This is a genomic window from Neorhizobium huautlense (genome assembly GCF_030811685.1).
Taxonomy (GTDB): domain Bacteria; phylum Pseudomonadota; class Alphaproteobacteria; order Rhizobiales; family Rhizobiaceae; genus Neorhizobium; species Neorhizobium huautlense_A.
Map to the genome: position 1 here is coordinate 1 of NZ_JAUSRF010000012.1, position 110245 is coordinate 110245.

Sequence of the window (110245 nt, forward strand, 5' to 3'; positions counted from 1 at the left end):
TCTCGAGAGCCGTCTGTTCGGGAGCAGGTTTCTTCAACATGACCCAGTGAATCACAAAACCCCTGGACCAGCCAGGGGTTTGTCAGCAGTCTGAGCCGCCTGTTTCCAGGCGGCTCCCATGCCGTTTTCCTCTCCCGGGAAACTCTTTTGGCTTATGCAGCCTTTTCCAGTGCCTGCTGCCAGCTGCCCTTGGCGGCGAGCGTGTTCATTTCGGCGCGGTGCTGGAAGGCGCGCTGGCCGGCGGCGACGTTTTCAGACTTGCCGCCCCATGCCTTCAGCGCCGTTTCCTGCAGCGCGCGGCCGTAGGAATAGGTCAGCTTCCAGGGCAGATCGTAACCGGCAACCATGGCCGACAGATGCGCCGTTGCCTCTTCAGACGTCTGGCCGCCCGACAGGAATGCGATGCCCGGAACCGATGCCGGCACGGTGGCTTTCAGAACCTTGACGGTGCGCTCGGCCACTTCCTCGACCGATGCCTTGCGGGCCTTGATGCCGTCGATCACCATGTTCGGCTTCAGGATCATGCCTTCGAGGTTGACGCGGGCGTCGAACAGGTCGGCAAACACGGTCTGCAGCACGTGCTGGGTCACTTCGGCGCAGCGATTGATGTCGTGGTCACCGGGCGTGCCGTCCATCATCACTTCCGGCTCGACGATCGGCACGATCTCGGCCTGCTGGCAGAGAGCGGCGTAACGGGCGAGCGACTGTGAATTGGCCTTGATCGAACCCCAGCTCGGGCGCTGTTCGCCGATGGTGATGACGCCGCGCCACTTTGCGAAACGCGCACCGGCTTCGCGATATTTGCGCAGGCGCTCGTAAAGGCCATCAAGGCCTTCGGTGATGAATTCATGGGGGTGAAGCGCCATCGGCTTGGCGCCGATATCGACCTTGATGCCCGGAATGGAGCCGGCGCCGGTGATGAGGTCGACAAATGGCGTGCCGTCGGCAGCCTTCTGGTAAAGGGTTTCTTCGTACAGGATCACGCCGGAGATGCAGTTCTTCATAGCAGATTCAGTGCGGAACAGCATTTCGCGGTAATCGCGGCGGCTGGTTTCGGTCGACTCCAGGTTGATGCTGTCAAAACGCTTCTTGATCGTCGACGTCGACTCGTCGGCGGCCAGCAGCCCCTTGCCGTTTGCAACCATCTGTACGGCAATGTCTTCGAGGCGTTCGGTCATGTTGGTCTCCCGGGTGCTGATAAAAGCTGATATTTCGGCCATAACAGAAGAATAGGGCACAAAAAACAGGGAGCTAATTGTTTGAAACGATTGAAATTATTTCAATCGTTTAAAAGAACTAAAATTTTTGAATATTCTTGTTAAAAAAAGAGAGCGACCTATTTAGCCGCTCTCCTACTCGTCATGGGTGTGAACATTCGCTCATTATGGCGACATTTGCGCCAGCGAAAGATCAGTCCTTCTTGAGGACTTCGACGCCCGGCAGGGCCTTGCCTTCCATCCATTCCAGGAATGCGCCGCCGGCGGTCGAAACGTAGGTGAAATCGTCCGCAACGCCTGCGTGGTTCAGTGCCGCCACCGTGTCGCCGCCACCGGCAACCGAGGTCAGCTTGTCGGCCCTGGTCTGCTCTGCGGCAAACTTTGCGGCGGCAACCGTTGCCGTGTCGAAAGGTGCAATTTCGAAAGCGCCGAGCGGGCCGTTCCAGACCAGCGTTTTTGCCTTGCCGATCCACTCATTGATGGCTTCGACCGATTTCGGGCCGACGTCGAGCGCCATGGCATCGGCCGGGATGGCATCGATGGCAACCGTTTCATTGGCGGCATGGGCCTTGAACTCGCGGGCAACGACGGCATCGACCGGCAGCACGATGGCGCAGCCGGCTTTCTCCGCTTCGGCCATGATCGCCTTGGCTGTCTCGCCGAGATCGTGTTCGCACAGCGACTTGCCGACATCGATGCCCTGCGCTGCAATGAAGGTGTTTGCCATGCCACCGCCGATGACCAGCGCATCGACCTTCTTCACGAGGTTCTGCAACAGGTCGATCTTGGTCGATACCTTGGCGCCGCCAACGATGGCGACGGTCGGGCGGACCGGGTTGCCGAGGCCTGCCTGAAGCGCTTCAAGCTCCGCCTGCATGGTGCGGCCGGCATAGGCGGGCAGGTGGTGGGCAAGGCCTTCCGTGGAGGAATGCGCGCGGTGGGCGGCGGAAAATGCGTCGTTGACAAAAATGTCGCCGTTCTTTGCCAGTTCGGCGGTAAAGGCGGCGTCGTTCTTTTCCTCGCCCTTGTGGAAACGGGTGTTTTCCAGAAGCAGGATATCGCCGTTCTTCATGGAGGAGACGGCGTCTGCCGCATCCGGACCGATGCAATCGGAAGCAAACAGGATCTTGTCGCCCAGCACTTCATTGACGGCGGTGACGATCAAAGACAGCGACATGTCGGCGACCGGTTCACCCTTCGGGCGGCCGAAATGCGCCAGCAGAATGACTTTCGCGCCTTTTTTCGACAGTTCCAGGATGGTCGGTGCGACCCGCTCGATGCGGGTCTTGTCGCTGACCTTGCCATCTGCCATCGGCACGTTGAGGTCGACGCGCACGAGAACGCGCTTGCCCGCGATGTCGGAGAGGTCGTCGAGAGTCTTGAAGGCCGCCATATCGTCAATCCATATGTTTACGGGTTGGAATTTCGAAGCGGACCATACTATCCTTGAACGCGGACGCAAGGAGCCAGGTCAAGGACAGCGGTACTGAACCGCGTCAAAACGCTGCGCCGGCTTGCGTTAACGAAATTCCCATCGGGCCGGTGTGTAATCCTCGGCGATGATGCAGGAGCCGGTTTTTTGGCGGAGCCGGTCTAGCGAGGTGAAAAATGGCGGGTCGGTCCAATCGGAAAGATACCGATACTGGAACTGATGTGATGGCGGCCGTGACGGACGACGCGCGGATTCTCGACCTCCTGCCGGCGCTGATCGGTTACATGGATGCCGATCTCAACCTTCTTTACGTCAACAGGACCTATGCCGAGCTGCGCAATATCGATCGCCATGCGGTGATCGGCAAACAGGCGCGCGAAGTGGTGGGTCCGGAAAATTACGCCGCCATCCGCGAAAAACTGGAACTGGCGCGGGCCGGCACACCTGTTTCCTTCGATTACGACCTGATGTCGAAAGGCCAGAAGCGCCGGGTCATGGCGCATTACGTGCCCGATCTTGCCGAAGATGGCAGCGTGCGCGGCGTGCTCGTGCATGTCAGTGATCTTGGGCAGCGTCAGGCGGATTTGAGCGAGCGTGCGGAAGAAAGCCAGGCGCTTTTCGAAAACGCCTTCAGGAACTCGCCGATCGGGCTTGCTCTCGTGGATACGAGCGGCATCATTCTGCGCACCAACAAGAGTTTTGCCGAGATGCTGGGCCGCACGGTCGAGGAGGTGACGGGCATCGGCTTCGGGGGCATTACCCATCCGGACGATATCGATGCCGATCTGTTTCTGTTCCGCCAGGTTCTGGCCGGCCACCGCGACAGCTATCGCATCGACAAACGCTATCTGAAGCCCGATGGCGGCATTACCGAAACCAATCTTTCCGTTACCGCCATGCGCAACGAGGCTGGCGAAATCGTGCGTTTCATCTCGCAGATCGTTGATGTGACGGAGCAGAAACAGGCGCAGCGGGCGATGAGCGAAATCAACGCGCAGCTGGCCGTTGCCATGGATGCCGTTTCGGGCGGGTTCTGGCAGTTCGATATCGGCAAAAGCGATTTCCGCATTTCCGATGGCCTGAAAACCTTCATCGTCGGCCCGGGTCCGGTGCCGTTTGATCTTTCCGGTTATATTCAGCGCATGGATCCGCAGGACCGTGCGGGGGCCGGGTTCGAGCGGCTGGTGGCGGGCCAGACGGATCGCGAAACCGCCGAATACCGGCTGCTGACCGTGACCGGCGAACGCTGGATGCGCTGCGAACGAAAGCTGTTGCGCGACGAAGAGGGCCGGCCGATCAAGATCATGGGCGTCGCCTTCGATATTTCGCGCGAACGCGAAACGCTGCGGCTGACACAGGAACAGGCCAATCGCGACAGTCTGACCGGTCTTCTCAACCGCCGTGGGCTGGAGGCCGCCTTCGCGCTTGGCCGTTCGGACCATGCCTGCGGCGTGCTGGCGATCGATCTGGATGGGTTCAAGCTGGTCAACGACCGCCATGGCCATGAGGCCGGCGACGAGGTTCTGGTCGAAACGGCACGGCGGCTGAAGGCGGCGGTGCGTGATACCGATCTCATCTGCCGCACCGGCGGCGACGAATTTGTTGTCGTGCTGGTAGACGCCGACGAGGCGCTGATGGATGCGATCAGTAACCGCATTATCGAGTTGATGGGGGCGACGATGATCATCAGCTACGGCGAGGTGAAGGTGGGCTGCAGCATCGGCACCGTCTGGTATCCGGCATGGCCGGTCAGCCTGAAGGAGCCGCAGGCGCGCGCCGATGCCGGGCTTTACCGTGCCAAGGCGGCGGGAAAGAACACCTGGCGGGCGGGGTGAGGATCAGGCGTCCTGCGGTTCTGTCGGGAGTGCTTTTGCCACGAGTGAAATCTTGAAGCCCAATGCGTCGGCCACTCTGGTAATGGTTCCGAATTCGGGATTTCCTTCGCCGCTCAGCGCCTTATAAAGCGACTGGCGCGGCAGGCCGGTGGCACGCGAGAGATCGGACATGCCACGTGCACGGGCAATCACGCCGAGCGCCAGCGCTATCTGTTTCGGATCGCCTTCCGCACTTGCCACCGCCAGATATTCTTCGATCGCTTCGTCCGTTTCGAGATAACGCGCTGCATCAAATTCGCGTGTTTCGATCGTCATGATTTCAGCCCTTCAGCTTTCTCGCCAGCGACTTTGCCTGCCGAATATCCCGTTCCTGCGTGCTCTTGTCGCCGCCGCACAGGAGGACATAAACGACCGAACCCTCCCGAACGAAATAAACGCGATAGCCGGGACCGTGATCTATCCGCAATTCATTGACACCGTCGCCGACGGATTTGACATCGCCAGGATTGTCTGCTGCGAGGCGCCCGACGCGTTCAGCGATGCGGGCTTTCGCCCGTTGATCACGGAGACGGTCAAGCCAATTCGCGAATTCCAGCGTTTCCCGAATGGTGAATATGGAGCTGTGTAAACCTGAGTTGACAGCCCTGCAAGAGGTCGTATTCCAGCCTATCAGCTTTGCGAGGTGACCAGATCATCTTCTCGCGCCGCGCCGCTGAATGTGTTGTAAACACCTTCGAACTCGGTTTTCAGCGGTTGGCCGGCATAAAAGTCGCGGAATTTTCCGACAACCTTGTTTTCCGACAAAAACCGGCAAACGGCCTGCCGAAATTTCCAGCTCTTGGCTTCTTTCGGCAGGCGTGACAGCCAGTGCCTGTTCGGCCGGCCAAATTTCTGCTCCGGCAGAAGCGCATGACCAGACGGCATCGGATTGCGCGACATGACATCGAGGAACTGGTCCAGTTCCGCCGGTGTCGCGAAGATCAGTTCGACGCCTCGGAAATGCACATGCAGAAGGCACCACAGCTTTCGCTGAAAACGAAATGGGTGATCGATTTGCGCGGGCCGTTTTCGTTGCCCCGAAGCTGTCGTTTCCCTGATCCAGCCGTTCCAGCGGAAATCGGCCCAGATGCTGATCGGAGTTTCCGGGAAATTGCGGCTGTAATACAGTTTTGCCAATTTCATGCGAGCCTCGCGTCTATCATCCCGCCCTGAAACTGCGCCGCCAACAATCCCTCCGCAAGTTCAACAGCATCCACCGGCCAATAAATCTCCGGCCTTGGCCGATGCACATTCGCGCGCCCTTGCTCCGGCCGGCATGACAGCACGCTTTGCCGCCATTGCGCCGGGATCGCCGTTTCACCATGCACGGCACCCAGAAGTGCGCCGGCGATGGCTGCGTTGGTATCGGTGTCGCCACCGCCGGCAATGGTTTGCACCACGCCTTCTTCCAGCGATGGAGCATGCAGCAACTGGAACAAGGCGTTGCGGAAGGCGATCATCACCCAGCCCTGCTGGTGGGTGAAATCGCCGGGTGGTGCGTATTGCGCCGCTTCGATGACCTCGCGAACCTCTGTCGAGACGCCGAGTTCGTTCGACCAGCCCTGAATGGCCTCAAAAAGGTCTGCCGGCGTCGGGCCGGTGGCGATGGCATGGGCAATGGCGCGCGCAAACAGATTGTTGATCTGCCGGCAGATCGGGTTGGGATGGGTGATGACCGCATCCTGTTCCGCCCATTCCCCGACCTGTTTGAGCGGCCGGCCGGCGCCAAAAATGCCAAGCGGCGCAATCCGCATCAGGGCGCCATTGGCCTGACTGTCATGGTTAGGAAGGTAGTCGAGGCCGTCGCGCACGGTGTTGCCGATATCGAACGGGCGAGAGTGCAGCCAATCCTCATAGGCTTTTCGAGCGGCATCCTGAACATAGGTTCCTTCCGCAACGATGGAGCGGGCGAGCGCCAGAGCCATTTCGGAATCGTCGGTCGGCTGGCCGGCAATGGTGTTCCATGTGCCGCCATCATGCATCAGCCGCACGCCATCCGGATATTTTTGGAGGATTTTTCCAGGTGTCTGGAATTCCACCAGCGATCCCAGCGCATCACCGGACAATTGTCCGAGCAAACAGCCGATGGCACGGGAGCGGATTTCTGTCTGCATGGCTGGGGTCCTTACGAAATGGTCTGGCTGGATAATCTAAGGTTTGTAGCTGACAATGCCACACTCGTTCCGCCGCTTGAATCGTCGTGGTCAAAGTAATACCTTGATGTTTATCGGTATTACAAAAGTGGTTCAGATGAGCACGACGGTCACATCGAAAGGTCAGGTCACGATCCCGAAAGCGGTCCGCGATCTTCTCGGCATCGCGCCCGGCAGCAAGGTCGATTTCCAGCGCATGGATGATGGTCGCGTGGTTCTGATGGCAGTCGGCAGGGAAAAGCCGGCCAGCCGGTTCGAAAAATTGCGCGGGCATGCGGGTGAGGGGCTTGGTACCGATGCCATCATGGCACTGACGCGCGGTGAAGCGTGACGCTGGTCGATACCAATGTCCTGCTTGATCTGGTGACCGGCGATCCGGTCTGGGCCGATTGGTCGATCGAGCAGCTGGAAAATGCCAGCCTTCGCGGCCCGTTGCTGATCAACGACATTATCTATGCCGAGCTTGCGGTGCGTTATGACCGCATCGAGGATCTGGATGCTTTCATCGATGCGGCGCATTTGGTGTTGACGCCGGTCCCACGGGCAGCCCTTTTTCTGGCGGGCAAGGTTTTTACGCAATATCGACGCGCCGGTGGGTCGCGTACCGGCATGCTGCCGGATTTTCTGATCGGCGCACAGGCTGCGGTTCAAAAAATTCCAGTGATGACGCGGGATATTGGGCGCTATCGCAGTTACTTTCCGACTGTGAAGCTGATCACGCCTGATCGCTGAAGGCTTTCACTCCCCCGTGGTCGCCTTTTCCCGTGCTTCCTTCGCCCGTGCCCTGTAGCGTCTGAGCGTGTCCCTTATCCGGTGGGCGATTTCGCGCATGTTGATGAAGATCGGCAGGCCGGTGGCCGGTTCCACCGGTTCCAGCGAAATGCCGACGCCGCTGATATGGTTCTGCTCGTCGAGATCGCGCACGATCAGGATGATCGAGCCGAGCCGCACCCGGTCGGCATATTCGGCGTGACCGCTCAGGCGGCTGAGGATGAGTTCGGACACGGTCATGCCCTGTTCGGCTGCCGTCAGCAGGCCGGGACCATAGGCGGCGTCCAGTTCCTTCGCGGGCCTTGAAGGTGAGATGGCGAAGGCGCCGAAAAAGTCGGCATCGTCTTCTTCCACCGGCAGGCGACCGGCAAACAGGCGGTCGAGCAGGCGGGAATAACCGGGGGCGATGAACATGTAGAGCTGATCATTCTCCTTCAGCCGCCCGGCATATTGATAACGCATGCTGCGGCCGTCGCGGATGACCAGCGATGGTGTCGCCCAGCGCGGAATGCGCTCGCCGCGCAGCACGGCGCTGTCTTTCGCCACGCGGTAGGTGATCAGTTCGTGGTTTGCGCGGCCGGGCAGGTCGAGTTCCAGCTTGTCGACCTCACCCATGCGTGGCGGAATGATGAGGCCGAGTTTTTGCGCGACCGGCTTGATCGTCCAGCCCTGCAGAAGAAGAGACACGAGCACGATGATGAAGGCCGTGTTGAAATAGACCTGTCCATGCGGCACTTCGCCCATGACGGGCAAGATGGCAAGCAGGATGGAAACGGCACCGCGCAGGCCCACCCATGCGAAAAAGCCGATTTCCTGCTGGGTAAAATCGAAAGGAAGCAAGCTCAGCCACACGGCGATGGGGCGGGCGACAAAGATCAGGAACAGCGCAAGCGCAATGGCCGGCAGCGCGATATCGCCGAATTGCGAGGGCGTGGCGAGCAGGCCGAGCACGAGAAACATGATGATCTGTGCCAGCCATGTCAGCCCGTCCTGAAAACGGCGGATCGCTTCCTTGGCAAAAATCTTGCGACTGCCGGCATAGATGCCGGCGACATAAACGGCGAGAAAGCCGCTGCCGCCGAGCGTGCCGGTGAAGGAAAAGACGAGGAGGGCAAGGCCGAGGACGAAGATGGGGGCAAGGCCGCGGTCGGCGGCAAACCGGTTGACGATGGCGACGATCATCATGCCGCCGAGAAGGCCGAAGATCAGGCCAAGCCCCATTTCCTTGACGAATTCGGCGAGCAGTTCGATGTTGAGGCCGCTGGTGCCGTGGCCAAGGCTGACGACCTGCACAAGCGACAACGTGAGAAAGATCGCCATCGGGTCGTTGGTGCCGGATTCCACTTCCAGCGTCGAGCGCACCTTGTCGCGGATATGGATGCCGCCGATGCGCAGCAGAAAGAACACGGCTGCGGCATCCGTGGAGGCGACGATGGAGCCGAGCAGCAGGCCTTCCAGCCATGTGAAGCCCAGAAGAAGCGAGGCCGCGAAAGCAAAGATGACGGCCGTCAGCACCACGCCGACCGAGGCGAGCGCGAGCGCCGGCATGGCCGCGAGCTTGAAGGAGTGGACGGAGGTGCCGAAGCCGCTGTCGAACAGGATGATCGCCAGCGCCAGCGAACCGATCATATAGGCGAGCGGATAGTTGTCGAAACGGATGCCAAGACCATCGGAGCCGGCGGCAAGGCCGATCATCAGGAAAACGAGCAGGAGCGGTGCGCCGAAGCGGAAGGCGATGAGGCTCGAAAAGGCTGCCGCAAGCACCAGAACCGTGCTCACCAGCAGGATGATGTAAAATGCCTCCACTGCGTTTTCTTCCTTGTCCTCGTCGTCACGGCACTGTCGGGTTTCCGGTCATGGCATCTGCGTTGCGGCATCCGCGAAGGCGGGCCGGCTTTCGTCCGATCATAGACGAAAAACGAAAACATGCGCGTGGGTCCGGCTCATGCCGGCGGGAATCAGGCAGTAGCCGATAAGGCGCGGGTAAAAGGGGCAAGAGAAGGGCAGAGGGTAAATTTTACATAAGAAAGGCGGGCCGGATGGTTCCGGCCCGCCTTTCGGAGTTCATATGTCTGCATTTCTGCCGATTATGCCAGCCAGAAGATCAGGCCGGAGAGCGCGAAGCCGATCAGGCCCATCAGGGTCTGCATGACGGTCCAGGTCTTGAACGTGGTCTTGATATCCATGTTGAAGAAACGGCCGACCAGCCAGAAGCCGCTGTCGTTCACATGCGACAGCATGACCGAACCCGATGCAACCGCGATCACGACGGCGGCAAGTTCGATACCCTGGTAACCGGCCGCCTGAATGGCGGGCTGCACGAGGCCGGCTGCGGTGATGAGGGCGACCGTTGCCGAGCCTTGGGCGACACGCAGTGCGGTCGAGATCAGGAAGCCGGCGACGAAGACCGGCATGCCGATATCGGCCAATGCACCCGAAAGCGCGTCGCCGATGCCGGAAGCGCGCAATACGCCACCGAACATGCCGCCGGCACCGGTGATCAGGATAACCGAGCAGACCGGGCCCAGCGCGGATTCGACGATACGTTCGACCTTGAGAGCGGAGCGACCGCGCGCCGGGCCCAGGGCATAAGAAGCCACCAGAACCGAGATCAGCAGGGCGATCGGCGTTGCGCCGATGGTGCGTGCGAGCTGGAACCAGCTGGCGTCCTTGCTCACCCAAGCTTGCGCGCGTGCGAAATCGAGGCCGGTGTTGAGGAAGATCAGCAGCAGCGGCAGAACCAGAAGGGCAACGACAAGGGCCGAGCTCGGCGGCGTGATCGTGTCTTCCGAGGACTTTTCTTCGGAAGCATTTTCCGGGACCGGCAGGTCAATGCGGTTGCCGATCCATTTGCCGAAGAAATGGCCGGCAAGGATCCATGTGGGGATGGCGACGATCAGGCCGACGAGAATCAGCAGGCCGACATCCGCGCCCAGCAATTCGGCGGCGGCGACCGGGCCGGGATGTGGTGGCACGAAAACGTGCATGACCGAAAATGCGGTCGCAACCGGGATGCCGTACAGAAGAAGGCTGCCGCCGAGGCGGCGGGCGACGGTGAACATGACCGGCAGCATGACCACGAGGCCGGCATCGAAGAAAATCGGAAAGCCGAAAAACAGCGAGGCAATGCCGAGCGCCATCGGCGCGCGTTTTTCGCCGAAGCGCCGAACCAGATCATCGGCAAGCGCCTGCGCGCCACCGGAGACTTCCAGCAGGCGGCCCAGCATGGCGCCAAGGCCGACCAGCAATGCCACGCCACCAAGCGTGGAGCCGAAGGCCGAGGTCAGCGTGGTCAGGATGTTGGCGGCGGGGATGCCCGTCACCAGCGCCGTCAGGAAACTGACGAGAATGAGCGCCACGAAAGCGTGGACACGAAACTGGATGATCAGGACAAGCAGCAGCGCGACTGCGCCGGCTGCGATGGAAATGAGCGCGCCTGCGCCCAGTGTCTGTTCAAATTCCGGCAATTTTACTCCTCCAATGCAAGGCCTTAAATCGTTGTGGCCCGTGCATTCGTCGCCATGATGAATTTATCTGCTCTGGCTCATTGCGAGCCGTCAATTTCGCGCTCTACGACAGTTTTGTGCGGTGCATCAACCGTGTTTCGGGTGCCATCCCAGCCATTTTTGGCCTCTCAAGTGGCGAAAACGATGATTTTGGAGGGCGGTGGGGCATGGTGCGGCCTTTGCGCTTTGCCGAGCTAACCTGTCTGCGGCGTCAGTCTTCTGGCCAAAATGTGACACGGAGCCTGTTCGGCAAGGCAATGAGGCTTGAAAAATGCGTGAGCCATGATCCGTTCATGGAATTGGCCGCGGTTTTGTCGCAAGGCGTGGATTGGCGATGATATCTCTCGACGCCAGCCTGCGCATAAATTATCTATAATTCCATGACAACCGCCAAATCAGACACGATCGCCGTCCGTATCAGTCGCGTCCTTGCCGAACGCATCATTGCCGGCACGATAGCGGCAGGGGAGAAACTGCGACAGGACCATATTGCTGAGGAGTTTGCCGCCAGCCATGTGCCGGTGCGTGAGGCGTTTCGCCTGCTGGAAGCACAGGGGCTGGTGGTCAGCGAACCGCGCCGCGGCGTGCGGGTGGCAAGTTTTAGCCTCGATGAGGTGAAGGAAGTGGCGGAAATGCGGGCGGCGCTCGAAGTGCTGGCGCTTCGCCATGCCGCGCCGCATCTGACGCGCGCCATTCTTGATGCGGCGGAAGCCGCCAATCATGCCGGCGACAAGGCGGCGGATGTGCATGTCTGGGATGAGGCGAACCGGACCTTTCACCGGCTGATCCTTGCGCCCTGCGGCATGCCGCGCCTCCTGAAGGCGATCGACGACCTGCAGATGGCAAGTGCCCGCATGCTGTTTTCCGGTTGGCGGGCCGAATGGGAGGCGCCGACCGACCGCGATCACCGTGCCATTCTTCTGGCTTTGCGGGCGGGCGATGTGGAGCAGGCGGCCGCCGTACTGGGGCGCCATGTTCAGTGGGTCGGCAAGAACCCGCGTTAAAATCAATTTTTCTGCTGTCCAATCAATAGGTTTTGCAGGTCGCGGTGTTTGCGGCTTGCCATTTCGTTTATTCCGTGGATTCATTAGCTATATATTCCATAAATTATCTATAATTTGGAGATCCACATGAGCTATCTATCCTCCGGCGCATCCCGCCCAGCCTTCAGCCCGCTTGATCTGCAGAATGCCTCGCTGGTCTGGAAGGGGTTTGCCATCCTGCTTGGCACCGGCATCCTGGCCGCTTCCTCGTATATTTCGGTGCCGATGATTCCGGTGCCGATCACCCTGCAGACCCTTGCCGTGACCATGATCGGCGCGCTTTATGGCTGGCGTCTCGGCGCGGTCACGGTAATCGCATGGCTGGCGGAAGCCGCTGTCGGCATGCCGGTTCTGGCAGGCGGTGCGTCCGGCTTGTTACCCTTTGTCGGGCCGACATCGGGTTATCTCTTCTCCTTCCCGATCATCGCGGCGCTGACCGGCTTGCTGGCCGAACGGGGCTGGAACGGTCATCGCCCGCTTCTGGCGTTTCTTGCCATGATGTTTGCCAACCTTATGTGCCTTGCCATCGGCGGTGTCGTGCTGGGCTTCATGATCGGCGCGGAAAAGGCGTTCCTGTTCGGCGTCCTGCCGTTTCTCGTCGGTGCGGCACTCAAGTCCGCGCTCGGTGCCGCCTTGCTGCGGCTGATTGCAGGCCGGGGCGCACGCCCGGTCGCATGACGGTTCGCCTGCGTCCGCATCATCTCCTTTGCTTGCTGACTTATGTGGGCAAGGGATATACGCCTGATTTCGTTGCCAATTACGATCGGATCGCCAGGCGTCTGTCGGATGGCGAGGATGTTCTCGTCGTTGACGGTCCGGATGATGTCTGTGCGGCTTTGCTATGCGAAAGCGATCCGCATTGTTTTCGCGACAGCGTGCGGCTGCGTGATGCGCAGGCGGCGGCGGATGTCGGTGATCTTCTGGACCTGACGATCTCGGTCGGAACGCGGATTGAACTGCATCCGCCTTTGCTGGCGCGAATGCGCAAGGCTTTTACCGGCGGGTCCTTGCGAAAGGCGTGTGGCGGTTGCGAATGGTCTGACCTGTGCAGCGGTATTGCCGCTGATGGTTATGGTGAGGTGAGGGTGAGGGTAGAGGCCGAGGTTCCTTTGTAGGTCTCCATGTTCTCCGTCATCCCGGCTCAGGGCCGGGATGACGCAAGAGGGGCGTTAATCTCGCACAGAAAACGCTCAGGAAGACATAAACTGAGCAACAAAAAAGGGGCGCCCGGAGCGCCCCTTTCGTCATGTCTGTCGGCTCGATCAGATGAACTTCGCCAGTGCGACCGATGTGTCGGCCATGCGGTTGGAAAAACCCCATTCATTGTCGTACCAGGTCAGGATGCGCACGAAATTGCCTTCGAGAACCTTGGTCTGGTCGATCGCGAAGATCGAGGAATGGCTGTCGTGGTTGAAGTCGCGCGAAACCAGCGGCTCGTCGGTGTAGCCGAGAATGCCCTTGAGAGCGCCGTTAGAGGCAGACTTGATGGCTTCGTTGATTTCGGCGGCAGTGGTGTCGCGCTTGGCGACGAACTTGAAGTCGACGACCGAAACGTTCGGGGTCGGTACGCGGATCGAGGTGCCGTCGAGACGGCCCTTGAGGTGCGGCAGAACCAGGCCGACAGCCTTTGCGGCGCCGGTCGAGGTCGGGATCATGGACAGGGCTGCGGCGCGGGCGCGGTACAGATCCTTGTGCATGGTGTCGAGCGTCGGCTGGTCACCCGTGTAGGAGTGGATCGTGGTCATGAAGCCGTGGTCGATGCCGACGGCGTCATCGAGAACCTTGACCACCGGAACGAGGCAGTTGGTGGTGCAGGACGCGTTGGAGATGACCAGATGGTCCTTGGTCAGCTGGTCGTGGTTGACGCCGAAAACGACCGTCAGGTCGGCATTGTCGCCCGGTGCCGAGATGATGACGCGCTTGGCGCCGGCCGTCAGGTGGGCGGCGGCCTTGTCGCGGCTCGTGAAGATGCCGGTGCATTCCAGCGCGATATCGACGCCGAGTTCGCCATGCGGCAGCTGGGCCGGATCACGAACGGCGGTGACCTTGATCGGCTTGCCGCCGGCAACGGTGATGGTGTCGCCGTCGACCTTCACTTCGGCCGGGAACTTGCCGTGGATGGAATCGTAACGGAGCAGGTGGGCATTGGTTTCGACCGGGCCGAGGTCGTTGATGGCAACGACTTCGATATCGGTGCGACCGCTCTCGACGATGGCGCGCAGCACGTTACGGCCGATACGGCCGAAGCCGTTGATAGCAACCTTTACAGTCATAAGACGCTTTCTCCCTGAATGATGGGACCTTGATATAGGCCGGTGAGATGCCGCTCCGAATTGATCCAGAGCGGCATTCGGAATTAAATTTTCGCTTCCGCGGCGGCGACGACGGCGTCAGCCGTGATGCCAAAGTGCTTGAAGACATCCTTGGCCGGACCGGAAGCGCCAAAGCCCTTCATGCCGACAAACGTGCCTTCCGGACCGATGAACGCATCCCAGCCTTCGCGAACGCCAGCCTCAACAGCGATCTTCACCGGCGATTTGCCGAGAATCTCGGCGCGGTAGGCGTCCGGCTGTTCGAAGAAGAGTTCGGTCGAAGGCACGGAAACGACGCGTACCGACGTGCCCTTTTCCTCAAGCGTCTTGGCAGCAGCAACGGCCAGTTCGACTTCCGAGCCGGACGCGAAGATCGTGACCTTGGCGTCGGCATTGCCGGAGAGCGTGTAAGCGCCCTTGGCCGAGCGGTTCTCCTCCGAATATTCGGTGCGAACGGTGGTGAGGTTCTGGCGGGTGAGGGCCAGACCCGACGGACGGTCCTTGGTCGATACGGCGATCTGCCAGCATTCGGCAGTTTCGACGGCATCGGCCGGGCGGAACATCATCAGGTTCGGGATGGCGCGCAGCGAAGCCATCTGCTCGACCGGCTGGTGGGTCGGGCCATCTTCGCCGACGCCGATGGAATCATGCGTCAGAACGTGGATGACGCGGATGCCCATCAGCGAAGCGAGGCGGATCGGCGGGCGGCAATAATCGGAGAAGATCATGAAGCCGCCGCCATACGGGATCAGGCCGCCATGCAGCGCGATACCGTTCATGGCCGATGCCATGCCGTGTTCGCGAATGCCCCAGTGCATGTAGCGACCGGCGAAATCGGACGGCGTGATCGAGACCATCTGACTGGTCTTGGTGTTGTTCGAAGGCGTCAGGTCGGCGGAGCCGCCGATGGTTTCCGGCAGGAAGCCGTTGATGACTTCGAGCGCGTCTTCCGAAGCCTTGCGGGTGGCAACGGTCGGCTTGGTTTCAGCGAGCTTCTTCTTGTAGTCGCTGATGGCGGCATCGAAGCCGGCCGGCAGGTCGCCTGCAAAACGGCGGTCGAATTCAGCCTTGTGGGCGGACTTTTCGAGACGGCCTTCCCATGCCTTGACGGCATCGGCGGAACGGGTGCCGGCAGCGCGCCATTCGGAAATGACGTCGTTGGGAACGACGAAGGGTTCGAATTCCCAGTTCAGCGCCTTGCGGGTAGCGGCGATTTCATCGGCGCCAAGAGGCGAGCCGTGAACCTTGTGGCTGCCGGCCTTGTTCGGAGCGCCGAAACCGATGACGGTCTTGCAGGCGATGAAGGTCGGACGGTCCGACTTGTGGGCCTGTTCGATGGCGTCGGCAATGGCTGCCTGGTCGTGACCGTCGATCTGGATCGTGTTCCAGTTGACGGCCTTGAAGCGGGCGATCTGGTCGGTCGAATCCGACAGCGAAACGGCGCCGTCGATGGTGATCGAGTTGTCGTCCCAGAACAGAACCAGCTTGTTCAGCTTCAGGTGGCCGGCGAGCGCGATGGCTTCGTGCGAAATGCCTTCCATCAGGCAGCCGTCGCCGTTGATCACGTAAGTGTAGTGATCCTGCAGGTCGGAGCCGAATTCGTCAGCAAGCTTGCGTTCTGCGATCGCCATGCCGACGGCATTGGCAATGCCCTGGCCGAGCGGACCGGTGGTCGTTTCGATGCCGGTGGCGTGGCCGTATTCCGGGTGGCCGGCGGTCTTGGAACCGAGCTGGCGGAAACCCTTGAGGTCTTCCACCGTCATGTCCGGGTAGCCGGTTAGATAAAGCAGCGAATAGAGAAGCATCGAACCGTGGCCGGCCGACAGTACGAAACGGTCGCGGTCGGGCCAGTGCGGCTTCGTCGGGTCGAACTTCAGGTATTTGGAGAACAGGACCGTTGCCACATCGGCCATGCCCATCGGCATGCCTGGGTGTCCGGAATTCGCCTTTTCGACGGCATCCATGGCAAGGAAACGGATCGCATTTGCCATCCGGTCGTTTTGTTCGCGAGAAGTCATGGCTTATCCACTATCGTCCGAGGGTCGGTCAGCGGGCCTTCAGGAGGCCCTGTAAAGGGAGCGCCTGATCCTTAGCAGGTGCATCGCGCAAGTCAACAAATGGGGGCATAGCGAAATCCTGCAAGTGCCGCATTTCGACGCAGCCTGCCCACATGTGGTGCAGCCGTGCGCGGATGCTAAAAGAACTTGTCGATCCACAACATAGAAGGGTTGGTAAAGGCAGTGGTTTATTGACCCGCATCATGGCGGTGCATAATCTGCGATATCTGTTGGACAGTCAGGAGTGTGCGATTCGTCGCTTTCCTGCATGCACCGGGAAGGCGAAAGATGCCGACGGACAAGTCGTTGGAGCTTGCCATTTCAGATCTGAAGTTTGCCATCGGCGGGCTTGAAAACGCAATCGACGCACGCATCGAGCGGCAACGCATGGGTGCTGAAGTCGAGGGCGAGGTGCGTCGCGTGCATGCTGACCGGGCGCGTCTGGCACAGGAACTCGATCAATCGGAGTTTCGCGCCAACCGGCTCGAAGAGGTCAATCGCGAAGTGTCGCGGCGTCTGGTCACGGCGATGGAAACCATCCGCGCCGTGCTCGATCGGTAAAGAGTGGGATTGAGCAGCAATGGCGCAGGTCACTGTAACGATCGACGGCAAGGCCTATCGCATGGCCTGCGAGGAAGGCCAGGAACAGCATCTCGAGACGCTGGCCGGCCGGTTCGACCAATATGTCGGGCATCTGAAAAGCCAGTTCGGCGAGATCGGCGATCTGAGGATCACCGTCATGGCCGGCATTATGATCATGGATGAACTGGCGGAACTTACCCGCAAGATAGAGCGCCTCGAAGGCGAGATTGCTTCACTGCGCACCAGCGGTGAGGGGCAGGCGCAGGACAAGGCCCGCAACGAGGCACTGATGGTGTCTGCCGTCGAGGAACTGACGGCGCGGCTGCGCGACATTACCACCAAATTGTCGGCCCGCCAGCCCGAGCCGACGGAAGGTTGATCCGGCAGGTCGCCCGGATTTTCAGGGCCTGTTTCTGTCTTTGAATAAAAACCGCTGGCAAGTGCTTGTCACCTCTGGCGGTGCGTCGATTGACCGACTATATTGCACATGCGTTCTGCGCTTCCCGACAGGAACCACAATCCCTGGGGCCATACTCGATCCAAAGGGAGCTGTCCCTGGCCAGGCCCGTGGGCTTGGACATATGGCGCCCACCTACGTTTGTAGGCACCCAGGATCGTAAACCTCCATCGGTTGCCGTGGATCGCACCTGATTTTCTCCCCGCTCGGCGTGTTCGCGCGTGCTCGTCTCATCTGACGAGCGTGCCGGGACGCGTGTATCTCCGTTCAAAGATGTTGCCGAAAATGTTATCCGCCCACGCCCTGCGTCTCAGGCAAAACTGCCCTATGTCGCTCTTATGACGGAGGGCAGGACATATACGCCGGAGCAGTTGCACCGCATCTATAACGCACATGTGCGCGTCTGCGCGATGCGCGGTGTCGAGCTTGTCAGCGGTGAAGGCAAGCAGATCGCCAAGCGGCTGCTGAGCGAGTTTACCGGTTCGGAGCCGGAAGATGACATCGTGCGGAAGTTTTTGTCTTGATGGTGCAGTTCTGAGCAAGCGGCTGTGCTAAATACGTATCAAGCCTCAAGTGCAGCAGTGGAGTGTTTGAGAACGCAGTCACGGGTAGTGCCCGTCTGCAGTTCTTGAGCCGCAGCAACCAACGCCTCGAATTCCTGTTTTGAAGTCTTTGCTATCTGTGTGCCAGCATTGGCCATAAATGCTGACATCAATCGTTCTTTTCTCCCTTTGCTTCGAGGGTCCTTGGTCACGACGTCGGCTAGCGTCACAAAGAGGATCGGCAGCAACGTTTCGGTGCTGGCTGTAAGCTTGTCGTTCGGCAAACAGGTTCGGATGCTTTTCGCCAAAACAATGCGTGTCGGCGTCGGGGCTGCATGATCAGCTTTTGCAATTAGCGCGAAAGCGGCCAGAGATTGCTGTTCCTTGTTGAACTGGTGAACGACGAAAACGCCACCCGCCGCCAGAAGCAACGCGCCTCCTAATACAAATTTCCACATGACCACGCCCCCGATAAATATCATGCTCTCAGCCTGCAAATATCCGTAGGTCGCAAGTTTGATGAGTGCAATCTGGGAGGGTCGAAGAGTTGTTGGACTGGTTCGCGGATCATTAACGCATCAGGCCAAGCTTCGTTTGTACCCTTCCTTGATGGAAGCGGCTTGAAATTGCATTTTCATTTTAGCTGAAGATGTTGTCTCGATCGGCGAGCGCGACGTTGCAATCCCCGTCGTTACAGGGGGGCGTCATGCATATGCCCCTAACTCCTTGACTTCTCTGTCATCCTCCCCACTTGTGTTGCCGGGGAGATCAAGCCGAATCCATGGCCATTCTGAACAACACTTTCGCGCGCTCGTCACTGCTCATGCTGCTGGTTGGTGGCGTGATCATGCTGGGTATCGTTTTGTCGTCGTTTTTCCTGGCGCAGAATACCAGTGACTATTTCAACGAAGTGACGCGACTGCGCGCCGTGCGCACCAATTCCGCCGATCTTCTCTTGCGCGTGCAGGCGGCCGAGACGGCGCAGCGCGGTTACCTCATCACCCGCGAACCGGCATTTCTCGCGAGCTTCAACGAGGCGCGTGACGCCATTCCCGAACAGCTGGCCAGGCTCGAGCGTTCCGGTAGCGCTCAATCCTATGTGCCGGTTCCGATGGATGAATTGCGCCAGTTGATCGGCGACAAGATCCGCGAGATGGAATCGACCTTCGACCGGATGAACAACAATGATCTGCGGGGCGCCGTTGCCATTGTTCGTAACGACAGCGGCCGGCAGATCATGGACCGGCTCTCGAACATTCTGAACGGTATCATCGGGGTGATGGATACGCGATTGACGCAGGGTATTTCCGAGTTGCGCCAGTCTTCCGCCAGCCTGCAATGGGTCAGCGTCGGTGGCGGTTTCGTCATCCTTCTGGTCGTCGGCGGCGCCATTGCCATCGTTGGTCAGCATGTGGGCGAACTCAATCGTGCCCGCCAGCAGGTCGAAACGCTCAATGCCGGTCTCGAGGAACGCGTCAACGAGCGCACCGAGGACCTGATGCGCGCCAATAGCGAGATCCAGCGTTACGCCTATATCGTTTCGCACGATCTGCGCGCGCCGCTTGTCAACATCATGGGTTTTACCAGCGAGCTGGAAACCACGATGAAGGATATCCAGGCCTATGTGCTGGCCGAGGGCATGCCGAGCGAGGATCAGGTGAAGCAGGCGCGCTTCGCTGTCGAGGAAGATCTGCCGGAAGCGATTTCCTTCATCCGCTCATCCACCAAGAAGATGGACGGCCTGATCAACGCCATCTTGAAGATTTCACGCGATGGCCGCCGCGAGCTGAAACCCGAGCCGATCGATCTTTCCGACATGCTGGAAGTGACGGCTGCCACCATCAACCATCAGGTGGTCGAGGCGGGTGGCGAGATCAAGATCGCCGTCAATGCCGCCAAGGGCCTGGTGTCCGACCGCTTTTCGCTCGATCAGGTGTTTGGCAACCTGTTCGACAATGCCGTCAAATACCGCAATCCGGAAAAACCGCTCTCGTTGTCCGTACGGGCCTATCCGGTCGGTCGCACGGCACTGCGCATCGAGGTGGCCGACAATGGTCGCGGCATCGCGCCGGAAGACCACGAACGGGTTTTCGAACTGTTTCGCCGCTCCGGTTTGCAGGATCAGTCCGGTGAGGGTATTGGTCTTGCGCATGTGCGATCGTTAGTCAGAAATTTAGGTGGGGACATTACGGTCACATCTACGCTGGGGGGCGGTTCGACTTTCGTCATTCGTCTCCCCTTGGATTTGTCCCAGTATGTCAGGAGCAACGGGTCATGAAAGCTGCCGGTAAGGAAGTCACCATCGTCATGATCGAGGACGATGAAGGCCATGCCCGCCTCATCGAAAAGAACGTGCGCCGCGCCGGTGTCAACAATGACATCGTGCCGTTCACCAACGGCAATGCGGCGCTTGACTATATTCTCGGACCGGATCGTTCCGGTGACGTCTCGCAAGGCCGTTACCTGCTGATCCTTCTCGACCTCAACCTTCCGGACATGTCGGGTATCGATATTCTGGAAAAGGTGAAATCCAACCAGCATACCAAGCGCCTGCCGGTGGTCATCCTCACCACCACCGATGACGAGCGCGAAATCCAGCGCTGTTACGATCTCGGCGCCAATGTATACATCACCAAGCCGGTCGAATATGACAGCTTTGCCAATGCTATCCGGCAGCTGGGTCTGTTCTTCTCGGTCATGCAGATCCCCTGAACTCTTTTGCCCCTAAACTCTCTTGAATGAAAAGGCCCTCGCGCCGATGCCGCAGACCGTTCTTTATATTGATGACGATGTCGCCCTCGGGCGGCTCGCGGAACGGTATCTCGGCCGCGCCGGTTATGCGCTGAAACATGCCGTCGATGGCGCAACCGGCCTGGCCCTTGCGGAAGCGGGCGGCATCGACGCTATCGTGCTCGACCATTATCTGCGCGCCGAAACCGGGCAGGACGTACTGCGCGGACTGAAAGAACGCGGCATCGAATTGCCGGTGATCTATGTCACCGGCTCCAGCGAGGCGACGATTGCCATCGACGCGTTGAAAAGCGGTGCGTCCGACTATGTGATCAAGACGGTCGGCGACGAGTTCTGGTCGCTGATGGAAAACGCCATCCGCCAGTCGATCGCCAATGCCGAACTGCGCCGCGCCAAGGAAAAGGCCGAGGCCGAAATCCGCATCGGCAAAGAACGCGCCGAAGTGCTGCTGGCCGAGGTCAATCACCGCGTCGCCAACAGTCTGGCGCTGGTGGCGGCGCTGATCCGCCTGCAGGTGACGAGCAGCCGCAGCGACGAGGTCAAGGAAGCGCTGACCGAAACACAGGCGCGCATTTCCGCCATCGCCGGCATGCACCGCAGCCTTTATACGTCCGACGACGTGCGTACGGTCGAGATCGACAAATATCTCGAAACCCTGGTCAAGGAAGTGCAACGCTCCGTCGAGATGGGCGACAAGGGTCCATCGATCCGGCTGGAAGCCGAGGAGATTTCCCTGTCTTCCGATCGCGCCGTTTCCGTCGGCATGATCGTTACCGAACTCCTGACCAACGCCATCAAATATGCCTATCCGACCGGGACGGATGGCGAGGTTCGGGTGATTTTCAAAAAATCCGATGAGGCGCATGCGCTGCTGGCGGTGGAAGACGACGGCATCGGCTGTCTCGATGATGCGGCGCCGAAGGGCACCGGTCTTGGCACCCGCATCATCAAGTCGATGGCCTCCACGCTCGGCTCCGCCGTCACCTATGTGCCGGTTGCCGTCGGCACCCGTGCCGAACTGCCGATCGCGCTATAGTCGGTCGAGCGTTTCTCGACAATAAAGCTCCGCGTGAGATGCGTTCAACTGTCGGGCCCGAGCGTGTTGTTGAGTGTCGATCCCGATATCGTGAAGGATCTGACCGCGCCCTGCGGGTCATAGACGTATAGTCCATCGTACGTGTTGTCGTCGCCGGCTTCGACCCAAACCTTCAGCCGAACCCAGTCGCCTTTCTGGATTGCCGGGTCGGTGCATTTTTCACTCAGATTCATGGTCTTGGAATGCGGGTTGGTGAAATTGTCCTTGTTCTTGGCCTCGTTGTCGACAATGTCTGTCTGGTGGCGGTAAAGTACATGGATGTCGCAAGCGAAGCCGCCGTCGTTCTTGACCGTGAACTGGCTGACGGTGGGAAATGTTGCAGGCGGCGTAACCGGATTGCGAACCCATGCGTCATAAGTCATCGCAAGTAGAGATGCTTCATCCACTATGCCGATGGAAGACCATGTGAAAATAGCATAGCACATGCCGGTCGGCATGTCTTTCTGAGGCTTTACATTTACCCCATTTGCCTTGAATAGGGCGACCAGATCCTCCAGCTTTCCATAACCGCAGACGCCAACGCAATGATCGCGAAGTGTGGGCGCGGCATAGCCATAAAGAGTCCAGCCAGATTTTCCGCCAGTGACGTGGCCGTTCTTGTTGGTTTCCAACGTAGCTGAACCAATGCCTAGCTTGACAGGGCCATAGGTAGCGATCGCGCCCTGCAGTGAGGTCGTGTCGCTCTTGGAGATCTGCAAGTAACCGCCGGTGTAGACCGTTGGTCCGATCAGTTCCATTCCGGAGGTATACATTCTCTTCAGGACACCGGAAATCGGCGCGCCCTCGAGAAAATCCCATTGCGTCGCCCAATCCGTGACGGTCTTATCGGGGATATCAATATGCGGCATGGCCGCAGCCTTTGCAAAAGCCTCCTCGGCGGCCACGCAGTCTCCATGCTTGTCATTGCCCCAGTAGGATATCTGGCTCGGCCACAGGAGGAAACTGGTCGGTATGGTGACCGTCGGATCCTGAACGTAGAATGGCGTTGCCTCGAGTACCCCTTCAGGCTCTGGCAAAAGACCGCGCGGAAACTGGGACGGCGTTTGTGTATCGGTCATCTCAACAATACTCCGTAAAATATGTTACATTGTCATATTTTATGAAAGGTATTTTTTAAGCTGTAATTTTTTATGTAAAATTCTCTGTAGAGTTAAAACTTATGGCGGTTCGCGGCTTCTTTTATGAACCATTTCTCGCCTCGTCGCATTTTGGGCGGCAAGGCACGCAGCTGCGGCAAGCGGTTTGCCAAAAATACCCGTCGAGCAACTTCGTTGCGATGCGACCATTGCCAAGCGTCGGTGCGAACCCTATTGTCTGGGTCTATTGACGGATACAGGACCATGACATCCCTGAACCGGCGACGGTTTTCCGAACGCTGTGTGAGACATTGCTGAGACGCCGGACCTGCGCTTTTTCGCGCAGGCATTTTTTCATTCCGGCGTGATGATCGCTGCGGCTGAACCGCATGCGTCTCGGCCGGATCCTTCAGTTCCAATCAAAGAGCTTCTTGTGTTAACCGAAATACTCATCGTGGTCTGCCTCACGGTTCTGAACGGTGTTCTCGCAATGTCGGAACTCGCCGTCGTTTCCTCGCGCCCCATCCGCCTGAAGGTGATGGCCGAACAGGGCAACCGGGGGGCGGCGACCGCGCTGCATCTCGCAGACGATCCGGGCCGTTTTCTATCCACCGTGCAGATCGGCATCACGCTGGTCGGTGTACTCTCGGGTGCCTTTTCGGGCGCCACGCTCGGCGCACGCTTGACCGGCTGGCTGGTCACGCAGGGTCTGTCGCAGAATGTTGCGGACTGGCTCGGTGTCGGCACGGTGGTCGTCATCATCACCTACATGTCGCTGATCATTGGCGAACTGGTGCCCAAGCAGGTGGCGCTCCGTAACCCGGAAGCGGTTGCCTCGCGTGTTGCGCCTGCCATGTGGCTGTTGTCGAAGATCGGTGCGCCGGTCGTCTGGCTCCTGGATATTTCCGGCCGCACCGTGCTGAAACTGCTGGGCCAGAGCGGCGAGAGCGAAGACCGCGTCACCGATGAGGAAATCCGCACCGTTCTTGCCGAAGCCCAGAGCGCCGGCGTGATCGAAAGCGGCGAAAGCGAAATGATATCCGGCGTCATGCGTCTGGCCGACCGCACCGCACGCGGCCTGATGACGCCGCGCCGCGATGTCGAGGTGATCGACACCGAAGACGATGCCGACGAGATCCGCGCGCAACTGCGCGATACACATCGCTCGCGCCTGCCGGTGCGCAAGGGCAGTTCCGACGAGATCATCGGCGTGCTTTTCGTCAAGGATGCCTACGATTTCATGGCCGGCGGCAAGCTTGTCGACATGAAGACCATCCTGCGTGATGCGCCCGTTGTTTCGGACCTCACCGGCGCACTCGATGTTATCCAGGCGCTGCGCAAGGCACCGGCGCATATGGTGCTGGTCTATGACGAATACGGCCATTTCGAAGGCGTGATCACCTCCGGTGACGTGCTGGAAGCGATCACCGGTGTTTTCCAGGAAGACGAAATCGAGGAACCGGCCATCGTGCCGCGTGGTGATGGTTCCTACCTTGTTGCCGGCTGGATGCCGGTGGACGAGTTCGGTCACCAGATGGGCATTTCGATCGAGGAAGACCCGGGTTACGAAACCGTCGCCGGTTTTGTCATCGACGAATTGAAACACCTGCCGGAACTGGGTGAAAAGTTCACGACCCACGGCTGGACATTCGAAGTCATCGATCTCGACGGCCGCCGCATCGACAAGCTGCTGGTCAGCCGTGCCACGGATCAGGATTGATGGCGACAACGCCGGAAAAAGCCGAGCTTCGCAACGGGCGGCTTGCCGCCCGTGATGCCATGCCGGTCGAGGTTCGGTTGGAAAAGAACCTGTTGTTGACGGCCCACGGGCTTGGCGTTATCGCGGTTTCCGCCGGCACGGTTGTGTCCGGTTTCCTGCCGATCCGTTCTGAAGTCGATCTCAAGCCGTTGATGGCGGCGTTTTCGCAAGAGGGCGCAAAACTGTGCCTGCCGGCAATCCTCGACAAGGAAACCATCGTGTTTCGCGAATACCGGCCGGATGGCGAGCTGATCTCCATGGGTTTCGGCACCTATGGGCCGGCCGAACATGAACCGATCTTGCAGCCGGAAATCATGCTGGTTCCGCTTGCCGCTTTCGACCAATCCGGCAACCGCATCGGTTATGGCGGGGGGTATTACGACCGCGCCATTCACCAAATGCGTCAAAAAGGCCACAATCCGAGGCTGATCGGCATTGCATTTGACTGCCAGGAAGTGGCATCAGTGCCGGTAGAACCTCACGACATCAGACTGGACGCGATCCTGACGGAAAGCGGTTACCGGACCTTCGCCTGAGGCGAGGGCTGTACGGCAGTCACGATTGGCACAGATTGGATTAGCATGCGCCTTTTGTTTCTCGGTGACATGGTGGGCAAAACCGGACGCACGACCGTCTGGGACAAGCTGCCGGGCCTCGTCTCCGACCTGAAGCTCGATTTCGTCATCGTCAACGGCGAAAACGCCGCCGGCGGTTTCGGTATCACCGAAGACATCTTTCTGGAAACCATCAATGCCGGCGCCGATGTGGTGACGACGGGCAACCATGTCTGGGACCAGAAGGAAGCCGTCAGCTTTTCCGGCCGCCACGACCAGTTCTTGCGCCCGGCGAATTACCCGGCCGGTACGCCCGGCAAGGGTTCGGGTGTGTTTTACGCCCGCAACGGCGCGCGTGTTCTCGTCGCCAACATCATGGGCCGCGTGTTCATGCACCCGGAACTCGACGATCCCTTCAAATCGGCAGAGGCAATCCTCGAGGCCGCGCCGTTGAAGGATCAGGTCGACGTCATCGTGTTCGATTTCCATGCGGAAGCCACCAGCGAAAAGCAGTGCTTTGGTCATTTCGTCGATGGTCGCGCCTCCTTCGTTGTCGGTACGCACACGCATGTGCCGACTGCCGACTATCAGATCCTCAACGGCGGAACGGCCTATATGTCGGATGCCGGCATGTGCGGCGATTACGATTCGTCGCTGGGCATGGAAAAGGAAGAACCGCTCAACCGCTTCATCTCGAAAATGCCGAAAGGCCGTTTCGAGGCGGCCTCCGGCCCGGCCACGCTCTGCGGCGTCGGCGTCGAGATTTCCGATGCAACGGGTCTGGCGGAAAAGATCGAGCCGCTACGGATCGGACCGCGGCTGGCGGAGAATATTCCGAGCTTCTGGCGGTAAGGGTTCGCCGGCGTCTGACTGCAATGACTAAAACGTGACGATCGCCCTGTCATAACCGGCTGGACCGGCCGTCACGCTTCCAGCATCTTTCCTGCATGGACAGCCGCGCAATGCGGCAGAACCGAGCGGGGAGTGGCATGATGCTGCGGACTGTCGCATTCGTTCTTTCCATGGCGGTCACGGCTGCCGCAAACCCGGCATTGGCGCAATCGCCGATCCAGCCGCGCGGCGGCGGCGATGGCCTTCCGGTCAGCCAGTGCCAGGCGATCGCTCAAGCGGTGCCGCGTGCGACCTACGCCAATTTTACCCCATCCACGCCTCTGCCGATCTTGAAGGCACAGGCCGGCAAGGGCCTGGCGATGGCGGACAAGGAACAGGTGAAAATCACCTTTGTCGGCCATTCCACCTATTTTATCGAAACGCCCGGCGGCATCGGCATCGCCACGGATTACAGCGGCGTGCACCAACCCTATCGCCTGCCGGACGTGATCACCATGAACCGGGCGCATTCCACCCATTACACATTGACGCCCGATCCCGGCATAGAGACCGTTCTGCCGGGTTGGAGCGATGTGCCCGGTGAAAAGGCACAGCACAATGTCATGGTCGGCGATGCCTATATCCGTAATGTCGTTTCCGATATCCGCAACTGGGGCGGCGGCATCGAGGAAAACGGCAATTCCATCTTCATCTTCGAAGTGGCGGGTCTGTGTATCGGCCATCTCGGCCATCTGCATTTCGAATTGAACGAACAGCAATATACGGAGATCGGCCGGCTCGACGTGCTGATGGTGCCGGTGGATGGCGGACTGACCATGGGAGGCGACAGCATGAGCCGGGTGGTGCAGCGGCTGCGCTCATCGCTGATTCTGCCCATGCACCGGTTCGGGCCGCCGCTTGATGCGTTTCTCGCCATGTTCGATACGAAATTCGACATCGCTTATGCAAAGGATGACGTGATTTCGGTGTCGATGCGCAGCCTGCCGAAGAAGTCGACGATTTTGGTGCCGAAGGGGCTGTGAGAAGAGGGCTGGCGGCGTCCTCTACTCTCTCCGCCGTCATCCTCGGCCTTGTGCCGAGGATCTGCTGAGCTTCATTATCGGCGTGGTTAGATCCTTGGGACAAGCCCAAGGATGACGGATGTGAGGCCATTTTCCCGTCTTAAGGCAAAAAAAAAGCCGCGAACTCCCGTTCGCAGCTTCCGTTTTCGCTCTCACCAAAACCTGCGGCTTACGCAAACGCCAGATGCTGCTTCACGCCCACTTCCGGCATTTTTTCGTCCGAATAATTCGCCTTGGCGATTTCCCAGCCGAATTTCAGCTTGCTGTCGGTGGAGGCCCAGATGTCGGCGTCATCCACATGCATGGCAATCATCGTCAGTTTCGGATCGGCCTTGCCGTCTTCATACCAGGCAGCGGTAACGCTGCTCCAGTATTCATCGATCTTTGCCGGGTCGTGGCGAAGCTCCAGCGTGCCGCCGAGGCTCGCATGATAATCGTGGTTCTTGCCGACCACGCAGAAATGGCCGCGCGTGCCGGGCTTGATCGATTGCGCCAGATCCGTATCGGTCTTGGTGAAGAACCAGATCGTGTTGGTTTTCGGGTCGGGATGCGGCGCCATCGGCTGCATGTGGCCATACGCACCCTCGATGCCGAGCATGCCGGCATGGATTTCGGCGATCTCGTCCCAGAGCTGGCGGGCGGGGGCTTCGCGTGCTTCGGTCAGGCTTGCCATCGGTATTCTCCTCTTGGTCGGGATCATTTTTCGGTTCGCAGCCAAAAACGACGTTGGCGGCGGCTTTGTTCCTCGAAAAAGGCCGGGAAAGGCGACGGGCCGTGCCGATCCAGCCCCCTTGAACAGCAGCGCCATCGAAACTATAAGGCGGCCATTCCATTACAAATGATGCAGGGGTGCCATGGCTGGCCATTCACAGTTCAAGAACATCATGCACCGCAAGGGCAAGCAGGACGGTATCCGTTCCAAGATGTTCTCCAAGCTCGCGCGCGAAATCACGGTTGCCGCAAAGACGGGTCTGCCCGACCCGGCCATGAACGCGGCACTTCGTCTGGCAGTGCAGAACGCCAAGGCGCAGTCCATGCCGAAGGACAATATCGACCGCGCCATCAAGAAGGCATCGGGCGCCGATGCCGAGACCTATGACGCGATCCGTTACGAAGGTTACGGCCCGGGCGGCACGGCTGTTATCGTCGAAGCGCTGACCGACAACCGCAACCGTACCGCATCGAGCGTGCGCTCGACCTTTTCCAAGGCCGGCGGCGCACTCGGCGAAACCGGTTCGGTGTCTTTCTCCTTCGATCACGTCGGCGAAATCACCTACAAGGCTTCTGTCGGCGATGCGGACAAGGTCATGGAAGCGGCGATCGAAGCCGGCGCCGATGACGTTGTTTCGGACGAAGATGGCCACACGATCTATTGCGGTTTCGAGGACATGAACGAAGTGTCCAAGGCGCTGGAAGGCGTGCTCGGCGAAGCCGAAACCATCAAGGCGATCTGGAAAGCCCAGAACACGATCGAAGTCGACGAAGACAAGGCGCGTTCGATCATGAAACTGATCGAGACGCTGGAAGACGACGATGACGTGCAGAGCGTCTATTCCAACTTCGAAGTTTCCGACGAAGTCATGGCCAAGCTTTCGGCCTGATTTGTCTGAACGTTCAAGCGATTGTTGGAGATCCGAAAGCTCTCGGTCGTCATCCTCGGGCTTGTCCCGAGGATCTGCAAAAGCCGGATATGATCGACGTGGTTAGATCCTCGGCACAAGGCCGAGGATGACGAAATCAATGGTCTCCGGACTTGTCACCATATGTGTAAAACGGGGCCCTTCGGCCCCGTTTTACGTCTCAGGCCTTTACATCCAGATCGCCATCCCGCCAGACGACATGGCGTGGTGATGTCGGCAGGGTCTCGATTTCGTCAGCGATAAAATAGGGCGGGATATCCAGTGCCTTCAGGCTTTCGGTGGTGGCTTTCACCCATTTGAATTCGAGTTCATGCGTATCGATGACTCGGTGGACGATATCGCCTGGATGGAAAGGAAAGCTCTCCGGCAGGTCCATGCGGTAATAGAAGCCGAGTTCGTGCCAGTCCTTTTCCTCGTAATGGAAAAAGTTTTCCACGACCCAGAGCAGCGGGCCGATTTGCGCGGTGACGCCGAGTTCCTCGACCATTTCGCGGGCAAGGGTTTCCTCTGAGGTTTCGCCCATTTCGGCGCGGCCGCCCGGAAAGGTCCAAAACGTTTCGTGCACGGCGCGGTGCACCAGAACATGGCCGTTTCGAAACGCCAGCCCGGCGATGCGCATCTGGAACAGACGGCCGGGCTTGAATTTTTTTCGGATGCGCAGGTCTTGGCTTTTCCTACTCATCTTCAAGGCTCATGCGAAACTGCGCCGCTTCCATTTCCTTCGGCGGTTGCAGGCCCAGATGTTTCCAGGCATTGGCGGTCAGCACGCGGCCGCGCGGGGTGCGCTGGATAAACCCCTGCTGGATCATGTAGGGCTCGATAATGTCCTCGATCGCATCGCGCGGTTCCGACAGGCCGGCGGCGATGGTCTCGATGCCGACGGGGCCGCCGGCAAAGTTGACCGCGATCATGTTGAGATAGCGTTTGTCGAGCTGGTCGAAGCCGGCGTGGTCGACATTGAGGCGCACCAGTGCCTCATCAGCGATTTCCTTGGTCACCGCTTCCGCACGTGCCACCTCGGCAAAGTCGCGCACACGGCGCAGCAGGCGGCCGGCGATGCGCGGCGTGCCACGCGCACGGCGGGCGATTTCGCGGGCGCCGTCATCGGTCATGTTGAGGCCCATCAGCCGGGCGCCACGGCGCACGATGCCTTCCAGCTCTTCGACCGTATAAAAGGACAACCGCACCGGAATGCCGAAACGGTCGCGCAGCGGCGTGGTCAAGAGGCCGATACGGGTGGTGGCGGCGACCAGCGTGAATTTCGACAGGTCGATCTTCACCGAACGCGCCGCCGGGCCTTCGCCGATGATGAGGTCGAGCTGAAAATCCTCCATGGCCGGATAGAGGATTTCCTCGACGGCCGGATTGAGGCGGTGGATTTCGTCGATGAAGAGGACGTCGCGCTCTTCGAGATTGGTCAGAAGGGCCGCCAGATCACCCGCCTTGGCAATGACGGGGCCGGACGTGGAGCGGAAATTGACGCCGAGTTCCTTGGCCATGATCTGCGCCAGCGTCGTTTTGCCGAGACCCGGCGGGCCGACGAACAGGACGTGATCCAGCGCCTCGCCACGGTTTTTCGCCGCTTCGATAAAGATCTTCAGGTTGGCGCGGGCTTCCGCCTGTCCGGTGAATTCGTCCAGCGACTGCGGGCGCAATGCGGTATCGAGGTCTTCGCCCCGCTTTTCCGGCGAGATGAGGCGGGTGTCATCGGTCATGCGAGCAGTTCCATTCCGGGCACGCGATTGGCGGCCTTTTGGTCGAAGGTTTTGATCGATACACAGCCTGCATCGAGTGAGCGGGCCGCGATGAGCGCGTCGGCGAAATCGGCTCGCTCCGTGGTCGCCAACCGCAATGCTTTCACGACAAGGTCATGGTGCTCGATCACCAAACCGCGGGTTTGCAGCAATTTTCCAATGGCTGCCGTGGAAGCCTGCCTGGAGAAACCGAGCCGTGAACGCAGCGCCCAATCGAGTTCGACAATGCCGACAAGCGTCAGGTAAGCGGTGTAATCAACACCGAGCCCCTCTGCAAACCGCAAGGCCGTGCGCCTTTGCGCCGGATCGTCATTCGTCAGCAAGCGGATGACGACGTTGGTATCGAGACCGAGCATGTTCATGCGGCGACATCGGACTTGTCGTCTGCATCGGTATCAAGAACATTGGCTCCTGCCGCACTGACCACCGCTTCGTCAATCTCCTCGAGCGTGGCAGGTCCATTCGGCGGGTCGCCCAGAAGACCAGCGAGATCCTTGAAGTCGATATTCTTCGGCGTGAGGATAACTTCTCCATCCACGACGCTGTAAATCAGTTGATCGCCGGCCCGCAGGTCGAGCGCTTCCCGCATCTCTTTTGGAATGGTCACCTGGCCCTTGGCCGACAATGTCGCTTCCCACACCTTCATTGGATAACTCCTGCACTGTATTCCGAAGAATAACAGATTTTCCGACAGATGCCTATTTGTCGGATTTACCGCGCCAGTTCCTTCAATCCCAGACGGATCAGTTTTGCGCTGTCTGCCCCTTCGCCCGCCGTCTTCATGGCCGCCGCCACCGCATTGGCCGCCTGATCGCGCGAGTAACCGAGATTGGTGAGTGCGGACACCGCATCCGAAACCGGTGCGGAGGCGACACCTTCGCCGAGTTCCTGCTTGAAGCCGATAGTGCCGGCTGCCTCTCCAGCAAAGGCGGGCGCCTTGTTCTTCAGTTCGGTGACAAGCCGCACCGCCACTTTCGGCCCGACGCCCGGCGCGCGCGAAACCGCCGTCTTGTCCTGAAGCGCAATGGCGTTGGCGAGTTCCGACGGGGTGAGGGTGGAGAGCACTGCCAGCGCCACCTTGGAGCCGACGCCCTGCACGCTCTGCAAGAGGTTGAACCATTCGCGTTCCAGCGCCGAGACGAAACCGAACAGTTTCAGCTGGTCTTCGCGCACATAGGTCTCGATGAACAGGATCGCCGCTTCACCGACATTCATGCGCGACAGCGTTCGCGACGAGCAGAAGGCTTCGTAACAGACGCCATGCACGTCGATCAGCACATGGTCGTCGCCGATTTCATCGATAGTGCCTTTGAGCTTGCCGATCATGTGGCTTGTCCTGAAAGAGGGTGGGTGTCGGGTGCGATGATGGACAGCAATGGAAAATAGGTCCGGTATTTTGAAACATCGCGGCTGAGCAGGCGATAACCCCTGATCATCGCATGCGCTCCGATATAGAAATCCGGCAGCGGCGAGCGCCGGTCTCCGCCCGATCGTCGATATTGAAGGAAGGCGTGCCCGGCTGAAAATGCCGCTTCCCAAGGGAGATCCTCACGACGGAAAAGGTTTGTCGCGAGTGCCGCGTCCACCTCTTCACGTGTCGTGTATCCCGCGGCCATTTCCGCATAGATAAGTGGATTGATAAACAGCGGCCCGGCAGCGCCGGCATTCGCCAACTGCGCCATCGACCATTCGGTAAACGCACTCGGCGTGTGGAACACGTCGATCAGCACATTTGTGTCCACGAGCGTTGCCATCGGCTCAGTCCCTCAGCAAGCGATAGAATTCGTCGCCCGTGAGGTCGCCGAGAGACATCGTGCCCTGATGACGCCGAAGATGATCCGTCAGTTCGCGAATATGTCGCTCGCGCTCCCCATGAGATGGTTCGACGCGCCGCAGCACTGCCTCGCCATCGCGCAACTCGAATTCGACCTCGCTTCCAGCCTCGATTCCGAGGTTGGATCGCACGGTCTTCGGGATGGTAACCTGACCTTTTTCCGTAACGCGCATGGTAATACCTCTCAGGTATTACTTATCGAGCCACGTAGAACAAGTCAAGAACAAACTGCTCGCCGGCTACCCCGCCAAAGCCTGCCGCATGCGGTTGCCGCCGCGATTGTGGGCGTGGCAGATGGCGATGGCCAGCGCATCCGCCGCGTCATTGCCCTTGAATTCCACCTTGGGCATCAGGATCTTCAGCATCATGTGGATCTGCTTCTTGTCGCCGTGGCCGACGCCGATGACGGATTTTTTCACCGCGTTCGGTGCGTATTCAGCAACCGGCAGTCCGGCGCGGGCGGGCACCAGCATGGCAATGCCGCGCGCCTGACCAAGCTTCAGCGTCGCCACCGCATCCTTGTTGACAAAAGTCTGTTCGACGGCGGCTTCGTGCGGCTGATAGCTGTGCACCACTTCCGCCAAACCGTCATGCAGCTGGCAGAGGCGCGAGGCGAGATCCATGTCGCCATCCGAGGTTACGGTGCCGGACGCCACGAAGCGCAGCGAATTGCCGAGCGTTTCGATGACGCCCCAGCCGCAGCGGCGAAGCCCCGGATCGATGCCGATGATGCGAATCGTCTGTGTCATGCCGTCCATCCTATCGCGACCGCCGAAAAGCGGCCAGTGAAATGCGAACAAACCAAAAACATGGAGCCTGTTAACGCCCGGTTAATCCTCTTCCAAAGGCGTTTGAAACTTGGCGCGCATATAAGTCGTTGCTGAAATAAATCCCGTCAGAACCTGCGGGAGGAGGAGGTCATGATGACGATAGTGACGCAGTTGCGGGCGCGGCCGGTACAGGTCCTTTCCGTTCTGTTAATACTCAATGCCCTGACCGTTGGCGCCATGATGGCGCATGCGGCCCCGATCGATCTGGATGCCGGGGGCGGGTTGTGGCTTCCGGTTCTCGGTGCCGGGGCATTGCTGGCAACGCTTGCCGCTCTGATTGCCCTGGCCCGGCTGGTGCAGGAACCGATGGACAGGCTGGAAACCGCAGTGCGCTCTCTCAGCGCGGAAGTTGCCCGTGGTGGTGACCCCGCGCCGGGTCTTGGCCTGCCGCTGGCCTCCAGCGGCGATCTGACGGCCTCCACCCGGTCGCTCCATCGGTTGCGGCATGTTCTGTCGGAGCGCAATCGTCGCGCCGAGCAGGAACGGCAGGATCGCCGCAGCATCGATGAACGGCTGACGACGGAACTGCTCAGGCAGACGGTGGAGGACCAGGTTCGCCAGGGCGCCGTTGCCGAACTTGCCGACGGTCTGCGCCGTCTTGCCAATGGCGAACTGGGCCTGCAGCTGGATCTGGCCATGCCGCCGGAATTGGAGCCGGTGCGCATCCATTTCAACCGTGCTTCCGTGATGCTGGCTGAAAGCATGATCGAAAATCTGGGCGGTGACGGTAGCCATGCGGCGATCGTTCGCGATACAGGAATAGCGCTGGAAGCCAGCACCGAACTCGCCAAGCAAGGCGCCGATCAGGCCAGCGGCATCGTGGAACTGCGCCGTTCTGCCTCCATGCTTGCTCATGGCGCGGCGGCGCGGGCTGGAGAAGCGCAGGAACTGGCGGCGCTGACGGCGTGGGTCCGCACGGAAATCATGCAATGTGCTCAGGCGGTCACGGCTGCCAAAAGTGCCGTCGATATCGCTGCCAAAACCTCAGCCGAGGTGAATGCAACGGCCGAGACAGTTCATAACCTCTTTCGCGATACGGGTTTTGCCTCGCTCAACCTCGGCATTGCGGCTGTTCAGTCCGCTGAGGGGGGCAAGGATATCGCCACCCTGCTGGAAGAGGTGAGGGCACTGGCCGATCGGGCGGCGCGGGCCGCCGGCAAGCTTTCGGGCATGACCATGCCGGGTGTCGCCAAGGCACATTCGGCGACTGCGGCGATCGAAAAATCCCAAGGCGATCTAGAGGCGCTTGGCCAGCAGATGGAGGCCATCGAGGATCGTGCGGCGATGCTTGCCCGCGCCGGCCACGAGGATGCGACTGTCATCGGCGAGGTCGAACTGGTGGCGCGTGAACTGGAAGCGGGCGCACGTGGCCATGCCGGTGTGGTGGAAAAGACGGTGCTTGCCATGAGCGCCCTGTCGCGCAGCCTCGGCCGCATGGAACTGAAACTTGGCCTGTTCAACCCGCCTGTTCCGTCGCTCCCGACATTCCCGCCCATGCCGGCGCCTGCCAACACGTCGCGGCCATCCGGCCCGCGACCTTATCTTCGCCGCGTCAAATAGTCGCCGCGCAAGACGGTGTTTTCGGCACCGGCTTGTGTCGAAAATCAATTCGGGGGCCTTAGCATCTGCGCTATGGCTTCCTACATGGGAGATGCGGTGGATCATCGTCCGCCGCATTTTCATGTTCGCCAGCAGGATTTCATCATGATCCCTTTTTCCATTCTCGACCTTTCGCCGATCGGCGAGGGCAAGACAGCAACCGAGGCTCTCGACGAGTCGCGCCGGCTGGCCATCAAGGCCGAGGATCAGGGGTATAATCGCGTCTGGCTGGCCGAACATCACGGCATGCCAGGCATTGCAAGTGCGGCCACGGCTGTCGTTATCGGCCATATCGGGCAGGCGACCAAACGTATCCGTATCGGCTCCGGCGGCATCATGTTGCCCAACCATTCGCCATTGGTGATTGCCGAACAGTTCGGCACGCTGGAAGCGCTGTTTCCGGGCCGTGTCGATCTCGGCCTTGGCCGCGCGCCCGGCACCGACATGCGCACCGCGCAGGCGCTTCGCCGCAACATGGATGCCGGCGTCGATAATTTCCCGAACGACATTCTCGAACTGCAGCACCTTTTCAGCTCGCCGCTGGAAAACCAGGCTATCCTTGCCATTCCGGGTGTGGAATCGAATGTGCCGGTCTGGCTGCTCGGCTCCAGCGTCTACAGCGCGCATCTAGCGGCAGCGCTTGGCCTGCCTTATGCCTTTGCCTCGCATTTTGCCCCGGACATGCTGTTCGAGGCGCTGCATATCTATCGTGAACGGTTCCAGCCGTCCGCAACGCTCGACAAGCCTTATGTCATGGTCGGCGTCATGGGTGTGGGTGCGGAAACCGACGAGGAGGCGAAACGCCATTTCACCTCGTCGCAGCAGCAGTTCGTCAACCTGCGCAAGAATATCCGAACCAAGTTCCCGAAGCCTGTGGACAGCATGGAAGGCCACTGGACGCAAGTCGAGCAGATCAATGTCGAGCATACGCTGCGTTTCGCCGCCGTCGGTTCGGCTGCGACGCTGGAAAAACAGTTGGGTGCGTTCCTTGCCGATACCGCTGCGGACGAACTGATCGTCTCCATGCCGATCCACGATATCGATGCACGGCTGCGCTCGGTGGAGATTTTTGCCGGTCTTTCGATGATGAAAAAAGTCGTCGATTGATTTAGCGAGGCCTCATCTTCGTCAGGCCCCGGTCGGAACAATCCCGGCCGGGGCCTGTTTCGTCTCCAGAATGAAAGGAGGCGAAAGATGAAAAAACTCCGTGCCGGAAGCCAGGTCGAATGGACCTGGGGCGCCCATCAGGCCGAAGGCAAGGTAGAGAAGACCTTCACTGATGATGTCAGCTGCAAGATCAATGGCAAGGTGATCAAGCGAAAGGCGGATAACCAGGAGCCGGCGCTGCTGATCCGCCAGAAGGATGGCGGCAAGGTTCTGAAAAGCCGCTCGGAAGTGAGGCCCGCCCATGACTGACAGGCAGGGACGCGCGAATCTGCAATATATTCCACCCGAACCGGTGTCGCAGGCCGCCCGCAAGGGGCTGGCGCTCCGGCAGAAATTTCACCGTGGTGGTACGATGGTGGGGGTGGCGCGGGCCTGTGATCTCCAGGACCGCAAACCGTTGTCGGATGACGTGATGAAGCGCATGGCGGCCTTTTTTGCCCGTCACAACATCGACAAGCGCGCCAGAAATTTCGGCAATGATGATGATCCGTCGGCCGGTTATGTCGCGTGGCTGATGTGGGGTGGCGATGCGGGCAAGACTTGGGTGGAAGGGCAGCGGCAGTCGCGAAGACGCAGGCCGGTGAACCCGCATTAGCGGTGAAAAAAGCCGCTCGTTTGAGCGAGGGCACGCATTGTCTGCTTAAGTCGTGCGCGCCCGCCCGGTTGCCAGCCGAGTGTTTTGAGACGTGTCTTGTCCATCACGTTCACCGATGTTTGATCTGCCGGTGCGGGCAGGGGATGCGACAGGCCGGTCTCCTGTGCATACAGTGACAGGATTTCGTGTGTGTCGGTGACGATGTCGGACAGGTTGAAGGCTTTGCCGTTCACCGTGTCGGCATCCTGTTCCATCAGCAGCAGCATTGCCGCCGCCAGATCGTCACCATGCACTTCGCTGCCGGCCCGCGATGCGACCGGCTTTCCATTGCGAAAATCTTCGAACATTGCATCCCATTTGTTGGGGCGATGATGGCCGTAAACGCCGGTGGCGCGCAGGCTGGTGGTGATGAAAGTGCTGGAAGAAAGGTTGCCAAGTGCCTGTTCCGACTCACGCTTGATCCGGCCGTAGAGACTGTCTGGCGAGAGGGGCATATCCTCTGTCAGTACCGTTCCGGGTGGCAGGCCATCATAGACCGCGCGGCTGGAAAGAAAGATGCAGCGTTTGACACCGGCGGCCTTGGCTTCCTCGAACAGCTTGACGCTGCCTTCGTGATTGAGACGTCTGAACCGCGCCGGATCATTGCCTTCGCCGCCGCGATAACGGCCGGGCAGGTGGTCGAAGGCGAGGTGGATGAAGGTATCGATGTCGGCGAATTGTTCGCGCTGGTCCAGTGTGGGGTCGAGGGTGAGGGGAATGAAGGATCGTGATGATTGGTCTGCACCAGCGCTGTTTGCTCCCAATGATCTCCCCCCTTGAGGGGAGATCGGCAAGGACCGGCCGCCCAACGTCACCTCATGCCCGGCACCAATCAACCCATCAACGACATATCGTCCGACAAGCCCCGTTCCGCCGGAGATCAGCACCTTCATTTCGGCTGATCCGTCGGGTTCGCGAGCGTCGAAATATCCGGCACCTCGCGGCCTTCGTGAAAAGCATGCCACAGGTCGATCAGAGGCCGCAGTTTGTCCGCCTTCGGATGATCCGTCTCCCACGGCTTTTCATACTGGTAATGCAGCACGCCGATGCTCTTCCAATTCCACAATTCCGGCATGGCGAACCACACATATTGCAGCATGTTCATCGTCACCGGCAGGCCGTGCCAGTCGGGAAAAAAGTGTTCGAGAAAGGTCTGGTCGGTGCGTCGCCAGAAGGCGTCCGGCACGTCCAGCGCTTCCAGCATGGCGTCAAATGTTTCGAGCGATGGTTTGGCGACAAACACGCCGGAATTCATGCGATGGAAATCGCCAATCCCTTCATAGACATTTGGCGCAGCGCAGAATTCAGGATAGGCAAACAGCTTGTCGATATTCTTGAGGACCAGCGCATCGGCGTCGATGAAAACGATGCGTTCGTATTGCGTCATCTGCCACAGGCGCAGCTTGCAGAAATTGTCGAGCGGCGTGTGAAATTCCGGCTTGCGGCCCTTTTTGAAAGGGGCGGCACCATGCAGGTTTTTTCGCGCATGGCGTTCGTTGAAGGTATCGGAGAGTGGTAGGTGTTCGACCATCACTAGTCGGCAGCCGAGCGCGCGCAAGGTCAGCAGTTCGAAATCGGCAACCGCTTGCGTATGCAGCACGACGATGTCCGCTTCGCTGCCGGTGCGCAGGATGGAGCGGGCGAGCGCGGTTGCGCCCATGGCGTAATCGGCATTGGTGACGAGCGTGACGAAGGCGTGGTTCATGGTGTGGCGATGGCTCCTTCATAACGCCGCCGTCGTCATCCTCGGGCTTGTCCCGAGGATCTACCGCCGTCGATTATTCTTAGGCGTACTTAGATCCTCGGGACAAGCCCGAGGATGACGGAGAACAAAGTGTCAGGCAGCACCAGCGGCACTGCCTCGAATAAAACCTTACGAAACCGACTTCAGTCGCTTGCCTTCCGGATCATGCTCGATCTTGGCGGCAATGTCCTTGGTCCATGCGGAAACGGCCGGAACGCGTGTGCGATCAACACGATAGGCGTATTTCTTCGCAACATCGACGATCTCTGCCAGCAGGCCTTCGCCAAGCGTGGTCGGCTTCAGGCCGAGGCCCATGAACTTGTCGTTCTTCACGACCAGATCGTTTTCCGGGGCTTCCTTGCGCGGATTGGGCAGCCAGGCGATTTCGGTGCCGCTCATTTTCGAAATCATTTCGGCCAGATCGCGCACCCGGTGGGTTTCGGTCATCTGGTTAAAGATCTCGACACGGCTGTTTTTCGCCGGCGGATTGTTCAGCGCGATCTCGATGCAGCGCACCGAATCCTGAATGTGGATGAAGGCGCGCGTCTGGCCGCCGACGCCGTGTACGGTGAGCGGATAACCGATCGCTGCCTGAATGAGAAAACGGTTGAGCACCGTGCCGTAATCGCCGTCATAGTCGAAACGGTTGATCAGTTGCTCGTGGCGGCGGGTCTGCTGTGTATGCGTGCCCCAGACGATGCCCTGGTGCAGGTCGGTGATACGAAGACCGTCGTTCTTGGCGTAGAAGGCAAACAGCTGCTGATCGAGCACCTTGGTCATGTGGTAGATCGAGCCGGGATTGCCGGGATAGAGGATTTCCTGTGAAACCGTGCGGCCGTCCATCGTCTCGATGCCGACCGGCAGATAACCTTCCGGGATCGCCGCGCCGACGGTCGAATAACCGTAAACGCCCATCGTGCCGAGATGCACGAGATGTGCGTCGAGCTCGAGCTCGACCAGCGCGTTCAGCACGTTATGCGTGGCGTTGACGTTGTTGTTGACGGTATAATTTTTGTGGCGGTCGGACTTCATCGAATAGGGCGCGGCGCGCTGTTCGGCGAAATGCACGATGGCGTCCGGGCGGTTTTTCGCCAGCCATCCCTTGAGCAGCTCGTAATCCTTGGCGATGTCGATCAGGTTGAAATGGATGCGGCGGCCCGTCTCATTGTGCCAGATGCGCGTACGTTCCTGAATGCTGTCCATCGGCGTCAAGGACTGTACGCCAAGTTCGGTATCGATCCAGCGGCGGGAAAGGTTGTCGAGGATATGGACGTCGTGTCCGGCTTCCGACAGGTGAAGGCAAGTCGGCCAGCCGACAAATCCGTCGCCGCCCAGAACTGCAATCTTCATGATGATGTCTCCGCTGGTTTTGACAAAAAATCCTGATAGGGAAGTTTCGTGACAGGCAATAAGGCGTGATGTGTTGTCCCTCCCTTATGAAGGGCGCAACATGAAAATTCCAAGGCATATCCATGACTGAGCACAGTTTTTCGCTTTCAGGCGAACTTATCGAAAACGGTCACCGTCTGGTGCAGCGGGTCTATTACGAGGACACGGATTTTTCCGGTCTGATCTATCACGCCCGTTATCTGCATTTTCTGGAGCGCGGCCGGTCAGACTATCTGCGCTGTCTCGGTTGCGAGCAAAGCCAGTTGATCGCGGTTGATGACGAGGGGCTGGTTTTTGTCGTCCACCGCATGGAGATCGACTTCAAACAGCCGGCCCGCATGGATGACGTGATCACCATCCAGACGATCACGGAAAAGGCCGGTGGCGCGAAAATGGTGCTGAACCAGGAGATCCGCCGTGGCGATACGCTGCTGATTTCGGCCAAGGTGGTGATTGCGGTGATCAACAAGCATGGCCGCCCGAGACGCTTGCCGGAGACGATTGCGGAGAAGTTTTTGGGGAAGGCGGAGTAGGGGCGGTTTCCGATTAATTTCAAGGCTTTGGTGGTGGCCATTTCCGGGCGGTATGAAGCAGACGCAGCACGCGGATGTGATCAGCTTCAATATCGTAGATGATCATGTAATGGGGATGTACGACGAACTCTCGCGTGCCCGCAATGCGCCCGGGTCGCCCTAACTTGGGATGTAACGCGAGATGCGAAAGGTGCTTCTCTATGCTCGCATCCATGGTCATCGCTGCTGACGGATTTTCAGCTTCAATAAAATCATAGACATCGTCACGGTCTTTGCTTCCGAGCGGTGTCCAGATGATTTTCATCTCATCTCGCCAATTTTGCGAAGCGTCTGTTCCCGCCGTTCTGCGAAATGTCTCTCAACCTCTTCGGACGAGATCACATTGCCGGCATCTGCTTGGGCGATGCCTTCCTCGACCTGCTGCCGGAACCACGCATCGTAGCCGGGATCGGCTTCGCGTTCGATCACGAAATCATGCATAAACTGACGAAGGAGTTCGTCGCCGGTCGTGTCTTGCGCCTTTGCGGCGTCGTTAAACGCGGTCATGAGGTCGCCATCGACTGCGAAGGTAAAGGTCTTGTCCACCATCGGTTTCCCCGCCGGATACGTCTGGTCGGCATGATAACATCGACGTTGACGAAAGCACAGATGCCGCTTGCTCATCCTCGGTGCGTACCTTTGCCCGTAACCCTTTCTTAACGATAATCATGTCTTACTAAGGCGTGAGGAATTTGTGCGATGCACGCCTTCCTTTGACCAAATTTCAAGGCGAGAAGCCATCTGAAAACCTAGGGTATCTGGGGTCAGTCGGTTTCTTTAGCGAACAGACACATACTCGCGAGAGCGCGCTTTTGAACCCGCCCGGTCTTTTAAACGAGCCGGGCGTTTGGATTCGGGGATTGAGAATTAGATGGAACAGGTAGCTTTGGAAGCCGCGACGCACGATGTCAGTCTGTGGGCGCTGTTCATGCAGGCCGGATTTATCGTCAAGGCGGTGATGATCGGTCTTATGTTCGCGTCTGTCTGGACGTGGGCCATCGTCATCGACAAATACATCAACTTCGCCAAGGCAAAACGCCAGTTCGACCAGTTCGAGCAGGTGTTCTGGTCCGGCCAGTCGCTGGAAGAGCTTTATCGCACCCTGTCCGATCGCCAGAATGTCGGCCTTGCCGCCATCTTCGTCTCCGCCATGCGCGAGTGGAAGAAGAGCTTTGAGCGCGGCGCCCGTTCGCCGATCGGTTTGCAGATGCGTATCGACCGCGCCATGGACGTGACGCTTGCCCGCGAGGCCGAAGGTTTTGAGGCCCGTCTCGGTTCGCTCGCCACCATCGGTTCGGCCGGCCCGTTCATCGGTCTGTTCGGTACCGTCATCGGTATCATGACCTCGTTCCAGGCGATCGCCGGTTCGAAATCCACCAACCTTGCGGTTGTTGCACCGGGTATTGCCGAAGCGCTTCTTGCCACGGCTATCGGCCTCGTTGCCGCTATCCCGGCGGTTATCGCCTATAACAAGTTCATGGCCGATGCCGGCAAGCTGTCTGCGCGCATGGAAGGTTTTGCCGACGAGTTTTCGGGCATCCTGTCGCGTCAGATCGACGAAAAGCTGCAGCCACGTCAGGCTGCGCAGTAAATCCAACGGCGAAACGCGTTCAAGGAGCATAACCCATGGGCATGTCGGCCGGCGGTGCAAAAGGTGGTGGTGGCGGTCGTCGCGGCGGTCGCCGTCGTCGCGCAGGTGGCGGCGCCATCAGCGAGATCAACGTGACGCCGCTTGTCGACGTCATGCTCGTGTTGCTGATCATCTTCATGGTCGCCGCACCGATGATGACGGTCGGCGTGCCGATCGATCTGCCGGAAACCCAGGCCAAGGCCATGAATTCCGATACGCAGCCGATCACCGTTTCGGTCAATCCGGCCGGAGAAATCTATCTGCAGGAAACCCCGATCGCGCTCGACGAAGTCGTGCCGAAACTCGAAGCCATTGCCACGACAGGCTATAACGAACGCATTTATGTGCGCGGCGATACTGCCGCAGCCTATGGCGTCGTCATGAAGGTCATGGCCCGCGTCTCCGCGGCCGGTTTCAAGAATATCGGTCTGGTCACCCTGCAGGAAACGCAGTGATCGGGGTGCCATGAAGACGAGTCTCGGCACATCTTTCGCTCTTCACTCCGCGGCACTGGCCTTTGCGCTGGTGTCGCTGGGTTCGCCTGCGCCCATGGAAGTGGCGCCGGTCGAAGCGTTGCCGGTCGATATCGTGCCGGTGGAATCGATCACCCAGATCCAGGAAGGCGACAAGAAGGCCCCGAAGGCTGAAAAGTCCGCGCCGACCCCGACCAAGAAGCCGACCAATGTGCCGGATGCGCAGAATGCCGGTGACAATACCGTCGACCTGAAGAGCGCGCCGGTTCCGGTCGAGCGCCCGGCAAAGACCGAATCCGCGATGGCGCCGCCGAAGGTGGACAAGCCGATGCCGGAAACGGCAAAGGAAAACAACGAAGTCAAGGACGTGGTGAAAGAAGAGACCGCGCCAAAGCCGGTCGAGACCGCATCGCTGCCGCAGCCGAAACCTGAAATCCAGCAGCCGACGCCGAAGCCGCCGGAACCGACGCCGGCACCTGCCGAAGCTGTTGCCGAAGAAACGCCACTGCCTTCCAGCGTGCCGCTGCCGGCTGCGCGCCCGAAGCCGGAGCCGCCGAAGGAACAGGCAAAGCCCGCCGAAAAGCCGCCGGAAAAGCCGGTCGAGAAAAAGACCGAAACGAAGACGGCTGAAAAGACCCCGGAAAAGAAGCCGGCCGAAAAGAAGCAGGAAACCGCCAAGACCACCAAGGCGGGCGACAGCAAGTTCAACCCGGACGACATCGAAAATTTCCTGAACAAGCAGGATGCGCCGAGCAGCGGTGCCAAGGCCTCGACCCAGACGGCAGCCCTTGGCGGCAAGAAAACGACGGGTGGCGAGAGCCTCAGCATGTCTGAAATGGATGCGCTGCGTGGCCAGATTCAGAACAACTGGTCGACCTTTGCCGGTATCGAAGGCCTGCAAGGCATGATCATCACCGTCACCTTCAGTCTGGACGAAGGTGGCAATATCGTCGGTAGCCCGAAGGTTTCCTCGACGGGCGGATCGGATACGGCGCGCCGGACGATGGAAGCCAGCGCTCGCCGCGCTGTCCTGAAGTCTCAGCCCTTCCAGGGGCTGCCCGCCGATAAATATGACACGTGGAGCGAGGTCATCGTCAATTTCGATCCCTCGGATTTCGCGCTCTAAACAGCTGAAAGCGTAGCTGAAAGGCTTAAGTATCATGATGAAACGTTCTTTCATCCGTCTCGTGATCGCTCTTGCGGGCATGGCCGTGATGTTCTCGACCTCGGCTCAGGCTGCCGTGACGATCAATGTCAACAAGGGCCGTGTCGAACCGCTGCCGATCGCGATCACGGATTTCCTGTCCAACGATGCGCTCGGTCCGCAGATTTCGCAGGTCATCGCCGCCGACCTGCAGCGTTCGGGCCTGTTCGCGCCGGTCAACAAGGCTGCGTTCATCGAAAAGATTTCCAATCCGAGCAGGACGCCGCGTTTCGAGGACTGGAAGGCGATCAATGCGCAGGCCATGGTTTCGGGTCGTATTACCCGTGAAGCCGATGGCCGCCTGCGCGCCGAATTCCGCCTGTGGGATACGTTCGCCGGCCAGCAGATGACCGGCCAGCAGTTCTTCACCCAGCCGGACAACTGGCGTCGTGTCGCCCATATCATCGCCGATGCGATCTATCAGCAGATCACCGGTGAGAAGGGGTATTTCGATACCCGCGTCGTGTTCGTGTCCGAAAGCGGCCCGAAGACGGCCCGCCAGCGTCAGCTGTCGATCATGGATCAGGACGGTTTCAACATCCGTTCGTTGACCAACGGCAAGGATCTGGTTCTGACGCCGCGCTTTTCGCCGAGCCGCCAGGAAGTCACCTACATGTCGTTCGAAGGCGACCAGCCGCGCGTTTATTTGCTGCAGCTGGAAACCGGCCGTCGTGAAGTCGTCGGCAATTTTCCCGGCATGACCTTCTCTCCGCGCTTTTCGCCGGATGGCCAGAAGGTGATCATGAGCCTTCAGCAGGAAGGCAATGCGAATATCTACACGATGGATCTGCGCTCGCGCACGACCACGCGGCTGACCAATACAGCCGCCATCGATACCGCACCGTCCTATTCGCCGGATGGTCGCCAGATCACGTTTGAAAGCGACCGCGGCGGTCGTCAGCAGATCTATGTCATGAACGCCGACGGCTCCGGCCAGAACCGCATTTCCTTCGGCAACGGCTCCTATTCGACGCCGGTCTGGTCTCCGCGCGGCGACCTCATCGCCTTCACCAAGCAGTCGGGCGGAAAATTCTCGATCGGCGTGATGAAGCCGGATGGTTCGGGCGAGCGTATCCTCACCGAGGGCTTTCACAACGAAGGCCCGACCTGGGCGCCGAACGGCCGCGTGCTGATGTTTTTCCGCCAGAATGCCGGTGCCGGTGGCCCGCAGCTCTATTCGATCGACCTGACCGGTTACAACGAGCAGGCCATCAAGACCCCGACATTCGCGTCCGACCCGGCCTGGTCGCCGCTGATGGAATAGCAGTCGATGACAGGAGGCGGGCAACCGCCTCTTTTCAATTGTAAACACGAGAGACCTATCGTGAAGGCGCAAGAGGCGGTGCCCGCCTCTTTACCGCCGCAATGTCCTGAAAAAGGCCAATAGGGGACATTGGTTACGGATCGTTAACCATAACCGTTTGCCGTCGATTAACCGAGAAAGGTTATGGTCCGGCAACTGTAAAGTTTATCCAAGGAGAGACCGGCCATGAGCCGCATTGAGACCCAGGCGATGAGCCGCATGCAGACCCTTGCCCGTAACCCGGCCGTCATCGCACTGACGCTCGCTCTTGCTCTGGCCGGTTGCGCCAACAAGAAGAACATGCCGAACAATGCCGGTGATCTCGGCCTGAACGGCGGTGCCGGTGGCGCAGCCACCCCGGGTTCGAGCCAGGACTTCACCGTCAACGTTGGCGACCGCATCTTCTTCGACACCGACAGCACCTCGGTTCGCGCCGACGCCCAGCAGACGCTCGACCGTCAGGCCCAGTGGCTGCAGCGTTACCCGCGCTACGCCATCACCATCGAAGGCCATGCCGACGAACGCGGCACCCGCGAATACAACCTGGCGCTCGGTGCACGCCGCGCTGCCGCCACCAAGGAATATCTCGCTTCGCGTGGCGTACCTGCCAACCGCATGCGCACGATCTCCTACGGCAAGGAACGTCCGGTCGCCGTCTGCGACGATATCTCCTGCTGGTCGCAGAACCGTCGCGCCGTTACCGTTCTCGGCGGCGCCGGCATGTAATCTTTCCTTCGGGAAACGAAAAAGTGAAGGCGGCCGAAAGGTCGCCTTTTTCGTTTCTCCTTAGTTTGGCCGAACTCCCTTGTATTTTCGGCGGAGTTGGCAAAATGTCCGCTTGCGCCAATCCGGCGTGAATTCAGACGATTCGGGATCGACGATATGAAGAAACTTGTCTTGGCAGCAATGCTAGGGCTTGCCGCTGCAGGCGGCCAGGCGGAAGCTTTCGGGCTGCCCTTCCTGAACAATGCCGAAAAAGCGCAGCCGCAAAAGCCGGTCGTGCTGGCGCAGGCCGGCAACGAAGCCGTGCGCATTCAGCAGCTTCAGGAGGAAATCCGCCAGCTGAACGGCCGCATCGAGGAAATGAGTTTCCAGCTGCTGCAGATGCAGGAACAGATCCGCAAAGCCCAGGAAGACAATGAGTTCCGTTTCCAGGAGCTTGAAAAATCAGAGGGCGGTGGTTCCGGAAACCGCCCCGCAGTCGCTGCCGCTCCGGCGGATGGCTCAAAAAAAAACGATGAACTCAGCCAGATCATCGAGCAGAACCCCGGCGGCATGAGCGGCCAAGGTGCATCCGGGGGGGCGTCCGGGCAAAATACCGGAGCGCCGCCGCCGACCACGCTTGGCTCGATCGAGATGGATCAGTCGGGAATGCCCAAGGGCGCCACGATGAACCAGAGCGCCAATAACAGTTCGCGTTCGCTGCCGGGCGTCGATACCGGTTCCTCGAACGGCCGCGGCGGCCAGCAGACCGCATCGCTTTCCAATGAAGGCGATGCCTATCGCGCCGCTTACGGTCATGTTCTCTCGGGCGACTACAAGATCGCCGAGCAGGAGTTTACCGCTTACATCGCCGCGCATCCGAAGGCTGACCGTGCTGCCGATGCACATTTCTGGCTCGGTGAAGCCCAGTATTCGCAGGGCAAATACAACGAAGCCGCGAAAACCTTCCTCGATGCGCACAAGGCGTTCAGCACTTCGCCTAAAGCGCCGGAAATGCTGCTCAAGCTCGGCATGTCGCTGGCCGCACTCGACAACAAGGAAACCGCCTGCGCGACACTCAAGGAAGTCACGCGCCGTTACCCGAACGCGCCGCGCCCTGTCGCCTCCAAGGTAGGCAGCGAACAGAAGCGCCTCGGTTGCTGATGCGGCGGCCCGCGTCGTGACGCCGCCGCTTCATGCTCTTCCGGCTGGTCATTCGGATCGCAGCCTGCCGCTGATGTCGGCGCTCTCCGATTTCCTGCACAATCTTCAAACACCCGCGCATCTTCTCGTCGCCATTTCCGGCGGCAGCGACAGTACCGGTCTCTTGGTCGGTCTTGCCTCGCTCATGTCTTCCTTGCCCGAGATCCGGCTTTCCGCCGCCACGATCGACCATGCGCTGCGCCCCGAGGCGGCAGACGAAGCACAGGCGGTGGCGAGGCTTTGCGCGGAACTCGGCATTTCTCATGTGACCCGTCGCTGGGAGGGTGAAAAGCCCGCAACCGGCATTTCCGCCGCCGCCCGCGAGGCGCGGTATTCGCTGTTGTCCGCCATCGCCGCCGAGATCGGTGCCACGGCCATCGTTACCGGGCATACGGTGGATGATCAGGTCGAAACCGTGGTGATGCGGGCGGGGCGGTTGGCGGCGTCGGATGCGGATGATCGCGGAGGCAGCGGCTTGCCGATCTCTTCATCCACCGGCCTCTCCGGCATGGCGCCCGCAACCCTGCTCGACGCCCGCCACTGGGTGCTTCGCCCGCTGCTGCACACCAGCCGGGCCGATATCCGCGCCTATCTGATCGACGTCGGCATCGGCTGGATCGACGACCCCAGCAATCTCGACCCGCATTACGAACGTGTCCGCACCCGTCAGGCACTGGCATCCGATGTTTCCGCCATCGATGCCGGGGTGATCAGCGCTGCCGCGCAGGCAAGGGCACGGCTTGCGCAGCAGGCGGCCGACTGGCTTGCCGCCCATGCAACGGTCGAACACGCCATCATTGCAAGGATCGATCCGGCCGGCCTGGCGGAAAACCCCGCCACCACCCGCCATGCGCTTTGCGCGCTTGCAGCCGTGCTCGGTGGTCGGCCGCACATGCTGTCTCGCGAAAATGCCGGCCGGCTGATGACTTTCGTGGAAAGCGGCACCCATGGCCGCATGACCGCCGGCCGGGTTGTTTTCGACCGGCGCCGCGATGGTTTCTACATGTTGCGCGAGAACCGCAATCTGCCGCAGCTTATCGTCAAGGCAGACAGGGCGGCGATCTGGGACGAACGTTTCCTTGTTGCCAACCATGCGGGCCATCCGGTCGAAATCCTGCCCGGCATTGCCGATGCAGAAGTCTTTGAAACCGTGCCCCCGGGCCTTGCCAGGCTGGCGGCGCGTGTGTCGCCGCATGTTGCGGATGGACACGACGCGGAAGTGGTCATGATGCCGCGTCTAGCCCTGTTCGACCGCTTCCTGCCCGTCTTCGACCTGCCGCTGGCGAACCGGATTGCCGTTCTTATGGGAAACAACACCTATTTATTGCCACCCGTTTAACGCTTTCGCACGGAAAACGTGAAGGTTACCGGCGCATTGCCTTGGCAACTGGCTGCCACAATCCTATGTTAGGGGCCAATAAAGGCGGTGGCCTAAAGCTGCCGTGCATATCGGGGAGTTCGATGAACCCAAATTTTCGTAATTTTGCTCTCTGGGCCGTGATTGCGCTGCTGCTCATTGCATTGTTCAGCATGTTCCAGACAGCGCCGTCGCAAACAAGCTCGAGGGAAATTCCCTATTCCGAGTTTCTGAAGCAGGTGGATGCCGGGCAGGTGCGCGATGTCGTCGTCACCGGCAACCGCGTGCTCGGCACATATACCCAGGGTGGCACGGGTTTTCAGACCTATTCTCCCGTCATCGACGATACGCTGATCCAGCGCCTGACCGAAAAGAATGTTCAGGTTGCCGCTCGCCCCGAGACGGATGGTTCCTCCGGTTTTTTGAGCTATCTCGGCACGCTGCTGCCGATGCTGCTGATCCTCGGTGTCTGGCTGTTCTTCATGCGCCAGATGCAGGGTGGATCGCGCGGTGCGATGGGCTTTGGCAAGTCCAAGGCAAAGCTTCTGACCGAAGCGCATGGCCGCGTCACGTTTGACGATGTCGCCGGTGTCGACGAAGCCAAACAGGATCTGGAAGAAATCGTCGAATTCCTGCGCGACCCGCAGAAGTTCCAGCGCCTTGGCGGCCGTATTCCGCGCGGCGTTCTGCTCGTTGGCCCTCCGGGCACAGGTAAAACGCTGCTCGCCCGCTCGGTTGCCGGTGAAGCAAACGTGCCGTTCTTCACGATTTCCGGTTCGGACTTCGTTGAAATGTTCGTCGGTGTCGGTGCATCCCGTGTGCGCGACATGTTCGAACAGGCTAAGAAGAACGCGCCCTGCATCATCTTCATCGACGAAATCGACGCTGTTGGCCGCCATCGTGGCGCTGGTCTCGGCGGTGGTAACGACGAACGCGAACAGACGCTCAACCAGCTTCTGGTCGAGATGGACGGCTTTGAGGCGAATGAAGGCATCATCCTGATCGCCGCCACCAACCGCCCCGACGTTCTCGACCCCGCGCTGCTGCGTCCGGGCCGTTTCGACCGTCAGGTCGTGGTGCCGAACCCGGATATCGTCGGCCGCGAGCGCATCCTCAAGGTTCACGCCCGCAACGTGCCGCTGGCGCCAAATGTCGACCTCAAGGTTCTTGCCCGTGGTACGCCTGGTTTCTCCGGTGCCGACCTGATGAACCTCGTCAACGAAGCCGCCCTGATGGCTGCGCGCCGCAACAAGCGCCTCGTCACCATGCAGGAATTCGAAGACGCCAAGGACAAGATCATGATGGGCGCGGAACGCCGCTCGTCCGCCATGACCGAAGCCGAAAAGAAGCTCACCGCCTACCACGAAGCCGGCCACGCCATCACGGCGCTGAAGGTCGCGGTTGCCGATCCGTTGCACAAGGCGACGATCATTCCGCGCGGCCGTGCACTCGGTATGGTCATGCAGTTGCCGGAAGGCGACCGTTATTCCATGAGCTACAAGTGGATGGTATCGCGCCTGACCATCATGATGGGCGGCCGCGTTGCCGAAGAACTGACTTTTGGTAAGGAAAACATCACGTCTGGTGCGTCCTCGGATATCGAGCAGGCGACAAAACTTGCCCGCGCGATGGTGACCCAGTGGGGCTTTTCCGACATCCTCGGCCAGGTCGCCTATGGTGAAAACCAGCAGGAAGTCTTTTTGGGTCACTCGGTTTCGCAGTCGAAAAACGTTTCGGAAGCGACAGCCCAGAAGATCGACCAGGAAGTGCGTCGCCTGATCGACGAAGCCTATCAGGAAGCCCGTCAGATCCTCACCGACCATCACGATGGTTTCGTGGCGATCGCGGAAGGCCTGCTGGAATACGAAACGCTGACCGGCGAAGAGATCAAGTCGCTGATCAAGGGCGAAAAGCCGTCCCGCGATCTCGGTGACGACAGTACCCCGAGCCGCGGTTCGGCCGTTCCCTCCGCCGGCACGAAGAAGGACGAGCCTAAGGGCGACGCCTCCGAAAGCGGGCTGGAGCCGCAGCCGCACTAACGTCGTGTGACGGTTATTGAGATGGAGCCACCCTTGCGCGAGTGAGGGTGGCTTTTTTGTTTACGGGCAGTCGGTGCGGATAGGCATTGCGTCCTTGTAGGCGAAGAATTCGATACACGCCCTGCCGTCTACGATGACTTCTCGTTTGCCGACATCGCTGGCTTCGAAGAACTCAGCGATGGTTGTAGTGCCGTCGCCATTCCAGTCCATTTGCTTCCACGAATAACCGTGTTGCAGAACCGCGTAACCTCTGAGGCAAAAATAAAACGCTAGCGGCAACGCAAATACCGAAAATCCTATGGCTGCCAACCAACGCATTATGCTTGTATCCCCGAGTTGCTGGTTATCGCACTATCTCGTGCCGCCAGCCGTTGCAAAGATGTGGAAATCCGAAGAACAGGCACCACAATCGCCCCGGTAACAAGATGTAAGCCTTTTTGACGCTATTTTACGTGTCTGATCGAGAAAACTATGTCATCACGCGGCTCTCGGATTGTACCCGCATCGAGCGAATTTCGTATGAATGACAAAGCCAAAGGTAAGGCTCCCGCATCGCAGGCGGTGAAGCCGAAACTGGCCAGGACAAAGACAGCGCGCTCCAAAAAGCCGCGCGAACCCCAAGGAGTTTCCATGACACGTCGTTATTTCGGCACCGACGGCATTCGCGGCCAGTCCAACGTGTTCCCGATGACGCCGGATCTGGCCATGCGTGTCGGCATCGCCGTTGGCACACTGTTTCGCCGCGGCAGCCATCGCCACCGTGTCGTCATCGGCAAGGATACCCGCCTTTCCGGTTACATGCTGGAAAACGCTTTGGTCGCCGGTTTTACCGCCGCCGGTCTCGATGTCCTGCTGCTTGGCCCGATCCCGACACCGGCCGTCGCCATGCTGACGCGCTCCATGCGCGCCGATATCGGTGTGATGATCTCCGCCTCGCACAATCCTTTCGAGGATAACGGCATCAAGCTTTTCGGGCCGGATGGCTACAAGCTCTCCGACGAGCTGGAAAGCGAGATCGAGGACCTGCTTGACAAGGATATCTACGCGCAGCTGGCCAAGCCGCATGAAATCGGCCGCGCCAAGCGCGTCGAGGGCGATATCTATCGGTATATCGAACACGCAAAGCGCACGCTGCCGCGCGATGTGACGCTGCAGGGTCTGCGCATCGCCATCGATTGCGCCAATGGCGCTGCCTACAAGGTCGCTCCGCTGGCATTGTGGGAACTGGGGGCCGAGGTGGTTACCATCGGCAACGAGCCGAACGGTACCAACATCAATCTCGATTGCGGTTCCACCAGCCCGAAAGCCTTGCAGAAAAAGGTGCATGAAGTGCGCGCCGATATCGGCATCGCGCTCGATGGCGATGCCGACCGCGTCATCATCGTCGACGAAAACGGCCAGATCATCGATGGCGACCAGCTGATGGCGGTGATCGGCGAAAGCTGGGCCGAGGCCGGCACGCTGCGTGGCAACGGCATCGTCGCCACCGTCATGTCCAATCTCGGTCTCGAGCGTTTCCTCGGTGACAAGGGCTTGTCGCTTGCCCGCACCAAGGTGGGGGATCGTTATGTGGTCGAGCATATGCGCAATCATGATTTCAATGTCGGCGGCGAACAGTCCGGCCATATCGTGCTTTCGGATTTCGGCACGACCGGTGATGGCCTCGTAGCCGCCCTGCAGATCCTTGCCCGCGTGAAAAAGTTGGGCCGTCCGGTCAGCGAAGTCTGCCGCCGGTTCGAGCCGGTGCCGCAGCTTCTGAAAAACGTGCGTTTCGCTGGCGGCAAGCCGCTGGAGGAAACCGTCGTGCGGCAGGCGATCGCCGATGCCGAGGCGGAGCTGGCCGGCAAGGGGCGTCTGGTCATTCGCCCCTCGGGCACCGAGCCGCTGATCCGCGTCATGGCGGAGGGGGACGACCGCGCTCAGGTGGAGCGTATCGTCGATGGCCTGATCGGCATCATCGGCAATGTCCGTTCCGCTGCCTGATTTATAGATTCTAATAAGCTGAAATACATTACGGCGGCCACACTTGGCCGCCGTTTCTGTTTGTTTTTACTGGTTGCTCGAGACGGTTTTTACTTGGCGTATCAAATATAAAACCTTGTCTCTTATGCTTAATGGCTCCTTAACCTTTATCGTTAATGATCGAGGATGAAACAAGCCGGGAGTAAAGCCCGGCCAGGATGTTCAAGCCCCAGGGATCAATTCCGGAGTGGAAGCCATGAAAAAAATACTGAGCGGTGCGGTCGCGCTTCTTTTGGCGACGACTGCCGCCCATGCCGCTGACCTTTATCAGCCGCAGCAGCCGATCCCGCTGGATGCTGCGCCGGAAGTCGAAATCCAGCAGTCGTCTGGCGGCTGGTACCTGCGCGGCGATGTCGGTTATTCCTTCAACAAGCTGCGCGGCGCCCGTTTTTATCAGGGCGGTTCTGCGGGCAACGAAGTTGATTTTACCTCTGCCAGCATCGGTGACAGCGCCCTTCTGGGCGGTGGTATCGGTTACCAGTTCAACGACCACCTGCGCGGCGACCTTACCTTCGATCACATGACGAAGAGCAGCTTCAAGGGCAGCACGACGGGAACTTGCGGAGCAGCGCCCGGATACCCCTGTAATTCCGACGATCGCTCGTCCTTCCGCGCCTATTCGCTGATGGCCAACCTTTATGTCGATCTCGGCACCTATGCCTATTTCACGCCTTATGTCGGTGCCGGCTTTGGTGCGTCCTATGTGAAGTGGAGCAAGCTGCGCAACACGATTGTTGACTGCGTGGATCCGACCGATCCGGGTTGCGAATACACCGAGCATAGTGGCAAGGGCAAATGGCGCGCAACTGCCGCCCTGATGGCCGGTACGTCGATCGATATCACCTGCAATCTCAAGGCCGATGTCGGTTATCGCTTCCGTTATATCGACGGCGGCAACATGTTCGGTTTCGCGAATGCCGGCGGTCCGGGGCGCGACAAGGGTATTTACAGCCACGAAGCGCGCGTCGGCGCACGTTACATGTTCAACAACAATTGCAGCGAACCGGCGTCTTACGAGCCGGAGCCCGCTCCGATCGTCTACAAGTAAGTTCAGTGTTTTACTGACAAACGCCGCTCCTTCACCGGGGCGGCGTTTTTCGTTGAGCAGATGTCTTTCCGGCCTTGTGTCGGCAGGCCGCCGACATATCTGTCGTCATGATCTTCGCCCATTCCCGTTCATGAAACACGGTGTCGAACATGCATGCTCTGATCGTTCTTTCCCATCCCGACCCTGCGTCCCTGTCGCATGCCATTGCGGCCCGCATCGGGGAGGGGATTGTCGCAGCCGGTCATGCGTTCGAAATCGCCGATCTTCATGGTGAGGGGTTTGATCCGCGATTTCTGCCCGGTGACCGGGCGTCGCATCGTGGTCTGGCCCCGCGTCCGGCCGATGTCGTCGCCGAACAGAAGCGTATCGAACGCGCCGATGCGGTGGTGATGGTGTTTCCTGTCTACTGGTGGTCCATGCCGGCGCTGATGAAGGGCTGGATTGACCGCGTCTTTTCGAATGGCTGGGCTTATGACGATAGCGGCGAGAAGGTGATCAAGAAGCTCGGTCACTTGCCGATCCATCTGGTCGGCATCGGCGGCGCGGATATGGGCACCTATGAGCGACACGGTTATCTCGAGGCCATGAGAACGCAGATCGACCACGGCATTTTTGATTATTGCGGCGCGCCGGTCGCAGCATCCGAGCTGCTGCTGCAATCGGATGGGCCGGATCAGTCGAACAATCTGCACGCGGCGGCTGTGATCGGGCAAAATGTCTTTGGCTGATTGCCGTCAGCCGTGAACGGAATATCGCGGGGGGACAAAAAGGGGCCTTGCGACCCCTTTTCGCCGTTCGCAAGGTCAACCTCGGCGGCGGGCGAGGATGCCTTGATCTGCAGCGCGCCGCCAGGTGTGGCCTGTTAGGAGCGGGCGCTGCAAATTCCTCAAGTGTCGGTGGATCGGATCAGAATTTGACGGCGAGGCCGAGCTTGACCACGCTCTGGTCGAAATCGACATTCATGCCGCGCACGATTTCCTTGGTTCCGAAATCGCTGTAGCGATATTCGCCGCGCACGAAAATCTTGTCGGTGACCGCGTAATCGACACCTGCGCCGGCCGTCCAGCCGCTGAACGTCTCGCTTTTGTCGATGCCGCCATACTGGATGTGGCCGTTGGCCATCGTCCAGCCGGCGGTGCCGAACACCATAAGGCGGTCGAAGGCGTAACCGATGCGGCCGCGTGCCGAACCGGCCCAGTCGGTGCCGAAAGTGCGATAGCCGAAAAATTTCTCGTCGTTGGAATTGTACTCGATATCGCCTTCGACGCCGACAACGATGCCGTTGCCGAACTGCCAGTTATAGCCGGCGAACGCGCCGAACACGCTACCGTCGAAATCCTGCTCGTCATGGAAGCGGCGGGCCTTGGTGGTAGAGCCATCCAGCCAGCCGGCACCACCGGAAATACCGACATAAGCGCCGGTCCAGGTGAAGGCAGGCGTTTCGAACTCGACCGGCGGAACGGCGCTCTGCTCGATCAGGTCGGCCGCCATCGTCATGGCCGTCGAGGTGAGAAGGAAGGCCGAAGCCAGGGCGATGATCTTGTGCATGTCTCTCTCTCCGTAATGTGATGACGGAGGTCGTAATGCGGCAATTTTCGAAAATCCAAGGTATAAATACGATTAACAGGTGATTAATTGTGTATTGATGTTGATTTATTAAGTACAAATATCGTCTTTGTATATCGAAATTGATAAATATACCCTATTATTATAAAAATATGAAGTAACGCAAAATTTGTACTTTGTTTTTATTGTGGCGCGTTAATGTCGTCAGATTGTGTATTCTGTGTTGTTTTTGTGGCGCGCGCCGTGGGTGCCGGGCATGTAATGCCGTGGCGGGATGTTCTGATGATTCGATTCTGCAGGATTTTGCGCTGCCGTGTGTCGGCTCGTTCTTATGCCGCTGCGCCCGGTGTTTCGACCGCATTCGTGGCGGTCGATCGTGTGCCTGTCCGGGAAGCGTCGAGCTGGCGTAGTGCTTGATCAGGCCGGCGTCTTGCCGGGCTCATTCGCTGACAGGTCGGAAGTCCGCTGTGTCCGTCGCGGAGCGGGGACGCTTTGATCGGTGGAGTATCTGTCGGTGCTGGGTCTTTGTTGCTTGTCGTCATGTCCTGCGACATGGCCGCCGCAGGAATTTGAGGGCTTATCCGCGGATGGTCGCAAAACTAATCGTGTTTATTTCAGGATAGGCAAATATTACCCATCTCGCAAATATGATGCTGAATAGCATTATACCCAATACGATCCATGGATTTACTCTGACCTGCACTTCACGTCTCCAGACTATGCTTGTGCATTAACGTTTCGTGCGAAGATCGGCCATGGCTGGCTAGTTGCGGTCCGAAAAAAGTTCATGCGCGTATTGCGGGTGCTTGGGCCATGGTCGAATTTTGGTCTCTCCCAATGGGTGAACGCTGGCTGGCGATCCGGTGCGGCTATCAATCATCGGCAGTAGATCGCGTGTTTTTGGTTGTTTCTCGTACATTTTCTCGCTTGCGTTGTGGTTGCGATTCGAGGGGTAGGCATGGATTATCAGTCGGCCGGTTCGGTCCTCGAGGATCGATATATAAAAGCATGCCAGTCTGTGGATCGTACGATCGCGACGGAAGACGAGATGCGCTCGTCCTGGAGCCTGTGCCAGGACGTCTACATGTTTGGAGGGCGCACGGCCCTCAGGGTTTGCCATCAGGTCATGATGATGGCCAACAAAAAGGAGCTTAAACGCATTCTGGATTTCCCGTGCGGGCATGGCCGGGCGCTGCGGTATTTACGGGCGGCTTATCCTGATGCGGATATTTTTGTGTCCGATATCAACGAGCCCGGTGTGGAGTTCTGCCGCACGCAATTCGGCGCGAGACCATTCCGATCCTATGTCGAGCTTGAAAACACCGAGCTGACGCCAAGCATGGATCTGATATGGTGCGGATCGCTGCTGACGCATCTCGATGAGCGCCGCTCGAAACTGCTGATTCATAAGTTCCTGATGCCCTGGCACCGGAAGGCATCTGTCTATTCACCACCCATGGACGCTTTTATCCGCGTTATGTTCAGGCGGAACAGCCGATCATGGAGCGGGGCAGGTGGGACAATATCCTGCGCGACTATTATCGGACGGGATATGGTTATCACGTCTATCCGGGGCGGGAGGCGCAGGAATACGGCCTGTCGATGACCTCGCCGGGGTGGGTTTTCGAGCAGCTTCACAGTCGGGATGATGTGACCACGCTCTTTCATGCCGAAAAAGCCTGGCATGGACAGCACAATGTGACGGCCATCGTGAAGCGGCATCTGCACACCTGGTTTGATCCGACCGCTCTGTGAATGGCGGCTGATGCGGGGATGCCTGCGCGCTTTCAAAGTTTTGGAGACTTGGATGCGTCAATCACTATTGTTGCGCCCGTTATTTGTGCAGCTTGACGAACTCAAAAAACGTTAAGGTGTGGCTGGTCGCGGACGCGTGGCTTGAAGCAGCTGGTCGAGTTTCATATTGACTTCGCCGTTGCCTGTTTTGATAGCGTCAATTTGAGGTTGGACCTTTTCGATGGCAGCAGATACGGCCCGATCGGATACCTGCTGCGCATCCATTCCCAAGTCAAACCATTGGGCACCGTAGGCCATCACCGCGATTGCCACTGCGAGCACGCCGATGCCTGTCCCGATGACCGTTGATCTCATGCCTGAGGTCGATTTTTCCACATGGTCCAGGCGCTGGTTCATGAGACGAAGTTCGCCAAGAAGTTCGGCAAACTTCGTGTCGGTGCGGGCTTCAGCAGCGCCGATTTTTGCGTCTACTTCACTCAAGTCGGTATCGCTTCGCTTTCGTGGTTGTGCGGATTCTAGCGCAAGAGTGGCGTCCCGCAAAGCGTCTTCGGCTCGGATCGGAGTGACGTTGCTATTTGCCGGCGCCATCTTTCAGCTCCTGAAGGAAAGTGCTTCTGATGTCATTATGGGTATTCTTTAGCAATTCCAAGGATGACTTTGCTATTTCTACGGCCTGGGAGTTCGCGGTCTTGCTGCCGACAACGTCGCCCACATGCATTTTGCTGATCGCAGTCGATACGTTGAAAATTGCCGAATGCGTTTGGAACATCACACTTAACAGATTGTCCACCTGAGCGGCGTTGAGTTGCAAAGGCTGGCGTTGAGCGGCAGCGATCGCCCATGCCGCTTGCAGCAATTCTGCCTCGGCATCCGGATTTTCTGTCGTCGGTTTTTCTTCAGTCAATTTGTAATCTCCGCATCCGGAAAGGAGAGTAATATCCTGGATGCCTGACATCAAGGGTGTGGCCTGCGCCTCATCGATCCGGTTAGAGGGCGTTATAAGTCGATTGCCTGGCTTCAGGTCCTGTCGTTCTTTCCATGTCAGTTTATCAGCTGTTTCGGCAATCTGTCATGATCTTGCGTGCTTAAAAATAACTGCCTTCACCTCTTGCGTGCCCTTCCTTTTTCCAATATCTCCGACGGCGGGACACCTCTCCCCAACGAGAGGCTAATTACCTGGAAGGGTATACATATGGCCAATGGCACCGCGAAGCCGGACGTACGTCCGAATAATGCTCATTTTTCTTCTGGCCCCTGCTCGAAGCGCCCCGGTTGGTCGCTCGACGCTCTCTCCGATGCCCCGCTCGGTCGTTCGCACCGCGCCAAGGTTGGCAAGGACAAGCTGGCGCAGGCTATCAATCTCACCCGTGAAATTCTGAACGTGCCGGCGGATTACCGCATCGGCATCGTTCCCGCCTCCGACACCGGCGCCGTCGAAATGGCGATGTGGTCGCTACTCGGCGAACGTGGCGTCGACATGGTTGCCTGGGAAAGCTTTGGTGCCGGCTGGGTGACCGATGTCGTCAAGCAGCTGAAGCTCAAGGACGTCCGCAAGATCGAGGCCGATTACGGCCTTCTGCCTGACCTTTCCACGATCGACTTCGATCGTGACGTGGTCTTCACCTGGAACGGCACCACGTCTGGCGTCCGCGTTCCGAATGCCGATTTCATCCCGGCAAACCGCAAGGGCCTGACCATCTGCGACGCGACCTCGGCCGCGTTTGCGCAGGACATGGACTTTGCCAAACTCGACGTCGTGACCTTCTCCTGGCAGAAGGTGCTGGGCGGCGAGGGCGGTCATGGCATGATCATTCTCAGCCCACGCGCTGTCGAACGCCTGACGACATACGTTCCGGCATGGCCGTTGCCAAAGATCTTCCGCCTGACCTCGGGCGGCAAGCTCTCGGAAGGCATTTTCAAGGGCGAAACCATCAATACGCCGTCGATGCTCTGCGTCGAGGATTATATCGATGCGCTCGAATGGGCAAAAACGGTCGGCGGCCTCGAAGGTCTGATCGCCCGCGCTGATGCCAATGCCAAGGTCATCTTCGATTTCGTCGAAGCCAATGACTGGATCGCCAACCTCGCCGAGGTCGATGAGACCCGTTCCAACACCTCCGTCTGCCTGAAGATCACTGACGCCGACGTTGCTGCTCTCGATGCCGACGCACAGGCAGCTTTCGCCAAGGGCATGGTCTCGATCCTCGAAAAGGAAGGTGTCGCGCTCGACATCGGCGCTTACCGCGACGCTCCGTCCGGTCTGCGCATCTGGGCCGGCGCCACCATTGAGACGGCCGATATGACTGCCCTGATGCCGTGGCTGACCTACGCGTTTGAAACGCAGAAGGCCGCGCTCAACAAGGCTGCTGCTTAAATTTCCAGTGCATGACTTCGTCATCCTCGGCCCCGTGCCGAGAATCTGACCACATCGACAGGACCGATCGGTCGCAGATACTCGGGACAAGCCCGAGCATGACGGCGGAGAGGTTTCAATAAAACCCCTTTTAAGGAGCCCAGAAAATGGCACCTCGCGTACTCGTGTCCGACGAACTGTCGGAAACCGCCGTCCAGATTTTTCGCGATCGCGGCGTTGAAGTCGATTTCCAGCCGAAGCTCGGCAAGGACAAGGACAAGCTGGCCGAAATCATCGGCAATTATGATGGTCTCGCCATCCGTTCGGCCACCAAGGCGACGGAAAAGCTGATCGCCGCCGCGACTAACCTCAAGGTCATCGGCCGCGCCGGTATCGGTGTCGACAACGTTGACATTCCGGCTGCATCGAAGCGCGGTATCATCGTCATGAACACCCCGTTCGGCAACTCGATCACGACGGCTGAACACGCCATCGCGCTGATGTTCGCCGTTGCCCGCCAGCTTCCGGCAGCCGATGCCTCGACGCAGGCCGGCAAGTGGGAAAAGTCGAAATTCATGGGTGTCGAAATCACCGGCAAGACGCTCGGCGTCATCGGTGCCGGCAATATCGGCGGCATCGTCTGCAAAAAGGCCATCGGCCTCGGCATGCATGTCATCGCTTACGACCCCTTCCTCTCGGTTGAACGCGCGCAGGAAATGGGCGTCGAAAAGGTCGAGCTGGAAGAACTGCTGCCGCGCGCCGATTTCATCACCCTGCATGTGCCGATGACCGACAAGACCCGCGGCATTCTCGGTGCCGAAAACCTCGCCAAGACCAAGAAGGGCGTTCGTATCGTCAACTGCGCCCGTGGCGGTCTGGTTGATGAAGCAGCACTTGCCGAAGCCATCAAGTCCGGTCACGTCGCCGGTGCCGGTTTTGACGTGTTCGAAGTCGAGCCTGCAACGGAAAGCCCGCTTTTCGGCCTCGAAAACGTCGTCTGCACGCCGCATCTCGGCGCTTCCACCACGGAAGCCCAGGAAAACGTCGCCCTGCAGGTGGCCGAACAGATGTCGGATTACCTCGTCAAGGGTGCCGTCTCCAACGCCATCAACATGCCGTCGATCACGGCCGAAGAAGCGCCGATCCTGAAGCCGTTCATTCGTCTCGCAGACGTTCTCGGCGCATTTGTCGGCCAGGTTTCGGACGATCCGATCAAGGAAATCGAGATCCTGTTCGACGGCCAGACCGCGACCATGAACACCCGTGCGCTCACTTCGGCACTGCTGGCCGGCCTGATCCGCAACCAGGTGGCAGACGTCAACATGGTCTCCGCGCCAATCATGATCAAGGAAAAGGGCATCGTTCTTTCCGAGGTAAAGCGTGATAAAACAGGCGTTTACGACGGCTACATCAAGCTCACGGTCAAGACCGAAAAGCAGACCCGCTCGGTTGCCGGCACGGTCTTCTCTGACGGCAAGCCGCGCTTCATCCAGATCAAGGGCATCAACATGGACGCCGATGTCGGCGCCAACATGGTCTACATTTCCAACACCGACGTGCCCGGCATGATCGGCTTCATGGGAACGACCTTGGGTGATGCCGGCGTCAACATCGCCAACTTCCAGCTCGGCCGCGAAGTCGGTGGCGGCGATGCTATCGCGCTTCTTTATGTCGACGCGCCGGTCTCGCAGGAAGTCCTAGACAAGCTGACCGCCAACCCGGCGATCAAGCAGGCCCGTCCGCTGGTCTTCAACGTCGAATAACCGGATAAAAGCAAGAACCTCTGAGGGGTACCAGGAAAGGCCCGGTGTGGTTGCACCGGGCCTTTTTGCGTTCCTGGACTGGTTTTGACTGCTCCCGGAATCGGCTAAATTCCCGCCAAAGGTGCTTCGAATAAAACTTCGCGCAGCTACCTTGCATAACATGATACCGTGCTATATACACAATTTAAGCGAGAGGTTTCGACCGTGGATTCACTTCATGTCCAGCTGCGAAAAGGGGTTCTCGATCTCTGTGTTCTGGCCGTTCTGTCGCGAGGCGAAAGTTACGGCTACGAGATTGCCAGCACCCTCGTGAATGCCGTCGGCATGGGTGAGGGCACGATCTACCCCCTGATGCGGCGCATGCAGTCCGATGGACTGGTGGCGACCCGGCTTGAAGAATCCAGCAGCGGGCCGCCGCGCAAATATTACAGGCTGACTGCGCTCGGGCAGGCGGTTTTCGAAACGCATCGCCGTGACTGGCGCGCCTTTTCCGGTGCCGTCGACACGCTTCTTGAGGATATGACATGAGCAGGGGTGACTTTTTGCGCCGTTTGCGGCGTGGACTTGATGGGCTGTCAAAGGATGAGATCGAGGAGATCGTCGCCGATTATGCGTCGCATTTTTCCGAATCCGGCATGGATGGCCGCAGCGAGACGGAGGTGGCAGCGGCGCTCGGCGATCCTGACCGGATTGCGCGGGAAATCCGGGCGGAAAGAGGCTTGCGGCGCTTCGAGCAGCATTGGAGCCTGACCAACCTGTTTGCCGCGCTGATGGCGCTTTCAGGGCTTGCCATCGTCGATCTGTTTTTCCTGCTGCCGCTTCTGCTTGTCGTGGTCATCACCGCCTTCGCCTTTGCCATCGTGCTTCTGGCGCTGGGTGCTGCCGGGTTGAAGGTCATCGTCACGGCACTGCTTCTGCCGCCTGGCATGGCGGCGACGGATGTGCTGGCGAGCCTGTTTATCGGGGCCGGGCTTATCTCGTGCCTCATCGGCGGCGGTGCGCTGCTTTTGATGGGCATGGGAGCGGGCGTTCGCATTTTTGGTCATTATGCCCGGCTGCATTTTCGCGTCCTGCGGCAGGACCGCCGGGAAATCTGAACGACGCAATCGTAGAATTCAAAACGGTCTCGGGAGATTGGGACATGACACGCAAACTGGCATTCGTAGCAATGGCGGGGTCTCTTGGTGCTGCCGTCTTTCTGTCGTTGGGTTTTGCCCTTGCAGGGCCGAACTGGCACGATAGCGCGCGGCTTTGGATCTCGGACAAATCCACCTGCGGACCCACCACGTCCGATCGTGAGCGTATCACGCTGCCGCTGACATCCACCGACAGGTTTGTGATCCGCATGCCGGCCTCGGTGCATTTTCAGCCCGGCGGCGAGCCGCAGGCCGTCATCAGCGGCAGTGCCGCTGTGCTGGATCACGTCCGTATCGATGGCGGTGAACTGAGCCTCGATTGCGATCCCGGCTGGTTTTCTTCGCGCGTCGAGGTGCAGCTATCGGGTCCGCCGATCACCCGCTGGGAAGTGCGCGGCAGTGGTGATCTCGTTCTTGCGCAGGTCGATCAGCCCCGGCTGGACATGGTGATCAAGGGCAGTGGTAGTGCGAGGGCGACGGGAAGGGCGGAAGTGGTCGATGTGGCCATTTCCGGTTCGGGCGACGTGATGTTCGAAAAACTGGTGGCGAAATCCGTTCAGGTGGAGGTTCGCGGTAGCGGCGATGCCAGCGTGATGGCGGAAGTGGATGCCGATGTCCTTGTTGCCGGTAGCGGCGATGTCGATGTTTTTGGACCGGGCGTGTTGCGGCGGCAGGACGTGAAAGGCAGCGGGAGCATTTCGCAAAAGCGCTGATGCCGGTGCCGAGTTATGGTCCCGGCAGGTTGGCGCCGGGACCATTGTCACATGTGGCGATCAACCGTCAGCTGGCGAGGCCGCCCGCCATATCGATCACGCCGCCCGACATGTAGCCGGCATTCGGCCCGGCCAGAAAGCCGACCAAGGCGGAAACTTCCTCCAGCGTGGCGATGCGGCGGATGGCGTGCATGTCGAGAAACGCGTCCGGTGCCGTCGTGCTGCCCAATGCCTCGACCATCATGTCGGTCGGCATCGCGCCCGGCTGCACCACGTTGACGGTGATGTTGCGGCGGCCGAGATCGCGGGCGACACCACGTGCATAACCGTTGATGGCGGCCTTGGTGCCGGCATAATCCGCCACGCCGGGAATGAGGGCATACGTACCGTTCAGCGAACCGATGAAGATGATGCGGCCGCCATCGGACAGAACCTGGGACGCTGCGCGGGTGGTGGCGATGGTGCCCAGCACATTGATTTGCCACTGCCGGTCGAGGGCTTCCGTGTCGAGGTTTGGGTCATCGACCGTCTGGCCCTTTGCCACCACGGCGGCATTGTTGACGAGAATGTCGAGCTTGCCGAAATGCGCGATCACCTTTTCGATCAGCGGCTTTGCTGCCGCCATGTCCGCCTGGTCGCTCCGGATCGCCAGCGCCCGCACGCCCTTCGCCTTCAGTTTCTCCACCACAGCCTCGGCCTTTTCCGCCGAAGCGACATAGGTGATGGCCACATCGGCGCCGAGGTCGGCCAGCGTTTGTGCAATCACTGCGCCTAGACCGCGCGATCCGCCGGTCACCAGCGCCACCTTGCCCTTCAATGAATTCGACATGTCCGTTCTCTCTTGTTTCGAGCGGGGCATTGCCCGTGATTAAATTTCGTAACGATCGTTACGTAATGATCGGTATGAAATTTGACAGCGGCGGTCAAGCGTTTTAATAACGGGCGTTATGAAATGGATAAGCAGAAACTGATGGGACGCCATCGCGAATTCGATGTGGAGAAGGCGCTGGATGCCGCCATGTGTGTGTTCTGGCGCAAGGGCTATGAGGGCGCATCCTATGCCGACCTCACGCAGGCAGCCGGTGTGGAGCGGCCGGCGCTCTACTCCGCCTTCGGCAACAAGGAAGCGCTCTTCAAAAAGGTGCTGACGCGCTATTACGAGCGCCATCTCGACTACATTCCGGTCGCGCTGGAACTGCCGACGGCGCGTGAGGTGGCCGCGCATATCCTGTTCAATGCCATCGACCTCAATACCCGATATCCCGATCATACCGGCTGCCTCGGCATCAACGGTGTTCTGGCCGGATCGGACGAGGCGGAACCGGTGCGGCTGGCTTTGATCGAAGCGCGGGCGGAAGGCGAGGCGGTGTTGCTTCAGCGTTTCGAGCGGGCAAAGGCGGAGGGCGACCTGCTGCCGACCGCAGATCCCGACACGCTGGCGAAATTCGTGCTGGCCATACTTCATGGCATGGCGGTGCAGGCCAAGGCGGGTTTCAGCCCCGAAACATTACGGGCCGTGGCGGAACAGGCGCTTTCAACGTTTCCGGATGGGCGGTAGGCGTGTTCCGAAAATTCTCTCATTCGATCAAATGCTTCGGCTGCCTTATCACATCCATGTGAGTGAAGTTCAGTTGGCGGTTCCGGATCTCTTGACTATCTACTGTTGCGGGAAAATCCGGTGGTGCCTCTAAAATTACGGAGCATCCATCGCCATATGATGCGGGACAGATCGCAATTGCGCGGTCAGAAGGAGAGTTTGATGTTATCGAAAATTCAGCGGTTCAAGCATGCATTCGCAGTGGCCGCGCTCGGCCTCGCGGTCTCGCTGGTGGCCGTGGATTTCGCTGAAGCCCGTCGCGGCGGCGGCAGTTTTGGCAGCCGTGGCTCGCGCACCTATTCCGCACCCGCCACCACCAATACCGCTCCCGGTGCTGCCACCGGCATCAATCGTTCGATGACCCCCAATACCCAGCAGAACGCCGCTTCGCCTGCCGCTGGCGCGGGCGCGCAGGCTGCCCAGCAGCAGCGCCGTCCCGGCATGTTCGGCGGCATGGCCGGTGGTCTTCTCGGCGGTCTCGCGCTCGGCGGCCTTTTCGGCATCATGATGGGCAACGGTTTTGGCGGCATGGCCGGTTTCATGGGCATGCTTCTGCAGATCGCGCTGATCGCCGGTCTTGCCATGCTGGCTTTCCGCTTCTTCGCGCGTCGCCAGCAGCCTGCCGGCCCGGCCGGTGGTTATGGTTCGCAGCGCAACGCCCATGACGCCCCGCGTGGCGGCAATGGTGGTAATGGCAACGGCGGCCAGCCGGGCTTCCGCATCCCGACCATGGGCGGTGGTGCTGGCGGTTCCGGTTATGCCGCAGCCAATGCTGCCCCGCGTCAGGCTGGTCCGCAGACCGACGAAATCGGCATCACCGACCGCGACCTCAACCAGTTCGAAAAGCTGCTGCAGGACGTTCAGGGTGCGTATGGCGCGGAAGATTACGCCAAGCTGCGTGGCCTGACGACGCCGGAAGCCATGTCCTATCTGGCTGAGGAAATGGGCGAAAACGCTACGGCCGGCGTCAAGAACGACGTCAAGGATATCCAGCTTCTGCAGGGTGACCTTTCGGAAGCGTGGCGTGAAAACGGCCAGGAATATGCGACCGTCGCCATGCGTTATTCCAGCATCGACGTCATGCGGGATCGCAATACCGGTGCCGTCGTTCAGGGTGACGAACATACGCCGAGCGAAACCGTCGAGCTGTGGACGTTTGTCCGCAAGACCGCCGGCGAGTGGCAGCTCGCGGCGATCCAGGGCGTCGAATAACGCCCCGGATTTCTGCACCTCAATGCAGAAAGGCAAGCGTGCGTTCGTCGCGCTTGCCATCGCAGAATTCTTCAAGGGCTTGCTCGAAAGGCGAGCCCTTTTTTGCGACCTCGGCAAACAGCGTCATGGATGAGCAGAATTTCATGTCGTCGGGCGAGCCGAGAATGTCATGGGCGGAACGGCCCGGATGGGCGAGCATCGCCTGCGTGCATTCCTCCAGACGTGGCCCCAGAATGGGATCGGCGAGATAGGCTTCCGCCTCGGCGCGTGATGCGATCGCATAACGCTGCGCCATCGGCGATTTTCCAAGACCCTTGGCCTGTGGAAAGATGAACCACATCCAGTGGCTCTGCTTGAAGCCGTCGCGCAATTCCTCCAGCACGCCCGGATAGACCGCCTGCTGGGCGGCAAGAAAACGGCCGAGGTAAAAATCGTCGTGCCACTGCTGCGCAACAGGTGGCTGATTTGCCCGTGTCTGTACCATGCCTTTCTCCTTGATCTTTCCTTCCCAACGAGCGACGCGCCAAAGGGTTCGACCGGGTTTTGACAAAAGCGTGAAATTATCGCCCAAGGGGTTTTTTATGCTGCAATGCACCCTAGCTGGGAGGAATGGATCAATTTATCGCTGATTTCCGCGCCTATACCGACTGGCTGCCGAACTGGGTGGTCAGCATCGGTCTCCTCGTTGCCGCCCTGTTCGTCGGGTTGGCGATCCACCGTCTCGCCTTCCGCATCTTCACAAGGCTGGTGGAAAACAAGGACCTGTTCTGGCGTTCGCTGGTATCGCGCGGCAAGCGGCCGCTGAAACTCGCCATCCTCACTTTCACCCTGTCCTTTGCCGCCTCCATCGCGCCGCTGGTGCCGGGACCCGCCAATTTTATCCGCCATGTCCTGCTGCTCGGTTTCATTCTCGTTGTCGGCTGGTCGGCCAAGGCGGCACTGCATATCTGGGTGACGGTCTATCTGCGCCGTTTCAAGCTGGATGCGGAAGACAATCTGCTGGCCCGCACCCATGTCACCCAGTCGCGCATCGGTGAGAGGGTGGGCGGTTTCATGATCGTGGCGCTGACCATTGCCGCCATGTTGATGACCTTTCCGGCCGTGCAGCAATATGGCGTCAGCGTTCTGGCCTCGGCCGGTGTCGCGGGTATCGTGCTCGGTCTGGCGCTGCAGCCGATGCTGAAGAACATCTTTGCCGGCATCCAGCTTGCCATCACCCAGCCGATCCGCATCGATGATGCGCTGACCGTCGAGGGGGAGTGGGGCAATGTCGAAGAGATCACCTCGACTTACGTGGTGGTGAAACTGTGGGACTGGCGGCGGATGATCCTGCCACTATCCTATTTCATCGAGAACCCGTTTCAGAACTGGACGCGCGAAAGCTCGGCGCTGATCGGCACGGTGATGATCTATCTCGATTATTCGGTGCCGGTGTCGGCCATCCGCAAAAGGGTGGAGGAGATCGCCAACGAGTCGAAAATCTGGGACCGCAAGGTCGTCAACGTGCAGGTGACGGATTTCACCGAAAGCGTGATGCAGATCCGCATCCTCATCTCGGCCGCCAGTGCGCCAAAGACGTTCGACATGCGCTGCGAGATGCGGGAAAAGATCATCGATTTCATCCAGCGCGACTATCCGGCAGCTTTGCCGCGCGTGCGGGCGGAAGGTGCGGCGAATGCCAATGGCGCAGCTGTCATGGACGGCGCAAGGCAGCATGTGTTGCAGAGTTGAGCCTCAGTTGATGGCGGTAATCTCCAGCTCCTGTCCGCCAAGGCTCGCCACATCGCCCACTGCCTTGCCGGACAACAGTCGCGCTACCGGAGAAACATAGGAAATCGTGCCCGCCTTCGGGTCGGCCTCGTCCTCGCCGACGATGCGATAGGTCTGCACCCGGCCGTCGTCGCGCTCGAAGGTGACGAGGTTTCCGAAGGCGACGGTATCGGTGGAAACGGGCGCCGGCATCACCTGCGCCGTGCGCAGGCGTTCGGCCAGATAACGGATATCGCGCAAGGGGCCGGCCGTCTGGCGGCGTTTTTCGTTGACGTCCTCGATGTTTTCCACGGCCGCATAGGCGGCGCGCGCCTCTTCCATCTGCCGTTCCAGCGCCTTCAGCCCCGCTTCAGTCACGAGATTGGGGTGCGGCGAGATCGGCCGATCGGGCAGAAGCGTTTCCGCTGCCGTTTCGGCGCTTTCTTCCTTGGTAAAGGCGACACTCACGTCAGAACTCCATCGGTCAAACCGCGATTATGCCCGTTTTTCCATGAGGATAACAGAGGTGTCACCGTACCTTGCCGGGCATTGATGCGATCGACGACAAAACCATTTTTGGGTCTCATCGTGTTTTGCTGCGCCTGCGAACAGTTCAGTATTTACTTAATTTGCGATTAATGGTTTTCCTGCATTATCTCTACAGGCCCGAATCGTGGGCGCCGCCGGATGTTTTCAGCATGGATACGATCCACAATCTCTTTCCCTTGTTCATTGCTTCTGCCGCCATTTATTTCTTTTTCCGCTGGGTGGTGCGCGACATGAACCGGCGCGGCTGATCCGTCTTCACAGTTCTTTGTTCCCTTGTTTATCAGCTTGAAATATGAGGCAAAATGGGTAGTTTTCGCCCGGCATGCTGCATGGATGGGGTTGATATGAAACGGACGGGATTTTTGCTTGTGGCGCTCTTTTGCGCTGCTACCAGCGTGATGGCGCAGACCAAGGGCGCGCGGCCGGAGCCGCAGCCTTCCAGCAAGCAGGAATGGACCACCGCACTCTCGCGCAAGATCTACCGCTCCATCAGGATGCCGCGCCCGATCGCCGGTGTGAGCGGTCCCAAGACCGCGAGGGTTGCTTTCGTGGTGCAAAAGGACGGCACGGTCACCGACGTGGAAATCCGCGAAAGTTCCGGCGTGCCGCAGGTGGATCAGAACGCCCGCGAGGCTGTGCTGCGCATGTCGCCGGTTGCGCCCTTTTCCCCCGACATGACGGGCGAGACGGAAAAGATCGTCGTGCCGATCGTCATGGAAATGGAACTGCCCAACCCGACCACCAAGGATGCGGCGACGGGCCTGACCTTCACCACGCCGGCCGAGCTGCAAACCACCGGCAAGGCCGATCCGCCGGGTGAAGAGACAGTGAAATACAATCTCGTCAGCATGGCGCCGGGTCGTATTCCCGGCACGCCGGATGAGGCCGTTTGCCAGGTCGGTTTCCGTGTCTGGGAAAAGGATCATCCGCGCTACGGCTGGTCTCAGGAAAAGCTGAATGGTGATGCCATGTTCGACGAACTGGCCAAGCCGCTGCGCGCTTCGATCGAGGAGGGCGGTAAACGCGTGGAGGATACGCAGACGATCAGCCTGCACAGCGCAAAGGCCGTGGAGATGATCCTTGCACCGACATCCGGCCCGGATGTCGATACGGCGCGCGAATATGTGGTCTTTGCCGATACGCCGACCGGCCGCGTCAGCATATCCTGCACCACGACGCGCGAAGCGACGGTCGCTGCGCGCCCGGTATTCAAGCTTCTGGCGCAGACGGTACAGGTGGTGCGGTAGGGGAGAGGTCGTGCCGTCGCGGCAATGCGATCTGTCGGCATCCGCTTGCCGGTTGTTTTTAAACCTTAGATTAGAATTTAGCGATATATAAAAGGCCCTAGCAATTCCGGTGGTTTAAACCGGTATCGCTTCCTCGACGGGCCTCACCATGATCCTTGAACTGCAGAATGCCATTCTCGAAATGATCGCGCGGGGCGAACCGCTCGAACAGACCATCGATCTTCTCTGCCGAGAGGTGGAGGTGATCGCGCCCGATATCGTCTGTTCGGTTCTGTCCGTCCGCGAAGGATTGCTGCATCCGTTGGCCGGTCCGTCGCTGCCGCCGCATTTTTCTGCGGCTGTCGATAATCATCCGATCGGCCCTGCGGTCGGGTCCTGCGGCACCGCCGCCTTTCTCGGCCAGCCTGTCGTCGTCGACGATATCGCCACCGATCCGCGCTGGACCGAATTCAAGTTTCTGGCGCGGCCGCTTGGTCTTGTTGCCTGCTGGTCATCACCGATCATGGTCGGCGAGCGCGTTGCCGCCACCTTCGCCTTTTATTTCCGCGAGAACCGTGGCCCGAACGAAACGGAAAAACAGATCGTCGAAGCCTGTGTGCATCTCTGTGCGATTGCCATCGAGCGCAACGAACGGGTGATGGAGCGCGAAAAGCTGACCTATACGGACGCGCTGACCGGCCTGCCGAACCGCGCCCGGTTTAACAAGGTGCTGGCGGGGCTCGACAATGCCATCAGCCCATGGGGCATTCTGCTGGTTGATATCGACAACCTGAAACTGGCGAACGACACGTTTGGCCATGCCGCCGGCGATGGCCTGATCCAGACGGTCGCGACCCGCGCCTCCGCACTTGGAGGGCCGGACAGCACGTTCCGGCTCGGCGGCGACGAATTCGCCATCATCGTCTATCGCGACAATGCGTCCAATGATCTGGAGCGAATGGCAACGGGCATCCTGTCATCGCTGTCTGAGGCCTGCAGTTGCGCCGGTCATGTCGTGTTTCCGAAGGCGACGATCGGCGGTGCGCTGGCCAATGCGGGCGAGGCGCCCGACACCGTTCTGCAGAATGCCGATCTGGCGCTTTACCACGCCAAGGAGCGCAGCCGCGGCCAGTATGTGCAGTTCGCCGACGGGCTCGGCACCGCCATCACCCGCCGTTTTCGCGCCATCCGCGATGTCGGCCTGGCGCTGGCGCAGGCGCGCATTCACGCCTATTACCAGCCGATCGTGCGGCTCGATACGCGCCAGGTCGTCGGTTTCGAGGCGCTGGCGCGCATGCGCACGCCGGCTGGCGATATCGTTTCGGCCGCGCATTTTCACGAGGCCACCAAGGATGCGCAGGTGGCGGCGCAACTGACGCAATGCATGCTCGAACAGGTGGCGCGCGACATGCGTGTCTGGCTGGATGAGGGGCTCGCCCTGCAGCATGTCGGCGTCAATCTCTCCGCAGCCGACCTTGCCGGCGGCAATCTCAACGAGCGTATCTGTACGGTGTTTGCCGATGCCGGCGTGCCCTTGAAACACGTGATCGTTGAGGTCACGGAATCCGTCTATTTCGGACAGGGCGGGTTCGATATCGGCGACGAGATCCGCCAGCTGCGATCAAGCGGGTTGCGCGTCGCGCTTGATGATTTCGGCACCGGTTTTGCCTCGCTGACGCATCTTCTGACGGTGCCGGTGGATATCATCAAGATCGACAAGTCCTTCACCGATCGCCTGCGCCCGCGTGATCCGGCCGCCTTCATCGTCGAAGGTGTCATCGATATCGCCCGAAAACTCGGCATTCGCGTGGTGGCCGAAGGCATCGAGGAAAATGCGCAAGCCGCGCAATTGCTCGATCTCGGTTGCGCGCTGGGGCAGGGGTATCTGTTCTCCAAGGCCGTGGACCGCGATGCCGCCGCCGTTCTTCTGCGGCACTCGGCGCAGATGCGGGTGGAGATGGGCACACATCGGCGGGCATGATGTGACTTCTCTTTTGTCTCGAATTGTGCAAATAATTGCACTCTTGCGAGGGCTGCGATGGAGACGAATACAGCCAAGATCATCAAGCGGTTGAAATCGGAGGGATGGGTGCTGGATCGGCATGGTGCCGGTCACGATATCTATCGTCATCCGCAACGCGGCTTCATTCAGGTGCCGAGACATCGCCAGCTTAGCCCCGGTGTTGCCGGGTCTATTGCCCGCAAGGCTGGATGGAGCGCTTGAGTTTGAAACCTCACCATATGACAGGAATAAAGCAGTGACCCTCAGATACCCTGCTCTTATCGATGGCGAAAAAGGCGCTTATGGCGTGATTTTTCCGGATCTCCACGGTGTCGTTGCCATGGGCCGAACGATAGACGAGGCGCTGGTCAATGCCGAGGAAGCGTTGCGTGATTACGCGCTCGACACCGAACGTGACAAGACGGCGCTGACGCCGCCCAGTGCGCCGGAAAATATCGACGTGCCTGCGGGCAGCACATTGACGAGCGTGCCGCTGATCCGTCTGTCGGGCAAGCCGGTTCGTGCCAACATGATGCTCGATGCAGAGGTTTTGCAGTTCATCGACAGCGAAGCGGCACGCCGCAAGATGACCCGTACCAGTTATGTCACCTGGATGACGCGGCGTGTGGCCCAGATGGGCGGCTGAAGGCTTCGACCTTCAGCAATCCCGCCCTAAAACCGGTCGATCACGTTGATGCCGATATCGCGTGAGCCGTCCATGGCCATCAGGGCCGGAACCGCTTCCGCCAGCGTGACGCGCTTGCCGATCAGCTTCTGCGGCTGGATTTTTCCCGCGGAAATCATCGCCATCATGGCGTCGTAGCGCCAGGCCTGCATGCCGTGGCTGCCGTAGATTTCCAGTTCATGGCCGATCACCTGCGCCATCGGGATGCTGGGTGTGGAATGCTCGCCCAGCATCAGACCCACCTGCACGTGGCGGCCACGACGCCTCAGGTTCTTGATGGAATTGAAGCAGGTCGTGGGGTTGCCGAGCGCATCAATCGAGACATGGGCGCCGCCGCCGGTGATCTCGCGGATCGCTTCCACGGTGTCGGCGACCTCAAGCGAATTCACCGTGGCGACCGCGCCGCATTCCTTGGCGAAGGCCAGCTTGTCGTCGAAAATATCGATCGCCACGACATTGGCGCCCAGCGCCGTTGCAATCATGATGGCCGACAGGCCGACGCCGCCGCAGCCATGTACGGCCACCCAGTCGCCCGGTGCCGTCCGTGCCTGATCGACGACAGCGCGGAAGGAGGTGGCAAAACGGCAGCCGAGGCTTGCCGCGGTCGCGTCATCGACGCTGTCGGGCAGCTTGACGAGGTTGGTTTCCGCGAAATCGATCGCGACATATTCGGCAAATGATCCCCAATGGGTGAAGCCGGGCTGGAACTGATTTGGGCAGACCTGCTGGTTGCCGGAATGGCATTCAGAGCAGTGTCCGCAACCGGAAACGAAGGGAACGGTTACCCGGTCGCCGACCTTGAAGCGCGATATGCGTTTGCCGGTGGCGACCACTTCGCCGGCGAACTCGTGGCCGGGCACGTGCGGCAGTGTGATATCGGGATCATGCCCCATCCAGCCATGCCAATCGCTTCGGCACAGGCCGGTGGCGCCAACCTTGATGACGACGCCGTCTTCCGTCGGGGTTGGATCGGCAACGGTGACAATTTGCGGAGCTTTCTCAAACAACTCAAAGAGCATCGCCTTCATGAAAATTCTCCGCTGTTGAACGTCCCCGCCTGCCATTGCGGGCGGTGTTTTGCGGCGCAGACATTGCGGAAGCCGCATCGTTAGTCAACAGGCAGCATAGGCCGGCAGAACCGTCGGCGCCCGCCTGTCGGCCGGAGGAGAAGAGGGGCTCGGCATGAATATCGGGGAGGAAGAAGCCAGCCATGCAAACGCCGCCAGACACCTGCGCGCAGCGTCGTCTTGCGCAGACACGCATTCCTTTCTATATCCGGCACAGATAAACACTGACCCGGTCCCCGTCGGCGTCCCCGGCGATGTCGCATTCGAACCCGCGTCCCGGCAGACATCCGTCGCTCCCAAGTGAGCGCAAACATATCGAGAGAGTTTCGTGAACACGCTGGATTTTGACAAGAGGCCGGAAGACACGCGCGTTGTCGTCGCCATGTCGGGTGGCGTGGATTCCTCCGTCGTGGCGGGTCTTCTGAAGCGCCAAGGTTATGACGTGCTTGGCATCACGCTGCAGCTTTACGACCATGGTGCTGCCGTGCACCGCGCCGGCTCCTGCTGCGCCGGCCAGGATATCGACGATGCCCGCCGCGTCTCGGAAACGCTCGGCATTCCGCATTACGTGCTCGATTACGAAAAGCGTTTTCGCGAGACGGTCATCAATCCATTCGCCGAAGCCTATGCCATGGGCGAAACGCCGATCCCCTGTGTTGCATGCAACCAGACGGTCAAGTTCGCCGATCTTCTGGCGACGGCAAAGGAACTCGGTGCCGATGCGCTGGCGACCGGCCATTACATCCGCTCGTCGCTTAATCCTTCGGCCGATAACCCGAACCGCCGTGCGCTTTACCGCCCGATCGACAGTGATCGCGACCAGAGCTGGTTCCTGTTTGCCACCACGCAGGAACAGATCGATTACCTGCGTTTTCCGCTGGGCGGCATGAGCAAGGCGCAGGTGCGTGAGCTTGCGGAAGAGATGGGCCTCGTCGTTGCCAAGAAGGCCGATAGCCAGGACATCTGTTTTGTGCCGGCCGGCAAATACACCGACATCATCAACAAGGTGAAGCCGAACGCTGCGCTCGGTGGCGATATCGTTCATATCGATGGCCGCGTGCTCGGCCGCCATGACGGCATCCTGCATTACACGATCGGCCAGCGCCGCGGCATCGGTGTCGCCACCGGCGAACCGCTTTATGTCGTTTATCTCGATGCCCGTTCGCGTCGCGTCATCGTCGGCCCGAAGGAGGCGCTGGATACACACCGCGTCTATCTGCGCGATGTCAACTGGATCGGCGACGGTTTGCTTGCAGCCGATGCGGCAGACGGTTTTGCCTGTTTCGCTAAGGTGCGCTCCACCCGCCCGCCGGCACCGGCGGTGCTGCATGCCGATGAAAACGGCATCTATGTCGATCTCGCCGTTGGCGAAGCGGGCGTGGCGCCCGGACAGGCTTGCGTTCTCTATTCCGGCGAAGGTGCCGATTCGCGCGTTTACGGCGGCGGCTTCATCGAACGCTCTGAACGGGCAGCCGAAGCCGAGCTGGCCTTGAAGGTGCTGCTGGCACAGCCGGTTGCGGCTTGATCGCAAGGCAGGGCATAGACGTAAGGGGCTTTGCGGCAGGCAGGGCAGGGTGGAAATCACAAGGTTTTTGATCTTCCCAGTTTTTTGCCGAAACCCTGCTTGACACTTTGGTGACACGGGTCTTATAAGCCGCTCATCGAAACGGCGGGACGATCCAAACGGTCTTCTTGTCGTGTGTGGCTGGGTAGCTCAGTTGGTGAGAGCGCAGGATTCATAACCCTGAGGTCGGCGGTTCAATTCCGCCCCCCGCTACCATTTTTTCCTTTAAAAAGCAGCATGCTTGTATGTGAGGCAAGTCCGCTCTGTCAGCGACTGTCCAGTCGGCGTTCGGTTTGCTGGTTGATGACCATTACCGGGCGAATGACGCCAACCACCAAAGAAAACCCTGTTCAGACCGCTGCTTCTGCCAAGTTCTGAATGCCAGCTTGCCGGCTTGTTCATATCCGGTAGCCAGCAGATGGATCTTGCCATTGACGGGATCGAAAAGGTTTTCCGGCAGGTCATCGATCGGTGCAAAAAATGCGTTTCCGTCGCGATTGACCGCATCCGCAAGTTGCCTGTTGTAGTCTATCGTCCATGTGTAGGGCAGGAATTGCACCATGTTGGACTGGCCTTCGGCAAGGACCAGAATAGGCCGCATTTGCGGACGACTGCTCCACCACACAAGAGCGATCCCGGACATGACGACGATCAGCACGAGGGAACGTAATGCCAGACGCATGCGTTTCTCCATCGAGAAGAGTTTTACGCAAGGTTGCTAAAATACGATGCGTGGCACAGTCAAAGCGAGTGTCGGGCGTCTTTCAAGGGATTTAAACAGTGCCTGTCGATCTAACCTACAAGGTTCGCAATCCCGTTATGCGGCTTCTGGCGCAGCATGATGGCGAATACTGGTCCGGGGAACAGGATCCACTTTTCCGCTATTACGCCGCTGAAATTTCGGAACTGGCAAGAACGGGACTGGTATGGCATCGAACCGACAGCGGTCTTGGTGCCTTGGAAGGGCTTGAGCTGACACGGGCCGGCCGCCGGGCCGCAAACCTGCCGGAGCGCGAAACCGTATGGACATGGATCGCGCGCGATGCCCGTGTGCGACAGCTTTATGCGCGTTTACGGCTGTTCGCGCGGCGTCTGCCGCCATGGGCCCGCAAATTGTCTGAAAAGGCCGGACGCGGATAATTATCGGGCGCTTGCCTACCCCAATTGACCAACCCAGTTGTGATCTTCAAAGAAAAATTCGGCTTCCCGCGAATTCGCCGGAGCCGATTGCATCATCGTTCATGCTCTGGCAGTGTTCCTGTTATAAAATGTCGGCCGGAAACCATTTTCCGGCATGACGATAACGGGAGCTCGAGACTGGCATGAATTCCAAACGCTTCAACGAATGCCTGCGTGTCATTCGCTGGACGCCCATCAATATCGCTTCCGCATTGCAATGCGATCTGTCCTGGATCGAGGCTTTGGAGGCCGGGAACGAGGAGGTTCCCGAGGGCTTGGCAACGTGGCTGGAACATCTGGCACAGGTCCACGAGGCGGCCCCTCCGCCGAAGACGTTTGCGGGACACCGGGCAAAACTCTGATCGCTCGCCTTCATCGATCCGGATTTTCGGCCTGACCGGTTCAAACCGGAACAAATCTCCGTGAGACAGCGTTTCTCTGGCGTCAGTCAATCGTGTGCTGCCGGCTTTCGATGAGAGCGGCGCCAAGGAGGAGCAAATGCTGAAGTTCCTGACAACCGCCGGCCTTGCGCTGGCGATGAGCGCAGGCGCCCTGACCGGTGCCGTTACGCCCGCACATGCCCAGGACGTGGAACTGCGGATCGGCCCGGATGGGGTTCGGCCGGTGATCCGCGACCGCGACAGGGATCGTTATGACCGCGACCGCTATGATCGTCGTGGCGGCTGCAGCGAGCGCGATGCGCGCCGCGCGGCGCGTGCATCCGGTCTGCGCGATGCCGAGGTGACCCGCGTCACCCGTCGCAGCATTACGGTCGAAGGCATGACTCGCCGTGGTCCCGACCGTATCACCTTTGCCAATGAACGCGGTTGCCCGGAAATCTGATCTGAAATCTGATCCGTCGAAAATCGCAACGCATGAAGCCCCGCCGCAACGGTGGGGCTTTTTCTATGGGAGGACGATCCCACCCGCTTGAGCAATCTCACGCGCCGGTCCATTCTCCGCCACCGCCCCCTCTCCACAGGATTTAGCCGAACATGCCTTTCTCGCTCAGCCCCGCTGCCGTGTGGCCTATCGTCATGCTGCTCGCTTCCAACGTGTTCATGACCTTCGCCTGGTACGGCCATCTCAAGCACAAGGGCAGCGCCATCTGGATCGCCATCGCGGCCTCCTGGGGCATCGCCTTTTTCGAATATTGCCTGGCCGTGCCCGCCAACCGCATGGGCTCCGAAGTTTATACGACCGCCCAGCTGAAAACGATTCAGGAGGTCATTACCCTTGTCGTCTTCGCCGGTTTCTCCGTTTTCTGGCTGGGTGAAAATCTCACCATCAACCATGTCATCGGTTTTGCGATGATCGCCATCGGCGCGTCCTTCATTTTTCGCGCCTGACGCAGAGGCATGGGCGGGGCAGATTGCCGCGCCCCATGCCACCGCGCTTGTCCTTCGCGTGCATTCGGCGATAGTTGCAATCGTCAATTCATATTGGCGTCAATTATGCGGGCGGGGAGGATCAAGCCATGGATGAGACAAGTACCGAAGCGCGTTACGAACCTCTGCCGCCGTTTCAAACCGGTATTCGTGGCCGTTGTCCGCGTTGCGGCAAGGGGCATATGTTCAAGGGCTTTCTAACGTTGCGGCCAGCCTGCGAGGTCTGCGGGCTGGATTATTCGTTTGCCGATCCAGCGGACGGCCCGGCCTTTTTCGTCATCTGTTTCGGCTGTGTGCCGAGCGTGGCGCTTGCGGTCTGGATCGAGGTGGCCTTGCAGGCGCCCTATTGGGTGCATCTTTTCACCTCGCTGCCCTTCATGCTGCTCACCTGCATTCCGCCGCTCAGACCGCTGAAGGGCTGGCTGGTGGCCAGCCAGTATTTCTACAAGGCGAAAGAGGGCGAGCTGACCCGGCGCGATATGCCCGATCAGGCCAAGTCCCCATAAGAACCGGCTCATTCCTGCCTTTCGACGGAACAAAGCGCCCGCCCAATTCATTCGTCTTGGCAGCCAGGGAGCTTAACATGTCGAATGCGGGAATGATGGAAAACGAACACCAGCGGCGCGCGCTCGCCGTCGAAGGAGCCTTGATGCTGCTGATCGACGGGCTCGCCTCGCGCGGCACGATTTCCGTCGATGAGGCCGAGGATATGCTGCGGGTTCTGGCCAGCAGTTCGGAAGGATCGGCGGCACGTGCATCGAGTTCGCTCAGGGTCGTCAAACAGATCCGCAAGCTGCGCCGAGGTGACGGCATGGCGACACCCGGCGCCTGATTTCTGGGTGCCGAAAGCCTGCGAAACAAAGGTTTTCGGCACTGTCCCAAAAGCGGAACCTTTTCACCCTTTCAACCGTTCGCTTCACAACAAATCAAAAAGGAGAGTTCATCATGAACAGCATCGTTTGGCTCGTTGGAGCCGTCGTCATCGTTATCGCCGTCATCAAGCTCGTCGGCTTCGCCTGAGGCTGGCAAACATCTGATCTAACAGAGGAAAGGAGATCATCATGAACAGCATCGTATGGCTCGTTGGAGCCGTTGTCATCGTTCTTGCCGTCCTGTCCTTCGTCGGCATCGCCTGACATCGAAAGTTAAGGGCACGGAATCAAACAGGGCGCCGATCGGCTGGATCGGCGCCCTGTTTGCGTGTGGGCTGACGAAAGGCGCCGAGGTTATCCCTCGGCGACCAGAAGCGTGAAATGCTGGCCGGCGAGTGCGTCGGCGACCGCCAGCTTTTCGCCGGCTGTGATGATGCGGCCGGAAAACACATCGCGGTAACGGCGGTTGCAGAGGCCTGCCTGCAGCGTCAGGGTGGTCTCGTCCCAGCCATCCATTGCGGCGGGCGAGGGGTGTTCCGCGAACGCACCAAGCACCAGGCGGGGAGCGATCAGCAACACCGCATCCCGGTCGTCGGTGCGGGCAAAACTGACGACGTTGCGTCCGCGTTTGCCGGAACCGATAAGGGGAATATAGCCGCCTTCATTGAAGAGCATCGGCTTGTCCTGCCGCAGCCGCAGCGCGCGGGCAATCACCTGCTGTTTGACGGCGCCGTTCAGCCAATCCTCGTCGGTGACGGGCAGATGCGTGGCGGCGGAGAGCTGTTTCGCCAACCGTTCGAAATCCGGCTCACGCCGGTTGTCGGGGTCGACAAGGCTCAAGTCCAGCGTTTCGCTGCCCTGATAGATATCGGGAATGCCGGGGGCCACCAGCTTGATCAGCGTCTGGGTAATGCCGTTGACCGCACCCGCCCACCAGAAGGGCTGCATGGTGGCGATGAAATCGGACAGGAAGAGGCGGTTGCCGAACAGGGCGCGGACATAATCCGCCACCACCTTTTCATAGGCCTCGTTCGGATCGCCCCAATTGGTGTGGAGTTTTGCCTCGCGCAGCGCCTTTTCCACGAAGGTCAGGAAACGTTTCGAAAGCGCCTCGATGCCATCCGCATCCTTGATCGTCAGTTCCGGCGGCCAGACGCCGGCAAGCGACTGGTAGAGCATCCATTCGAGAGCCGGTTCCGGTGCGGCACCTTCCGGCAGCGAATGGATGGCGGCGGCGTTCAGGCCCCGCCAGCGGTTCACCGCTTCGGCAAACACATCCGGCGCTTCGGTGAGCGCCAGCAGGCGCGCGCGTGAATCCTCGCCACGTTTGGTGTCATGGGTGGAACTGCAGGAGAGGCCGTTCGGCTGGGCTTTCAGCCGCGCCTGCATGGCGGCGTGAAAATGTTTGAGGTCGTGATCGCGGACAAAAGGTTCGCTGCCGACCTCGTTCAAGGCGATCAGCGGGTTGATGCGGAAGAAAAGCGTGTCCTCGATCGATTTCGCCGTCAGCGGCCCGCTCAGCTGTTGCAGTCGGATACGGAAATCCGTGGCCTTGTCCGCCACGGTTTTGGCAACATCGCCGACGATCAACCGCTCGATAAAGGCGAGCGTATCTGCATCCGCGCGTTTGCCTTCGCGCACCGTCTCCAGCACCTCGGAAAGCAGTGTCCTGTCCGCCTCCGGCAGGCCGTCCGCCGTGCCATAGGTGCGGTAGACCGGAAATGTCAGCAGAATTTCCCGGAGTGCTGTTCGCATCGTCGCGGGGGAGATCGTGTCTCCACCTCCGGCTTCGCGGATCTCGGTGGCCAGCCGCAGCAGGGTGGATACCTCGCCGGCAAAATTGACGTCGAACATCAACCCCTTGGCATCGCGCAACTCCGAGGTGATGTGGGTGGGGCGACCGCGCAGGCGATCATAGGCGTGGTAAAGCGCCTTCAGCCCGGCATTGTCGATCATCACGTCGGTCAGTTCCGAGATGAACTCGTAACCGGTCGTGCCGGCGACCGGCCAGTCGGCGGCAACCGTCTCGCCGTCACCGAGGATTTTTTCGATGACGAGATAGGTGTCCGGTCCGATTTTCTGGCGCAGCCGGTCGAGATAGGATTTGGGGTCGGCAAGGCCGTCGACATGGTCGATGCGCAGGCCGTCGACCGTGCCATCGCGCACGAGATCAAGAACGAGGCGATGGGCATCGTCGAACATGGCTTCGTCTTCGACACGCAGACCTGCAAGGCCGGTGATTTCGAAGAAACGGCGATAGCTGAGATTGTTCGCCGCCGTGCGCCAAGAGGTCAGGCGCCACGGCTGAAGTTGATGCAATTTCCGCAGGTTATCGGGATCGTTAGAGAATTTTTCGAGAGCTTCGGCGAGCGCCATCGTTTCCGTGGGGCTGAAACCTGTATCCGCTCCGCTCGAAAGCGCTGCACGGATCGCGGTGTGAAAGGCGTCGGCATCCTGCGGCATGGCTTTGGCGGCGCTGGCCGCAATCTCCTTTGCGATCGGCAGGTCGATGCCTTCAAGTACGGTCGCATAGGTGTTCGGATGAAGTGGATAACGGCTGTCGTAATAGGCGAGCGCCAGGCAGCCCGCCTCAGCATCCGCCGTGATGGAAAGGTCCGATATGACAGTGTCAAAATCGTCACCGAGGAAAGGCAGGGTGAGGGGGCGTGTCCAGTCCACGTCGAAATGGCCGGCGTGAACGCTGCCTTCGCCCCATTCGATGATGTCGCGCCACCACGGGTTCTCCAGCGAGGCGGCCATGTGGTTCGGCACGATATCGAGGATCAGACCGAGGCCGGCTTTCCTGAGCGCTGCCGACAGTTTGTCGAAACCTTCGCGACCGCCGAGCGAAGGGTCGATCTCGTTGGCGTCGGTGACGTCATAACCGTGGGTGGAGCCGCTGGTGGCGGTGAAGATCGGCGAGGCATAGAGGTGGCTGATGCCGAGGGTCTTCAGGTAGGGAACCAGCTCGACGGCGCGCTCAAAGGTCATGCCGTTGCGGAATTGCAGGCGATAGGTGGAGGTGGGGAGTGCCATCAGTTTTTGCCCTCCGCGATCGTGACCAGGACGCTCCATGGCGGCAGGTTTCCGTCTCCGGTGTCGTTTGTCTGGTGGATGATTGAGCCTTCGAGTTTCGGCCGGGATGTTGCCGTGTCGGAAAGGTTGGCGGCCATCGAAAGCGTGGCCCTGCCGAGCTTCCAGCTGACGGCGATCGTGCCGCCTTCGACGCTCAAGACCTTGCCGGCATGACCGCGCGCCTCGCCCAGCAACGGCACGATCTGTTCCTGTCTCAACGCCAGCAGATGGCGGACGAAGTCCGTCCAGTTGCGGCCGGTCTCGGTTTCGAGCTTCTCCCAATCGAGCTTGCAGGCATCAAACGTCTTTTTCGCATTGGGGTCGGGGATGTCGGATGTATCGCCTTCGCCGTCTCGGAAACCGGCATGGCCGGCAAATTCCTTGCGGCGGCCTTCGCGCACGATTTTGGCGAGATCACCGTGGAAATCCGTGAAGAACAGAAACGGGCGGTCCTCGCCGAATTCCTCGCCCATGAACAGAAGCGGGATATGCGGGGAGAGCAGGAGCACGGTCATGAGGGCCTTCACCCTGTCTTCGCCGGCCAAAGTCAGCAGGCGCTCGCCGAGCGCGCGGTTGCCGACCTGATCGTGGTTCTGGATGAAATCGACAAATGTCGTCGGCGGCTGGTGGGTGCTTTTGGCTCCGCGCTTTTTGCCCGTTGAGGCCGCCACTTCGCCCTGATGCGCAAAACCCTCGGCCAGAACGCGGGCCAGATGTGTGTGCGGGTCTTTCGCAAAATCCTTGTAATAGGCGTCGGTCTCGCGGGTGGCGATGACATGGATGACGTTATGAAAATCGTCGTTCCATTCGCCGGTATGGTGCGGCACCGCGCCATCCTCGCCGCGTTCGTGCAGGGACGTGATGTTGCGATTATCCTCGGTGGTGAGGTGAATGTGGCGACCGGGATTTTCGGCGCGGATCTTTTCCGCGACCTCGATCAGAAAGTGTTTTTCGCTGTCGTCGCGGATCTGGTCGACTGCATCGAAACGCAGGCCGTCGAGGTTGAATTCCTCAAGCCAGTAGAGCGCGTTTTCGATAAAGAAGCTACGCACGGCCGGTTTGTCATAAGCGATGGCCGCGCCCCATGGGGTGGGCGTGTCGGGATGGAAAAATTCGGGCGCGCAGGCCGGCAGGTAATTTCCGTCCGGACCGAAGTGATTGTAGACGACGTCGAGCAGAACCATCAGCCCGTGTTCGTGGGCGGCATCGACAAAAGCCTTGAAATCCTCCGGCGGGCCATAGGCGCTATGCGGGGCGTAAAGCAGAACGCCATCATAACCCCAGCCTCTGTTGCCGCCGAACTGGGCGATGGGCATGACTTCCACAGCGGTGATACCGAGTTTTGCTAGATAGGGCAGGCGCTCGATGGCGGAGCGGAATGTGCCATCTGCGGTGAATGTGCCGATATGCAGCTCGTAGATCACCGCTTCTTCCCATGGGCGGCCGGCCCATGCGGTCTGTTTCCATGGGTAATCGGTGGGGTCGATGACGAGGGAAGGGCCGTGCACATCACCGTTCTGGGCGCGCGAGGCGGGGTCGGCGATGGCAAGGCCGTCGTCCAGAACGAACTGGTATTCGGCGCCGGGTTCGACGCCGGTTGCGAGGATTTCGAACCAGCCGTCACGGCTCGCGGTCATCGGCGTATCCTCGCCATTCAGGCGCAATTGCACCTCCTTCTGGCCGGGTGCCCAGAGGCGAAAACGCACTTCTCCGGCGGCGACATATTCGGCGCCCCATGTCTTTGGAAAGGTTCGGAATTCGGTCGTGATGTCGGCAGTTGGCATCAAAAATCCCCGATGTGATCATCGATGCCCTCAACGGCGGATCGGCCCCGAGGTTCCGCTTGTCCGGGCCGATCGCTAAAAAATTACAGTCTACAATTCTAACAGCGCATAAGGCCGGCCGGTCGGCTTTTCGATATGGGCGGCGACATTATAGACCGGCGCTCCGCCGGGGGTCTTGCCCGCGTAGGTGCCGCGATGGGCATGGCCGTGTACGACGGCCGAGACCGGGAAACGGTCGATGGTTTCCGCCAGCCGTGACGAGCCGAGGAATGGGTATATCGCTTCCGGCTCGCCCGCCACGGTTTCGGGGATCGGGGCGTAATGCAGCACGACCATGGCGCGGTGTGAGCGCACCTGTCGGAGCGCATTTTCCAGCCGCATGGATTCCTCCACGCTTTCCGCCACCATGGCCTTGATCGCCGGTTCACCGAACGAGCCGAGCATGTGCCGGCCAAAACCGCCGGCAAACCCTTTGACGCCGGCAAAACCGACGCCGCCAATTTCCACCGCCTGACCTTCCAAAAGATGCATGCCGGCATCTTTGAGAATATCCTTCACCTCATCGACCGAGCCGCATTCGTAATCATGGTTGCCGAGCACACCTACGACCGGGATGGTGCAGCTGCGCAGGTCGGAGGCCAGCAGTTCAGCTTCTTTCGGCTTGCCGAGATCGGTGAGATCTCCGGCCATCACCAGCACGTCGGCCTTGGAAGAGATTTCCGCAAACAGCTCCTTGTAGGACTGGCTGCCGTTTTCCTTCACATGCAGGTCGGCGACGGCGGCGATGCGCAACGGCTTGTGGGCAGGTTCCGCCTCGGGCAGATCCTGCGGCGGATTGTTGGCGCTCTGGTGAATAGCATCGTCGGTCACAGCAGTGCTCCTTCCTGGGTTTCGTCGCGCAGTTCGCCTTCGCCGCCCACATCGGCAAAACCCCATTCCTTGACGTCGATGTCGAAATCGATGCGTGAGAACATGCGGCCACGACAAATCTTCATCTGTGGTGGCGGCAGCTGGCGCTGGGCGGCGAGGCGGTCGAGCAGCTCGTCCATCAGCCATTCCGGTACCTTGTCTCGCTCGGTCGGGTAGATCCACCGAAAATTCAGGAGGTGGATGAGCAGCACTTCCCAATGCACTTCCATATGGCCGAGCAGGCGTTCCCAATCGATCTGGTCATGGGCTTTCAGGATGACATGCACGACATCAGCGCCGTCATAACGGTGGCGAAGCTGAACGAAACATTTCGACCAGATCAGTTCGGTCGGCGCGATGACGCGGACATTGTGGCCGTGCATTTCCATCTGGCGGGCATTGTCCAGCCAGAGATCGCCGATCGGCATCGTGCCGTTGGAGCCGGCAAAGATGACATCGAGAAAATGTTTGCCGCGTTTAACCTTGCCGAGCCAGCGGTCGTCCTCGACCTCCACTTCAAAACCCTTGGATTTGAAATGGGCAAGGATGCGGGCGTAATCTCCTGCCTTGCAGAAGACGTCGAGATCCTTGGTGGGGCGCGAAATGCCGGTATAGGCGCTGACCGCAAACGTGCCGGCGACAAGAAACGGGATGTGGCAGGCAACCAGTTCATCGATCACTTCGGCCGCAAAAGCTTCCGCTTCCGCGTCTGCGAGTGTCGGGGAAGCCTTGGCCTCGATGCTCATGGCGTTGCCGGCACTTGCATCGGCCGAAGGTCTGGTTTCTGCCCGTCGTGGATCGGGCTTTCGCGCCGTTGCCGCTGCGGTGTTGCGAATATCTGCCAGCGCCTGATCCTGCACTGCCTTCTTTTGGGCGTTCATGCGTTTCCTCCAGATTTTTTGCGCGGGACAACCGCCCGGCCGCTCCCCGGTTCCCGGAGGGCGGCGCAAGGCAGGAATTCACTTCTCAGGATTATCGGCATTGGCCAGTGGGCTGGGGCGACCGTCTTCGCCATCCTGCCCCTCGCGCTGATCGATATCTTCAAGGTCGGATTTCACCAGAAACGTATCAATCGTGCCGAGCCTTGCTGCCTCGCGCAATGCGTCGGGATTGGTGGTGTCGAGCTGTTCCTGTTCGATCGACTGGTCGAGTTCCTTGGCTTTGTCGTGGTTGTCCATGGTGATGGCCTTTCGGGTTTGCGTTCGACAGAACAACCCGCGGAAACTGGCTGCGGTTCCACGCCATGCACCAGTTGTCACCGATTTTTGGAACTTCCGCACCCCTATGCCGGTTGGGTTTTACGGTGCGAGTGGCGCCCGACGAAAAGGGAGTTCAAAAAATGCCCGCAGTTTCGAAAGCACAACAGAAGGCCGCCGGCGCGGCTCTTTCCGCCAAGCGCGGTGAAACCAAAAAGAAGGACCTGAAAGGCGCTTCGAAAAGCATGGAAAAATCCATGACGGAGAAGGAGTTGAAGGACCTCGCCTCGACCAAACACAAGGGCAAGCCCGAGCATCGCCCTTCCTGAACGCGGCCTGATCCGGTAGTCTCCGGCAGCAGATCATGTGACCTTTAAATTTTCGAAGGAGAACGCGATGCCGCCGGACGAACTTAGCCGAACGCTCGACATGCTGCCGCTGAGGGTGGGGATCTATATTCCCGATGATCTTCTGGAAGACTGGTTTGCGCCCGGCACCGGCATGAACCCGCCAAGCGAGGCAGCCCTCAAGGCGGCTGCGGATTATGGTCGCCGGTTCGAATGCGAGTTCAAATATTACCCGGAACGGCGCGAGGCCGTGCTTTGGAAATGGGTGCCTGCGATGTGATTTAGCCCGCCCGGTTCTGAAGGTTCGCCGAACCGGGCGGAGTTTTCTCAGCGCGTTTTATAGCTGTTGCGCAATGCCTCGAATTTTTGCAGCTGTTCGCCGATCAGTTCGCGGTTTTCATCGCGGCGGACAAACACCTTGAACATCGCCGATCCCTTGGCGTTCATGAACCAGACGGAACATGAGCGGCGCCCGTGGAAAGCGCGATCGACGAAGGTTACCGAGGCGCAATTGTCGTTTTTGATGTGACCGCCGATCGGGCTGTCGCCATGGATGTTGAACCAGCCATGGCCTTCCGAACCCTCCGGCAAGGTGCCTTCGGCTTCCAACACGATATCGTCGGTATGGACGATGAATAGGACTTTCCCCCATGTAGTGAGGTCGGTCCAGATCGCTGCGAATTCGTCCTTTGCCGCGATGACGGCCGCCCCTTCCGGCAGGATTTCGAGGATTTCCGCAGGCGTTACCTGAGCGTTGGCGGCAATAGCCTCGACCACGCCATCGGGTTTTTCGCCAAGCGCCGCCGTCGCACGGGTGCGGCGGTCGGCACTGTTTTCAGCGGTGACATCCATGGCTGAAACCCTCACGCCGCGTCGGCGCGCTGGCCGTTCTTGTCTTCGTGGATGATCACTTCGAAACCTTCGAAATGCGGGCCGGAGAGATATTCGACCTTGCCACGATTGGCGCCGGCATTGGCATGGGCGGCGCGGAACTGTTCCGACTTCGTCCAGGCGACAAAATGCTCCTGGCTCTCCCAGACGGTGTGCGAGGCATACAGCGTATGGTCTTCCGCCTTCGGGCCCTTCAGCATGTGAAATTCGAGATAACCGGGCAGGGTGGAGAGGTGACGCTCGCGGTTTCTCCAGATCTCTTCGAAGGTCTCTTCAAAACCGGGGACGACGCGAAAACGGTTCATGGCGATATACATTGGTGATCTCCTCTATTGATTGTTTTGTCAGGTGCGGCCATCCGGCCGGGTGATGATGAAGGCGGACGAACCGAGCATGATGGCGGCGACCAGCACGGCCAGCCACGGCGCCGGATGGCTGCCGAACCAGAACGCCGCATAGCTGGCCGCCATCAGACAGATGGCCATGATTTTTGCGCGACGCGAAATGCCGCCGTGCTCCTGCCAGTTGCGCAGCGGCGGGCCGAAAGTCTTGTGGTTCAAAAGCCATGCCTTCATGCGCGGCGACGAACGGGTGAAACAGGCGACGGCAAGCAGCAGAAAGGGCGTGGTCGGCATGACCGGCAGAAAGGCCCCGATTACGCCGAGCGCAACGAAAAACCACCCAAGACAGAGAAAAACGATGCGCATTCCAGAATCCAGTTGCCAATCGCCGCGACGATAGGCGCTTGCATCAAAGGTCGCAATTCCTTTCCGCAAATCTCCACTTTTGTTGAAGGGGGCGCACTCTGGATAATTGAGTCTTGCTCGCTATATTGCGCTGCAACACTGCTAACGGAAAACGCGAGGTGTCGATGTCGAAGAAGAAAGTGCTCGTGGTCGGCGGTGCCGGCTATATCGGTTCGCACAACTGCCTGCTTCTGGCGGAAAGGGGTTACGAGCCTGTTGTCTTCGACAATCTCTCCAATGGCCATTCCGAATTCGTCAAATGGGGGCCGCTCGAACAGGGCGATATCCGCGACCGCGCGCGCCTCGACGAGGTGTTCGCCAAGCACAAGCCGGATGCCGTCTTGCATTTCGCGGCGCTGATCGAGGTGGGGGAATCGGTCAAGAACCCGGTCGCCTTTTACGACAACAATGTCATCGGAGCGTTGACGCTGCTTTCCGCCGCCATGGATGCGGGCGTGAAGGCCTTTGTCTTCTCCTCGACCTGCGCGACCTATGGCCTGCCGGACAGTGTGCCGATGGATGAAACGCACAAACAGGCGCCGATAAACCCTTATGGCCGCACGAAATTTATCGTCGAGCAGGCACTCAAGGACTATGGCACCTACAAGGGTTTGAAGTCGGTCATGCTGCGCTATTTCAACGCCGCCGGTGCCGATTTCGAAGGCCGGATCGGTGAATGGCATACGCCGGAAACCCATGCCATCCCGCTTGCCATCGAGGCCGCACTCGGCCGCCGCCAGGGTTTTAAAGTGTTCGGCGACGACTATGACACCCGCGACGGCACCTGTGTGCGCGACTATATCCATGTGCTGGATCTCGCCGATGCACATGTGCGGGCGGTGGATTACCTGCTGGCCGGTGGCGAGACCGTCGAGCTTAATCTGGGGACAGGCACCGGCACGACGGTGAAAGAACTGCTCGGCGCCATTTCGGCTGTTTCCGGCAAACCGTTTCCGGTGGAATATGTCGGACGTCGTGATGGTGATTCCACCACGCTGGTTGCCAACAATGACAAGGCCAAGGCCGTGCTCGGCTGGGAGCCGCAATATACGCTGGACGATATCATCCGGTCCGCCTGGGACTGGCATTCGCGCAGCAACCACATTTTGAGCTGAGGGGCAGTTGCCGATGGCAAAACTGGTGCATTCGATGATCCGCGTACTCGAAGAGGCGCGGTCGGTCGATTTTTACGACAAGGCGTTTGGGCTGAAGATTGCCGAGCGCGTGCCCTTCGATGGTTTTACGCTGATCTACCTCTCCAACCCGGAAACCGGTTTCGAACTGGAACTGACCGTCAATGACGGCAAGTCGGAAGCCTATGATCTCGGCAATGGTTATGGCCATCTGGCCGTGACGGTGGAGGATCTTGAGGCGGAATACCAGCGCTTCACCGATCTCGGCCTCACCGTCGGCAAGCTGGTGGAAATGCCGCATGACGGCAAGCCTTTTGCAAAATTCTTCTTCGTCACCGATCCGGATGGTTATAAGACCGAAGTCATTCAGCGCGGCGGACGTTTCAAGTAAAAGGACTGGTCATGGCGGACGGGGATATCAAGCTCGAAGAGACGTGGAAACTTGCGCTCGAGGAGGAGTTTTCCAGCCCGTATATGGCCAGCCTCAAGCAGTTTCTCGTGGCGGAAAAGCAGGCAGGAAAACATATCTTTCCAAAAGGCGCGGAATATTTTCGCGCTCTCGACCTGACGCCGCTCGATGAGGTGAAAGTCGTCATCCTCGGTCAGGACCCGTATCACGGGGCGGGGCAGGCGCATGGCTTGTGCTTTTCCGTACAGCCGGGCGTGCGCACGCCACCGTCACTTGTCAATATTTACAAGGAGATGCAGGCCGATCTTGGCATCGCGCCTGCAAAACACGGCTTTCTCGAACACTGGGCGGAGCAGGGCGTGCTGCTGCTCAACAGCGTGCTGACGGTGGAAGAAGGCAAGGCCGCCGCCCATCAGGGGCAGGGCTGGGAAAAATTCACCGATGCCGTCATCCGCACCGTCAATGACGAATGCGATGGCGTGGTCTTCATCCTCTGGGGCAACTATGCCCAGAAGAAAGCGGCCTTTGTCGATCAGGAGCGCCATCTGGTGCTGAAATCGGCGCATCCGTCTCCGCTCTCTGCGCATAACGGTTTTCTCGGCTCGCGGCCGTTTTCCAGGACGAACGAGTATCTGCAATCGATCGGCAAGGACCCGGTGGACTGGCAGTTACCAGAAAGCGTGTGATGCTGCATCGGTGAACGACGGATCTTTTCCGTCTTCATTTATCGAACAATGCGTTCGGGGCCGGTCGTCTATCCAAACTGCGATCGATCAACCATCTTCCCTTCATCAAACGCGGCTCAAGCGAAGCCGCAGAAGGGAAGACAATCATGCTCGACCAGATCAAAGGGCTTCACCACGTCACCTCGATGGCTGGCAGCGCCCGCACCAACAACAAGTTCTTCACCGACACGCTCGGTCTGCGCCGCGTCAAGAAGACCGTGAATTTCGATGCGCCCGACGTCTATCATCTCTATTACGGTGACGAGGTCGGCACGCCCGGCTCGGTGATGACCTATTTTCCGTTCCCGCATATCGCTCGTGGTCGTCAGGGCACCGGCGAAGTCGGCTCCACCGTATTTTCCGTGCCGCAGGGTTCGCTCGGTTACTGGAGCGACCGCCTGACCAAGTCCGGCGCCGAGGGCCTGAAGGCCGACGAAGCGTTCGGCGAAAAGCGCCTGCATTTTGCCGGTCCAGATGGCGACGGTTTTGCGCTGGTGGAAGTGAAGGACGATACCCGTGCGCAGTGGACCGGCAATGGCGTCGGCACGGATGAAGCGATCCGTGGTTTTCATTCCGCCTCGCTGCGTCTGCGTGACGAAGGTGGCACTGCCGAGCTTCTGAAGTTCATGGGTTATGAAAAGGTGGACAAGAAGGATGGCGTGCTGCGTCTGGGCATGCCGGGCGGCAATGGTGCCGATTTCATCGACATCGAAACCATGCCGAACATTTCCAATGCCCGTCTCGGTGCCGGTTCCGTTCACCACATCGCCTTTGCGGTCGAAAACCGCGAAAAGCAGCTCGAAGTGCGCAAGGCGCTGATGGATACCGGGTATCAGGTCACGCCTGTCATCGACCGCGATTATTTCTGGGCGATCTATTTCCGCACGCCGGGTGGTGTCCTGTTCGAAATCGCCACCAACGAACCCGGTTTCGATCGCGACGAGGACACCGCCCATCTCGGCGAGGCACTGAAGCTGCCAAGCCAGCATGCGCATCTGCGCAAGGCACTGGAAGAACATCTGGAGCCGCTGGAAGGCTGAACTCTTTCGTGGGCCACCGGCCTACCCGGTGGCTCGCTTTTCTCTTCGACAAGGATTTTTACGATGAGTGCTGACAGTTACCTGCACCGTGCCCGCGCCGGCGCGCCGGGTGCACCGATCCTGTTCGTTTTCCACGGCACAGGCGGCGACGAGAACCAGTTCTTCGATTTCGGCAGTCGGCTTCTTCCGGTGGCAACGGTGATCTCGCCGCTCGGCGATGTCTCCGAACACGGTGCGCCCCGCTTCTTTCGCCGCACGGCCGAGGGTGTTTACGATCTGGCCGATCTGGCACGCGCGACCGCGAAGATGGGCGAGTTCGTTGCCGCTAACAGGGAGAAATACGGCGCATCCGATGTCATCGGGCTGGGCTTTTCCAATGGCGCCAACATCCTTGCCAATATCATGGTCGAACAGCCCGGCCTGTTTGATGCCGGCGTGTTGATGCATCCGCTGATCCCGTTCCAGCCGAAGGCGAGGGTGGGGGAGGAAAAGGCCCGCGTGCTGATCACCGCCGGCGAACGCGATCCGATCTGCCCGGTGCCGCTCACCAATGGGCTTGCCGAGTATCTTCGAAAGCAAGGTGACGACGTGACGCTGGAATGGCATCCCGGCAGCCACGAAATTCGGCCGAACGAGATCGAGGCGGTGAAGCGGTTTCTGGCGCCTTACGGGGCATGATGCGAAAATGGCGCGCTGCTTGGCGGCGCTCCATTCTCTCCGCAAGCCGCAGGGTAGATATTCCCGTATTTTTACTGGGTGATCGGAGTTTTGTGCTGCATAAATGCAATACTGTTCTTGTTTGTTAAGAACAGTTTCACGTTTTTGCGCGAAGTGCCCCGGTTTTCATTTGCGTAGCGGGCGAATTTTCAGCTTACTTCTCTCACGGGCGGTGTGGCGGGCTCCGTTTTTCTAGTGAGAGGGAAATTTATGCGTATCGTCGCTTTGGGGGTGGTTGCCGCCCTGTTCATGACCGTTCAGCCGGCCGCGGCTGCCGTCGTTGCCAATGTCAGTCTGTCTAGCCAGACCATGACGGTGACGGAGAATGGCGCCGTTCGGTATCAGTGGAAGGTTTCGACCGGCCGCAAGGGGTTTGTCACGCCGAAGGGCAAGTGGACGGCAAAATGGCTGTCGAAAAACCATCGCTCGCGCAAATACAACAACGCGCCGATGCCCTACGCGGTGTTTTATAACGGCGGTTATGCGGTGCATGCGACCTATGAGACAAAACGGCTCGGCCGTCCTGCCTCGCATGGCTGCATTCGCCTGCACCCGGAAAACGCAGCGGCCTTTTACGCGCTGACGCACCGTTACGGGCTCGCCAATACGCGGATCAAGGTCAGCCACTGAGTGGCTGATAGCCTCTGATCAATAACCGCATTGGCGCAGCTGTGCTTCGTAACGCTGCGCCATGTTGGCGGATTTTTGGGCCGCACCACGGATCGCCGTGGTAAACTGGCCGCGCTCATATCCGCGGTGCCCGGCATAATAGGCGAGGTAGAGATTGCGGCTGTCCGTTGGCGAGATGCCGTTCAGCCTGACGCTGCGCTTGTGATACCAGCCGACGAAATGGATGGCATCGCCGAAATTGCTGCGGCGAGCGCTCCAGCGGCCGGTATCCTTCTGGTATGTCTTCCAGGTGCCGTCCAGCGCCTGCGCATAACCATAGGCAGACGATATGCGGCCCCATGGAATGACGCCGAGCACATATTTGCGGCGCGGCTTGGCATAGGGCTGGAAGCTGGATTCGACATAGATCGTCGCCATCAGCACAGGAACGGGCACGCCGAATTCCTGCTCGACGCGTTTTGCGTCTCGGGCCCAGTTGTTGAACAGGCCGTCTCTTTGTTCGAAAATGGCGCAGGCATTGTTGATCCGGCTCGGCGCACTGGCGCAACCGGTCAGAGCCAAAAGCGCGATGAAAAACGCAATACGCATCGCAGAAACTCGGGTCATGTGAAAAGTGATGCTCCCTAAAATTTAATGAAAAGTTTACGCATCCGGCCCGGAAGCGATTTGGCTGTTGAGATCGCGGATCCGTGATGACTCAAAAAATGTCATTTTCTGCGGCAAAGCGTCATCTCGCGCTGCACACCCGATTTGATAATAGCCAAGTCAAAGGGCCGGCCACTGGGGCTGGCCGGGGAATATCTTGATGTCGAAGCGCAGTTTTTCGTTTCCGGTCGCAGACGTTCGGGCGCGTGCGCTCGGCGAAATCCATTCACGGCCGCATACGCTTGTGGGCCTGCCGCGCGTCATCTTTCAGGTCGCTTTTCTGACCGAGGCCAATTTCGCTTCCGACCATGCCATTCTGGCCGAGCTTTCTCTGGGGCAGGGCGTGCCGGCACCGGCTGCCGATACCAGCCACCACACGATGACCTGGGGCAGCGGCACGCTGCGCTGGGAGCGGCATACGGAATTCTCGACCTATTTCTGGGATACGCCGGCACCGGCCACATTTGGTGCCGAAATTCCGGTCAACCCTTTTGGCGCGCGGTTTGCGGCGCCCGGTCCGTTCATCTCGGGCGTGCGCATCGAAATCCGTCCCGCCAACGAGGACATGTCGGAAGTGATCGCCGGTTTCGACCAGACCAGCCTCTGTCAAAGCGTCGTGGCGGACGGGCAGGCCACGATCGTGACCGATTTCCGTCAGGATGGCGACGGGCTGACGAAATTTCTTGTCCTCGATCACGGCATGACGGAAGCCGCGCGCGGCATGCTCGCCCAACGTATTCTCGATATCGAGACCTACCGCACGCTGGCCATGATGGGCCTGCCACTGGCGCAAAACCTGTCGCCGGAAATCCGCCAGATCGAGGCGCGGTTCACGGCCATCACCCAGCGCATGAAACAGCATGCCCGCAGCGAAGCGGATGCGATGCTGGCCGAGATCACGGCACTTGCGGCCGAACTCGAGGCCAATGCGGCCTTCAGCCTTTATCGTTTCGGTGCCAGCCGCGCTTACAATAATATCGTGCTCGACCGTGTTTCGACGCTTGGTGAAAAGGCCGTGCCCGGTTCTGAAACGCTGGGTGGTTTTCTGCAACGCCGTCTGGCGCCGGCCATGCGCACCTGTCAGTCGGTGGAGGAGCGTCAGGCGAACCTGTCACGCAAGCTGACGCGCGCCACGGCTTTGCTGCGCAGCTGGATCGATGTCGATCTGCAAAAGTTCAACACCGAGATCCTCGCCTCGATGGACAAGCGGGCGCATCTGCAACTGCGCCTGCAGCAGACCGTCGAAGGTCTTTCGGTTGCGGCGATCTCCTATTACGTTATCGGTCTTGTGGGATATCTGGCAAAATTCGCGCATAATCTCGGCGTCCATATCGCGCCGGAAACATTGACGGGCGCTGCCGTTCCGTTCGTGGTGCTCGGCATCTGGCTGACCGTCCGGCATATTCGCAACAAGCACAGCGACTGAGGTTTTTTCGGGCGCTGAAGAGGAGGGGGAATGTTTCGTCCGGCTTGCGCCTGCATTCTTCTGGTGGGGAGCGTTCCGGCATGGGCGGCCTCGTTGCCTGCCCCATTGCCGGCCGATATCCAGACCTTTGTTACCGAGCGCGAAAACTGCGATCATTTTCGCGGCGAGGAGCCGTATGACGCCGAACGCCGGCGCGAGATCGAAGCCGCGCTCGACCGTTATTGCCGAGGCACCGATGCGCGGCTGCAAGGCTTGCGGAAAAAATATCGCGAGGCGCCGGCAGCCATTCGCGATGTGCTGAATGGTTTCGAATACCCGATCGAATAGCTCTCAGGCCGCTGCCGGTTCCTTCGGTTTCCAGCGTTCGGCAATGGCGATGCCGCCAAGCGATAGCGTCAACGCGATGACGTGGAAGGCAAAGAGTTGTTCGCCGAGGATGGCGACCGACAGAAGTGTGCCGAACACCGGCACGAGATTGATGAAAAGCCCGGCGCGGTTTGCGCCGAGTTCGATCACGCCCTTGATGTAGAGGATCTGCGCCACCAGCGAGGCAAAAATGCCGGTATAGAGCGTTGCGCCCCAGCCGGTCAGATCCGGCATCATCAGGTCGCCGGCTGAATATTCCCACGCCATCAATGGTATCGAGAACACAAGGGCAGCGATGGCCGGGATCGCCATCAGCGTGCGCCAGTCCACCGGTGGGCGCCAGCGCAGCGCGATCGTGTAGGCGGCATAAGCGAGGATGGCAAAGATCATCAGGCCGTCACCGTAATTGACGCTCAATGTCACCAGCGAGGCCAGATCGCCATGCGCGGCGGTCAGTGCGACGCCGAGCAGCGTCAGCGAGAAGCCAAAGATCTGGGCAACGGACACGCGTATACGAAAAAGTGCGAAATTGGCGACGAAGATCAGGAAGGGGATGGCCGCCTGCTCGATCGTGACGTTGATCGCGGTCGTGTAATGAACGGCGGAATAAAGCAGCGCGTTGAAACTGGTGTAACCGATTGCGCCAAGGAAGATCAGCACCGGCAGATGCTGTTTCGCAACCGGCCAGTCCTTCTTGATCTGCGGCAGCGAGATGGCGAGAATCACCGTGACGGCGACCGCCCAGCGCAGGAAAGTGAAGGTCATCGGGCTGATATGGCCGACCGCCAGTTTGGCCATGACGGCGTTTCCGCCCCAGCAAAGCGTAGCAATGATCAGAAAAAGATAAGCCCTGCCGTGCACGCATGTCCTCCTGAAATACCTTGTAACAGCGCCATTTTGCGGCTGTTTCGGCGATGCAGTTACCGGTGTGGCTGGCGATTTGTCACGTAAAAACCACAACCACGTTGATAAAGCGGTCGCTTTCCGCGCAGTGGCACAGTATAGATGCGCCGGTTTGAGTAGGCGCAACGTCTTGCGCCGCAAGGCAGGATATCGTGAAATGACGAATGTCGTGGTAGTGGGTTCCCAGTGGGGTGACGAGGGCAAGGGCAAGATTGTCGACTGGCTTTCTGAACGTGCGGATATTGTGGTCCGTTTCCAGGGAGGCCACAATGCCGGCCATACGCTCGTCATCGATGGCGTCAGCTACAAGCTGTCGCTTCTGCCGTCGGGCGTTGTGCGTCCGGGCAAGAAGGGTGTTATCGGTAATGGCGTCGTTGTCGACCCGCATGCGCTGATCGCCGAAATCGGCCGTCTCGAAGCGCAGGGCGTCATCGTGACCGCGGACAATCTGCGCATTGCTGAAAACGCCACACTGATCCTGTCGCTGCACCGCGAACTCGACGGCATGCGCGAAGATGCGGCTTCCAACAGCGGCACCAAGATCGGTACCACTCGCCGCGGCATCGGCCCGGCTTACGAAGACAAGGTCGGCCGTCGCGCCATCCGCGTCATGGACCTGGCCGACCGCGATGCGCTGGAAGCCAAGGTCGAGCGTATTCTGACGCACCACAATGCGCTTCGTCGCGGTTTCGGTGCCGCCGAAGTCGAACATCAGACGATCATGGATGAACTGACCTCGGTTGCCGACCGCATCCTGCCCTTCATGGAAAGCGTTTGGGAACTGCTCGACAAGGAGCGTCGCAAGGGTTCGCGCATCCTGTTCGAAGGCGCGCAAGGGTCGCTGCTCGATATCGACCACGGCACCTATCCGTTCGTCACCTCGTCCAACACCGTTGCCGGCCAGGCATCCGCCGGTTCGGGCATGGGCCCGGGTTCGCTGGGTTATATCCTCGGCATCACCAAGGCTTACACGACCCGCGTCGGCGAAGGTCCGTTCCCGACCGAGCTGAACGACGAGATCGGCCAGTTCCTGGGCGAGAAGGGTCATGAATTCGGCACCGTCACGGGCCGCAAGCGCCGTTGCGGCTGGTTCGACGCAGCGCTGGTGCGCCAGTCGGTCGCCACCAACGGCATTACCGGCATCGCGCTCACCAAGCTCGACGTTCTCGACGGTCTCGAAGAACTGAAGATCTGCGTCGGCTACATGCTCGACGGCAAGCGCATCGACCACCTGCCGGCCTCTCAGGCGGCGCAGGCCCGCGTCGAGCCGATCTATGTCACGCTGGAAGGCTGGAAAGAGTCGACTGTCGGTGCCCGTTCGTGGGCGGACCTGCCGGCGCAGGCGATCAAATACGTCCGTCAGGTCGAGGAATTGATCGGCGCGCCCGTCGCCCTACTTTCCACGTCACCTGAGCGGGACGACACCATACTTGTGACGGACCCGTTTGAGGACTAATATCCTAGTTTGACACATCTTTCACGCGACCCCATGTTCGGGTCAGTGATCAAGAGAAAGTATCGATGGCTGATTTTGTAGCGGTTATTCGCCGGGCGGTAGACGGTCTGGCGAACAATACTCCCGAGATGCGGCTTCGGGTGTATGAAAAGGCGCGTGGAGCTGTCCAGCGACAGCTCGAAAACATGAAGCCGCGCCCGTCGGACGACATGCTCCGCCGCCAGATGGACAAGCTGGAGGCGGCGATCACGTCCGTCGAGGCCGAACATGCGGAAGCATTGCCGGCGAAGGAGCCTGATGTCGCGCCCGCTGTTGCCGCGGCTGCACTTGCGCCTGAAGCCCCTGTGCCTGAAGCCATCGAGCCTCCGCGGGAAGCGGAACCCGTTGCAGCACCTGTCGAGGATGATGCCGCATCCTCCTATTCCGACAGCGCTTATGAGCACGAGGAGCGCAAGGCGGAGGCTTACGAGCCTGCTGCCTACGAACCTGCCGCCTATGAGCCGCCGGCCTATGAACCGCCGGCCTATGAGCCGCCGGCCTACGAACCGCCGGCCTATGAACCACCGGTATGGGAACAGCAGCCCGCAGCCGCCCCGCTTGCCGAAGAGCATCGTGCCGAAGAATATGAAGCGCCTGTAGAAGAGGCCGCTGCCGAAGATTATCGTCGCCATGACGATCAGGCACCCGTCGAGCCGGCTGAAATTCCGCGCTGGGACGAACCGGCGACGCCAGTCAGTGCGCCTTACCCGGACGAGCCGCCTTTCGGCCGCGAGGCCGAACTGCCGGAGACGCCGGCCTATCAGGACGAGCCGGATCATCTGATCCCGGCGCACGAACCGACTTTCCCGCAGCAGACGCCGATCTGGCCGGAAGATCCCGCTTCGCCGCATGGAGTTGCAGACGACACGCGCGAGCCTGCCTTTGGTGGAGATCGCGATCAGCGCCACGCGGTGTCCCGCCTTGTCGAGCCGATGGCCGATTTCGACGACAAGCCGAAGTCGGAAGAACCCAGCTGGCTGACGGCCGGCGTGCCGCATTCCGAGCCTGAGCTGCCGGCAACGCCCGCCTGGGCCGATCCGGTGGAACTGCCGCGCCATACCGAAGAGCCTGCTCCGTTTGCTTTCGGTGAGCAGAAATTCGACGATCGTCCTGCCGCCGAGAGTTTCGACGCGCATTTCGAAACGCCGGTCAGTGCCGCTGCAACGGCCAAGATGCCGTCGGTCGATGATCTGCCGGACCTTGGTGCCGTTCCGCCGCAGGGCTTTCAGGCCGGCAACGATCCGTTCGAGGAATATCTGCGCGGCCAGCCCGATGCCTCTGCCACGGCCGGTGTCGCGGCGGTTGGTGCGGCCGGTGTTGCTGCTGCTGGCGCTGCCGCGGCGCAGCCAAAACCTGCCGATCCCGATCCGTGGAACGATCTGGAAGAGCTGATCGGTTACAACAAGGCTGCCGCCGCTGCTGCCGAAACGGCGCCGGCGGCACAGGACGACGAGCTTCATGACGACATGATGCCGCCGCCGGTGCGCCCGTATCGTGCCCAGCCGAAGCCGAAACGCAGCTTTGGCCCGATCATCCTTGCCGTTCTCGGCCTCGTCATCATCGGCGGCGGCGGTTATGTCGCCTGGTCGAACTGGGACAAGGTCGGTGAGATGATCGGCAGTGTCGGCGGTTCGGATACCGATACGGCACAGCAGACAACGCCTGCAACGAGCACGCCGCCTGCCAACCAGCAGACGCCGCCGGCAAACGACACGCCGGCCAACGGCCAGGCATCGAATGGCGTAACGCCGCCGGCCGCCGATGGCACGACATCCGGCCAGAAGTTCACCCAGCGCCTGCTGGCAAACGGCACTGAAGTGGATGAAGGCGCCGGTGGACCGCCGGCAGGTGGTGGCGGCCAGTCGGTTGCGCAGCTGAACAGCCCGCCCGGCACGCCCGCGGCAACGCCGAATGAGGCCGCCCCGGCCGCCGGTGGCACGTCGCCGGCCAATGCACCGGCCGTCAATCCGGCCGATACGGCTGCTGTCAGCGGCGAAAAGATGTTCCTCTACGAAGAACGTCTGGGCCAGCCGGCACCGACCGCCGTTGAAGGCAATGTCTCGTGGTCTCTCCAGACCGAGCCGGGTGAAAACGGCCGCCAGGAACCGACGGTTCAGGCGCGCATAAACATTCCCGGACGTGGCCTGACGGCGCTTGTCACCTTCAAGCGCAATACCGACCCGTCGCTGCCGGCGAGCCATCTGATCGAACTCGTCTTCTCGGTTCCTCCGGACTTCGAGGGCGGCGCCATCGACAGCGTTCAGCGCATCGCCATGAAGGATACCGAGCAGGATCGCGGTACGCCGCTGGTGGCTGTTCCGGCCAAGATCACCGACGATTTCCACATGATCGCGCTCAACGATTTCCCGGATGCGCGCGCGACCAACATGGAACTGCTGCGGTCGAAGAACTGGCTCGACATTCCGCTGGCCTATCGTAACGGTCGCCGTGCGCTTCTGACCCTGCAGAAGGGCCAGGAAGGCATTCGCGCCTTCAATACGGCCATCCGCGAATGGTCGACCGCCACGCCTTCGACGGGTCAGTGAGCTGGAACAAGTAAAGTAGCGAGACAACAGAAAGGCCTGTCATAGCAATATGATCGGCCTTTTGCGTTGGGTGGACAAAATTGACGCAGTGACAGAATGCTTGCGAAATGCCATGGAACAGGCATGCGTTTCGTTAGACAAATCATCGCGGACAGAATGAGCGGCGGGGTTCTTGCCCTGCTGCTGTCGTTCATGATGATGCTCGACGGCGCAATCGGCGCGCATGCGCTGGGGGCAATGGCCGCAGCCGAACGGTTGGCCGCAGCCCAGATCATCTGTTCCACCGATACGGCCACGCATGACGGCCATGCCGATGCCCATGGCGATCATGACAGCGCAAGCGCTGCGCCCGTGCATCACAAGCATGGCGGCAAGGCCGAACATCCGGAATGTTGTTCGGCTGCCTGCCAGTTTGCCGCTCAGGTGGCCGCCACCGATCTTCCGACGATCCCGGCGCCGCAATGGCCACTACTGCAAAATGACGAAGCCGCCGCATGGCATGCCGTGCCTGTCGCGTCGCGACCTGCCGGGCTGTTCAAGGATGCACGCGGCCCGCCTTCCATCTCCATCTGACGACGTTGGCCGCCGGACGTTGGTCCGGCCTGTTCCTGTCTCTGGAGAGGTTTTATGCCCTGTTTTTCTGCCGCGGAGCCGAAGCGCCCGCTTGAACATCTGATTTCATTCCCGCCGTTGCCGAGGGTTTTGCCATGACATCGGCATCCCGCACTGTTTCAACGGCACAGGATGGCGCCGCCATCCGCGCCTTTCTCACCCGCCTGCATTTCTACGTCGGCCTTTTTGTCGGCCCGTTTCTGCTGGTCGCGGCGATTACCGGTACGCTTTATGTGCTGACGCCGCAGATCGAAAACATTCTCTATCGCGACCAGCTTGTGGCGCAGACACAAGGCCCGGCGCGTCCATTGTCCGAGCAGATCACCGCGGCGCGCGGATCGATCGGCGAGGTGCCGCGACTGTTTGCCGTTCGCCCGGCCAAGGACGGGGCGCACACGACACGCGTCATGTTTACAGAGCCGGGGCTTGGCGAATCCGAAACGCGGACGGTGTTTATCGATCCGGCGTCGCTGGCCGTGCAGGGTGAGCTGATCACCTATGGCACCAGCGGCATCCTGCCGTTCCGCATCACGCTTGATTATCTGCATCGCAATCTGCTGCTCGGCGATATCGGCCGGCATTACAGCGAGCTTGCCGCCTCGTGGCTGTGGGTGTCGATCCTTGGCGGCGTGTTGCTCTGGTACTGGCAGCGCGGGGTGAAAAGACCGGCCGGGGCGAAGGTCAGCACGCACCAGCGGTCGCGCCGGCTTCATACACTGATCGGCCTTTGGACGGCGATCGGTTTTCTGTTTCTTTCCGCCACCGGGCTGACATGGTCACGCTGGGCCGGCGGCAATATCGATGTGTTCCGCAACACCGTGGGCTGGGTCACACCCGCGATCACCACGGCGCTCAACCCCGCAGCGGAAGCGCCGGTTCTCGGCGAACATGCGGCGCATGGCATGGCGGCTGCGGTGGAAACCGCGCCGGCCGTTTCGGAAGCCGATATGGTGGGCCGTTTCGATGCTGTCGTGGCCTCTGCCCGCGCTGCCGGTATCGATAGTCCGATGATCGAAATCCGGCCGCCGCGCACGGTGGATCAGGCTTTTCGCGTCAGTGAATATGATCGCAGCTGGCCCACGCAGGTGGATACGATCGCCGTCGATCCGAACAGCTTTGCCGTTACCAGCCGTGCGGACTTCGAGACCTTTCCGATCGTCGCAAAGCTGATCCGCTGGGGAATCGATGCACATATGGGCGTGTTGTTCGGTGTCGCCAATCAGGTTCTGATGGCGGTGCTCGGCATCGCGTTGACGGCGATGATCATCTACGGTTACCGCATGTGGTGGACACGCCGTCCGGCGCCGGGCGGTTCGGTGCGCACGCTGATCCGCAGCTTTTCCTACATGTCTCCGGTCGCCAAGGTGGTCTCGCTGGTGGTGACCGTCGCTTTTGGCGTGGCGCTGCCGGTAATGGGTGTCAGCCTGCTGGTGTTTCTGCTGATCGACTTTTTCCGCGCGGCGCTCGGGGAGATGATGGCGGCGGAGCAACGCAACATGCCACCGGACATGCGGTAAAACGAAACAAAAGAGCCCGCGGTATCAATCGCGGGCTCTTGTTTGTCTGAGGTCGGATGCTCTTACGCGTCGACGACGCGCAGAGCCTGAGCCTGTGCAAGCGCTTCCTTGCGGACCGCTTCCTGCACCTTTTCGAAGGCGCGAACCTCGATCTGGCGAACGCGTTCGCGGGAAATGTCGAATTCGCTCGACAGTTCTTCCAGCGTCACCGGTTCTTCGGCCAGACGACGGGCCTCGAAAATCCGGCGTTCGCGCTCGTTCAGCACACCCATGGCCTTGGACAGCATACGGCGGCGGGTATCGAGTTCGTCCTGCTCGACGAGAACCTGTTCCTGGGTCTCGCTATCGTCCACCAGCCAATCCTGCCACTGGCCGGATTCGCCTTCCGTCGCGCGGATCGGGGCGTTCAGCGAAGCGTCGCCGGAAAGGCGGCGGTTCATCGAAACGACTTCTTCCTCGGAGACCTTCAGTGTCGTGGCGATTTCCTTGACCTGATCGGGGCGCAGATCGCCGTCTTCCACCGCCTGCAGCTTGCCCTTGAGGCGGCGCAGGTTGAAGAACAGGCGCTTCTGGTTGGCGGTCGTACCCATCTTCACCAGCGACCACGAACGCAGGATATATTCCTGGATCGAGGCCTTGATCCACCACATGGCATAGGTGGCCAGGCGGAAACCGCGTTCCGGATCGAATTTCTTCACGGCCTGCATGAGGCCGACGTTACCCTCGGACACGACCTCGCCGATCGGCAGGCCATAGCCGCGATAACCCATGGCGATCTTGGCGACGAGACGCAGGTGGCTGGTCACCAGCTTGTGGGCGGCATCGCGGTCACCATGCTCAGCGTAACGTTTCGCGAGCATGTATTCCTGCTGCGGCTCCAGCATCGGGAACTTGCGGATTTCGTCGAGATAACGGTTGAGACCGCCTTCGCCGGCGGTAATGGATGGCAGATTGTTGCGGGCCATAAAGCACCCCCTTCTGATCGTTTTAGCCGGCTCCCTCGGGCTGACGCCATCTTATATGGCCGTCATCAAAACCCTTGCAGGCAAGCCGCTTCGGTGCGGGTCATGTCATCAACCCCACTCCGACCCGGATACCAGATAAGTACGGCACAACGGTGATTCAATGCCTCACGAGAGCGTTACATCATTACAAATTCGTAAGCTTGCAAGGATCGTGAAAGTCGGAAATTCCGCTGGCTGGTCGGCTGTTCCTTGGGACCGTTTCTACCGCATTTCCTCATCGATTGCTCGGATGATCTTGAGGGATTGCGGTGACGGACTGTTTCCAAAACGCGTCAACGGCCGTGGTGTTCCAATGGCACAAAACAAATCGGCCGGACAAAAGGCCCGGCCGGTTTCGCATCGTCATCCGTGTTCAGATCACGCCCGCAGCGCTTCGATCAGTTCCGCCATGTCGTCCGGGATCGGGGCTTCGAATTCCATCACTTCGCCGGTGCGCGGGTGTTCGAAGGCGAGCAGGAAGGCGTGCAACGCCTGGCGCGGGAAACGGCCGACAACCCCGCGTGCCTCTTCCGGCAGCGTGTTCACCTTGGTCTTGAAACCGCCGGCATATTCCGGGTCGCCGATCAGGGGCGTGCCGACATGCGCCATGTGCACGCGGATCTGGTGGGTACGGCCGGTTTCGAGACGGCACTCGATGAGCGCGGCCAGCGAGGTGGCGTCCGGCTTTTCGTGAAAACGCTCCATGACCTGATAATGGGTGATGGCGTGACGGGCGTCGTCGCTGTCTTCCTTCTTCACCGCACGTTTGGTGCGGTCGCCATTGGCGCGGCCGAGCGGCGCGTCGATCGTGCCCTTCAGACCGTTGGGACGGCCCCAGACGACGGCCATATAGGCGCGTTCGAGCGGGCCGGTGCGGCCATGGTCGGCGAACTGGTCGGAGAGATGGCGGTGGGCGGCGTCGTTCTTGGCGGCCACCATGACGCCGGATGTTTCCTTGTCCAGCCGGTGGACGATGCCGGGGCGTTTGACGCCGCCGATGCCCGAAAGACTGTCGCCGCAATGGTAGATCAGGGCATTGACCAGCGTGCCGGTCCAGTTGCCGGCGCCGGGATGCACGACGAGACCTGCGGGCTTGGCGATAACGATGACGTCATTGTCTTCGTACAGAACCTCCAGCGGAATGTTCTCGCCCTTGGGCTCCGGGTCTTCCGGCTCCGGCAGCGCGATCTCGATCACATCGCCCGGGGAAACCTTCTTTTTCGGTTCCGTGCAGGGTTTTCCGTTGAGGCTGACGGCGCCCTGTTCGATCAGCGCCTTGAGGCGATTGCGCGAAAATTCGCCGCCAAGCTCGGCTGCAAGCCAGGCATCGATGCGGCCTTCCGCATCTTCTCCCGCAGTCAGGACTTTCCTTGGCAGCTCGCCTTGGCTAAAGGGGTCGTTCATCTATTCATCCCATGCAAGAAATCTGACGCAGGAACCGTTCAATGACCAAGACCCAAATCGAGGACCAGCAGGAAGAGCCGCTCGATCCGGGCATGGAGCGCATCCGCCGCAAGATGATCATTCTGCAGCTCGTTTCGGGCGGCGTCATGTTTCTCTGCCTTATGGCTGTCCTCGGCGCCATTGTCTACAAGGTGACGCGTCCTTCGCCGCAGGCGGAGAACACGACCCAGGTTTCCGGTGGCCTTTCCGTGCCGGCCGATCAGCCGCTGACGGCCACTGCCAGCTTGCCGGCCGGCTTCGTTGTGCAGTCGGTTTCGCATTCTGGCAACCAGATCCTTTTCTACGGCCAGCTCAACGGCACATCCAAGGCGCTGATTTTCGACCTGTCGGTCGGCCGCGTCATCGCCGACGTCACGGTCGTCAGCCACTGATGCGCGTCGAGGGGAACGGACTTACCCGGATCGACGATCCGGCCGATCCCCGCATCGCGGAGTTTCGCGATATCAAGGAACGCGACCTTGCCGGACGGCGGGGTCGTTTCATCATCGAGGGCACGGTGGTTCTGCGCATGGCCGCCGCCGCGCATGGGGCAGGGGCGTTTGAGATCGAAAAGATCCTGCTCCTGGAAAACCGTCTCGATGGTGTACGCGATATTCTGGCAACCGTGCCGGACGACGTGCCGGCCTATGTGGCAAGCGGCGGCGTGCTCGATGCGATTGCCGGCTTTCACCTGCACCGGGGCATTCTGGCACTCGGGCGGCGGATGGCCGAGCCGGATCTCGATAGCCTGATCGACACTCTGCCGAAAAAAGCACTTGTCGTTGCCGCTTGCGGCATTTCCAATCACGACAATATCGGCGCGATGTTCCGCAATGCCGCGGCCTTCGGGGCCGATGCGGTGCTGCTGGACGAGACCTGCTGCGACCCGCTTTATCGCAAGGCGCTGCGGGTTTCCGTCGGCTCTGTCCTGTCGGTGCCTTATGCACGGGGCGGTTCGATCCTGTCGCTCTTGGAGCGGTTGGCGGAACGCGGCCTGTCGATCTGGGGCCTGTCCCCATCCGGGCAATCGGACTTGCGGGACATTCCACCCGAAAGCCAAGGCATCGTGCTGGTGACGGGGACGGAAGGCGAGGGTCTGCCGGATACCGTGATGAACCGCTTCGGCACGGCGCGCATTTCGCAACGCCCGGGTCTCGACAGTCTCAATGCCGGCATGGCGACGGGTATCGCGCTTTACGAAATCGCCCGCATCCAGCAGAAGATCTGACTCTTAGGCGTCGACCGTTTGTGCCTGTTCGGCAATGGCCTGACGGGCACGGTCGGCAAGGCTGGTGCGGTCCTCGTGGGAATGCCCGGCCGGTTCTTCCAGCAGCTTGTGGATCGGTGAGGATAGGCCTTCGGTGGCGGCCGTCAGCGCCACCATGCTGGCGGCGATCGATGCCATCTCGGTGCGGATCGCATCATCCCCGCCTTTTCCGCGCGGTTTTGTCAGCCGTTCGCCAAGTGCGGTACCGCGATTGCGGATATCCTGCGCCATTTCGGCCAGATCGGTGGTGTTTTTTGCAACGTCTGCAAGCAGCGCGGATGGCTTTTCCGGTTCGTCCGACTTCTTTTTCGGTGCGGGCAGGGCAATGCCGGCGGCCTTCAGCGCACGATTGGCGGCGCGGGTTTCGGAATTGGCGGTCTTCACCTTGTCGCGCAGCCGCGTGATCTCGACATCGCGACGCTCGATCGCGTTTTCCTTGTCGTGACGCTCGGCCATCTCGCGTTCCAGCTTGTCTTCGAGCCTGAGAGTGCGGTGTTCTTCCTGCGTCAGCCGGGTCTCTGCTTCCTTGGCGCGCGTGGTGACCAGCTTGACGTCTTGGCGCAGCGCGTCGCGCTCGTCGCGCAGGGCGGAAACGCGGAATTTCAGGTTCTCGACCTCGGTATCGCGGGTCGATAGGTCGATGGTCAGATTGTCGAGATCGGCCCCGAGTTTCATCACCCGCTTGTGCAGCGTCTCGATTTCGAGATCCTTGGCAGCACCTGCATCCTCGACCGTCTGCAGGGCGGCACGCAGCTGTTGGATATAGACATCCTCGCGGCGCAGGCGCGAGCGCAGATCGGATGCTTCCGTGTCCATGTCGTCGATCTGCATCTGCAGTTCGTGATTTTCCGACTGAAGGCGGGCGGCATCGCCGGTAATGCCGTCATAACGCAGTTGCAGCGCCACGGCCTTGTCGCGCGCCTTGACGAGATCCTGCTTGGTGCGGGCGTTTTCGGCGGCATAAACCGCCCGGGCCATGTCGCGCTGGGCGCGCACTTCCTGCGGGCTGATCGGCATCGTCGCCTGGATGCGGTTTTCCGTATACCGGACGATACGCCGATGGATGGCGGGCGCAAGAATCATTGCGAGAAGAACGGCGGTCAGGAAGCCGAGGCCGAACAACAGGGCAAATTGAATCACGTCAGGGCCATCCCGCAGTCTTGAATATCGAGCCTATTACCGTCTTTTGCCAAGTATAGACTAAGCATGAGCTGTGCGAGGCGGCAAGCGCTTCGCACGGCGAAAAGGCGAAAGTGAGGTAGAGCGGTTCATTGTTATATGGAATCAGTTCTGTTGGCTCAAACGGAGTTGGGTGGTCGCATGGCCGGCGCGTGTCGTAGCCAAAGCATACGGCCAAGCCGGCCATGCGATCAGACGGCCCGTTTCAGCCAACCCGAAGGGCCGGGCATCTTTCCGCCGGGATCAGCGGCGATCGGCTCGCACGTACCCGTGAGGTATGCGCTTCGCCAATCGCCACTGCCCCGACGAAAAACTGCTCCGGCAGAACTGTTTCCATTTAACAATGAACCGCTCTAACAAGAATCAGAATGGATTCCAGGTGGGGTTCCGCGTCAGCTTGAGATAGCCGACATTGACGCCGAGGCGCGCGCCGACGCCGGTGCGGATCGGCACCAGCACGACATTGCGGTTTTTCAGCACCGTCATGCCGACGCCGGCGATGACGAAGGCCGAACCGCTGACGCCACCGTAACGGGCATAAAGCGAATCGATCGCGGGCAGGTCATAAACAAGCATCATGGCGCGGGTGCCCTGGCCACCGTAATCGATGCCGAGCGACGGTCCCTGCCAGAAGACCGGATGTTGGCCGGCATTCTTGGTATAGAGCTGGCCTTCGCCATAGGTGAGGCCGGCGATGAAGGCGCCGGAGCCTTCCTGGCCGAGGATGTAACCGTTCGGCAAGCCATTCTGCTGGAAGGCGCGTTCGACCACCTTGGCGAGGCCGCCGCTGGCATTGCCGAAGAAGCTGTGTCCGGCGTCGACGATTTCCTGTGCCGTATACTGCTCGCCGTTTTGCTGTTGGGCGGCGGCAACGGTGGGGAGGGCAAGAGGCATTGCAAGAACAGGGGCAAGCAGGCTCTGAAAACCCAGGCGGGCGATGGCGTAAAATTTGCTCGGGCGCATCGTTCTTTCCGTGGTTTGCATCGAATCTAGTCGCATATAGCGGTCTAACCATCTTGAGGCGATGGTGTTAACAATCGGTTTACCAAAAATGGTGTTCTTAAGGCGCAACGCTGACGTCATTCTCGCGCAACGTTGGCGTGCTCAGGTTCTCGCCATTCGCGGCCGACATTGCAGCGCCGTGCGCCAAATATAAGGCGCATGAAGGATGCTGTAACATTTTAAACAACAGGAACTCCCGATGCCGAAGAACCCCAACCTCACCTTGAGCGGTGCCGACCTCGCATCTCTCCTGTGCAGCCGTGTCTGCCACGACGTCATTTCGCCGGTCGGCGCCATTAACAATGGCCTCGAACTGCTGGATGAGGGCGGCACCGATGAAGAGGCGCTGGACCTGATCCGCGCTTCGGCGCTGAACGCCTCGGTTCGCCTGAAGTTTGCCCGCCTTGCCTTCGGTGCCTCCGGCTCTGTCGGCGCGTCGATCGATACCGGCGAAGCGGAAAAGGCAGCCAAGGATTTTGCGGGTGCGGACAAGAAGGTCGAAGTGACCTGGACCGGACCGCGCGCGATCATCCCGAAGAACCGCGTAAAGCTGCTGCTCAACCTGTTCATGGTTGCCTATGGCTCGATCCCGCGCGGCGGCAGCCTCGAGGTGATCCTCGAAAACCCGGAAACCGACGCAAAATTCACCATCACGACCAAGGGCCGCATGCTGCGCGTGCCGCCGAAATTCATCGAGATCTGCTCTGGCAACATGGAAGAGGCGGTCGATGCCCATTCGATCCAGCCCTATTACACGGTGCTGCTGGCCGAAGAGGCCGGTATGGACCTCAAACACGTGGTCTTCGAAGATAAGATCGCCTTTATCGCGGAAACCGCAATCGCGTGATTTGTAGGGCTGTTCGGTAACCATTCATTAGTTGGGCCTCCGTTAGGATCAGAATCCGGTGCTTCGTCCGAAGGCCGGATTCATTGAGGAGTCCACCATGCAGCGTCTGATGATCGCCGACAGTTCCGATATCGTGCGGACGGTTGCAAAGCGCATCCTCACTGAACTCAATTTCATGGTTTCTGAAGCTGCGAGCGCAGGCGAGGCCTTGCAGCGTTGCAAGGCGGAGCTTCCGCTCGTGCTGGTCGTTGATGCTGGCCTTGATGGCGCGCTGGAACTGATCACCGGTGTCCGCGCCATTCCGAATGGCGACAAGGTGCGCATCTATTACTGCGTGATCGAGGCAGACCTGCGCAAGATGATGCAGGGCAAACGTGCTGGTGCCGACGATTTCCTGCTGAAGCCGTTCGATCGCAAGATCCTGTCCTCGGTTTTCGCCAACCTGGCGATCGCCGCCTGATTTCAAGAATATAAAACGACGAAAGCCGGGACGTTGAGAAACGTGCCCGGCTTTTTTGTGTATATCATTTTGCCGTTGGGCTTGCCCTGAACGTGCAAAGGCCCGCGCGATGACGTTCGCGCGGGCCTTGCGGAAGGGGAATTCCGATATTTCTATCAGGCCGTTTCGGCGTATTCCGCGCCATCCGGCTCGCGCAGCACATAGCCGCGGCCCCAGACGGTTTCGATGTAGTTGGCGCCATCGGCGGCATTTGCGAGCTTCTTGCGCAGCTTGCAGATGAAAACGTCGATGATCTTCAGTTCCGGTTCGTCCATGCCGCCATAAAGGTGGTTCAGGAACATTTCCTTGGTGAGCGTGGTGCCCTTGCGGAGCGAAAGCAGCTCCAGCATCTGGTATTCCTTGCCCGTCAGGTGGACGCGCTGGCCACCGACTTCAACGGTCTTGGCGTCCAGATTGACGATCAGTTCACCGGTGATGATGATCGACTGGGCGTGACCCTTGGAGCGACGAACGATAGCGTGAATACGTGCAACCAGTTCGTCCTTGTGGAACGGCTTGGTCATGTAGTCGTCTGCGCCGAAACCAAGGCCTCGTACCTTGTCTTCGATGCCCGCCATGCCCGACAGGATCAGAATCGGGGTCTTGACCTTCGAGAGGCGCAGCGTCCGCAGCACTTCGTAACCGGACATGTCCGGCAGGTTAAGATCCAGAAGGATGATGTCGTAGTCATAGAGTTTGCCGAGATCGACGCCCTCTTCACCGAGATCGGTGGTGTAAACGTTAAAACTTTCGGACTTCAGCATAAGCTCGATGCTCTGAGCTGTTGCGCTGTCGTCTTCGATCAATAGAACCCGCATGTTTTTCCCCTTTACCGCCGCGAAAGGTTTGCAACCCCCTAACGCGCACCGGATCCAGTCGTTGCCTGATTTGGAGGCTGCCACCAAATGGTTAACAAACTCTGACTCGTGTTGGCAAGGTACAGGAATTTGTTAAACAAAATTGGTACTGGCCTGATTTCAATTGAGAATCCGTCACCGCCAAAACCTGAATCATAACGCGAGGAAATTGCGCTAAGTGATTCATACGACTCGTCATTGTCGTTCGTCGAAAATCGACCATGGCATTTACTGACCCTTAAGCGATCGGATTTATCATTAACGATGCCCGTAAACGAAAGGTTACCGCGACCGAAATTTTATTAACGTCGTGGAAATTTTTTTGGTCCTATCTGTATCAGCTCGGACACAGGCATGTTTGTGAATTGGCCGGGGTCTCGCTATCCACGGGAGTATTGCGTATGAAATCGCGTGACAGTCTGGTTCGCCTGAAAGAATTTCAGGTGAATGACAAACGCCGCCAGCTGCAGCAGTTGCAGATGATGATGGCGGAATTTGAAAGAATGGCGAAAGAGCTGGAACACCAGATCACGCTTGAGGAAAAGAAGTCGGGAATTACCGATTCAAGCCATTTTGCCTATCCGACCTTCGCAAAGGCGGCACGGCAGCGGGCGGACAATCTCCAGGTTTCGATCCGAGAGCTGAAAACCCAGCAGGACGCTGCCGAACTGGCGCTTGAAGAAGCCCAGGCAGAACTTTCCAAGGCAACGGCGCTGGAAGAGCGCGACGTCGGCAACCAGCGCGCCCGCGCCTAAAGGTTTTCCGAGCCGTTTTGCCGGATTGATTTCGTTAACGTGGCCGGGCAGGTTTTCCTGCCGGGCCCGTTGTCGTTTTTGTCGGCTGTCTTGCGGCCGCATCATGCGCTATATCCGGTCACGTTATGACCGGAGCATTTGATGGACCTGCCGAAACTTCTCTTGATATTTGTCGCAGCCGTTTTCCTGCTGCTCGGCCTTTTCCTGCCGATCATGCGCTTCGACAGTTTTTACTTTTTCACGAAGACGCCTTCACTTATTGGCATCGTTTCGTCCCTTTGGGTGGGTGGCGATATTCTGCTTGCGCTTCTGGTCGGCGGATTTTCCATCCTGTTTCCGATCCTGAAACTGGCCGTGCTGGCAGTTGGTGCCTTGCGCGGGGAAGGGCAGTTGAAGCGCAGCCGGCTCGGACGGTTGATGCCGCATCTTTCCAAATGGTCGATGATGGATGTGATGCTGGTGGCGATCGTGGTTTTCGCGGCCAAGACCAGCGGTCTGGCGGAGGCGATAACGCAGCCGGGTCTCTGGTTCTACGCCGGCTCGACGCTGATTTCCGCGGCTCTTCTGCCACTTTGGGAGCGGCATGCGCTGATGAAACGGCGGCTTAAAAAGCAGAACCCCTCGCGGCCCTGAGGTCGAGAGGGGTTAAAGCAGGCCAAATTCGG

General features: G+C 59.7%; 125 protein-coding genes, 1 tRNA gene and 1 other RNA gene. 77 read left to right on the top strand and 50 right to left on the bottom strand.

Annotation, left to right across the window (positions count from 1 at the left end; genetic code table 11):
* Positions 1–152 precede the first annotated feature (152 nt).
* The gene (locus J2T09_RS17530; protein WP_306837007.1) at positions 153–1178 is read right to left on the bottom strand and encodes a class I fructose-bisphosphate aldolase; all 1026 of its coding nucleotides are present in this window, start codon (positions 1176–1178) and stop codon (positions 153–155) included.
* Between the two features lie 232 nt (positions 1179–1410).
* Complete coding sequence (locus J2T09_RS17535; RefSeq protein ID WP_306837009.1) at positions 1411–2610, bottom strand: phosphoglycerate kinase; 1200 nt, start codon at positions 2608–2610, stop codon at positions 1411–1413.
* A 263-nt stretch (positions 2611–2873) separates the two neighbouring features.
* Here J2T09_RS17535 and J2T09_RS17540 point away from each other — a divergent pair, with 263 nt between their 5' ends.
* Positions 2874–4484 carry a diguanylate cyclase gene (locus tag J2T09_RS17540; protein ID WP_306837011.1) on the top strand — a complete coding sequence of 537 codons (1611 nt, stop codon included), beginning with the start codon at positions 2874–2876 and terminating at the stop codon, positions 4482–4484.
* 3 nt (positions 4485–4487) lie between these two features.
* On the opposite strand, the gene J2T09_RS17545 is transcribed toward J2T09_RS17540, so the two are convergent.
* From J2T09_RS17545 to J2T09_RS17560, 4 genes are read right to left on the bottom strand one after another with little or no spacing between them, the layout of a single operon-like run.
* A complete protein-coding gene (locus J2T09_RS17545; RefSeq protein WP_306837013.1) occupies positions 4488–4799 on the bottom strand; it encodes an addiction module antidote protein in 312 nt (103 codons plus the stop codon).
* 4 nt (positions 4800–4803) lie between these two features.
* Positions 4804–5100 carry a type II toxin-antitoxin system RelE/ParE family toxin gene (locus tag J2T09_RS17550; protein ID WP_306837424.1) on the bottom strand — a complete coding sequence of 99 codons (297 nt, stop codon included), beginning with the start codon at positions 5098–5100 and terminating at the stop codon, positions 4804–4806.
* A gap of 53 nt (positions 5101–5153) precedes the next feature.
* Positions 5154–5666, bottom strand: a complete 513-nt coding sequence (locus tag J2T09_RS17555; RefSeq protein ID WP_306837015.1) for a hypothetical protein — start codon at positions 5664–5666, stop codon at positions 5154–5156.
* Positions 5663–6637 (bottom strand): ADP-ribosylglycohydrolase family protein, encoded by a 975-nt coding sequence (locus tag J2T09_RS17560; RefSeq protein ID WP_306837017.1) that lies wholly within the window; start codon positions 6635–6637, stop codon positions 5663–5665. Before J2T09_RS17560 ends, J2T09_RS17555 begins: the two co-directional genes overlap by 4 nt.
* A 136-nt stretch (positions 6638–6773) precedes the next feature.
* Between J2T09_RS17560 and J2T09_RS17565 the strand changes: the two genes are divergently transcribed.
* Together J2T09_RS17565 and J2T09_RS17570 are read left to right on the top strand one after the other, a co-directional pair.
* Positions 6774–7007: an AbrB/MazE/SpoVT family DNA-binding domain-containing protein gene (locus tag J2T09_RS17565; protein WP_306837019.1), complete on the top strand. Its 234-nt coding sequence runs from the start codon at positions 6774–6776 to the stop codon at positions 7005–7007.
* A complete protein-coding gene (locus J2T09_RS17570) occupies positions 7004–7408 on the top strand; it encodes a type II toxin-antitoxin system VapC family toxin (RefSeq protein WP_306837020.1) in 405 nt (134 codons plus the stop codon). Before J2T09_RS17565 ends, J2T09_RS17570 begins: the two co-directional genes overlap by 4 nt.
* 6 nt (positions 7409–7414) lie before the next feature.
* On the opposite strand, the gene J2T09_RS17575 is transcribed toward J2T09_RS17570, so the two are convergent.
* A complete protein-coding gene (locus J2T09_RS17575; protein ID WP_306837022.1) occupies positions 7415–9253 on the bottom strand; it encodes a potassium/proton antiporter in 1839 nt (612 codons plus the stop codon).
* Between the two features lie 281 nt (positions 9254–9534).
* Complete coding sequence (locus J2T09_RS17580) at positions 9535–10914, bottom strand: GntP family permease (RefSeq protein ID WP_306837024.1); 1380 nt, start codon at positions 10912–10914, stop codon at positions 9535–9537.
* A gap of 419 nt (positions 10915–11333) precedes the next feature.
* Here J2T09_RS17580 and J2T09_RS17585 point away from each other — a divergent pair, with 419 nt between their 5' ends.
* From J2T09_RS17585 to J2T09_RS17595, 3 genes are all read left to right on the top strand, one after another.
* The gene (locus tag J2T09_RS17585; protein ID WP_306837026.1) at positions 11334–11957 is read left to right on the top strand and encodes a GntR family transcriptional regulator; all 624 of its coding nucleotides are present in this window, start codon (positions 11334–11336) and stop codon (positions 11955–11957) included.
* A gap of 126 nt (positions 11958–12083) precedes the next feature.
* Complete coding sequence (locus tag J2T09_RS17590) at positions 12084–12674, top strand: biotin transporter BioY (RefSeq protein WP_306837027.1); 591 nt, start codon at positions 12084–12086, stop codon at positions 12672–12674.
* 32 nt (positions 12675–12706) lie between these two features.
* Positions 12707–13111, top strand: coding sequence for a DUF1284 domain-containing protein (locus J2T09_RS17595; RefSeq protein ID WP_306837029.1), 405 nt, complete (start codon positions 12707–12709; stop codon positions 13109–13111).
* 147 nt (positions 13112–13258) lie between these two features.
* Here J2T09_RS17595 and gap read toward each other — a convergent pair whose 3' ends face one another.
* A complete protein-coding gene (gene gap / locus J2T09_RS17600; RefSeq protein WP_306837031.1) occupies positions 13259–14269 on the bottom strand; it encodes a type I glyceraldehyde-3-phosphate dehydrogenase in 1011 nt (336 codons plus the stop codon).
* 83 nt (positions 14270–14352) lie between these two features.
* Positions 14353–16326 carry a transketolase gene (gene tkt / locus J2T09_RS17605; protein WP_306837033.1) on the bottom strand — a complete coding sequence of 658 codons (1974 nt, stop codon included), beginning with the start codon at positions 16324–16326 and terminating at the stop codon, positions 14353–14355.
* A gap of 327 nt (positions 16327–16653) precedes the next feature.
* On the opposite strand from tkt, the gene J2T09_RS17610 reads away from it, so the two are divergent.
* The 4 genes from J2T09_RS17610 to J2T09_RS17625 all read left to right on the top strand — a co-directional run bounded on the left by J2T09_RS17610 (position 16654) and on the right by J2T09_RS17625 (position 17928).
* Complete coding sequence (locus J2T09_RS17610; protein WP_306837035.1) at positions 16654–16926, top strand: DUF4164 domain-containing protein; 273 nt, start codon at positions 16654–16656, stop codon at positions 16924–16926.
* 19 nt (positions 16927–16945) lie between these two features.
* Complete coding sequence (locus J2T09_RS17615) at positions 16946–17326, top strand: cell division protein ZapA (RefSeq protein ID WP_306837037.1); 381 nt, start codon at positions 16946–16948, stop codon at positions 17324–17326.
* 109 nt (positions 17327–17435) lie between these two features.
* Positions 17436–17594: non-coding RNA, 6S RNA (gene ssrS / locus J2T09_RS17620), on the top strand.
* 31 nt (positions 17595–17625) lie between these two features.
* Positions 17626–17928, top strand: a complete 303-nt coding sequence (locus J2T09_RS17625; protein WP_306837038.1) for a hypothetical protein — start codon at positions 17626–17628, stop codon at positions 17926–17928.
* 38 nt (positions 17929–17966) lie between these two features.
* Here J2T09_RS17625 and J2T09_RS17630 read toward each other — a convergent pair whose 3' ends face one another.
* Complete coding sequence (locus J2T09_RS17630; protein WP_306837040.1) at positions 17967–18428, bottom strand: hypothetical protein; 462 nt, start codon at positions 18426–18428, stop codon at positions 17967–17969.
* A gap of 299 nt (positions 18429–18727) precedes the next feature.
* Here J2T09_RS17630 and J2T09_RS17635 point away from each other — a divergent pair, with 299 nt between their 5' ends.
* Genes J2T09_RS17635 through J2T09_RS17645 form a run of 3 tightly spaced genes read left to right on the top strand, consistent with a single transcriptional unit; the run spans position 18728 to position 21733 of the window.
* Positions 18728–20224: a sensor histidine kinase gene (locus J2T09_RS17635; RefSeq protein WP_306837042.1), complete on the top strand. Its 1497-nt coding sequence runs from the start codon at positions 18728–18730 to the stop codon at positions 20222–20224.
* Positions 20221–20658, top strand: a complete 438-nt coding sequence (locus J2T09_RS17640) for a response regulator (protein WP_306837045.1) — start codon at positions 20221–20223, stop codon at positions 20656–20658. The genes J2T09_RS17635 and J2T09_RS17640 overlap by 4 nt, the downstream gene beginning before the upstream one ends.
* A gap of 46 nt (positions 20659–20704) precedes the next feature.
* Complete coding sequence (locus J2T09_RS17645; protein ID WP_306837047.1) at positions 20705–21733, top strand: sensor histidine kinase; 1029 nt, start codon at positions 20705–20707, stop codon at positions 21731–21733.
* Positions 21734–21777: 44 nt separating this feature from the next.
* On the opposite strand, the gene J2T09_RS17650 is transcribed toward J2T09_RS17645, so the two are convergent.
* Positions 21778–22851 (bottom strand): hypothetical protein, encoded by a 1074-nt coding sequence (locus tag J2T09_RS17650; RefSeq protein WP_306837049.1) that lies wholly within the window; start codon positions 22849–22851, stop codon positions 21778–21780.
* A gap of 451 nt (positions 22852–23302) precedes the next feature.
* On the opposite strand from J2T09_RS17650, the gene J2T09_RS17655 reads away from it, so the two are divergent.
* The 4 genes from J2T09_RS17655 (at position 23303) to J2T09_RS17670 (ending at position 27056) form a co-directional block, all read left to right on the top strand.
* Positions 23303–24589 carry a hemolysin family protein gene (locus tag J2T09_RS17655; RefSeq protein ID WP_306837051.1) on the top strand — a complete coding sequence of 429 codons (1287 nt, stop codon included), beginning with the start codon at positions 23303–23305 and terminating at the stop codon, positions 24587–24589.
* A complete protein-coding gene (locus J2T09_RS17660; protein ID WP_306837054.1) occupies positions 24589–25164 on the top strand; it encodes a 5-formyltetrahydrofolate cyclo-ligase in 576 nt (191 codons plus the stop codon). The genes J2T09_RS17655 and J2T09_RS17660 overlap by 1 nt, the downstream gene beginning before the upstream one ends.
* 45 nt (positions 25165–25209) lie before the next feature.
* Positions 25210–26034, top strand: coding sequence for a TIGR00282 family metallophosphoesterase (locus J2T09_RS17665; protein WP_306837056.1), 825 nt, complete (start codon positions 25210–25212; stop codon positions 26032–26034).
* Between the two features lie 137 nt (positions 26035–26171).
* Positions 26172–27056, top strand: a complete 885-nt coding sequence (locus tag J2T09_RS17670; RefSeq protein ID WP_306837058.1) for an MBL fold metallo-hydrolase — start codon at positions 26172–26174, stop codon at positions 27054–27056.
* A gap of 208 nt (positions 27057–27264) precedes the next feature.
* On the opposite strand, the gene J2T09_RS17675 is transcribed toward J2T09_RS17670, so the two are convergent.
* Complete coding sequence (locus J2T09_RS17675) at positions 27265–27768, bottom strand: pyridoxamine 5'-phosphate oxidase family protein (protein ID WP_306837060.1); 504 nt, start codon at positions 27766–27768, stop codon at positions 27265–27267.
* Positions 27769–27949: 181 nt separating this feature from the next.
* Here J2T09_RS17675 and J2T09_RS17680 point away from each other — a divergent pair, with 181 nt between their 5' ends.
* Positions 27950–28696 (top strand): YebC/PmpR family DNA-binding transcriptional regulator, encoded by a 747-nt coding sequence (locus J2T09_RS17680; RefSeq protein ID WP_306837061.1) that lies wholly within the window; start codon positions 27950–27952, stop codon positions 28694–28696.
* A gap of 199 nt (positions 28697–28895) precedes the next feature.
* Here the strand turns inward: J2T09_RS17680 and J2T09_RS17685 are convergent, their stop codons facing one another.
* The 8 genes from J2T09_RS17685 to ruvC form a co-directional block, all read right to left on the bottom strand.
* On the bottom strand, positions 28896–29417 hold the full coding sequence (locus J2T09_RS17685) for an NUDIX hydrolase (RefSeq protein ID WP_306837063.1): 522 nt from the start codon (positions 29415–29417) through the stop codon (positions 28896–28898).
* Positions 29410–30450, bottom strand: coding sequence for a Holliday junction branch migration DNA helicase RuvB (gene ruvB / locus J2T09_RS17690; RefSeq protein ID WP_306837065.1), 1041 nt, complete (start codon positions 30448–30450; stop codon positions 29410–29412). Before ruvB ends, J2T09_RS17685 begins: the two co-directional genes overlap by 8 nt.
* Positions 30447–30851, bottom strand: a complete 405-nt coding sequence (locus J2T09_RS17695) for a PIN domain-containing protein (RefSeq protein WP_306837067.1) — start codon at positions 30849–30851, stop codon at positions 30447–30449. Before J2T09_RS17695 ends, ruvB begins: the two co-directional genes overlap by 4 nt.
* Positions 30848–31135, bottom strand: coding sequence for an AbrB/MazE/SpoVT family DNA-binding domain-containing protein (locus J2T09_RS17700; protein ID WP_306837068.1), 288 nt, complete (start codon positions 31133–31135; stop codon positions 30848–30850). Before J2T09_RS17700 ends, J2T09_RS17695 begins: the two co-directional genes overlap by 4 nt.
* Positions 31136–31200: 65 nt before the next feature.
* Entirely contained in the window at positions 31201–31815 is a 615-nt protein-coding gene (ruvA, locus tag J2T09_RS17705) for a Holliday junction branch migration protein RuvA (protein ID WP_306837070.1), read from the bottom strand.
* The gene (locus J2T09_RS17710; RefSeq protein ID WP_306837072.1) at positions 31812–32243 is read right to left on the bottom strand and encodes a type II toxin-antitoxin system VapC family toxin; all 432 of its coding nucleotides are present in this window, start codon (positions 32241–32243) and stop codon (positions 31812–31814) included. Before J2T09_RS17710 ends, ruvA begins: the two co-directional genes overlap by 4 nt.
* A 4-nt stretch (positions 32244–32247) precedes the next feature.
* Positions 32248–32496, bottom strand: coding sequence for an AbrB/MazE/SpoVT family DNA-binding domain-containing protein (locus J2T09_RS17715; RefSeq protein ID WP_306837073.1), 249 nt, complete (start codon positions 32494–32496; stop codon positions 32248–32250).
* A 66-nt stretch (positions 32497–32562) separates the two neighbouring features.
* Entirely contained in the window at positions 32563–33072 is a 510-nt protein-coding gene (gene ruvC, locus J2T09_RS17720; RefSeq protein ID WP_306837075.1) for a crossover junction endodeoxyribonuclease RuvC, read from the bottom strand.
* A 171-nt stretch (positions 33073–33243) separates the two neighbouring features.
* Between ruvC and J2T09_RS17725 the strand changes: the two genes are divergently transcribed.
* The 4 genes from J2T09_RS17725 (at position 33244) to J2T09_RS17740 (ending at position 36514) form a co-directional block, all read left to right on the top strand.
* Complete coding sequence (locus J2T09_RS17725) at positions 33244–34713, top strand: hypothetical protein (protein ID WP_306837077.1); 1470 nt, start codon at positions 33244–33246, stop codon at positions 34711–34713.
* Between the two features lie 144 nt (positions 34714–34857).
* On the top strand, positions 34858–35859 hold the full coding sequence (locus J2T09_RS17730; protein ID WP_306837079.1) for an LLM class flavin-dependent oxidoreductase: 1002 nt from the start codon (positions 34858–34860) through the stop codon (positions 35857–35859).
* Between the two features lie 87 nt (positions 35860–35946).
* Positions 35947–36168 (top strand): hypervirulence associated TUDOR domain-containing protein, encoded by a 222-nt coding sequence (locus J2T09_RS17735; RefSeq protein ID WP_306837081.1) that lies wholly within the window; start codon positions 35947–35949, stop codon positions 36166–36168.
* A complete protein-coding gene (locus J2T09_RS17740; RefSeq protein WP_306837083.1) occupies positions 36161–36514 on the top strand; it encodes a hypothetical protein in 354 nt (117 codons plus the stop codon). Before J2T09_RS17735 ends, J2T09_RS17740 begins: the two co-directional genes overlap by 8 nt.
* On the opposite strand, the gene J2T09_RS17745 is transcribed toward J2T09_RS17740, so the two are convergent.
* The 3 genes from J2T09_RS17745 to J2T09_RS17755 form a co-directional block, all read right to left on the bottom strand.
* The gene (locus J2T09_RS17745) at positions 36511–37446 is read right to left on the bottom strand and encodes an NAD-dependent epimerase/dehydratase family protein (protein WP_306837085.1); all 936 of its coding nucleotides are present in this window, start codon (positions 37444–37446) and stop codon (positions 36511–36513) included. The genes J2T09_RS17740 and J2T09_RS17745 overlap by 4 nt on opposite strands.
* The gene (locus J2T09_RS17750) at positions 37443–38258 is read right to left on the bottom strand and encodes a glycosyltransferase (protein WP_306837087.1); all 816 of its coding nucleotides are present in this window, start codon (positions 38256–38258) and stop codon (positions 37443–37445) included. Before J2T09_RS17750 ends, J2T09_RS17745 begins: the two co-directional genes overlap by 4 nt.
* A gap of 168 nt (positions 38259–38426) precedes the next feature.
* On the bottom strand, positions 38427–39647 hold the full coding sequence (locus tag J2T09_RS17755) for an NAD-dependent epimerase/dehydratase family protein (protein ID WP_306837089.1): 1221 nt from the start codon (positions 39645–39647) through the stop codon (positions 38427–38429).
* Between the two features lie 122 nt (positions 39648–39769).
* Between J2T09_RS17755 and ybgC the strand changes: the two genes are divergently transcribed.
* Complete coding sequence (gene ybgC, locus J2T09_RS17760; RefSeq protein ID WP_306837091.1) at positions 39770–40219, top strand: tol-pal system-associated acyl-CoA thioesterase; 450 nt, start codon at positions 39770–39772, stop codon at positions 40217–40219.
* A gap of 19 nt (positions 40220–40238) precedes the next feature.
* On the opposite strand, the gene J2T09_RS17765 is transcribed toward ybgC, so the two are convergent.
* Positions 40239–40523 carry a type II toxin-antitoxin system RelE/ParE family toxin gene (locus J2T09_RS17765; protein WP_306837092.1) on the bottom strand — a complete coding sequence of 95 codons (285 nt, stop codon included), beginning with the start codon at positions 40521–40523 and terminating at the stop codon, positions 40239–40241.
* Positions 40520–40807, bottom strand: coding sequence for a CopG family ribbon-helix-helix protein (locus J2T09_RS17770; RefSeq protein WP_306837095.1), 288 nt, complete (start codon positions 40805–40807; stop codon positions 40520–40522). Before J2T09_RS17770 ends, J2T09_RS17765 begins: the two co-directional genes overlap by 4 nt.
* A 322-nt stretch (positions 40808–41129) precedes the next feature.
* Here J2T09_RS17770 and tolQ point away from each other — a divergent pair, with 322 nt between their 5' ends.
* The 8 genes from tolQ to ftsH all read left to right on the top strand — a co-directional run bounded on the left by tolQ (position 41130) and on the right by ftsH (position 50169).
* Entirely contained in the window at positions 41130–41849 is a 720-nt protein-coding gene (tolQ, locus tag J2T09_RS17775) for a protein TolQ (protein WP_306837097.1), read from the top strand.
* Positions 41850–41884: 35 nt separating this feature from the next.
* The gene (tolR, locus tag J2T09_RS17780) at positions 41885–42343 is read left to right on the top strand and encodes a protein TolR (protein WP_306837099.1); all 459 of its coding nucleotides are present in this window, start codon (positions 41885–41887) and stop codon (positions 42341–42343) included.
* A gap of 10 nt (positions 42344–42353) precedes the next feature.
* Positions 42354–43487, top strand: coding sequence for a hypothetical protein (locus J2T09_RS17785; RefSeq protein ID WP_306837101.1), 1134 nt, complete (start codon positions 42354–42356; stop codon positions 43485–43487).
* Positions 43488–43521: 34 nt separating this feature from the next.
* Positions 43522–44829, top strand: a complete 1308-nt coding sequence (gene tolB / locus J2T09_RS17790; RefSeq protein WP_306837103.1) for a Tol-Pal system beta propeller repeat protein TolB — start codon at positions 43522–43524, stop codon at positions 44827–44829.
* A 225-nt stretch (positions 44830–45054) separates the two neighbouring features.
* Positions 45055–45594, top strand: a complete 540-nt coding sequence (gene pal, locus J2T09_RS17795; protein WP_306837105.1) for a peptidoglycan-associated lipoprotein Pal — start codon at positions 45055–45057, stop codon at positions 45592–45594.
* A 156-nt stretch (positions 45595–45750) separates the two neighbouring features.
* Complete coding sequence (ybgF, locus tag J2T09_RS17800) at positions 45751–46734, top strand: tol-pal system protein YbgF (protein ID WP_306837107.1); 984 nt, start codon at positions 45751–45753, stop codon at positions 46732–46734.
* A 16-nt stretch (positions 46735–46750) separates the two neighbouring features.
* Positions 46751–48112, top strand: coding sequence for a tRNA lysidine(34) synthetase TilS (tilS, locus tag J2T09_RS17805; protein WP_306837109.1), 1362 nt, complete (start codon positions 46751–46753; stop codon positions 48110–48112).
* Between the two features lie 122 nt (positions 48113–48234).
* Positions 48235–50169 (top strand): ATP-dependent zinc metalloprotease FtsH, encoded by a 1935-nt coding sequence (gene ftsH, locus J2T09_RS17810; protein WP_306837112.1) that lies wholly within the window; start codon positions 48235–48237, stop codon positions 50167–50169.
* A 60-nt stretch (positions 50170–50229) separates the two neighbouring features.
* Here ftsH and J2T09_RS17815 read toward each other — a convergent pair whose 3' ends face one another.
* Positions 50230–50487 carry a hypothetical protein gene (locus J2T09_RS17815; protein WP_306837114.1) on the bottom strand — a complete coding sequence of 86 codons (258 nt, stop codon included), beginning with the start codon at positions 50485–50487 and terminating at the stop codon, positions 50230–50232.
* 312 nt (positions 50488–50799) lie between these two features.
* Here J2T09_RS17815 and glmM point away from each other — a divergent pair, with 312 nt between their 5' ends.
* From glmM to J2T09_RS17830, 3 genes are all read left to right on the top strand, one after another.
* A complete protein-coding gene (gene glmM / locus J2T09_RS17820) occupies positions 50800–52152 on the top strand; it encodes a phosphoglucosamine mutase (RefSeq protein ID WP_306837115.1) in 1353 nt (450 codons plus the stop codon).
* Positions 52153–52387: 235 nt separating this feature from the next.
* A complete protein-coding gene (locus J2T09_RS17825) occupies positions 52388–53239 on the top strand; it encodes an outer membrane protein (RefSeq protein ID WP_306837117.1) in 852 nt (283 codons plus the stop codon).
* A gap of 149 nt (positions 53240–53388) precedes the next feature.
* A complete protein-coding gene (locus J2T09_RS17830) occupies positions 53389–53967 on the top strand; it encodes an NAD(P)H-dependent oxidoreductase (RefSeq protein ID WP_306837119.1) in 579 nt (192 codons plus the stop codon).
* A 178-nt stretch (positions 53968–54145) separates the two neighbouring features.
* Here the strand turns inward: J2T09_RS17830 and J2T09_RS17835 are convergent, their stop codons facing one another.
* Positions 54146–54787, bottom strand: a complete 642-nt coding sequence (locus tag J2T09_RS17835; RefSeq protein WP_306837122.1) for an outer membrane protein — start codon at positions 54785–54787, stop codon at positions 54146–54148.
* Positions 54788–55937: 1150 nt separating this feature from the next.
* Between J2T09_RS17835 and J2T09_RS27630 the strand changes: the two genes are divergently transcribed.
* Both J2T09_RS27630 and J2T09_RS17845 read left to right on the top strand, forming a co-directional pair.
* The gene (locus J2T09_RS27630) at positions 55938–56411 is read left to right on the top strand and encodes a class I SAM-dependent methyltransferase (RefSeq protein ID WP_373458513.1); all 474 of its coding nucleotides are present in this window, start codon (positions 55938–55940) and stop codon (positions 56409–56411) included.
* A complete protein-coding gene (locus J2T09_RS17845) occupies positions 56306–56560 on the top strand; it encodes a hypothetical protein (RefSeq protein WP_306837126.1) in 255 nt (84 codons plus the stop codon). Before J2T09_RS27630 ends, J2T09_RS17845 begins: the two co-directional genes overlap by 106 nt.
* Positions 56561–56671: 111 nt before the next feature.
* On the opposite strand, the gene J2T09_RS17850 is transcribed toward J2T09_RS17845, so the two are convergent.
* Both J2T09_RS17850 and J2T09_RS17855 read right to left on the bottom strand, forming a co-directional pair.
* Complete coding sequence (locus J2T09_RS17850; protein ID WP_306837128.1) at positions 56672–57148, bottom strand: hypothetical protein; 477 nt, start codon at positions 57146–57148, stop codon at positions 56672–56674.
* A complete protein-coding gene (locus J2T09_RS17855; protein ID WP_306837129.1) occupies positions 57132–57464 on the bottom strand; it encodes a hypothetical protein in 333 nt (110 codons plus the stop codon). The genes J2T09_RS17850 and J2T09_RS17855 overlap by 17 nt, the downstream gene beginning before the upstream one ends.
* 288 nt (positions 57465–57752) lie before the next feature.
* On the opposite strand from J2T09_RS17855, the gene J2T09_RS17860 reads away from it, so the two are divergent.
* From J2T09_RS17860 to J2T09_RS17880, 5 genes are all read left to right on the top strand, one after another.
* Positions 57753–58934 (top strand): phosphoserine transaminase, encoded by a 1182-nt coding sequence (locus J2T09_RS17860; protein ID WP_306837131.1) that lies wholly within the window; start codon positions 57753–57755, stop codon positions 58932–58934.
* A gap of 146 nt (positions 58935–59080) precedes the next feature.
* Positions 59081–60676 carry a phosphoglycerate dehydrogenase gene (gene serA / locus J2T09_RS17865; protein WP_306837133.1) on the top strand — a complete coding sequence of 532 codons (1596 nt, stop codon included), beginning with the start codon at positions 59081–59083 and terminating at the stop codon, positions 60674–60676.
* Positions 60677–60880: 204 nt separating this feature from the next.
* Complete coding sequence (locus J2T09_RS17870; RefSeq protein ID WP_306837135.1) at positions 60881–61204, top strand: PadR family transcriptional regulator; 324 nt, start codon at positions 60881–60883, stop codon at positions 61202–61204.
* Positions 61201–61773 (top strand): DUF1700 domain-containing protein, encoded by a 573-nt coding sequence (locus tag J2T09_RS17875; RefSeq protein ID WP_306837136.1) that lies wholly within the window; start codon positions 61201–61203, stop codon positions 61771–61773. The genes J2T09_RS17870 and J2T09_RS17875 overlap by 4 nt, the downstream gene beginning before the upstream one ends.
* Positions 61774–61817: 44 nt before the next feature.
* The gene (locus J2T09_RS17880; RefSeq protein WP_306837138.1) at positions 61818–62525 is read left to right on the top strand and encodes a GIN domain-containing protein; all 708 of its coding nucleotides are present in this window, start codon (positions 61818–61820) and stop codon (positions 62523–62525) included.
* Positions 62526–62592: 67 nt separating this feature from the next.
* Here J2T09_RS17880 and J2T09_RS17885 read toward each other — a convergent pair whose 3' ends face one another.
* Positions 62593–63354 (bottom strand): SDR family NAD(P)-dependent oxidoreductase, encoded by a 762-nt coding sequence (locus J2T09_RS17885; protein ID WP_306837140.1) that lies wholly within the window; start codon positions 63352–63354, stop codon positions 62593–62595.
* Between the two features lie 141 nt (positions 63355–63495).
* Between J2T09_RS17885 and J2T09_RS17890 the strand changes: the two genes are divergently transcribed.
* Together J2T09_RS17890 and J2T09_RS17895 are read left to right on the top strand one after the other, a co-directional pair.
* A complete protein-coding gene (locus tag J2T09_RS17890; RefSeq protein ID WP_306837426.1) occupies positions 63496–64083 on the top strand; it encodes a TetR/AcrR family transcriptional regulator in 588 nt (195 codons plus the stop codon).
* A 201-nt stretch (positions 64084–64284) separates the two neighbouring features.
* Positions 64285–65334: a Tim44 domain-containing protein gene (locus J2T09_RS17895; RefSeq protein WP_306837142.1), complete on the top strand. Its 1050-nt coding sequence runs from the start codon at positions 64285–64287 to the stop codon at positions 65332–65334.
* A gap of 19 nt (positions 65335–65353) precedes the next feature.
* On the opposite strand, the gene J2T09_RS17900 is transcribed toward J2T09_RS17895, so the two are convergent.
* Positions 65354–65818, bottom strand: a complete 465-nt coding sequence (locus J2T09_RS17900) for a DUF1810 domain-containing protein (protein WP_306837144.1) — start codon at positions 65816–65818, stop codon at positions 65354–65356.
* A gap of 125 nt (positions 65819–65943) precedes the next feature.
* On the opposite strand from J2T09_RS17900, the gene J2T09_RS17905 reads away from it, so the two are divergent.
* Positions 65944–67065, top strand: a complete 1122-nt coding sequence (locus J2T09_RS17905; RefSeq protein WP_306837146.1) for a mechanosensitive ion channel family protein — start codon at positions 65944–65946, stop codon at positions 67063–67065.
* Between the two features lie 3 nt (positions 67066–67068).
* Here the strand turns inward: J2T09_RS17905 and greA are convergent, their stop codons facing one another.
* Complete coding sequence (gene greA, locus J2T09_RS17910; protein ID WP_306837148.1) at positions 67069–67551, bottom strand: transcription elongation factor GreA; 483 nt, start codon at positions 67549–67551, stop codon at positions 67069–67071.
* A 71-nt stretch (positions 67552–67622) separates the two neighbouring features.
* Between greA and J2T09_RS17915 the strand changes: the two genes are divergently transcribed.
* The 5 genes from J2T09_RS17915 to J2T09_RS17935 all read left to right on the top strand — a co-directional run bounded on the left by J2T09_RS17915 (position 67623) and on the right by J2T09_RS17935 (position 71506).
* Positions 67623–67880, top strand: coding sequence for a hypothetical protein (locus J2T09_RS17915; RefSeq protein ID WP_306837151.1), 258 nt, complete (start codon positions 67623–67625; stop codon positions 67878–67880).
* 96 nt (positions 67881–67976) lie between these two features.
* Positions 67977–68879: an energy transducer TonB family protein gene (locus J2T09_RS17920; RefSeq protein ID WP_306837153.1), complete on the top strand. Its 903-nt coding sequence runs from the start codon at positions 67977–67979 to the stop codon at positions 68877–68879.
* 148 nt (positions 68880–69027) lie between these two features.
* Positions 69028–70839: a putative bifunctional diguanylate cyclase/phosphodiesterase gene (locus tag J2T09_RS17925; protein WP_306837154.1), complete on the top strand. Its 1812-nt coding sequence runs from the start codon at positions 69028–69030 to the stop codon at positions 70837–70839.
* 57 nt (positions 70840–70896) lie between these two features.
* Entirely contained in the window at positions 70897–71082 is a 186-nt protein-coding gene (locus tag J2T09_RS17930; protein WP_306837155.1) for a type II toxin-antitoxin system HicA family toxin, read from the top strand.
* A 34-nt stretch (positions 71083–71116) separates the two neighbouring features.
* Positions 71117–71506, top strand: a complete 390-nt coding sequence (locus J2T09_RS17935) for a type II toxin-antitoxin system HicB family antitoxin (RefSeq protein WP_306837156.1) — start codon at positions 71117–71119, stop codon at positions 71504–71506.
* 26 nt (positions 71507–71532) lie between these two features.
* Here J2T09_RS17935 and J2T09_RS17940 read toward each other — a convergent pair whose 3' ends face one another.
* Positions 71533–72573, bottom strand: a complete 1041-nt coding sequence (locus tag J2T09_RS17940) for a zinc-dependent alcohol dehydrogenase family protein (RefSeq protein WP_306837158.1) — start codon at positions 72571–72573, stop codon at positions 71533–71535.
* 367 nt (positions 72574–72940) lie between these two features.
* On the opposite strand from J2T09_RS17940, the gene mnmA reads away from it, so the two are divergent.
* Together mnmA and J2T09_RS17950 are read left to right on the top strand one after the other, a co-directional pair.
* Positions 72941–74137, top strand: a complete 1197-nt coding sequence (gene mnmA / locus J2T09_RS17945) for a tRNA 2-thiouridine(34) synthase MnmA (protein WP_306837160.1) — start codon at positions 72941–72943, stop codon at positions 74135–74137.
* A 178-nt stretch (positions 74138–74315) separates the two neighbouring features.
* Positions 74316–74392 (top strand) — tRNA-Met (locus J2T09_RS17950).
* Between the two features lie 94 nt (positions 74393–74486).
* Here the strand turns inward: J2T09_RS17950 and J2T09_RS17955 are convergent.
* Positions 74487–74858 (bottom strand): hypothetical protein, encoded by a 372-nt coding sequence (locus J2T09_RS17955; protein WP_306837162.1) that lies wholly within the window; start codon positions 74856–74858, stop codon positions 74487–74489.
* A 98-nt stretch (positions 74859–74956) separates the two neighbouring features.
* Between J2T09_RS17955 and J2T09_RS17960 the strand changes: the two genes are divergently transcribed.
* The 6 genes from J2T09_RS17960 to J2T09_RS17985 all read left to right on the top strand — a co-directional run bounded on the left by J2T09_RS17960 (position 74957) and on the right by J2T09_RS17985 (position 77575).
* On the top strand, positions 74957–75316 hold the full coding sequence (locus J2T09_RS17960; protein WP_306837164.1) for a hypothetical protein: 360 nt from the start codon (positions 74957–74959) through the stop codon (positions 75314–75316).
* 182 nt (positions 75317–75498) lie between these two features.
* Complete coding sequence (locus tag J2T09_RS17965; RefSeq protein WP_306837166.1) at positions 75499–75717, top strand: hypothetical protein; 219 nt, start codon at positions 75499–75501, stop codon at positions 75715–75717.
* 136 nt (positions 75718–75853) lie between these two features.
* Entirely contained in the window at positions 75854–76198 is a 345-nt protein-coding gene (locus J2T09_RS17970) for a hypothetical protein (RefSeq protein WP_306837167.1), read from the top strand.
* Between the two features lie 152 nt (positions 76199–76350).
* Entirely contained in the window at positions 76351–76704 is a 354-nt protein-coding gene (locus J2T09_RS17975; RefSeq protein ID WP_112733473.1) for a DMT family protein, read from the top strand.
* 128 nt (positions 76705–76832) lie between these two features.
* Positions 76833–77249, top strand: a complete 417-nt coding sequence (locus tag J2T09_RS17980) for a DUF983 domain-containing protein (RefSeq protein WP_306837169.1) — start codon at positions 76833–76835, stop codon at positions 77247–77249.
* 77 nt (positions 77250–77326) lie between these two features.
* Entirely contained in the window at positions 77327–77575 is a 249-nt protein-coding gene (locus J2T09_RS17985) for a hypothetical protein (RefSeq protein ID WP_306837170.1), read from the top strand.
* 394 nt (positions 77576–77969) lie between these two features.
* Here the strand turns inward: J2T09_RS17985 and treY are convergent, their stop codons facing one another.
* From treY to J2T09_RS18010, 5 genes are all read right to left on the bottom strand, one after another.
* On the bottom strand, positions 77970–80651 hold the full coding sequence (treY, locus tag J2T09_RS17990; protein WP_306837172.1) for a malto-oligosyltrehalose synthase: 2682 nt from the start codon (positions 80649–80651) through the stop codon (positions 77970–77972).
* On the bottom strand, positions 80651–82474 hold the full coding sequence (treZ, locus tag J2T09_RS17995) for a malto-oligosyltrehalose trehalohydrolase (RefSeq protein WP_306837174.1): 1824 nt from the start codon (positions 82472–82474) through the stop codon (positions 80651–80653). The genes treY and treZ overlap by 1 nt, the downstream gene beginning before the upstream one ends.
* Positions 82475–82564: 90 nt before the next feature.
* On the bottom strand, positions 82565–83266 hold the full coding sequence (locus J2T09_RS18000; RefSeq protein WP_306837428.1) for a metallophosphoesterase family protein: 702 nt from the start codon (positions 83264–83266) through the stop codon (positions 82565–82567).
* A gap of 74 nt (positions 83267–83340) precedes the next feature.
* Positions 83341–84129 carry a nucleotidyltransferase family protein gene (locus J2T09_RS18005; protein ID WP_306837430.1) on the bottom strand — a complete coding sequence of 263 codons (789 nt, stop codon included), beginning with the start codon at positions 84127–84129 and terminating at the stop codon, positions 83341–83343.
* A 213-nt stretch (positions 84130–84342) separates the two neighbouring features.
* Positions 84343–84561 carry a hypothetical protein gene (locus tag J2T09_RS18010; protein WP_306837448.1) on the bottom strand — a complete coding sequence of 73 codons (219 nt, stop codon included), beginning with the start codon at positions 84559–84561 and terminating at the stop codon, positions 84343–84345.
* A 161-nt stretch (positions 84562–84722) separates the two neighbouring features.
* Between J2T09_RS18010 and J2T09_RS18015 the strand changes: the two genes are divergently transcribed.
* Together J2T09_RS18015 and J2T09_RS18020 are read left to right on the top strand one after the other, a co-directional pair.
* Positions 84723–84908 carry a DUF3008 family protein gene (locus tag J2T09_RS18015; RefSeq protein WP_306837176.1) on the top strand — a complete coding sequence of 62 codons (186 nt, stop codon included), beginning with the start codon at positions 84723–84725 and terminating at the stop codon, positions 84906–84908.
* Between the two features lie 67 nt (positions 84909–84975).
* The gene (locus J2T09_RS18020; RefSeq protein WP_306837178.1) at positions 84976–85206 is read left to right on the top strand and encodes a hypothetical protein; all 231 of its coding nucleotides are present in this window, start codon (positions 84976–84978) and stop codon (positions 85204–85206) included.
* A gap of 47 nt (positions 85207–85253) precedes the next feature.
* Here J2T09_RS18020 and hutX read toward each other — a convergent pair whose 3' ends face one another.
* The 3 genes from hutX to J2T09_RS18035 are packed head-to-tail and all read right to left on the bottom strand — an operon-like array spanning position 85254 to position 86524.
* Positions 85254–85778, bottom strand: coding sequence for a heme utilization cystosolic carrier protein HutX (hutX, locus tag J2T09_RS18025; protein ID WP_306837180.1), 525 nt, complete (start codon positions 85776–85778; stop codon positions 85254–85256).
* An 11-nt stretch (positions 85779–85789) separates the two neighbouring features.
* Entirely contained in the window at positions 85790–86134 is a 345-nt protein-coding gene (locus J2T09_RS18030; protein WP_306837182.1) for an antibiotic biosynthesis monooxygenase family protein, read from the bottom strand.
* 27 nt (positions 86135–86161) lie between these two features.
* The gene (locus J2T09_RS18035; RefSeq protein ID WP_306837184.1) at positions 86162–86524 is read right to left on the bottom strand and encodes a YbaN family protein; all 363 of its coding nucleotides are present in this window, start codon (positions 86522–86524) and stop codon (positions 86162–86164) included.
* 164 nt (positions 86525–86688) lie between these two features.
* Here J2T09_RS18035 and galE point away from each other — a divergent pair, with 164 nt between their 5' ends.
* The 6 genes from galE to J2T09_RS18065 all read left to right on the top strand — a co-directional run bounded on the left by galE (position 86689) and on the right by J2T09_RS18065 (position 91217).
* The gene (galE, locus tag J2T09_RS18040) at positions 86689–87678 is read left to right on the top strand and encodes a UDP-glucose 4-epimerase GalE (protein ID WP_306837186.1); all 990 of its coding nucleotides are present in this window, start codon (positions 86689–86691) and stop codon (positions 87676–87678) included.
* A gap of 13 nt (positions 87679–87691) precedes the next feature.
* A complete protein-coding gene (locus J2T09_RS18045) occupies positions 87692–88087 on the top strand; it encodes a VOC family protein (RefSeq protein ID WP_306837188.1) in 396 nt (131 codons plus the stop codon).
* An 11-nt stretch (positions 88088–88098) separates the two neighbouring features.
* Entirely contained in the window at positions 88099–88791 is a 693-nt protein-coding gene (gene ung / locus J2T09_RS18050) for a uracil-DNA glycosylase (RefSeq protein WP_306837190.1), read from the top strand.
* A 146-nt stretch (positions 88792–88937) separates the two neighbouring features.
* A complete protein-coding gene (locus tag J2T09_RS18055) occupies positions 88938–89870 on the top strand; it encodes a VOC family protein (protein ID WP_306837192.1) in 933 nt (310 codons plus the stop codon).
* Between the two features lie 63 nt (positions 89871–89933).
* Entirely contained in the window at positions 89934–90548 is a 615-nt protein-coding gene (locus J2T09_RS18060) for an alpha/beta hydrolase (protein WP_306837194.1), read from the top strand.
* A 249-nt stretch (positions 90549–90797) separates the two neighbouring features.
* Entirely contained in the window at positions 90798–91217 is a 420-nt protein-coding gene (locus J2T09_RS18065; RefSeq protein WP_306837195.1) for a L,D-transpeptidase, read from the top strand.
* Between the two features lie 18 nt (positions 91218–91235).
* Here the strand turns inward: J2T09_RS18065 and J2T09_RS18070 are convergent, their stop codons facing one another.
* Positions 91236–91805, bottom strand: a complete 570-nt coding sequence (locus J2T09_RS18070; RefSeq protein WP_306837434.1) for a transglycosylase SLT domain-containing protein — start codon at positions 91803–91805, stop codon at positions 91236–91238.
* 217 nt (positions 91806–92022) lie between these two features.
* Between J2T09_RS18070 and J2T09_RS18075 the strand changes: the two genes are divergently transcribed.
* Positions 92023–93288 (top strand): DUF3422 family protein, encoded by a 1266-nt coding sequence (locus J2T09_RS18075; protein WP_306837197.1) that lies wholly within the window; start codon positions 92023–92025, stop codon positions 93286–93288.
* Positions 93289–93318: 30 nt separating this feature from the next.
* The gene (locus tag J2T09_RS18080; RefSeq protein ID WP_306837199.1) at positions 93319–93615 is read left to right on the top strand and encodes a hypothetical protein; all 297 of its coding nucleotides are present in this window, start codon (positions 93319–93321) and stop codon (positions 93613–93615) included.
* 3 nt (positions 93616–93618) lie between these two features.
* Here J2T09_RS18080 and J2T09_RS18085 read toward each other — a convergent pair whose 3' ends face one another.
* The gene (locus tag J2T09_RS18085; RefSeq protein WP_306837200.1) at positions 93619–94515 is read right to left on the bottom strand and encodes a DMT family transporter; all 897 of its coding nucleotides are present in this window, start codon (positions 94513–94515) and stop codon (positions 93619–93621) included.
* 199 nt (positions 94516–94714) lie between these two features.
* On the opposite strand from J2T09_RS18085, the gene J2T09_RS18090 reads away from it, so the two are divergent.
* The 4 genes from J2T09_RS18090 to J2T09_RS18105 all read left to right on the top strand — a co-directional run bounded on the left by J2T09_RS18090 (position 94715) and on the right by J2T09_RS18105 (position 100727).
* Positions 94715–96013 carry an adenylosuccinate synthase gene (locus J2T09_RS18090; protein ID WP_306837202.1) on the top strand — a complete coding sequence of 433 codons (1299 nt, stop codon included), beginning with the start codon at positions 94715–94717 and terminating at the stop codon, positions 96011–96013.
* Positions 96014–96078: 65 nt separating this feature from the next.
* Positions 96079–98598, top strand: coding sequence for a hypothetical protein (locus tag J2T09_RS18095; RefSeq protein ID WP_306837204.1), 2520 nt, complete (start codon positions 96079–96081; stop codon positions 98596–98598).
* Positions 98599–98754: 156 nt separating this feature from the next.
* The gene (locus J2T09_RS18100) at positions 98755–99171 is read left to right on the top strand and encodes a hypothetical protein (protein ID WP_306837205.1); all 417 of its coding nucleotides are present in this window, start codon (positions 98755–98757) and stop codon (positions 99169–99171) included.
* 134 nt (positions 99172–99305) lie between these two features.
* Positions 99306–100727, top strand: a complete 1422-nt coding sequence (locus J2T09_RS18105; protein ID WP_306837207.1) for a PepSY-associated TM helix domain-containing protein — start codon at positions 99306–99308, stop codon at positions 100725–100727.
* Between the two features lie 62 nt (positions 100728–100789).
* On the opposite strand, the gene rpoH is transcribed toward J2T09_RS18105, so the two are convergent.
* Positions 100790–101692 carry an RNA polymerase sigma factor RpoH gene (gene rpoH / locus J2T09_RS18110; RefSeq protein ID WP_306837209.1) on the bottom strand — a complete coding sequence of 301 codons (903 nt, stop codon included), beginning with the start codon at positions 101690–101692 and terminating at the stop codon, positions 100790–100792.
* Positions 101693–102109: 417 nt separating this feature from the next.
* Positions 102110–103135 (bottom strand): RluA family pseudouridine synthase, encoded by a 1026-nt coding sequence (locus J2T09_RS18115; protein ID WP_306837211.1) that lies wholly within the window; start codon positions 103133–103135, stop codon positions 102110–102112.
* A gap of 41 nt (positions 103136–103176) precedes the next feature.
* Between J2T09_RS18115 and J2T09_RS18120 the strand changes: the two genes are divergently transcribed.
* Positions 103177–103566, top strand: a complete 390-nt coding sequence (locus J2T09_RS18120; RefSeq protein WP_306837213.1) for a hypothetical protein — start codon at positions 103177–103179, stop codon at positions 103564–103566.
* Entirely contained in the window at positions 103566–104402 is an 837-nt protein-coding gene (locus tag J2T09_RS18125) for a TrmH family RNA methyltransferase (RefSeq protein WP_306837216.1), read from the top strand. Before J2T09_RS18120 ends, J2T09_RS18125 begins: the two co-directional genes overlap by 1 nt.
* 3 nt (positions 104403–104405) lie before the next feature.
* On the opposite strand, the gene J2T09_RS18130 is transcribed toward J2T09_RS18125, so the two are convergent.
* Together J2T09_RS18130 and J2T09_RS18135 are read right to left on the bottom strand one after the other, a co-directional pair.
* Positions 104406–105581: a hypothetical protein gene (locus J2T09_RS18130; protein ID WP_306837218.1), complete on the bottom strand. Its 1176-nt coding sequence runs from the start codon at positions 105579–105581 to the stop codon at positions 104406–104408.
* Positions 105582–105983: 402 nt separating this feature from the next.
* Entirely contained in the window at positions 105984–106583 is a 600-nt protein-coding gene (locus J2T09_RS18135; RefSeq protein ID WP_306837221.1) for a DUF1134 domain-containing protein, read from the bottom strand.
* A 238-nt stretch (positions 106584–106821) separates the two neighbouring features.
* On the opposite strand from J2T09_RS18135, the gene chpT reads away from it, so the two are divergent.
* Positions 106822–107469, top strand: coding sequence for a histidine phosphotransferase ChpT (chpT, locus tag J2T09_RS18140; protein WP_306837223.1), 648 nt, complete (start codon positions 106822–106824; stop codon positions 107467–107469).
* Positions 107470–107566: 97 nt separating this feature from the next.
* The gene (locus J2T09_RS18145) at positions 107567–107929 is read left to right on the top strand and encodes a response regulator (protein ID WP_306837225.1); all 363 of its coding nucleotides are present in this window, start codon (positions 107567–107569) and stop codon (positions 107927–107929) included.
* A gap of 155 nt (positions 107930–108084) precedes the next feature.
* On the opposite strand, the gene ctrA is transcribed toward J2T09_RS18145, so the two are convergent.
* Positions 108085–108786 carry a response regulator transcription factor CtrA gene (gene ctrA, locus J2T09_RS18150; RefSeq protein WP_112733668.1) on the bottom strand — a complete coding sequence of 234 codons (702 nt, stop codon included), beginning with the start codon at positions 108784–108786 and terminating at the stop codon, positions 108085–108087.
* A gap of 440 nt (positions 108787–109226) precedes the next feature.
* Here ctrA and J2T09_RS18155 point away from each other — a divergent pair, with 440 nt between their 5' ends.
* Positions 109227–109580 carry a flagellar export protein FliJ gene (locus J2T09_RS18155; RefSeq protein WP_306837229.1) on the top strand — a complete coding sequence of 118 codons (354 nt, stop codon included), beginning with the start codon at positions 109227–109229 and terminating at the stop codon, positions 109578–109580.
* 141 nt (positions 109581–109721) lie between these two features.
* The gene (locus J2T09_RS18160; protein ID WP_306837231.1) at positions 109722–110213 is read left to right on the top strand and encodes a paraquat-inducible protein A; all 492 of its coding nucleotides are present in this window, start codon (positions 109722–109724) and stop codon (positions 110211–110213) included.
* Positions 110214–110245: the final 32 nt, after the last annotated feature.

Bases quoted from the DNA above. Each gene is read 5' to 3' on its own strand.
- J2T09_RS17530 (WP_306837007.1), bottom strand. From the start codon at position 1,178: ATGACCGAACGCCTCGAAGACATTGCCGTACAGATGGTTGCAAACGGC.
- J2T09_RS17535 (WP_306837009.1), bottom strand. From the start codon at position 2,610: ATGGCGGCCTTCAAGACTCTCGACGACCTCTCCGACATCGCGGGCAAG.
- J2T09_RS17540 (WP_306837011.1), top strand. From the start codon at position 2,874: ATGGCGGCCGTGACGGACGACGCGCGGATTCTCGACCTCCTGCCGGCG.
- J2T09_RS17545 (WP_306837013.1), bottom strand. From the start codon at position 4,799: ATGACGATCGAAACACGCGAATTTGATGCAGCGCGTTATCTCGAAACG.
- J2T09_RS17555 (WP_306837015.1), bottom strand. From the start codon at position 5,666: ATGAAATTGGCAAAACTGTATTACAGCCGCAATTTCCCGGAAACTCCG.
- J2T09_RS17560 (WP_306837017.1), bottom strand. From the start codon at position 6,637: ATGCAGACAGAAATCCGCTCCCGTGCCATCGGCTGTTTGCTCGGACAA.
- J2T09_RS17565 (WP_306837019.1), top strand. From the start codon at position 6,774: ATGAGCACGACGGTCACATCGAAAGGTCAGGTCACGATCCCGAAAGCG.
- J2T09_RS17585 (WP_306837026.1), top strand. From the start codon at position 11,334: ATGACAACCGCCAAATCAGACACGATCGCCGTCCGTATCAGTCGCGTC.
- J2T09_RS17590 (WP_306837027.1), top strand. From the start codon at position 12,084: ATGAGCTATCTATCCTCCGGCGCATCCCGCCCAGCCTTCAGCCCGCTT.
- gap (WP_306837031.1), bottom strand. From the start codon at position 14,269: ATGACTGTAAAGGTTGCTATCAACGGCTTCGGCCGTATCGGCCGTAAC.
- tkt (WP_306837033.1), bottom strand. From the start codon at position 16,326: ATGACTTCTCGCGAACAAAACGACCGGATGGCAAATGCGATCCGTTTC.
- J2T09_RS17610 (WP_306837035.1), top strand. From the start codon at position 16,654: ATGCCGACGGACAAGTCGTTGGAGCTTGCCATTTCAGATCTGAAGTTT.
- J2T09_RS17615 (WP_306837037.1), top strand. From the start codon at position 16,946: ATGGCGCAGGTCACTGTAACGATCGACGGCAAGGCCTATCGCATGGCC.
- J2T09_RS17630 (WP_306837040.1), bottom strand. From the start codon at position 18,428: ATGATATTTATCGGGGGCGTGGTCATGTGGAAATTTGTATTAGGAGGC.
- J2T09_RS17635 (WP_306837042.1), top strand. From the start codon at position 18,728: ATGGCCATTCTGAACAACACTTTCGCGCGCTCGTCACTGCTCATGCTG.
- J2T09_RS17640 (WP_306837045.1), top strand. From the start codon at position 20,221: ATGAAAGCTGCCGGTAAGGAAGTCACCATCGTCATGATCGAGGACGAT.
- J2T09_RS17645 (WP_306837047.1), top strand. From the start codon at position 20,705: ATGCCGCAGACCGTTCTTTATATTGATGACGATGTCGCCCTCGGGCGG.
- J2T09_RS17650 (WP_306837049.1), bottom strand. From the start codon at position 22,851: ATGACCGATACACAAACGCCGTCCCAGTTTCCGCGCGGTCTTTTGCCA.
- J2T09_RS17660 (WP_306837054.1), top strand. From the start codon at position 24,589: ATGGCGACAACGCCGGAAAAAGCCGAGCTTCGCAACGGGCGGCTTGCC.
- J2T09_RS17665 (WP_306837056.1), top strand. From the start codon at position 25,210: ATGCGCCTTTTGTTTCTCGGTGACATGGTGGGCAAAACCGGACGCACG.
- J2T09_RS17670 (WP_306837058.1), top strand. From the start codon at position 26,172: ATGATGCTGCGGACTGTCGCATTCGTTCTTTCCATGGCGGTCACGGCT.
- J2T09_RS17675 (WP_306837060.1), bottom strand. From the start codon at position 27,768: ATGGCAAGCCTGACCGAAGCACGCGAAGCCCCCGCCCGCCAGCTCTGG.
- J2T09_RS17680 (WP_306837061.1), top strand. From the start codon at position 27,950: ATGGCTGGCCATTCACAGTTCAAGAACATCATGCACCGCAAGGGCAAG.
- J2T09_RS17685 (WP_306837063.1), bottom strand. From the start codon at position 29,417: ATGAGTAGGAAAAGCCAAGACCTGCGCATCCGAAAAAAATTCAAGCCC.
- ruvB (WP_306837065.1), bottom strand. From the start codon at position 30,450: ATGACCGATGACACCCGCCTCATCTCGCCGGAAAAGCGGGGCGAAGAC.
- J2T09_RS17695 (WP_306837067.1), bottom strand. From the start codon at position 30,851: ATGAACATGCTCGGTCTCGATACCAACGTCGTCATCCGCTTGCTGACG.
- J2T09_RS17700 (WP_306837068.1), bottom strand. From the start codon at position 31,135: ATGAAGGTGTGGGAAGCGACATTGTCGGCCAAGGGCCAGGTGACCATT.
- ruvA (WP_306837070.1), bottom strand. From the start codon at position 31,815: ATGATCGGCAAGCTCAAAGGCACTATCGATGAAATCGGCGACGACCAT.
- J2T09_RS17710 (WP_306837072.1), bottom strand. From the start codon at position 32,243: ATGGCAACGCTCGTGGACACAAATGTGCTGATCGACGTGTTCCACACG.
- J2T09_RS17715 (WP_306837073.1), bottom strand. From the start codon at position 32,496: ATGCGCGTTACGGAAAAAGGTCAGGTTACCATCCCGAAGACCGTGCGA.
- ruvC (WP_306837075.1), bottom strand. From the start codon at position 33,072: ATGACACAGACGATTCGCATCATCGGCATCGATCCGGGGCTTCGCCGC.
- J2T09_RS17725 (WP_306837077.1), top strand. From the start codon at position 33,244: ATGATGACGATAGTGACGCAGTTGCGGGCGCGGCCGGTACAGGTCCTT.
- J2T09_RS17730 (WP_306837079.1), top strand. From the start codon at position 34,858: ATGATCCCTTTTTCCATTCTCGACCTTTCGCCGATCGGCGAGGGCAAG.
- J2T09_RS17735 (WP_306837081.1), top strand. From the start codon at position 35,947: ATGAAAAAACTCCGTGCCGGAAGCCAGGTCGAATGGACCTGGGGCGCC.
- J2T09_RS17740 (WP_306837083.1), top strand. From the start codon at position 36,161: ATGACTGACAGGCAGGGACGCGCGAATCTGCAATATATTCCACCCGAA.
- J2T09_RS17745 (WP_306837085.1), bottom strand. From the start codon at position 37,446: ATGAAGGTGCTGATCTCCGGCGGAACGGGGCTTGTCGGACGATATGTC.
- J2T09_RS17750 (WP_306837087.1), bottom strand. From the start codon at position 38,258: ATGAACCACGCCTTCGTCACGCTCGTCACCAATGCCGATTACGCCATG.
- J2T09_RS17755 (WP_306837089.1), bottom strand. From the start codon at position 39,647: ATGAAGATTGCAGTTCTGGGCGGCGACGGATTTGTCGGCTGGCCGACT.
- ybgC (WP_306837091.1), top strand. From the start codon at position 39,770: ATGACTGAGCACAGTTTTTCGCTTTCAGGCGAACTTATCGAAAACGGT.
- J2T09_RS17765 (WP_306837092.1), bottom strand. From the start codon at position 40,523: ATGAAAATCATCTGGACACCGCTCGGAAGCAAAGACCGTGACGATGTC.
- J2T09_RS17770 (WP_306837095.1), bottom strand. From the start codon at position 40,807: ATGGTGGACAAGACCTTTACCTTCGCAGTCGATGGCGACCTCATGACC.
- tolQ (WP_306837097.1), top strand. From the start codon at position 41,130: ATGGAACAGGTAGCTTTGGAAGCCGCGACGCACGATGTCAGTCTGTGG.
- tolR (WP_306837099.1), top strand. From the start codon at position 41,885: ATGGGCATGTCGGCCGGCGGTGCAAAAGGTGGTGGTGGCGGTCGTCGC.
- J2T09_RS17785 (WP_306837101.1), top strand. From the start codon at position 42,354: ATGAAGACGAGTCTCGGCACATCTTTCGCTCTTCACTCCGCGGCACTG.
- tolB (WP_306837103.1), top strand. From the start codon at position 43,522: ATGATGAAACGTTCTTTCATCCGTCTCGTGATCGCTCTTGCGGGCATG.
- pal (WP_306837105.1), top strand. From the start codon at position 45,055: ATGAGCCGCATTGAGACCCAGGCGATGAGCCGCATGCAGACCCTTGCC.
- ybgF (WP_306837107.1), top strand. From the start codon at position 45,751: ATGAAGAAACTTGTCTTGGCAGCAATGCTAGGGCTTGCCGCTGCAGGC.
- ftsH (WP_306837112.1), top strand. From the start codon at position 48,235: ATGAACCCAAATTTTCGTAATTTTGCTCTCTGGGCCGTGATTGCGCTG.
- J2T09_RS17815 (WP_306837114.1), bottom strand. From the start codon at position 50,487: ATGCGTTGGTTGGCAGCCATAGGATTTTCGGTATTTGCGTTGCCGCTA.
- glmM (WP_306837115.1), top strand. From the start codon at position 50,800: ATGACACGTCGTTATTTCGGCACCGACGGCATTCGCGGCCAGTCCAAC.
- J2T09_RS17825 (WP_306837117.1), top strand. From the start codon at position 52,388: ATGAAAAAAATACTGAGCGGTGCGGTCGCGCTTCTTTTGGCGACGACT.
- J2T09_RS17830 (WP_306837119.1), top strand. From the start codon at position 53,389: ATGCATGCTCTGATCGTTCTTTCCCATCCCGACCCTGCGTCCCTGTCG.
- J2T09_RS17835 (WP_306837122.1), bottom strand. From the start codon at position 54,787: ATGCACAAGATCATCGCCCTGGCTTCGGCCTTCCTTCTCACCTCGACG.
- J2T09_RS27630 (WP_373458513.1), top strand. From the start codon at position 55,938: ATGGCCAACAAAAAGGAGCTTAAACGCATTCTGGATTTCCCGTGCGGG.
- J2T09_RS17845 (WP_306837126.1), top strand. From the start codon at position 56,306: ATGGAGCGGGGCAGGTGGGACAATATCCTGCGCGACTATTATCGGACG.
- J2T09_RS17850 (WP_306837128.1), bottom strand. From the start codon at position 57,148: ATGGCGCCGGCAAATAGCAACGTCACTCCGATCCGAGCCGAAGACGCT.
- J2T09_RS17860 (WP_306837131.1), top strand. From the start codon at position 57,753: ATGGCCAATGGCACCGCGAAGCCGGACGTACGTCCGAATAATGCTCAT.
- serA (WP_306837133.1), top strand. From the start codon at position 59,081: ATGGCACCTCGCGTACTCGTGTCCGACGAACTGTCGGAAACCGCCGTC.
- J2T09_RS17875 (WP_306837136.1), top strand. From the start codon at position 61,201: ATGAGCAGGGGTGACTTTTTGCGCCGTTTGCGGCGTGGACTTGATGGG.
- J2T09_RS17880 (WP_306837138.1), top strand. From the start codon at position 61,818: ATGACACGCAAACTGGCATTCGTAGCAATGGCGGGGTCTCTTGGTGCT.
- J2T09_RS17885 (WP_306837140.1), bottom strand. From the start codon at position 63,354: ATGTCGAATTCATTGAAGGGCAAGGTGGCGCTGGTGACCGGCGGATCG.
- J2T09_RS17890 (WP_306837426.1), top strand. From the start codon at position 63,496: ATGGGACGCCATCGCGAATTCGATGTGGAGAAGGCGCTGGATGCCGCC.
- J2T09_RS17895 (WP_306837142.1), top strand. From the start codon at position 64,285: ATGTTATCGAAAATTCAGCGGTTCAAGCATGCATTCGCAGTGGCCGCG.
- J2T09_RS17900 (WP_306837144.1), bottom strand. From the start codon at position 65,818: ATGGTACAGACACGGGCAAATCAGCCACCTGTTGCGCAGCAGTGGCAC.
- J2T09_RS17905 (WP_306837146.1), top strand. From the start codon at position 65,944: ATGGATCAATTTATCGCTGATTTCCGCGCCTATACCGACTGGCTGCCG.
- J2T09_RS17920 (WP_306837153.1), top strand. From the start codon at position 67,977: ATGAAACGGACGGGATTTTTGCTTGTGGCGCTCTTTTGCGCTGCTACC.
- J2T09_RS17925 (WP_306837154.1), top strand. From the start codon at position 69,028: ATGATCCTTGAACTGCAGAATGCCATTCTCGAAATGATCGCGCGGGGC.
- J2T09_RS17930 (WP_306837155.1), top strand. From the start codon at position 70,897: ATGGAGACGAATACAGCCAAGATCATCAAGCGGTTGAAATCGGAGGGA.
- J2T09_RS17940 (WP_306837158.1), bottom strand. From the start codon at position 72,573: ATGAAGGCGATGCTCTTTGAGTTGTTTGAGAAAGCTCCGCAAATTGTC.
- J2T09_RS17955 (WP_306837162.1), bottom strand. From the start codon at position 74,858: ATGCGTCTGGCATTACGTTCCCTCGTGCTGATCGTCGTCATGTCCGGG.
- J2T09_RS17965 (WP_306837166.1), top strand. From the start codon at position 75,499: ATGAATTCCAAACGCTTCAACGAATGCCTGCGTGTCATTCGCTGGACG.
- J2T09_RS17970 (WP_306837167.1), top strand. From the start codon at position 75,854: ATGCTGAAGTTCCTGACAACCGCCGGCCTTGCGCTGGCGATGAGCGCA.
- J2T09_RS17975 (WP_112733473.1), top strand. From the start codon at position 76,351: ATGCCTTTCTCGCTCAGCCCCGCTGCCGTGTGGCCTATCGTCATGCTG.
- J2T09_RS17980 (WP_306837169.1), top strand. From the start codon at position 76,833: ATGGATGAGACAAGTACCGAAGCGCGTTACGAACCTCTGCCGCCGTTT.
- J2T09_RS17985 (WP_306837170.1), top strand. From the start codon at position 77,327: ATGTCGAATGCGGGAATGATGGAAAACGAACACCAGCGGCGCGCGCTC.
- treY (WP_306837172.1), bottom strand. From the start codon at position 80,651: ATGGCACTCCCCACCTCCACCTATCGCCTGCAATTCCGCAACGGCATG.
- treZ (WP_306837174.1), bottom strand. From the start codon at position 82,474: ATGCCAACTGCCGACATCACGACCGAATTCCGAACCTTTCCAAAGACA.
- J2T09_RS18005 (WP_306837430.1), bottom strand. From the start codon at position 84,129: ATGAGCATCGAGGCCAAGGCTTCCCCGACACTCGCAGACGCGGAAGCG.
- J2T09_RS18010 (WP_306837448.1), bottom strand. From the start codon at position 84,561: ATGGACAACCACGACAAAGCCAAGGAACTCGACCAGTCGATCGAACAG.
- J2T09_RS18015 (WP_306837176.1), top strand. From the start codon at position 84,723: ATGCCCGCAGTTTCGAAAGCACAACAGAAGGCCGCCGGCGCGGCTCTT.
- J2T09_RS18020 (WP_306837178.1), top strand. From the start codon at position 84,976: ATGCCGCCGGACGAACTTAGCCGAACGCTCGACATGCTGCCGCTGAGG.
- hutX (WP_306837180.1), bottom strand. From the start codon at position 85,778: ATGGATGTCACCGCTGAAAACAGTGCCGACCGCCGCACCCGTGCGACG.
- J2T09_RS18030 (WP_306837182.1), bottom strand. From the start codon at position 86,134: ATGTATATCGCCATGAACCGTTTTCGCGTCGTCCCCGGTTTTGAAGAG.
- J2T09_RS18035 (WP_306837184.1), bottom strand. From the start codon at position 86,524: ATGCGCATCGTTTTTCTCTGTCTTGGGTGGTTTTTCGTTGCGCTCGGC.
- galE (WP_306837186.1), top strand. From the start codon at position 86,689: ATGTCGAAGAAGAAAGTGCTCGTGGTCGGCGGTGCCGGCTATATCGGT.
- J2T09_RS18045 (WP_306837188.1), top strand. From the start codon at position 87,692: ATGGCAAAACTGGTGCATTCGATGATCCGCGTACTCGAAGAGGCGCGG.
- ung (WP_306837190.1), top strand. From the start codon at position 88,099: ATGGCGGACGGGGATATCAAGCTCGAAGAGACGTGGAAACTTGCGCTC.
- J2T09_RS18055 (WP_306837192.1), top strand. From the start codon at position 88,938: ATGCTCGACCAGATCAAAGGGCTTCACCACGTCACCTCGATGGCTGGC.
- J2T09_RS18060 (WP_306837194.1), top strand. From the start codon at position 89,934: ATGAGTGCTGACAGTTACCTGCACCGTGCCCGCGCCGGCGCGCCGGGT.
- J2T09_RS18065 (WP_306837195.1), top strand. From the start codon at position 90,798: ATGCGTATCGTCGCTTTGGGGGTGGTTGCCGCCCTGTTCATGACCGTT.
- J2T09_RS18070 (WP_306837434.1), bottom strand. From the start codon at position 91,805: ATGCGTATTGCGTTTTTCATCGCGCTTTTGGCTCTGACCGGTTGCGCC.
- J2T09_RS18075 (WP_306837197.1), top strand. From the start codon at position 92,023: ATGTCGAAGCGCAGTTTTTCGTTTCCGGTCGCAGACGTTCGGGCGCGT.
- J2T09_RS18080 (WP_306837199.1), top strand. From the start codon at position 93,319: ATGTTTCGTCCGGCTTGCGCCTGCATTCTTCTGGTGGGGAGCGTTCCG.
- J2T09_RS18090 (WP_306837202.1), top strand. From the start codon at position 94,715: ATGACGAATGTCGTGGTAGTGGGTTCCCAGTGGGGTGACGAGGGCAAG.
- J2T09_RS18095 (WP_306837204.1), top strand. From the start codon at position 96,079: ATGGCTGATTTTGTAGCGGTTATTCGCCGGGCGGTAGACGGTCTGGCG.
- J2T09_RS18100 (WP_306837205.1), top strand. From the start codon at position 98,755: ATGAGCGGCGGGGTTCTTGCCCTGCTGCTGTCGTTCATGATGATGCTC.
- J2T09_RS18105 (WP_306837207.1), top strand. From the start codon at position 99,306: ATGACATCGGCATCCCGCACTGTTTCAACGGCACAGGATGGCGCCGCC.
- rpoH (WP_306837209.1), bottom strand. From the start codon at position 101,692: ATGGCCCGCAACAATCTGCCATCCATTACCGCCGGCGAAGGCGGTCTC.
- J2T09_RS18115 (WP_306837211.1), bottom strand. From the start codon at position 103,135: ATGAACGACCCCTTTAGCCAAGGCGAGCTGCCAAGGAAAGTCCTGACT.
- J2T09_RS18120 (WP_306837213.1), top strand. From the start codon at position 103,177: ATGACCAAGACCCAAATCGAGGACCAGCAGGAAGAGCCGCTCGATCCG.
- J2T09_RS18125 (WP_306837216.1), top strand. From the start codon at position 103,566: ATGCGCGTCGAGGGGAACGGACTTACCCGGATCGACGATCCGGCCGAT.
- J2T09_RS18135 (WP_306837221.1), bottom strand. From the start codon at position 106,583: ATGCGCCCGAGCAAATTTTACGCCATCGCCCGCCTGGGTTTTCAGAGC.
- chpT (WP_306837223.1), top strand. From the start codon at position 106,822: ATGCCGAAGAACCCCAACCTCACCTTGAGCGGTGCCGACCTCGCATCT.
- J2T09_RS18145 (WP_306837225.1), top strand. From the start codon at position 107,567: ATGCAGCGTCTGATGATCGCCGACAGTTCCGATATCGTGCGGACGGTT.
- ctrA (WP_112733668.1), bottom strand. From the start codon at position 108,786: ATGCGGGTTCTATTGATCGAAGACGACAGCGCAACAGCTCAGAGCATC.
- J2T09_RS18155 (WP_306837229.1), top strand. From the start codon at position 109,227: ATGAAATCGCGTGACAGTCTGGTTCGCCTGAAAGAATTTCAGGTGAAT.
- J2T09_RS18160 (WP_306837231.1), top strand. From the start codon at position 109,722: ATGGACCTGCCGAAACTTCTCTTGATATTTGTCGCAGCCGTTTTCCTG.